This window comes from Yersinia sp. IP36721 (assembly GCF_003634395.1).
Classification (GTDB): Bacteria; Pseudomonadota; Gammaproteobacteria; order Enterobacterales; family Enterobacteriaceae; genus Yersinia; species Yersinia entomophaga.
Genome location: NZ_QCZL01000002.1, coordinates 1 through 115343 on the forward strand (window position 1 = coordinate 1; position 115343 = coordinate 115343).

Genomic DNA, 115343 nt, shown 5'->3' on the forward strand with positions numbered 1-115343 from the left:
GGATGATTTAATCTCTTATGCACTTAAAAAGATGAAGCCGTTGGAGTTTGCAGAAGATCTTAACATTAGCCTTGGCGTTGTTGGCCCAACGCTGAACGACTGGAAAAGCTATGTCATTAAACTTTATGAAACAGATACAAGTACTGATGAAATTGAGTGGCCACTAAAGCCTGAGTGATTTGGAATATTTGGCAGGGACGCAGGTCGGCACGGATTTAGGTTTTGTTGTCGTGTATTGCGGTGAATCGGAACTGAAATCATCCAGGCTGGAGAAGGACATCATGAAGTTCGATGACAGCCTGGATGATTTCAGGTTGAAGGGGGAGTGAAAAGCTGGCGGGGCATATACGGGGCAAAAAATTACCGCAAACCGATGTTACTACGTGTTAAGTAGCGAGTCATTTTGCGGTAATACTCTGTTTAAACCGTGATTAAATCTTACTTCATGTCACTTCGCTTTCAGACATCTGCCTATTTTAAATAAGCCTAGCTGGGCCAGGTAGTCAATTGATGAAAAGAATTGTTTTCTTTTAAAAAACCGGGTGTGCCAGTGGTTTATTGTCATTAAAATCCAAGGTTATTATCATATATAGATCTAGGTTATTTCTTCTTGCTGCGTAGCCATCGTGAGGAGGGGGTAGCCTTATCATTTCTTGTTTTCACTCATCATTTGAAATGCACTTCTTATTGGTCTTTATTATATTTATACAAAAATAAAACTTGCGTTTGATATTTTTCCATTAAAGTAACAATATTCACTTTAAGTTTAAGTTTAAGTTTAAGTTTAAGTTTAAGTTTAAGTTTAAGTTTAAGTTTAAGTTTAAAGCTTAATGATAAATTTAATGTGAGTACAGCGGTGGTTCATGATTACTGCTCCTGAGGTGAAACGGTATGGTATGCTTTTCATGATGCAAAGTTCGAAAAATGAAAAGATTCTAATTGGTGTGGATCAAGCGGAAAATATTGCCAGCCAGCCAGCCAGCCAGCCAGCCAGCCAGCCAGTGGGTTGAGTACCAACACGGCGGCCATCCCGGTGAAGCTGCTAAGGGATTTTTTCTAACGTTCAAACTCAGGCTAATCAACTTAAGATCAAGGTAATAGGTATTTGGGTAAGAATAAATTAGGAGTAAATGTATGCTCCATAGAACGAGAGTTTTTAAACTGCAAGGATCTCGTCAGGCATCTTTTTCTGGTGTTGGTCACAATATTTTGGGGCAAATAGCAAAGGCGGCTTTATCTCTCTATCGTATTGTGAAACCACCAGTCGGCAAGGTCGATGCTGACATATAAAAATATGATTCTTATCAGGCAATAAAATGTTATTTAGGGGCGTAACTATCTACTGATTAATTCATCGAATATCATTCGCAACTAGTATTTGGTAAATTTTAAATGAGATTTTTTATTTGTCACTATATGTGAGGGTCAGTAGGTTCAACACGATTCAACAAATCAAACATTGTTTAATTCGAGAATATTCCCCTGTTATTTCTGTGTGGAAACCGCAGGGGAAGTCATAATATCGTTAGCTGCTATTTAAGAGTTATACTGGGCTAAAATTATTCGCGTTGCTTCAGCCAGAACATCCCGTCGTGATTCTGCATCTTTCTTATGTTGGGTAAAATATACTGCGAGAATTAACGGTGCTCCCGTTGGCGGCCAAAGTACGGCCACGTCATTGGTTGTCCCGTAATCACCGCTGCCGGTTTTATCACCCACGAGCCAGTCTGCTGGAACACCGGCGCGAATGCTGGCATTTCCCGTAGTATTTCCTTTTAACCATTGAGCCAACTGTTGCTGCTGGGCTGGCGCTAATCCATCGCCGAACTGTATTTTTTTCACTAACGCCGCCATTGAGCTTGGCGTTGTGGTATCACGAGGATCACCAGGAATAGCGCTGTTTAATTCAGGTTCCCAGCGATCCAGACGAAATGCAGTATCTCCGAGGCTCTGGGTAAACTTATTCACACCTTCTAATCCGCCAAGTTGCTGAATTAATAAATTCGCAGCAGTGTTATCGCTATATTGCAGCGCTGCGGCGCAAAGTGCAGCTATCGTCATGCCTTTTCCCAAATTTTCGCGAGCTATCGGCGCATAGGAAAGCAGGTCGGCCTCAGAATACGTGATATGTTTTTCCAGCAAAACAGGTTGAGACATACTTTGGCGCAATATTGCTGCCGCCAGTACCAGCTTAAAGGTGCTACAGAATGGGAAAGCTTCATTGCCACGATATTGAAGTTCTTTACCGCTTTGGATATTAATCAGCGAAACGCCCAAACGACCTTGAGCTTTTTCCTCAAGGGCTGTCAATTGTTCAGATAATGGCTGGCCGGCAGATTTCGCCCATGAGGGGAATGCCAGATTGGCCAATGGAAGGGTGATACCTGCAAGTAGCAGCGAGCGCCGCAGCGTTGAATGCTTCATAGTCGTCTCTTATGCAATGTGAATCTGGGGTTCTGAGCAATAAACTCTGCTCGTCTCTGTTTGACCGCAAAATGAGAGCGGCTCCGAGTTACTCAAGATTCGGTGAAATAAGAGAACAAAAAGACCAGGATTGCCACGGCGATCATAATCATGGTTGTACGTCTCATTTTAGCGCTCCAATGTGTTGTTCAATCTAAAGGTGAATGAACATGGCGACTATTCTACGTCTGCCCAGGTAAAAACCCTAGTCCGTTAGGGGAGCGGGAATCGACAGCATCAGGATATTGATTTAATGCAATTAAACCAGTGACATTTTTTACCTGCTTGACTGGATATGACATAATGCAGGTAAGATTAAAATGATAAGTTGAATGCCATGAAAAAAAATAAATTAGTGTTGTTTACCTTCGGATTAGCGATGGTCATAGGTACATTCTCTGCCTCAGTATTGGCATCTCCGCTGATGCGTTTACAGTGTTTAACTGAATCGGGGTTAAAGTCAGAGAGTTTGCTGGATGGCCTTAACCAACAACTAACCATTGACGGTGCTATTTTCAAATTCACCGAAATTAAAAATGACGCCAATGGCGAACGTCTGCTTTTTCAACGTACTGTTGATAACAGCACTTTTCACGCTGCGTTGAATATCTCCACCACGCCTATTTATCTAGATTTGAACAACGGTGAGAAAACATTGAATTTCACCTGTAAAAGTCTTAAGGCCTAAGTTTTACTGCAAGTGATACCGTTAGAGTCTTACGTTTTCTCTGTGTAGAAAGGGTAAGCAGCCCCTGTTCCCCATACAGGGGCTGTCGTTATAACGATTAATAAACGGTTTGATTCCTTCCAGCGTTTTTGGCCTTATAGAGATTATTATCTGCGGCTTTTAGTAGCGAATCTAATGTTGGTGTATCCGTACTTAGCTGTTTTAGCCCAAATGAAAGGGTGAGTTTAATATTATCCCCGCTTGCTGGAGTGAAAATTGTCTCTTCGACCTCTTTCCTGATTTTTTCAATTTGCTGATAAGCGTTCTCCACATGACAGTTGAAAAAGACCATGGCAAACTCCTCACCGCCAATGCGTATCACCATATCTGATTTTCGGCTATTCTTTTTGAACATATTAGCCAACTCGCAAAGTATAAAGTCACCCACAGGATGCCCGTAGGTATCATTGATCTTCTTAAAATGATCGATATCGCCGGCAGCCAGAGTAATGGGTTTGTTCAGCGAGTGGATGACCTTCCAATCTTTCGCTAATTTACGCCGATTGAATAAATGTGTTAACGGGTCTATATTAGCTTCTCTAATTGCTCTCTTATTAGTTATAATCTGTTTGAATATAATGACCAAATAGGTCAGTTGCAGAAGTAAGCTGAATCCAAGCCCAAAACAGAATAATATCTTGGCGCTTTTATCTACCTCCGAGATGGCCATTTTCGCCTCGGATAACTGCTCACTGCTGTATTTCAAGAGTCGCATGTTTCGGAGTTCAAAATCGATAAAATGGCTAAGTGCATCGTTGAAAAGAATATTTCTCGCTTCATTAATATATCCGTTTTGATACAGCGAAACTGCTTTTTCACTTAGGCTAATATAACGCAGCCAGGCATGATACGCCTCGTCAAGATCCTGCCTGTTATTGCTCTCTGGCAAGGTTTTACTATACATATAGAAAGTATTTTCTATTCTTATTATTAACTCATTTGTTTCTTTCCGTACCTCCTCAACAGCTTTATCATCGTGAGCATTAACCAGTTGAAGCTGCAACTGCCTTAATTGCACGGTATCAGTAATAAAGCTCCTGCAGGCCGCAAGTGCTGGTATAGTTTTATCCGTCAGTTCGGCCGTTCTGGCACCGAACCGGGCGGTATCTTTTAGCAGGTTATTACCCATATAGAGGTAAAGAATATTCACAATCACAATGACAATAAATACAGATATGGCGACCCCATTTTTTTTGAGGCAAGACATCTTAATCTCCCAGTGTTTTCCTGTTTATAAAGTTGTCATAACGCACTTATATAGCCTGGTTAGTCTTACTGGTAGGTAATGGCAGTTTTTTTGTCGCTGATAATAGTTAAATAGATAAGTTTAGTCCAAAATTTTTTACTTCATTTCATTTTTAACGGAACTTATATTGACGGGTAGGTTATTAATGTACTTGATTCTGGCTATTTCTCTGAGATTGGATAATTATAGCTATTATGCAAATAAAAAAAGGTGCCTTTCAGCACCTTTTTAAGATTAGGAGTTTGTTATTTATCGGCCAAACAGGTCACGTCTTTTCGGCTTAACAAATTGACTAATAAGAACCAGAATAGCAACCACAAGGTAGGCGGAAAATATAACGACTAGCCACTGAGGCATCTCAAGAGATAAGAATTGCCACTGTCTCACTGAGCAATCGCCACTGGCCAGGAATACAGAAGGCAGCCATTTGTCTAGTGGCAACCAGGACGGGAAATTAACAAAGAAATCGCAGGTGGCAAATGGGGAAGGGTGAAGTTGGAACATGGTATGTTCCCACGCTAATTGCACGCCCTTCCAGGCACTGTATATCCACAATGCAATCGCTAAATAGCGTAATGGCGATTTGGGCGCAATAGCGCCAAGCAGCGAAGCACCAAGAATACCAAACAACGCACAGCGTTCATAAATGCACATTACACATGGCTGTAATAGCATGATGTGTTGAAAATAGAGTGCGGCCAGCTCAAGCAGAAGTGCAGTCAAAGCCATTAAAAGCCAAGCACCGCGCCCTTGGGAGCAACGGTTAAGAAATTGCAACATATCTTTATATTCCATGCAGTAAGCAATTGTAGTGGCAGTGTAAACCAATTCATCATTGCTGCCAGCTATCCGGCGACAAGTTTAAGCGAAAATCATCTGTTTATCGCTTAGACCACGATTTAACGGATAAAAATTCATCTTTGATGATGTTAATGGCATTTTAAGCCAGCCCTTTAGTATAAAAGTGTAGGGCTGGCTGAGGTCAGAATGCAAGGAATCAGTGTGTAACCAGTGCGCCTGGGTCAATTTGCGGCACGGCTATCAGGCCCGATTGAATCATTAATTCGGTCATAGGAACTAATGCAAACTCAACGCATAGAAGACCAACCAACGTCATGACAATGGTATAGGGCAGTGCCATATACACCATTCTTCCGTAGGATAAACGAATAAGCGGAGCCAGCGCGGAAGTCAGCAGGAATAAGAATGCGGCCTGTCCGTTAGGCGTAGCAACGGAAGGTAAATTGGTGCCGGTATTAATGGCCACCGCCAGTAGTTCGAACTGCTGTAGGGAAATAGCACCCTGTTCGAAGGCGCTACGAGCCTCGTTAATATAAACGGTGCCGACAAAAACATTATCAGATACGGAAGAGAGCAAACCGTTAAACAGATAAAACAGCGACAGTTGCGCCGATGGCGACGACTGTAGGACAAACTGGATAATCGGCGTAAACAGATGCTGTTCAATAATTACCGCCACCACGGCAAAAAATACCGTCAATAACGCGGTAAAAGGCAAGGCTTCCTGAAATGCTTTGCCCAGTGCATGTTCGTTGGTAACGCCGCACAACGACGTGGCCAGAATAATAACGGACAATCCAATCAGACCCACTTCAGCCAAATGTAATGCCAACGCTACAACCAACCAAACGCCAATTAACGCCTGAATGATTAATTTCATTTTTTCCTGACGCGTGCGTTTGGCGGAGGTTTGCTGATCGTATTCTTTCAAAATCTGGCGCACACGATCCGGCAATTCTGCACCGTAGCCGAACAGTTTAAAACGCTCAACCAGCAGACAGACCAATAAACCGCAAACAAATACAGGCAAAGTGACCGGAAGCATGCGAATAAAGAAATCGAAGAAATGCCAGCCAGCGCTTTTGGCAATGATCAGATTTTGTGGTTCGCCAACCATCGTCATTACGCCACCCAGCGCAGTACCGACACCGGCATGCATCATCAGGCTGCGTAAAAAGGCGCGGAACTGCTCCAGTGCCTTACGGTTTTCCTGCGAATCTATCCAGCTGTCATCGTTGACGTCCTTATCGCTATGATTGGAGGCAACGTGGTGATAAATAGTATAAAAACCGACGGATACGCTGATAACCACGGCGATAACCGTTAGTGCATCGAGAAATGCAGAGAGGAAGGCGGAGGCCAGACAGAAAGCCAAAGACAGAATGATTTTCGACCGAATATTCAGCAGCAGCTTGGTAAAGACAAATAACAGCAGCTGTTTCATAAAATAGATACCGGCCACCATAAAGATTAATAGCAGCAGCACTTCGAGATTATTAGCAATTTCCTCCGCAACCTGATGCGGACTGGTCATCCCAATAATAATTGCTTGAATCGCCAATAAACCGCCAGGCTGCAACGGGTAGCATTTTAACGCCATCGCTAAGGTAAAAATAAACTCAACGACCAGCATCCATCCCGCGACAAAGGGACTGACGAAGAAAAAGACGAGAGGGTTTATTATCAGAAAACCGATAATGGCTATTTTGTACCAGTCTGGTGAGTTGCCCAGAAAGTTCTTGATTAGAGCCTGTCGATTGGTCATATCCATTGTGTGTCATTATCCCCTTAATTTTTCTATGGTTCAGTTAATAATCAAGCTTACGGCGTGCTTTGAGCAAGCGATTTAAAGAGTGTAAAAATATGACTAGTAGCGTGAAGTTGGCGCGATTTTTGCCATTTTATGACCGCTTTCACCAATTGTTCTGCTGCGACGCTATATCATACACGGCGCGTCTGGTATGATAAGCTCTATTAAATTGCTGAAAAATATCGCTACGGAACGTCACACACATGGTTATAAAGGCGCAAAGTCCTGCCGGTTTCGCGGAAGAGTACATTATTGAAAGTATTTGGAATAATCGCTTCCCTCCAGGATCTATTTTGCCCGCGGAGCGTGAACTTTCAGAACTCATCGGGGTAACCAGAACGACCTTGCGGGAAGTATTGCAACGTCTTGCTCGCGATGGCTGGCTCACCATTCAGCATGGTAAGCCTACAAAAGTAAACAATTTTTGGGAGACGTCGGGCCTTAATATTCTTGAAACACTGGCTCGCCTGGACCACGATAGCGTCCCTCAATTGATAGATAATTTACTCGCTGTTCGAACCAATATCGCTTCGATTTTTGTGCGGACTGCGTTCCGCCAACATCCCGATCAAGCATTGGATATACTGGCGAAAGCGTCAGAGGTAGAAGATCACGCAGAAGCTTTCACTGCTTTGGACTACGGCATTTTCCGCGGTCTGGCATTTGCTTCCGGTAATCCGATTTACGGGCTAATCCTGAACGGACTAAAAGGTCTTTATACTCGCGTTGGTCGTTATTATTTCTCTAACCCGGAAGCCCGTAAGCTAGCGCTGAACTTTTATAGCCAGTTAGCTAGCCTGTGCGAAAATAAATCATACGACCAGGTTATGGAATGTTTGCGTAACTACGGGAAAGAAAGCGGGGCGATCTGGCACAGTATGCAAGGCACAATGCCGAGCGATCTGGCTGAAGCGCGCCGCTAGAACGGCAAATGACAATAAAAAAGGGCCATTTGGCCCTTTTTACTATGGCCCTTTTTACTATCTGATAAACGGTATTCTCGATAAAACCGCATCAGACGAAGGCAAAGGTTACAATTTGCTTTCACGTGGTGGCGTGCTTTCCAGCAGTTCGGTGCTGCCATCCTCATTCAACTGTTCAATGTGTACGTCAAATCCCCAGAGGCGATGGATATGTTTCATCACTTCTCGACGACTTTTATCCAGCGGAGCTCGATCCTGCGGAATATAGCGTAAGGTCAGTGAGCGGTCGCCGCGCAAATTGACATTCCAAACCTGAATATTTGGTTCATGGTTACTCAGATTGTATTGAGCAGACAGCTCATTGCGAATAGCCCGATAACCCTCTTCATTATGAATCGCCGAGATTTCCAGATAATTATTTTTATCGTCATCCAGTACGGTAAATAAACGAAAATCGCGCATGACTTTGGGCGACAAAAACTGGCTAATAAAACTTTCGTCTTTAAAATCACGCATGGCGAAATGTAACGTATCTAACCAATCAGAACCGGCAATACCCGGGAACCAGTAGCGATCTTCTTCCGTTGGCGACATACAGATGCGCTTGATGTCCTGAAACATGGCAAAACCCAGCGCATAAGGGTTTATCCCACTGTAATAAGGGCTGTTATAGGCGGGTTGGTACACCACGTTGGTATGACTGTGCAGGAATTCCATCATAAACCGATCGCTGACCCGACCTTCGTCATACAGGTGGTTTAAAATAGTGTAATGCCAGAAAGTGGCCCAACCTTCATTCATCACCTGAGTCTGTTTTTGCGGATAAAAATATTGGCTGATTTTGCGTACGATGCGCAGGATTTCCCGCTGCCAGGACTCCAGTAATGGGGCATTTTTCTCCATAAAATAGAGAATATTTTCCTGGGGTTCACTTGGATAGCGTAGCGCTTCAGCCTGGGTTTCTTCTCGAGCAATGCGCGGCAGGGTTTTCCATAGGGAGTTGACCTGGCTTTGCAGATATTCCTCCCGACTTTTCTGCCGAGCTTTTTCTTCCTGTAGCGAAATTTTTTGCGGGCGTTTATAACGGTCAACGCCGTAGTTCATCAGCGCATGGCAGGAATCGAGCAGTCGTTCCACTTCTTCTACACCGTAGCGTTCTTCACATTCACTGATGTAATGGCGGGCAAACAGCAGGTAATCGACAATGGAGCTGGCGTCAGTCCAGGTTCGGAAAAGATAGTTATTTTTAAAGAAGGAATTATGCCCATAGCACGCGTGAGCCATGACCAGTGCCTGCATCGTAATTGTGTTTTCTTCCATCAGATAGGCGATGCAAGGGTTGGAGTTAATCACTATTTCATAGGCCAGACCCTGCTGGCCTTGTTTATATTTCTGTTCCGTTTCGATAAATTTTTTGCCAAACGACCAATGGGTATAATTTATTGGCATACCAATACTTGAATAAGCATCCATCATTTGCTCAGAGGTGATCACCTCGATTTGATGCGGATAGGTATCCAATCGATAATGTTTGGCGACCCGATCGATCTGATCGAGGTAAACCTGTAGTAATTCGAAAGTCCAGTCTGGTCCGTCAGTCAGACGCTTATCTTGCGCGCCCGTTTTTTCAGTTGAAGTTGTCATCAGCGCACCCTCACGGTTTTAACATCTGGCCAAATACCTGTCCCTTGCATAATCCTAGCTCAATCTGAACAAACTGAAGCACGGCAAGACCTTATGTCAATATAGTTTATTTTTTCCGCGCTGGGAGCATCATCTTATTCTTCTATTTGGCAATATTTTATTCTGCATTAATGGCAATTTATAAGAATTAAATATCGTCAAAGTCATCTTGTTCAAGTTGTGGATTATTTGGACTATAAACAGCTAACTTAATGAATTTATTGAGATATATACCTGTTTATGATGTTCAAACCGAATCTTATCGCCAATAATGTAAATCACTTGAAAAACAATAAGATTAAAATATAAAATAACTGTGAGCAGAATCACAACCCACGATCAAATTGTTGGCTAGTTTTTTACACTAAGTTAATTTTCTGTCAGCAGAATATTATGCTTTATGTATTATCGGCGGAGTTAAGGTATGCGTATTATCATTTTGGGAAGTGGAGTGGTGGGGGTGGCCAGCGCCTGGTACCTAGCAAAAGCAGGCCATGAGGTAACGGTCATTGACCGCCAATCTGGCCCGGCTCAGGAAACCAGCGCAGGTAACGCGGGGCAAATTTCCCCCGGCTATGCCGCGCCTTGGGCAGCTCCGGGCGTACCGTTGAAAGCCATTAAATGGATGTTCCAACGCCATGCTCCGCTGGCCATCCGATTAGATGGCAGCAGCTTCCAGTTACGCTGGATGTGGCAGATGCTGAAAAATTGTAGTACTTCCCATTATATGACCAATAAAAGCCGCATGGTTCGGCTGGCCGAATACAGTCGGGATTGCCTGAAAGATCTGCGCGAAGATACCGGAATCCAATACGAAGGCCGTCAGGGTGGAACCTTGCAATTGTTCCGGACTCAGCAACAGTTTGATAATGCTGCAAAAGATATGGCGGTATTGGAGGATGCGGGCGTACCTTATCAATTATTAACCGCTGATAAATTAGCGACCATAGAGCCAGCCTTGTCCAAAGTGTCTCATAAACTGACCGGCGGATTACGTTTACCTAACGACGAAACCGGCGATTGCCGTTTATTTACCGAGCAATTGGCGAAAATGGCTGAAGCCGCCGGAGTGAAATTTATTTTTAACCGCTCGGTAGATAAATTGCTGGTGGACGGTAATCAAATCGCTGGTGTACTTTGCGGCAATGACGTGATCAAGGGAGATGCTTATGTCGTGGCATTTGGCTCTTATTCCACGTCATTACTACAGGGTTTAGTGTCTATTCCGGTATATCCGCTAAAGGGTTACTCGCTGACTATTCCAATTACCGATCCGGATTCTGCGCCATTTTCTACCGTGTTGGATGAAACTTATAAGATTGCAATTACCCGATTTGACGATCGTATTCGCGTCGGTGGTATGGCGGAGATTGTGGGTTTTAATACCCAATTGGAACAGGCCCGTCGGGAAACGCTGGAAATGGTGGTGCAGGATTTGTATCCGGATGGGGGCAAAGTTGAACACGCCACATTCTGGACCGGGTTGCGTCCAATGACGCCTGACGGTACGCCGGTGGTAGGGCGGACGACGCTGAAAAATCTCTATCTGAATACCGGCCACGGCACTCTGGGCTGGACAATGGCCTGCGGCTCAGGGCAACTACTGGCCGATATCATTTCTGGCCGTCAGACCGCCATTGACGCCGATGATTTAGCGGTTGCTCGTTATAGTCCGGGATTCCATTCCGCGAATCATGGCAGTCTGTACGCGGCGCGTTCGATTCGCTAATTTTCAAATATTGCACAACAAGCGGCTGGGTAATATCGGCCTCTTGATGTGCGCGTTATTTCATAGAATAAATAATCCGGTAACAATTAAAAGCCCGACAAACCCGGTAAAGTAAAAAGGAACGCGCATGCCTCGCCCGATATCTGCCACGCTGCATTTGTCTGCCTTTGATAATAATCTTAATGTCATCAGAAATTGTGCTCCTCAGTCAAAAGTATGGTCAGTGGTTAAAGCCAATGCTTACGGTCACGGCCTGAGCAGAGTGTGGGAAAGTTTATCCGCTACCGATGGGTTTGCATTATTGGATCTCAATGAAGCAGTCTTACTGCGTGAGAAGGGTTGGAAAGGGCCAATTCTATTGCTGGAAGGGTTCTTTCAACCGCAGGATTTGACGTTGTTGGATCATTATCGTCTGACGACGACGATACACAGTGATTGGCAATTAGACGCTATTCAACGAGCGCGGTTAAGTGCACCACTTAATGTTTATCTTAAACTGAACAGCGGAATGAACCGCTTAGGTTTTCCGGTTCGTCAGGCTGAGACGGTCTGGCAATGGGCGAAAAGCATTGCCAATATCGATCAAATTACGTTAATGAGTCATTTTGCTAATGCGGATAATCCTACCGGCGTGGCGCAGCAGTTTAATGACATCAGCGATGCCAGTGCCAATATTCCTGCTCCGCGCAGTTTTGCCAATTCCGCCGCGACGCTTTGGCACAGTCAAACTCATCGAGATTGGGTACGGCCGGGTATTATTTTATACGGGGCGTCCCCGAGTGGTAGGACGGCAGATATTGCGGACACCGGTTTGCAACCGACAATGAGTTTGTGTAGTGAAATCATCGCCGTTCAGGATTTGAGCAAGGGCCATGGCGTGGGCTATGGCAGCCGCTATCAGGCCAGCGATGCTCAGCGTATTGGCGTCGTGGCCTGCGGCTATGCCGACGGCTATCCGCGTCATGCGCCAACGGGTACTCCGGCATGGGTTGAGGGCGTTATGACTCGAACCTTGGGCACTATATCAATGGATATGATGATGGTGGATTTAACCCTTTGTCCACAGGCCGTAACAGGTAGCAAGGTTGAATTGTGGGGGAAAAATCTGCCGATTGACGACGTTGCCGCCGCTGCGGGAACCGTGGGCTACGAATTGATGTGCGCTTTGGCTCCCAGAGTGCCGGTGAAAATCGAGAGTTAAGCTTGAAAATTCCGATATTCCGAAACCTATCCTGAAGGCGTATCTTTATCCAGATATGCCTTCTTTATTTTGATCTCATTTCATTAATTTGTTGATATGGCGACATGTGAATAGTGGTTATAAAACCCATTTATATCGTTATTCTCCCTTCGGTTTTTATTATTGCCACCTCATCTGATTTATTTATAGTGGTTGAACTGCTGATCATCCGCATGATTTTATATTCTGAGAATAAATGAAATCGAATAGGAGAGTATTATGTCAGTTGCCAGAATAGATTCACTCCAGTTGAGAATGAATCAGACAAGAATACTCATCCTGTCATTAATATCTATCTCTCAGCTCATGCTTTGTCTGTATTCAATATTATCACTGCGGTAGCATCGGGGTTTGATTGTTTATTTTCAATACTAGGGAAAACTATTGTTGATCAATATTATCGACGATCTTTCTATCGGCTAACCGAGACAGTTTTAGCGAGGAAATATGATGCGCCAACTCGTGGGTCTGATTACCTCTGATTTATCCCGTATGGCGCATAGCCGCGCATGGGAAACGCTGGAGCGCAACATGGCTGCCGATGATTTTCGGCTGGATAGCAAGGTGAAAAGTACCAAAGAAACCTCCGGTGAGTTGATGATTATCAGAACGGGTGCCGAAGCCATTGTATTTCCCTCTGGCGTTAATGTATTAATTGAAAATGCAGATTATCTATTTTATTGCTTGCTCCATCCGATAACTCAGCTATGGATGAAAAACAGGCGGCCGGACGGTTACGATCTCAATGTTCTGTATAATAATAGCCAATCCCGCTATATCATTTATATGCAGATGACCGAAGCCATGTTGTATTACGTACGCCGGGGGTATCGGGTCTTGGTTATCTATCATTGCGATCCAAAGGCCCCCGATCCAGCAGTCCAGTGCGCTATTTCACTGGCGCGACGGGAGCGGCATCGAGTTACGTTGCGGACTATCGGTGGTGTAATAGAGCCAAACCAGGAAGAACAGCAATATCGGGCGGGTCTCATATCCGCGTCAGATAACCGCGGGTTTATCTATGCGCTATTCACTCGTAAGAAAGTCATGATGGCTGTTATCCATTACCTATTAAATAGGTCTCAGCCAAACTGCGACAGAATAATCTCAGTCTTGGCGGATTATTGCATCGACTGGAATCGCTTTATTCCAGATATCGATCATCAGATTGATACTTATTTGTATCCGTGGAATGGCGTTTATTGCAGTGAAGCGCCCCGAACTCTATTTTGCCTGCTGGCTTCGGTTGGTACGAATAAAGGTTGTCTATTAGAGATTAACGGGCACCGAGTTCGTCATTTACGTTATCGCTTCGGGACGTTGAGTTGGGCTGCGGGAGCAGAAAATCCTCATCATGGCTATTTGCATTTTGACTGGCAGGCACAGGGGCGGAGGATAGTAGGATACTGTTGGAGAACGGGACAACGCAGCCTAGAGGGTCAACGTATTGTCGCTTTTTCTGCCACTCTGGAGGGACAGGAAAAAGTCGAAGCAATTTTATCCTGCGAAGGACATTGTCGCGAAATCATTCGAAAATTTTCAAGTGGAGAAAATGAGCCTAGATTTGATTTGCCTGACTGGGCGCAGGAATTTGTGCAACCAATGATACAACCGCGTCCCCAAGGTGGGGAAAGGGTGTTTTGTCATTATTGGCGGAAAGCAGCCTTGGCAAGGCTGGCACTGAGGTTATTACAAAGTAAGTGCTAACGTAGGATAAACATTAGGGCAGAGTAAAATAACGGCTGATTTAGCGGGTTATCAATGATCCTCTAAGATTAATTATCCATACCATTTATTACCCGACGAGTTCACGTCATCCAACTCATTCCGCGAAAGCGGATCGACAGAGCGATCCGCAATCATTATCAGGCAATTTTCTTGATGATGGTCGGCATCCGCTTGCTGGCACTGCGGGCAATCCACGCCAATAAACAGCCGGTTAACATCACCAACGCCAGCGAAAGCTTAGGCTGAATGGGTAATGACATAGCGATCAGACCCAAGGCGGCACCGCCGGCCATTTGCACAAAACCGACCAGAGCAGAGGCCACACCGGCTTCATTGGCGTAAGGTTCCAAGGCATAGCTGGTCGCCGGGCCCATCATAAAGGCCAGACCGGCGCAGGCACTGGCGACCGGCAACATGTAAGTCGGCCAGCTATTCTGCATTTCCGCACTTAATTGTGTTACGCCAAATAATAAGCCTACACACCCCAAAGCCATGAGCAGACTACCGGTCATCAGACAGGCTGGACGGCCCACTTTTTGAATGATCCTATTGGCAAAGAAACTCACAAACATAATCCAGAACCCGTTGGCGCCGAAAGCCAGTGAGAACTGGAGCGGTGTGAGATTAGCCTCGCCCATCAATACGTTAGGAGCCAGAGACACATAAGTCAGCGCCATTCCCATCGCACCCGCGTTCACCAGCGCAAAGACCAGAAAACGATCGTCACGCAAAATACGCAAATAGTTTTTGAACGGTAAGCCTTTAACCGACTGGGTTCCCGCTGGGCGGGTCTCTGGTAGGAAAAATACCACCAATATCAGTACCAGAACGGCGTATAGCACCAAGAACCAGAAGGGGGCGCGCCAGCCGAAGGCTTCGGCTAACAGGCCGCCTAACAAAGGCGCCAGCGCCGGGACGATATTCAAGGTGCCATTTAAAAAACCAAAGGCTCGGGCGGCCTCGTTACCATTTAAACGATCGCGCACGCCGCTAAATGCCACCACGGCGGTGCAACATACGGCGGTTCCCTGTAGCAGGCGCGAGGCGACAAACATCGTTGGCGTAGTCGCTAGCGCGGCCATTGCGGCACCCAGCATATACAGCAGAATTCCGATGATGGCGATAGGTTTGCGGCCATATTTATCCACCAATGGACCTGCGATCAGTTGCCCGACGCCCAAAACCAGAATAAACAGCGCTATGGTGGATTGAATTAGTGATTCGCTGCTATTCAGGCCTTTGGCAATAGCGGGAATAGTGGGCAGGTAAAGGTCAATACCCAGTGGGCCTAATAGAATCAGGCTGAGTAATAAAAACAGAAATTTTTGCATAGCAGAGATACAACGTCCAGGTGACAGAAGCGGCAAGAAACAGGAATTTGGCTGGGAAAGGGGGCTACGTTTCGGCAACGGCGTCACTTGTCTCAGAAAAACTCAACCTGGTTAGATTACTACAATCAATGAAATATAACCTGCAAATAGTTTTAATTGCACGGTAATTCTGGGGAAGCGGTGCGGGGAAGGATTACCGCACCGGATTGATAACTCTCCTTTTATCTACAAACCCCGAGATTAGCTGATCCAATTAATAACACTTGGCGGGGTTACGATAGCTTAACCGAGGATATCACCACAGGTTATTTTTTGTACTCACTTATGATTCGTAGCATGTCACGGTCGGGGAGCAACTTGGGGTCTGGATATTGCCGCCAGGCGTGCGTACCGCCAAAGGAGCATCGCGGGCGCGAGTGGTTAAATTGCGATTGCGGCAGCAGGTGCCATTTGCCGTCTATTTTAACTCTCGGCTGCTTGCCAGGAATGTCATAGGCGGGGCGTGTATCGCAGTTTGCGTGTAGCGTATCGTCGACGGGCGCTTGCATGGCCATATGGCTGATGCGATAGCATTTTTCCTGATTAATCGCGACGCCTCGACGTTCCACTTCGGCGGTTAAGCGTAATACGGATTTACCGTCGTTATTATAAGTACCCAGCGCGGAGCATAATGCATCTGAATCAAATTCAGCGATCTGTTTGTCGGTCAAATGAGGAAGGGGAAGTGAGCAACCCGAAATGAATAAAAAAGCCAGCGGTAATACAACTCTCATGAAAAATCCTGTTCCATAAGTCACTACAAAAAATAGTGGTAAATAATTTCAATACTAATTAATAGTCCATTTAAAATTAACCGTATTGAAAAGTGAGGGGCTAGTGTAAGTGATAATAAGCAGATTTATTATATTAATTGCCAATTTAGATAAATAAAGGATAAACAGAGGAAATTAATTTATGGTAGTGGAGTGAGTTAACCCGCGTTAGGCTGATGAGTAACCCCATCAGCTTGACGCGTGAGCAATGACCCATTGTTCCATGGCGGAAGCATCCAGCGGTTCGGAAAACAGATATCCCTGCCCGATGAGATAACCCTGACGGCTGAGCAAGTTGCGTTGCGCTTCGGTTTCCACGCCTTCTACCACGACGGAGAGTTGCAGGCTTTCACCAATGCGGATTACCGCTTCGCTAAGCGTTCTGCTGGTTTCATCGTGCTCCAGATCGTTTACGAAACTCTTATCCAGCTTGATTTCATCTAATTCCAGTCGACGTAGATAGCTCAGGCTGGAATAGCCGGTGCCAAAGTCATCCATTGATAACCTGACTCCCTGCTTATGGATCTTATGAAGGGTGGCAAAAATACTGGGATTATTATCAATCAGAATATCTTCGGTAATTTCCAAAGTTAAATCCTGCGGTGGCAGATGGTAGCGTTGCAGAATGTGGGCGATGATATCCGGCAGCCCTAAATTATGGAAATTGGTTGGTGATAAATTAACGGAAATAGACGGTACATCAAGGCCACGCAGGCGCCATTCCGCCAACTGACGACAGGCTTCATTAATAGTCCACAGCGCGAGTTCATTAATTAACCCGCATTCTTCGGCCAATGGAATAAAACGCTGCGGCGGGATCTCCCCAAGCGTTGGATGATGCCATCGGCTTAAGGCTTCTACGCCGTAAAGTTGACTATCGTGAAGTCTGACCTGTGGCTGATAATAGAGCTGCAGGGTATTGAGATGCACCGCTTGACGCAGCGCGCCTTCCAGCGCCTGACGCTGTAAATTTAGCTGGTTCATTTCTCTGCTGAAGAACTGGAACTGTCCACGGCCCATCTCTTTAGCCTTGTGCTTGGCAGCATCTGCATTGTGCAGCAGCGTATTGATTTCTTTGCCATTATCTGGATACAGGCTAATACCTATTCCGGCAGAAGGAATAATGGTCACCCCGGCAATCTGGCAGGGCTGTGACAGGCAACCCAGCAGTTTCTCGACTCGTAGCGTGGTTTTATCAACGTCAAAAGCGGTTAGAATCAGGACGAACTCGTCCCCCGATAAACGGCCAATGATATCGTGTTTGGCCATATCCCCGCGTAATCGTTGGGCAATGGTACACAGCAATTCATCTCCCGCAGCCTGACCCAATGAATCGTTTACCTGCTTAAAGCGGTCGATATCAATCACTAATACGACCAGCGATTGCCCTTGCGCTTCAGCTTGACTAATTGCCTGATGAGCATGGTTGAGGAACTGGGCGCGATTAGGCAGGCCGGTCAGTGAGTCATACAGCGCCAGTTGCTGGATTTTCATCCGTGACTGTTTTCTTTCCAGCGCCAGCGCGCACAGGTTAGTGGACAGTTTGACTAACTTATGGTGGAAGGCGTTAGGGCCGCGTTTTTCGCGAAAGTAGAAGGCAAAAGTTCCCAGCACTTCTCCCTGGCTGGATAAAATAGGGCTAGACCAACAGGCTAATAATCCGAGTGGCAGCAAAATATGACGGAGGCGACGACACAAAGGGTCGTTGGCGATATCGTCCACTAATACCGGTTCTTTGCGATAGGCTGCAGTACCACAAGAGCCGCTGTGCGGGCCGATGGGCACCCGTTGCAGTGCGTCGGTGTAGTGTGGTGACAAACTGGGAGCCGCCAAATGCTGTAAGGTATTATCATCCCGCGCCTGAAGAATACTCACCACGACTTCCGGCGCAATGCGTTCAATCTCGAGACAAAACATATTCAGCACTTCATCCAGCGGGCGCTCTAACACTAAGGATTCCAATACCTTATATTGTAGTACTTCATATATTTTGGTCGGGGTAATATCCGTCAGTACGCCAATGGTATAACTGGCTTTCCCCTGTTCGTCATAGACCGAATTTATGGTTGCCGAGCACCAATGAGGCTGGCCGTCCTGACTATAAAACAGTTCTTCCGGCTGCAACGTTTGGTGAAGGTCGTCGGACGAAGCCGATATCGATGAGGAAGGCGGTTTATTTTGTAATAGGGCAGCAATCGGTTGCCCCAGTGCCTGCTGTGCGCTGTAACCGAATAGTTTGGTAAAACCCTGATTAATATACAAGGTTAGCTGACCGTCATCGCTGCCACCGGCAATAAACATTGCGCTATCGCTGCGGTCGGTCAGTTCGGTCAGCAGCTGTACCCATTCATGGGTTGAGGATTCCAGCGCCACCTGCTGAGTGATATTTTTGGCGATTTTGACCATTTTGGCGGTTTTACCGTCGCGACCCGGAACCGGCTGATAAATCGCGGCGAGCCATACCGGGGAGCCGTCTTTATGTCGCCGCTCAAAGCGACCTTCCAGAGACTGGCCAGCGCGCAGGCTTTTACGCAGGGCGTGATACTCTTTGCTCCCGATAAAATCGGGCTTACAGAACATTTTATGGGACTGTCCGATGACTTCGTCACGCTGATAACCAAAGTAATCAAGGTAGTTCTGGTTAACATTGACTACCACGCCGTTAAGATCGAATTCGATAATAGCCAGAGAAAGATTTAATGCTTGCAACAGCGCCTCATGTTCACTGTACGCAGACAGATCTTTTTCAGTGGGGAAAGGGTCATTTAAATGGCTCATGAGGATTCCTGTAGCAATAGAAGCGCCTAGGCCGTTGTATCATTAAACTAAAATCATCGGATATGTAAATCAAATATCACTATCTATATAGAAACAGAATAGGATAACTGACAAAGAAATTAAATATAATAAAGTCATTTCCCCAAAGAACAGACTTTGTACAACGACAAGTAGATTTTTTTAAATCTGTTTAGCGTGTATTTAACCTACCTTAGGAGAGAAACCCCATGGTCATAAAGAGTAAATATAGTGCAATATTTATAAATTAATTAGAGTTTTTAATGCGTATTCAATCTGTCGCTTTTTATCGACTAATTAAAAGTTAAATGAATGCTTGTTGTCGACAGCTAATAACGCAGAAAAACCGGCTAAAAAGATAACCATTGTTTGTAACTCATTAAATTATTGAGTTTTTATTACGTTGATGGAAAGAATAAGCCCCGCCAGCGCTAAAAAGGCCGGCGGGGCTGAGATATCGGCCATCAAAGATTTTAATGGTCGATAGAGCTGAAACGTCCGCCATTAAAATCTTTAATGGCATTTTTGATTTCCTGCTCGCTGTTCATAACAAAAGGCCCGTAACCGACAATAGGTTCATTGATCGGTTCGCCGCTGAGCAATACCAAGACGGCATTATTGTTGGCTTCAATGGTCAGATGGCTGCCCGCTGAATCCAGCAAGACCATTTCCGCTTCGCGACCAATGCTTTCGCCATTCACCATAATGGTGCCGTGCAAGACGATCAGTGCGGTATTCCAGCCTTCCGGCAGAGAAATTTCACTGACGCTGCCCTGATTCAACCGCATATCCCAAACGTTCAGCGGTGAAAAGGTTTTGGCAGGCCCGGTATGGCCGTCGAACTCACCGGCTATGACCCGAACACGACCGGCGTTATCCGGCAGTTCAACGCGCGGAATATCCTGACTCAGGATCGCCTGATATCCAGGTGCGGCCATTTTATCTTTGGCAGGCAGGTTCACCCACAGCTGAACCATTTCCAGCGGGCCACCGCTTTTACTGAAGGCTTCGGAGTGAAACTCTTCGTGTAAAATACCAGAGCCTGCGGTCATCCATTGCACATCGCCGGGCCCGATAACGCCGCCTTTACCGGTTGAGTCACGATGTTGGACTTCACCTTGATACACAATGGTGACGGTTTCAAAACCGCGATGCGGATGTTGCCCTACGCCACGCGGGTGATTGCTCGGTTTAAAATCCTGCGGACCGGCATAATCCAGCAGCAAGAACGGACTCAGCTGCTTGCCATGGCTTTGATACGAAAACAGAGAACGAACCGGGAAACCGTCGCCAACCCAGTGGGAACGTGGCGCAGTGTAAACACCTAGTACTTTTTTCATCATAATCTCCTTACAACAGGTAGGTTGCTGTATTGGATAAAGTATAGGTTTAGGATAATTTAAGCGGTAGATAGCAAAATAGCACATCACTGTCCTATTAAATGAACAATAAGGTGACTATGCAAGATCTCAACGATCTTTATTACTACGTTCAGGTGGTCGATCACGGTGGTTTTAGCGCAGCCGCGCGAGTGCTGGGTATGCCTAAATCCAAACTCAGCCGCCGTTTGGCGCTGCTTGAGGACAGATTGGGCGTTCGCTTGGTGCAGCGTTCTACCCGACGTTTTGCGGTGACGGAGATCGGCCAAACCTATTATGAGCACTGTAAAGCCATGCTGGTGGAGGCCAAAGCGGCGCAGGAGTCTATTGAGTTAACCCGCGCTGAGCCACGTGGCGTGGTCAGAGTCACCTGTCCGGTGGCGTTGTTGCAGGCGAACGTGAGCCAGATGCTGGCGGATTACATGGCCAGTTGCCCTCATGTGAGCGTGCATTTGGAAGCCACGAATCGCCGGGTTGATCCGGTGGCGGAAGCTATTGATATTGCGATAAGAGTACGGCCTGGACCGATTGAGGACAGCGATTTAGTGATGCGGGTGCTGGCCGATCGTTGCCAGAGTCTGGTTGCCAGCCCGGCGTTGCTGGCGCAGTGCGATGAAATCCGATCACCGGCAGATCTGACCGGCATCCCCAGTTTAGGATTAGGGCAACCGCAGCAGAATTTTGTCTGGAATTTGCAAGGCCCAAATGATGCTCACGCGGCGGTTAATCATCAGCCTCGGTTTATTACTGCCGATATGGTGGCGTTGCGCTGTGCCGCGCTGGCTGGCGTTGGCGTGGTGCAATTGCCGCTGATGATGGTCAGGGAGCAACTAGAGAGTGGGGCGTTGATTCGCCTGCTACCGGATTGGGCACCCAAACCGGAAATTATTCATGCGGTATTTCCGTCTCGTCGCGGGTTGCTGCCTTCGGTTCGTAGCCTATTGGACTTCCTCGCCGAACGTTTTGCGCAAATTCACGAAACATAATCGCCGGATTATCCGCCACGCCGTAGCAAATTCACCATATTCACGACCGCGGTGGAGCGCTCGTGGCGGCGCCAGGCCAGCGTAATCTGGGTTTTTAGCTGGTCATCATCAATTTCATGGTAGGTAACATTGTTTGCATGAATGGTTGTTAGTGAACGCGGCACTACGGTGATACCAAATCCTGCTGAGACCATGCCGATGGCGGAAACCAACTGTGGCGATTGTTGCCCCAGTTCTGGCTCAAATCCGGCGCGATAACAGGCGTTCATAATGGCATCAAACAAGCCGGGGCCAACTTCCCTTGGGAAGGTGATCAGCTTTTCATGCTGTAAATCCCGCAGGCTGATTTTGGCACAATGGTGCAGAGGATGATTGGCGGGCAGCACCAGCACCATATCTTCTTCCACTAGCACCTCACAGGTAAATTCGGTACTGGCGCTACAAGGCTGGCGAATAAAAGCCACGTCAATGCGTTCGCTGTGTAAATCGTTCATCAGCACCGGCATGATTTCTTCGCTAGGCAATAAAATGACCGCGGGAAAGGTTTCTCGATAGCGGTGCAACAAGGATAAAACCGCCGGTTGGAAAGCGGTGGAGCTGGCAAATCCAACCTGTAGTTTTCCCGTTTCCCCTCGGGCGATGCTTTTGGCTCGCTCAACCGCTTCATCCGTCAATTGCAAAATATGAAGGGCGTCGGCATAGAAAGCCTCACCGGCCTCCGTCAGTTCAACTCCCCGGCTTAACCGATGTAACAGCGGCGTACCTATCTCTCGTTCCAGTTTTTGAATTTGCTGACTCAGCGGCGGTTGCGAGATGCCGAGCTTTTCAGCTGCCCGGGTAAAGTGCCGAGTAGAAGCGACGGCAACGAAGTAACGCAGATAACGATGTTCCATATATTTTTGATATCAAAATAGTGAGGTTCCTATATTGGTACTTATGTCGTTCTGGCGTCAACCTTATAACTAAACATAAGTGTAATTTATGTTACAGATAAGAGGGAGAGCGACATGATTAAACAAGACCACCCAGTATGTTCATGTGCAGAGACGATTGCGCAGAGCTTCATTGCCCATCAGAAAGGGCATCCAGAGTGTGTTTTGTACCAAACCTCATTGATGAGTGCGCTAATTAGTGGTGTTTACGAAGGCAATATCACCATGAAGCAGCTGCTTCAGCACGGTGACTTTGGATTAGGAACCTTCAACAATCTCGATGGGGAGTTAGTGGCGTTCAACAGCGAAATTTATCAATTGCGTTCGGACGGTAGCGCCCGTAGCGCCCAGCCTGAGCAGAAAACGCCCTTCGCAGTGATGACCTTCTTCCAGCCGACGGAAAAACGTTGTTTTGAGCATAAAATGAGCCGCCAGCAGATTCACAATGTGATTGATGATGTGACCGAGACCGATAATCTGTTCTGCGCATTGCGTATCGATGGCAAGTTTAGCCACGTTGAAACCCGCACCGTACCGCGTCAGCAACGCCCTTATAAACCCATGCTCGAAGCCATTGCCGAACAGCCGACGTTTGAATTCGAGCATCGCAGCGGCGTGATTATCGGATTTCGCAGCCCGGCTTATACCCAAGGCATTAATGTCGCGGGTTACCACGAGCATTTTATTACCGATGACCGCAGCGGTGGCGGCCATGTACTTGATTATCAACTGGAAAACGGAGAGCTGACTTTCGGCACGTTGACCAAGCTGGTGATTGATTTACCGCAGGACAATGACTTCCTGAAAGCAGATTTGACGCCGTTGAATCTCGATACAGCGATTCGCGCGGTAGAAAGTTAATTCCCCCTGATGGGTAATGAGAGCGGTAACAAAGGACAACGTCATGAGTCATGAAATTGAAATGCAGGAATGGAAATGCGGTGCCGATCTGGTGGTGAATCATCTGGAGCAACAAGGTGTTAAGCAGGTTTTCGGTATTCCGGGCGCGAAAATTGATCGGGTATTTGATTCACTGGAAGATTCTACGATTGAAACCATAGTGGTACGCCACGAAGCCAACGCCGCTTTTATGGCTGGAGCCATTGGCCGTTTAACCGGTAAGGCCGGCGTGGCATTGGTGACTTCTGGCCCAGGTTGTTCAAATCTGGTGACCGGGCTGGCCACCGCAACGTCGGAGGGGGATCCGGTGGTCGCTATCGGCGGTGCGGTGAAACGGGCGGATAGCCTGAAAATCACTCACCAAAGCATGGATACCGTCAGCATTTTCCGGCCAGTCACCAAATTTAGCGTGGAAGTGACCGCCGCGAGCGCATTGCCGGAAGTTATGGGAAACGCCTTCAGAACCGCAGAGTTTGGTCGACCAGGCGCCGCCTTTGTGAGCCTACCGCAGGATATTATTAATGAGCCGGTAACCAGCCGTATTCTGGCTCATCAGCCTTGCCCGGTTAACGGGAGTGCGCGGACGGAAGATATCGTCGACGTTGCGGCACTGCTCAATAAGGCCAAGAATCCCATATTGTTACTAGGTTTAATGGCGAGCCAACCGGCCAACGCCGAGGCGGTGCGACGCCTGCTGCGCCATAGCCAACTGCCGGTTACCAGCACTTATCAGGCGGCTGGGGTTATCGATCAGGCGCATTTCGATCGTTTTGCGGGTCGGGTTGGGCTGTTTAATAATCAGGCCGGTGATAAGTTACTGCAACAGGCGGATGTGATTCTCACCGTTGGTTATAGCCCGGTGGAGTACGATCCGGCGCTGTGGAACAGCGGCCACGCTACCTTAATCCATCTGGATGTATTACCGGCGGAAATTGACATTGCCTATCAACCGGAAAAAGAGCTGGTGGGGAATATAGCCACCACGCTGGATGAGCTGACCAAACGGCTGAACGGTTCGTTAATCCTGACCTCACAGACCGAGGCGGTGCTGGAAGAACGCGGTCGCCAGCGCCGTGATTTGGCCAACCGAGCCGAACGCATGAACGGTTTTGCTATTCATCCTTTGAGATTAGTTCGTGCGATGCAGGATATTGTTAACAGTGACGTGACGCTGTGCGTGGATATGGGGAGTTTCCATATCTGGATTGCACGTTATTTGTATAGTTTCCGTACGCGGCAGATTTTGATGTCTAACGGCCAGCAAACCATGGGGGTAGCCTTACCCTGGGCGATTGCCGCCGCGTTGGTAAATCCTCATCAAAAAGTGGTGTCGGTTTCTGGGGACGGTGGCTTTATGCAATCCAGCATGGAGCTGGAAACGGCGGTGCGGTTGAAGAGTAATTTGTTGCACATTATTTGGGTGGATAATGGGTATAACATGGTTGAAATCCAAGAGCAGAAAAAATACCACCGTCCTTCCGGCGTCAGTTTCGGCCCGATAGATTTCAAAATGTATGCGGAATCCTTCGGTGCCAAAGGTTTTGCCGTTGAATCTGCTGATGAATTAACCGCCAAACTGCGTCAGGCTATGGACGTTGACGGCCCCGCCGTGATCGCGATTCCGGTGGATTACTCAGATAATTACCGTTTAATGGAAGAGTTAAATATCAGTCAACTGCTGTAGGTGAACGAGGTTAGATCCGCTGATTTTCATAGGAATAAGCAGGGTAGTTACAGCGTTGAAGAGATAAAAAAACCGGCTGATGTTTGGCCGGTTTGTATTTTTCTGATCAATCAACTTTCGGCGGTTTGCCGGTGGAACAGTTCCCGGAACACGGGATAAATGTCTTCCGGTTCGCGAATATGCTGCATAGCGAAATTATCGAATTGTGCTTCCAAAGCCTCGTATTCCCGCCACAGGGTTTGATGTGCGCGGCGGGTGATTTCTATATAGCTGTAATAACGCACCAGAGGGAGCAGCTTTTTCGCCAGAATCTCGCGACATAGCGGCGAATCATCAGCCCAGTTATCGCCGTCCGACGCCTGAGCGGCATAAATATTCCACTGCACCGGGTCATAACGTTCCTGAATAACTTCATCCATTAACTTTAAGGCGCTGGATACAATGGTGCCGCCGGTTTCCTGCGAGTAGAAAAACTCCTGTTCGTCAACTTCCTTAGCCTGCGTATGGTGGCGAATATACACCACATCTACGTTTTTATACGTCCGGCTCAGGAACAGATACAGCAGAATATAGAAACGTTTAGCCATATCCTTGGTCGGTTGATCCATTGAGCCGGAAACGTCCATCAGGCAGAACATCACCGCCTGACTGGAAGGTTCAGGACGACGTTCATAGTTTCTGTAGCGTAAATCGAAGGTATCAATAAAAGGAACCCGTTCGATTTTCTGCCGTAATTCAGCAATTTCTTTTCTCAGACGCTCTTCTTCCAGCAACTGAGCCGGTTCTGAGTTTTCCAGTAAAGCTAATTCTTCTTCCAACTGATGCATCAACCGCCGTTTACTTGCGGTCATCGCGGTACGACGCGCCAGCGAGTTTTGCAGTGAACGCACCACGCTGATATTGGCCGGAACCCCATTTGCCGTGTAACCCGCGCGATGTGTTTTAAATTCAGTCAGCTGTTTATATTGGTTCTTTTTCAAATTGGGCAGGGCGAGATCTTCAAATAGCAGATCCAGATACTCATCTTTGGAGATCTGAAAGACAAAATCATCTTCGCCTTCACCATCCTTACCGGCGTTTCCCTGACCACTGCCCGATCCGCCGCCACCTTGCTGGCGTTCAACCCGATCGTTAGTCACAAAATGGTCGTTACCAGGATGAACCCGGTGACGTGCGCCACCGCGTCCCTGATGAAACATCGGTTCGTTAATGTCGTCGATAGGGATGGAAACCGATTCGCCGCTGTCTACGTCAGTCACAGACCGTTTGTTGATGGCCTCGGTAATCGACTGTTTAATCTGCGCCTTATAACGACGCAAAAAGCGTTGGCGGTTAACCATGCTTTTGTTTTTGCCGTTAAGTCGCCTGTCAATAAAGTAGCCCATAAGTCCCCCGAATCCGATCGACCTGAATCTCACCTTCATCTTTCGAACGGTTGTTGCGTTGGCGGCTTTCCTTCACCCCAGTCACTTAGCGGGCTAAATGACTGGGGGGTGTTCAATTGCCGCCTTGCCGCCGCCCGAAATCTCTTGGGGAGCCCCGTTATTTCTCAAGCTGCCGCTTGAAATCTATTGGGTTTATACCTGTTATGCCGAACTGTATCGGCAAACGGGTTATGAAGATTTTCTTACCCGCAGATACCATTCACACAGCAGGCGAACTTGCTTGCGGGTATAACCTTTCTCCATCATCCGGTCGACAAAGTCATCATGTTTTTTCTGCTCATCCGTTGAGGTTTTCGCATTGAAAGAGATGACTGGCAGTAACTCTTCGGTATTAGAGAACATTTTCTTCTCAATGACCGTGCGTAATTTTTCGTAGCTGGTCCAGTTAGGATTACGGCCATTGTTATTAGCCCGCGCCCTCAGAACAAAGTTAACGATCTCGTTACGGAAATCTTTCGGGTTACTGATACCCGCTGGCTTCTCGATTTTCTCCAGTTCGGCGTTCAGTGCCTCGCGATCGAACAGTTGACCGGTATCCGGATCGCGATATTCCTGATCCTGAATCCAGAAATCGGCATAGATAACGTAGCGGTCGAAAATGTTTTGGCCGTATTCAGAGTAGGATTCCAGATAGGCGGTCTGAATTTCTTTACCGATAAATTCGGCGTATTTCGGAATCAGATAACCTTTCAGGTGCTCCAGATACTTCTCAGCCACGTCCTGCTGGAATTGTTCCCTCTCGATTTGCTGTTCCAGAACATAGAACAGGTGCACCGGGTTGGCCGCCACTTCCGCGTGATCGAAGTTAAATACGCGCGACAGAATTTTAAAGGCGAAACGAGTAGATAGGCCGTTCATCCCTTCATCCACGCCGGCATAATCACGATATTCCTGATAAGACTTGGCTTTAGGATCGGTATCTTTCAGACTCTCACCGTCGTACACGCGCATTTTCGAGTAAATACTGGAGTTTTCCGGCTCTTTCAGACGCGATAAGACAGAGAAACGAGCCAGCGTTTCCAACGTTCCTGGCGCGCAAGGCGCGTGGGTTAACTCACTGTGTTCCAACAGTTTGTCGTAAATCTTGATTTCCTCTGAAACCCGCAGGCAGTAAGGAACCTTGACGATGTATACGCGGTCGAGGAAGGCTTCATTGTTTTTGTTGTTTCTGAAAGTGACCCATTCCGATTCGTTGGAGTGAGCCAGGATGATGCCGTTGAATGGCAGGGCAGAGATACCCTCAGTACCGTTATAGTTACCTTCCTGCGTGGCCGTCAGCAGGGGATGCAGGACTTTAATCGGCGCTTTGAACATCTCAACGAATTCCATAATCCCTTGGTTAGCGCGGCATAATGCACCAGAATAACCATAGGCATCGGGGTCGTTTTGCGCGTGATTTTCCAGCTTACGGATATCCACTTTCCCAACCAGAGCGGAGATGTCCTGATTGTTTTCATCTCCCGGCTCGGTTTTGGCAATGGCGATCTGTTGCAAAATCGAAGGCCAAACTTTAATCACTTTAAATTTAGTGATATCGCCACCGAATTCGTGCAAACGTTTGGCGGCCCACGGCGACATGATGGTGCCGAGATAACGGTTAGGAATATTGTACTCTTTCGCCAGAATGGCCGCGTCTTCCTGCGGATTAAACAGGCACAGCGGATGATCGTTAACCGGGCTGCGCTCGCCGTTGGCGCTGAGCACATAGATGGGTACGAGCTGCATCAAGGCTTTTAGTCTTTCGGCCAGAGAGGATTTACCCCCGCCCACCGGACCTAATAAATAGAGGATCTGTTTCTTCTCTTCCAGCCCTTGGGCCGCATGTTTCAGATAGGAAACGATTTGTTCGATGGCTTCTTCCATGCCGTAGAATTCTTCAAACGCAGGGTATCGGGCAATAACCCGGTTGGAGAATAGCCGAGACATGCGTGAATCCAGCGCAGTGTCGACCATCACGGGGCTACCAATAGCCATCAGCAAACGTTCGGCCGCGTTGGCATAAGCACTGCGATCCTGCTGACAGACAGTAAGAAACTCCTGCAGAGTGAACTCTTCGTCTTTGGCCGCTTCATAGCGCTGGCGATAGTGATCAAATATGTTCATAGCATGCCCGTCCTGTTTGAATGGTTGGGAACATAAAAAAGTAGTAGGGCTTTATTGGGTTAAAATTTTGAAACTACTACCTTATTGTTATGGTCGCGTCTGTTCTAAAGGTCAAGTTGGCCATGGCGATAGATTGACCAATTCTGCGGTGAGGGAAGGTACTTAATTAGAGTATTATGCTAATATTACGGGGTTAACTGATTGAATTATGATTCTTGCTGGTTTTTTATTCTGGGAAAGTGCCGGTATACTGGTGTAATCAAAACGACATAAATTTTACTTACTTTCTGTTAACAGCTGTCAAATCTATCGCAACCTATTTATCTTTGTAATCAATCCGCAGCGTCAGACTGCGGCTTTCGGTCTAAGGTTGGAATGAGCGTCGGGATTGATGTCGTAGGTCGATAATCTGAGGACGGGAAAGAAAGGCGCTTAGAGATTGATGCGATAGCATCATTTTTATCCGCAGAAGAGTAACAATAATTTTCACTAGTTACTATAATTGCTTGGCTAATTGCAGCCGTAAACCGCACTGTGATTGAAAATGTTACGGGTTTGGTAATAGGCATTTCCTTTATAAATCACGGAGTTTTTGCCTGAATTTATGTAAAGTTCCAGCAGAAAGCCAACAGTTGCTTTACACTAAGGCAACTAATTATTTGTTTACATATGGAATAGACAATTTGTGAAAACCTTTAAACTAAAAACTTTGGCTGCTGCAGCCATCGCCATTAGCTGTGCCAGTGCTGCACATGCCGGTACCTGGTCTTTAGGGGCTTCCGCCTTAGTTAGCCCGGATCCGTATTTGGGCAAACAGGATCGCGTTTATCCGGTTCCTGTGATCAATTACGAAGGTGATGATTTTTATTTCCGTACTCTGGCTGCCGGTTATTACCTGTGGCGTGATGATAGCAACCGCCTGACTCTGGACGCTTACTTTCTGCCGTTAAACTTCAGACCGAATGATAGCGACGACTGGCGCATGAAGCAGTTAGACAAACGTCGCGGCACGTTAATGGCTGGCGTGTCTTATGCTCATACCGAAGACTGGGGAATTATTCGCACCGCGATTTCGGGGGACATGCTGGATAACAGTAACGGTTTGATCGGGGATGTGGCTTACCTGTATAAATTCCAACTGAACAACTGGTTGTTGACGCCGGGTGTGGGTGTAACCTGGAACAGCAAAAACCAGAACAAATATTACTACGGCGTGAGTGGTAACGAAGCTGCGCGTAGCACTTTGAGCGCTTATGAGCCGAGTGATAGCTGGTCGCCTTATGCTGAGTTGTCTGCACATTATCAAATTAACGCTAGCTGGAATGCATTCTTCCTTGGCCGTTATATTCAACTGTCGAGCGAAGTTAAAGACAGCCCAATGGTTGATAAATCCTATACCGGTATCGTCTGGACCGGTGTGACCTATACTTTTTGATTAATATAATCAGATAGAATGACAGGGGCCAGCAGGCCCCTGATTTTGGTTAATTTAACGCTTAACTGACGCTTTCTCTTATCATTTCCCTAGCGCGAATGGCCTATTCGCAGGCACGCCTTAGATTTTTTGAAGAACAATTCGTTTAATGCTAATAATCGTATTGATATGGATTGAATTTCTATATTGGCGAACCGTTTTAACGAAGAGTTTTCAGGAACCCTATTCTATTTTTTAGACTTAATGGGTTCTCATAGCTATTTCTGCGTTCGATTAAACGGCGAATCTCCTATCCCATATTTTACCAATAATCTGGATGTATCCTGTTGTCTATTTACTCAGACTAAAACGGATAAGTTAATCAGGTAGGTAAATGGTTAAGGTACTGGATACCAGAAGAAAGTTATTATTTTATTTATTTCACCCAGTTGGTTTATGTCATCAGGACGCTTCGTTAATTCATGATGTTCATTCTCGGGAGAGTTACGAGTCCCGCTGATTATTATTTTCAGTGATATGCTACACAGGGCGCATATTAATTTAAAGGTTTTGGCTTTCATTACATTAACGCATTAGCCGAATGGATGGGGATTATCGAAACCAGTCTAAATACAAATTATAAATTCTAAAGTGTAGATTCAGAGAGTAAAATTGAAGTATTTAATGGAAAGGAAATGATGGAATAAACAGTGATGAATTTATGTTCCCCGAAACCGGCTAAAGAGCGATTTATGAATCGGCTATTCGCATATTAAAACGACAATCTCTACGCTTTTGAAATCAATTTCACCGATGCAATAGCTGCTGAGCGCAAGAAAGTCGCCATATACATACGAATATATGTGGTTATCTGCTACAAGGCATAGACCCATATAAAAATGGAGCACCAGGCTCCATTTTAACGTACTGATATTGCGTGCGGCGGCGTTGTTAGGCGTTTTTGCGGCTGCGAATTGTCATTGCAAGGCGAGCAGGCGCTTCATCGGCCGCGACCATGGGTTGACTGACTCGCGCAGTTTCAACGCAAACCATGGTTTTGTAGCCATCATTTGGCATATCCTGCATGCTGCAAGACAGCTCAGGGCCTGGGTTCCAGGCAACAACGTCGCTTTGGTGATGATGATGAATCTCAATGGTTCGTTTCAGCGCCGGGTCTTTAATCAGGCTGTAAGGTTCCGGTTGGGTATAAACCCGATCTGTCTGGCCGTTAAAGACCAGGTCGCCGCTTTGAGCGGCGTCGTTGATTTTCAATACCTTATCGATGTACTTCTCGCCCAGGCCACTAATTTTAATCTGGCTGATATCCCCGATTTGGAAATAAGTATGCAGGGCGGCGGCAGCCTGATAATCCCCGTGGGATTCCAGCTCCATTTCACATTCAACGCCCAGTTTGAAACGAGCGATTAACGTGAAGGCATGTGGCCAGTATTTACGGGTTTCGTCGCTGTCTTTCAGCGTGAAAGTCAGCATCACGCCGTTATCATTCTCATCGTGCGCGGTCAGTGTCCACGGCAGAATGCGTGCGAAACCGTGGGAAGGCTGCGCCGTTGGACCGAACCAAGGCCAACAGATAGGTACACCGCCGCGAATCGCTACGCCGTCGGTAAATGCGGTATTGTTGCTTAGCCAAATAACCGGTTGTTCACCGCTAGGCTGCCATGCCAGCAGATGCGCACCTTGCAGAGCAACGGCGGCGCGTACTTTAGGGTGAGAAACGACCACAACGGGTAGGTTGTCCAGTTGACGTTGGCTGATATAAGGGGAGATTTGTTCAACAACGGGCAGACTAAAAACTTTCTCGTTCATTAATTTGGCCTTAATTGAAAAGTGGCAGTTATTCGTTGAACCTCAGATTATCGATAGTATCACAAGCTTTTCTGTTTTTACCTACGGCTTATATGTAGCAGATTAATCATTGATATTGCGCAAATTTATCGGCATTGAGGCAGAGAACCGGGGGAGGCTAGGGGCATAAAAAAACCGCCCGAAGGCGGTTTTTACTGATTTCGACATCAATCCATTACTTGGAGATGTGGGAGATCAGGTCCAGAACTTTGTTCGAGTAGCCAGTTTCGTTATCGTACCAAGAAACCAGTTTCACAAAGTTGTCGTTCAGCGCGATACCTGCTTTAGCATCGAATACTGAAGTGAGTTTTTCGCCGTTGAAATCGGTAGATACAACGTCGTCTTCGGTGTAGCCCAGAACGCCTTTCAGCTCGCCTTCTGAAGCTGCTTTGATTGCAGCACAGATTTCTTTGTAAGAAGCGGGTTTTTCCAGACGTGCAGTCAGGTCAACAACAGAAACGTTAGGAGTAGGAACGCGGAACGCCATACCGGTCAGTTTGCCGTTCAGTTCTGGAATCACTTTACCTACAGCTTTAGCTGCGCCGGTAGAGGATGGGATGATGTTCTGGGATGCGCCGCGGCCGCCGCGCCAGTCTTTGTGAGACGGGCCATCAACGGTTTTTTGAGTTGCGGTAGTTGCATGAACAGTGGTCATCAGCGCTTCAACGATACCGAATTTGTCGTTGATAACTTTAGCCAGTGGTGCCAGGCAGTTAGTGGTGCAAGAAGCGTTAGAAACGATTTCTTGGCCAGCATAAGACTTGTGGTTAACGCCCATAACGAACATTGGGGTGTCGTCTTTAGAAGGGCCAGTCAGAACCACTTTTTTCGCGCCAGCAGCGATGTGCTTACGAGCCGTTTCGTCAGTCAGGAACAGACCAGTCGCTTCAGCAACAACGTCAACGTTGACTTCGTTCCACTTCAGGTTAGCCGGATCTCTCTCTGCGGTAACACGGATGGTTTTACCGTTAACAACCAGGTGGCCGTCTTTCACTTCTACAGTACCGTCGAAACGACCATGGGTAGAGTCGTACTTCAGCATGTATGCCATGTAATCCGCGTCCAACAAATCGTTGATTGCAACGATTTCAATGTCAGAACGTTCTTGAGCAGCACGGAAAACAATGCGACCGATACGGCCAAAACCGTTGATACCTACTTTGATAGTCATATATTCCACCAGCTATTTGTTAGTGAATAAAAGGTTGGTTGTAAAATTACAAAAACCACACCGAGCGTCAAGCGGAATCGTGTCAATTCTTGCTGCAAATCAAACCAAACGAGCGAGTTTGCACATTAATCACACATTCCTGAAACCATTGGCCACATTTCTATATTGGGGCGAACCCACAAGTTTAAAGGGCGGGGCGGTAAATTTTGCGATTTTTATCACATTAACGCACTTCAAACCGGAATGGGATAGAGTCTAGGCTAAAATCTGCTGCTTTGTTGTTAATTTTTTGTTATTATTACACCTTGTTTTCGTTGACTTTATTCCTTGTCAGAGAACCGCACAAATGGCTAAAGAACAAAACCCTACAAAACCTCTTGAGCAACTGACTGATATACAGCGTCATGTTACGCAGAACCACGGAACCGAAGCGCCATTTTCCGGCAAACTGCTGCACAATAAGCGCACCGGGGTGTATCAGTGCCTATGCTGCCAGCAACCGCTATTTATCTCCGATTCCAAATTTGATTCCGGCTGCGGCTGGCCCAGTTTTTACGAACCTATCGCCGCCGACTCTATTCGCTATATTGATGATTATTCACATAATATGCATCGGGTAGAGATCCGCTGTGGTCACTGCGACGCTCATCTGGGCCACGTGTTCCCCGACGGCCCGCAGCCAACCGGCGAGCGTTACTGTGTCAATTCGGCCTCGCTGAATTTTGTTGACGATGAGAGTGGCGAACAGATAGCGGGTTGAACCTTTATCTCGACGTATTTTTAATTTGCAATTTTGCTGAAAAAACGATTCAGCAAATTATTCACTTAGGAATGCCCAATGGAGCTTGATGATTTGATTGCCTCCATGACGCCGGAAATTTACCAGCGTTTGTCGCAGGCGGTGGAGTTAGGGAAATGGCCCGATGGTGTAGCCCTGACGGCAGAACAAAAAGAGAACAGTCTGCAAATGGTTATGTTGTGGCAAGCCCGGCATAACACAGACGCTCAACATATGAGTATTGGCACCGACGGCCAGATCGTGATGAAGAGTAAACAGGAGCTTAAACAGCAGTTTGCCAAGCAGCCGCTGATTAAGATTAAAGCGCAATAATTCAGGCGAGAGCCGGAACCACACTGGCGAGCATACAAAAGCGAAACGGGCCATTCCGCCTAATGCTGGTCATTTAAGGTGACCAGCAGCCTTTTTATGCGGGTACTTTTTACATTTTGCTCTGACTTCATGCGGGTAACTTCATTCCCGTCTTAACGGCAACATGCAATGTCTGGCCTGTTCTTAAAATCTTTTTAACTCTCCCGGCACTGTCTGTTCCCGGCGAGACCCACGGCAGCGTTATAAGTCGCCGCATTAGCCTGGTTATCGCGCGGCTAAACTCAGCTATACGGCAGATAATCGCCTTTCAGAGGGTACGCCGTTTTGACCATCTGGTAGCGAACCCAATTGTAAACCTCATCACTCCTGCCGCATCATTTCGGGTAACCTGCTGCGAAGCGTCTAACTGTACAACTCAACCCTATCATGTTTAGAGCTTATCTAATTCCGTCAAGCCGTTCGGCTATCTGTGACAATGAGACTAATTGCGCACCGGCGCTCCGCATTTCAATCAACGCCAGCTCACTGTCTTGCGGTTGCAGGTTAACACCGCGACAGCCTTCGGTAATCACCCAGGTTTCATAGCCCAGGGTGAGAGCATCTAACACGCTGTATTTAACGCAATAATCGGTGGCTAAACCCATGACCAGCAGACGGTTAATACTCTGCGCTTTTAACCAGTCATCCAGTGCCGTTTTTGCCCGTCGACCGTTATCAAAGAACGCGCTGTAGCTGTCTATCTCGGGGTCCTGACCTTTCCGAAATACTTGTTGAATAGCTGAACTGTTCAGGTGGGGATGAAAATCAGCTCCCGGTTGATGCTGCACGCAGTGTACTGGCCACCACACTTGCGTCAGTCCATTCAGATCGCCAATCGTTCCCGGTTGCGCATTGGAGTTAACGGCGAAACTGCGGTGGTTTGCCGGATGCCAATCCTGACTGGCAATAATCGAATAATCCCGTTTTTGGCACAGTTCGATAGCCTGATTCGCTACCCCGATGACTTTATCGCCATCGGTGACAGCCAATGCGCCAGCGGGGCAAAAATCATTCTGTAAATCAATTAAAAGCAGGGCGGTTTTCATTCAGGCTCCGAAGATTAACCGACATCGGTTAATTCACCACGTAGGTTCTGTTGCATCAATTGGCGAATTTGGTCGGCATCCAGCGGCTGGCTGAGCAGATAGTGCAATTTGGTCAACGCCGCTTCTACGGTCATATCAAATCCACTGATCACGCCAGCATGAGCCAGAGCATTACCGGTGGCATAGCCGTCCATATTCACACGACCAGAAATACACTGAGTCAAATTCACCACTACAATGCCACGTTCGCTGGCATGTTTCAGCTCATCCAACAGTTCGGCTTTCTGCGGGGCATTACCCACGCCGTAAGAACGCAAAATCAGCGCCTTGACCGGCTGTAGCAAGAAGTTGCGCACTACCGCGCCGGAAATCCCCGGATAGATAGTCACGACCCCAATGGGCTGCGGCGTAATGTTATGCACGATCAACGGACCGTTACTGGCCGGAGAGATGACCGAAGTTACGCGGCGAATGTGTATCCCGGCTTCCAATAACACCGATAGGTTGGGTGAGGCAAAGGCGTCGAAACCATCGGCATGAGCCTTGGTGGTGCGATTGCCGCGAAACAGTTTGTTATTGAAGAACAGGGTCACTTCGTTAACCGGATAGTTTGCCGCCAGATACAGCGAGTTCAACAGGTTGGTTTGCCCATCGGAACGCAACTCCGCCAATGGAATCTGTGACCCTGTCACTATGACCGGTTTAGCCAGATTCTCCAGCATAAAAGACAAAGCGGAAGCGGTAAACGCCATGGTATCCGTACCATGCAAAATCACGAAGCCATCATAAAGATCGTAATTCTGCTTAATGTCATCGGCGATGTGCTGCCAGTCTTCCGGCGTCATATCCGAAGAATCAATCAAAGGCGCGTATTCGTGAATGGTAAAATCGGGCATTTCAGGACGATGGAATTCAGGCATCAGCGCCAGTTGACGTTGTAAATGGCCGGATACCGGGATGTAACCCTGTTCAGAGCGCTGCATACCGATAGTACCGCCGGTATAGGCAACGTAAATGGATTTCTTTTGCATGTAAGCATACCGCTGAGTGAGATGACTGGATTATAGGGTGGCTGGCGCAGAAAAAAAGCCCGGCAAGTACCGGGCTGGAGATTTATCTGTTATTTGCGTTGTTTATCAGCGTACATCACCGCAATTCAGGCAAAGCGCATAGCGATTCTGTGGATCGTTCAGATTAGTAAAGAAACCCGGTTGATCTTTTACCGCCATGGCGAGCGTGGAAACTGGCGCTGGCAGCCAAGCTTGCAGCACTGAAGGCAGCATGGCGTGAACCGACGCCCCCATTTGCCCAAACAGCATATCGATGAAGCCCGGCTGATCGACATACCAGTTCAGCTGGTAGGTTTTCAGCTTAGCCAGCTCGGCGGCTTTTTTCACCGCGTCATCGAAGTCGCCCAGTTGATCCACCAAACCGTTGTTTTTGGCATCTAAACCTAACCAGACGTGTCCTTGAGCAATGGCATCAACCTGCTCAGGTGTTTTATGGCGCGAGGTAGCAACCAGATCGATAAAGTTCTTATAACCATTCTCGATGCTGATTTGCATCATCTGAGCAAATTCAGGCGGCAAATTCTTGGTGACAGCCACGTCAGCCAGCGGCGAAGTAGCTACGCCGTCGGTATGGACACCCAAGGCACCCAGCGAATCCTGATAGGTGTTGACCACGCCGAAGATGCCGATGGAACCGGTCAGGGTGCTTGGGCTGGCGATAATGTAGTTCGCCGGGGTGGATACCCAGTAACCGCCGGATGCAGCCATCCCGCCCATAGAAACGACAAGCGGTTTGTTTGCGGCACGTAGCGCGGCCAGTTCGGAGCGAATCAGCTCAGAGGCGCTGACGCTGCCACCCGGACTATTTACCCGCAATACCACCGCTTTGATTTTCGGATTCAAACGCGCTTCACGGATTTGTGCCGCGGTATTATCACCGCCCACGCTGCCGGGCGTTTGTGGACCATCCATAATCGCCCCGTTAATAAAGATAACGGCGATTTCTTCACCTTGCTGCACTTTTGGAGCAGGTTGGTAATCGTAAATACTGACGGAGTTGTAATCGTTTTTTTGCTTGTCCCAGCCGAAAGTTTTGATCAATTCAGCTTCTACCGCCGGACGGGAGGCCAACTGATCAACCAGTTTATGTTCCAGCGCGTACTGCGCCGGATCGCCACCAACCTGCTGCAAGCCGCTGATAATACCGGCCGCTCCGGGGAACAGTTGTTCAGGAGTGAGCTGGCGGTTAGCGGCAACTGCCGTCAGATAGTTATTCCACATGCCGCCGATCCAGCGGGTATCCGCTTCACGCGCAGCCGGAGACATATCATCGCGAATCATAGGTTCCACGGCGGATTTATAAGTCCCGACGCGGAAAATATTGGTCGTGACTTTCAGTTTTTCCAGCAGAGATTTGTAGTACAGGTTATTGCTGGCAAAGCCTTTTAGATCCACCGAGCCTTGAGGAGACAGGTAGATTTTATTGGCGAAACTGGCCAGATAATATTGTTGCTGGTTATAGCTATCACCCACGGCATAGATAGGCTTGCCACTGTCACGGAATTCGCGTAGCGCTTTGCCAATGTATTGCAGAGAAGGCTGGTCGGCACCGGCAAAATCAGACAGGGACAAAACGAGCCCATTGATATTGTTATCGGTTTTAGCCCGACGAAGGGTTTCCACCACGTCGAACAGCGAATTTTCCTGCAGACGGTTGCTCGATGCCCCTAACATTTCGCGGGTGAACTGCATCACTTTATTGTTCACTGCCGGCGTATCTACCACCACACCGGTCAGATTGACCAGCAGAGCACCTTTTACCGGTTCAACCGGCTTGCTTTGGACCATCAGATAAATACCGACGCCCACAACGATGAGGAAAATCAGGAACAGGTTAAGAACGAATTCTCTGACAAAATTAAGTAGACGCCAGGTCCACTTGAAAAAACCGCTAATAATTCGCCACAAAGTGCGCATGTGATCTCCAACAAATCCGAGCAAGTGGGGGTATCCTAATGACCTACAAATAAAAAGTCAGTATTAAATCATCAGACAGCTAAACGTATTGGTCAAGCTGGTAACAAATCCTCTACTTATGTTACCGTGCTGAAAATGAAAATCGTTATCTGGAGAAGAGTATGGATGCGTTAGATTTGCTGCTTAACCGCCGTTCGGCCTCGCGTTTGACCGCCCCTGCGCCAACTGGCGAAGCGTTGGAAAATATCATTCACGCCGGTATGCGCGCTCCGGATCATGGTGCACTGCAACCCTGGCGTTTTGTGCTAATTGAAGGAGAAGGGTTGGGACGTTTCAGCGAATTGCTGCAAAAAGCAGTGCGCCATGATGGCTCCGACGATGCGGTACTGGAAAAGGCGAAAATGGCTCCTTTCCGCGCGCCACTGATTATTACCGTGATTGCCCATGTGACGGAAAACCCGAAAGTACCAAACTGGGAGCAGGTTGTTTCCGCCGGTTGTGCGGTGCAGGCAATGCAAATGGCTGCTCTGGCGCAAGGTTTTAACGGTATCTGGCGAACTGGCTCATGGACACATCATTCGGTGGTTCGGGCCGGTTTTGCCTGCCGTGAACAGGATGAAATTGTCGGTTTCCTCTATCTTGGCACACCGCAGTTAAAAGGTTCCAGTAAGGTGACGCCGCCGGATGTCAGCACCTTCGTTAGCCACTTTTAAGCCTTTCCCAATGCAGCTTAGGCCAGAAATTGGCAGCTTAAGCTGCGTTTCCGTCTGCTTTGTGACCAAGCTAACTGCCTGAACAGCCAGCGCTACTTATCAATTCCCTCGGTAAGCGCTACCATAGGCGATATGTTCTTTGCCTATCATAATCAGTGTTAATTAATCCGATGATGGTTAACCGAGGGAAGTGATATATGACATCGCCAGCGATACGTCTTACGCAATATAGCCACGGAGCCGGATGCGGCTGCAAAATCTCGCCGAAAGTGCTGGAAACCATTTTGCACTCCGATCAGCAGAAATTCTTCGATCCGCGGCTATTGGTGGGTAATGAAACCCGGGACGATGCGGCGGTGTACGATATTGGCAGCGGTGTCGGTATTATCAGCACCACGGATTTCTTTATGCCGATCGTGGATGATCCCTTCGATTTTGGCCGTATTGCTGCCACTAATGCGATCAGCGATATCTATGCCATGGGGGGGAAACCTATTATGGCGATTGCGATTCTTGGCTGGCCGATCGATAAATTGGCGCCGGAAGTGGCGCGTCGGGTGATTGAAGGTGGGCGACACGTTTGCGCTCAGGCGGGTATTTCGCTGGCCGGTGGGCATTCTATCGATGCGCCAGAGCCGATTTTTGGTCTGGCAGTGACCGGCGTGGTCAGTACCGAACAGGTGAAGAAAAACAGCGCCGCACAGGCAGGCTGCAAGCTGTTTTTGACCAAACCCTTAGGCATTGGCGTTCTGACAACGGCGGAAAAGAAAAGTAAATTACGGCCGGAGCATCAAGGCGTTGCAACTGAAACTATGTGCCAATTGAATAAATCAGGCGCTGATTTTGCTCACATTGCCGGCGTTACCGCGATGACCGACGTGACCGGTTTCGGCCTATTGGGGCATTTAAGCGAAATCTGTCAGGGTTCCGGTGTGCAGGCAACGCTACATTTTTCGGCGATTCCCAAATTGCCTGCGGTGGTTGAATATATTGAAGAAGGCTGTGTGCCGGGGGGGACGCAGCGTAACTTTGACAGCTACGGTCATCTGATCGGGCAGATGTCTGATTTACAAAGAAAACTGTTGTGCGATCCTCAAACCTCCGGTGGCCTGCTACTGGCAGTATTACCGGCGGCTGAAAATGAGGTTCATGCCGTAGCTGAGCGCTATGGCATGATGCTTAGCCCGATAGGGGAACTGACTGCACCGCGCACCGATCGCGCCTTAATTGAGATTTGCGAATGATTTTCCCATCGCCTTCAATACCGATACTACCGACGTTTCTTTAGGGCCGCTAATGCAACTGTTTATTGCCGAAAAACCCAGTCTGGCCCGCGCTATTGCCGATATCTTGCCGAAACCCCATAAGCGGGGGGACGGCTTTATTGCCTGTGGTAATCAACACGTTGTCACCTGGTGCGTCGGGCATTTGCTCGAACAGGCGCAGCCGGATGCCTACGATAGTCGCTATGCGCGATGGTCATTGGCCGATCTACCGATTATTCCTGAAAAGTGGCAATTGAAGCCGCGGCCTTCGGTCAGCAAACAGCTTAACGTTATCAAACAGTTGTTACAGCAGGCTGATGAAGTCGTCCACGCGGGCGACCCGGATCGCGAAGGGCAGCTTTTGGTCGATGAGGTGTTGGATTATCTGGGATTAGCGGCGGAAAAACGACAGAATGTGCGGCGCTGCCTGATAAACGATCTCAACCCGCAGGCGGTAGAGCGGGCAGTTTCTCGTCTACGCGATAACAAAGAGTTTATTCCGCTGTGCGTTTCCGCTCTGGCGCGCTCACGGGCTGATTGGCTATACGGCATCAATATGACTCGCGCTTATACCATTCTGGGTCGTAATGCGGGTTACGACGGCGTGCTGTCCGTTGGCCGGGTGCAAACGCCGGTTCTGGGGCTGGTCGTCCGGCGGGACGAAGAAATTGAAGACTTTGTACCCAAGGATTTCTTTGAGGTTAAGGCTCATATTGTTACGCCGGCCGATGAACGCTTTGTTGCCTTGTGGCAGCCAAGCGATTCCTGTGAATCCTATCAGGATGAGGAAGGTCGCTTACTGCACCGTCCCTTAGCTGAGCACGTGGTCAACCGGATCACTGGCCAGCCGGCGCGGGTGACATCCTATAATGATAAACGGGAATCAGAAACCGCACCTTTACCGTTTTCCCTGTCTACGCTGCAAATCGAGGCCGCCAAGCGTTTTGGCCTTAGCGCTCAACAGGTGCTGGATGTGTGCCAGCGTTTATACGAAACCCACAAACTTATTACTTATCCTCGCTCGGATAGCCGTTATCTGCCGGAAGAGCATTTTGCCGGTCGTCATTCGGTGTTGAATGCAATCAGCGTGCATCTACCGGATTTACAGCCGCCAGCGGTGATGGACAGCGACCGCCGCAATCGTTGCTGGGACGATAAGAAAGTGGATGCGCACCATGCGATTATTCCTACTGCCCGCTCCAGCAAGGTTTCATTGACGCAGGATGAAGCCAAGGTCTATACCTTGGTCGCTACTCAGTATCTGATGCAATTCTGTCCCGACGCGATGTTCCGAAAATGCGTGATTGAACTGGATATTGCCGGAGGAAAATTTATCGCCAAAGCTCGTTTTCTGGCCGAGGCGGGCTGGCGTACGCTATTGGGCAGCAAAGAGCGAGACGAGGAAAACGAAGGTTCACCGCTGCCGGTGGTTGCTCAAGGGGACGAATTGCTGTGTGAAAAGGGCGAGGTGGTAGAGCGACAAACGCAACCGCCGCGGCCTTTTACCGATGCAAGTTTATTGTCTGCCATGACGGGCATAGCGCGCTTTGTGCAGGATAAAGAACTGAAAAAAGTCCTGCGCGCGACCGATGGTTTAGGGACAGAAGCGACTCGCGCGGGCATCATTGAACTGTTATTTAAACGCACTTTCCTATTTAAAAAAGGGCGTTACATTCATGCCAGCCCTGCGGGAAGGGCGTTGATCCATGCGTTGCCGGATATTGCCGCTCGACCCGATATGACGGCGCACTGGGAGTCGACTTTGACGCAAATCAGTGAGAAAAACTGTCGTTATCAGGATTTTATGCAACCATTAGTGGTAACGCTGCAAAATTTAATTTATCAGGCAAAGCAGAACCGAACGCCTCAGGCGTTTCGTGGTTTACCGGCTGCGCCGGCCGTTCCGGCTAAAAAAAGTAAAAAAACCAGCGTGAAGGCAAAGGAGAGTAAATCATGAAAAAAACCATAATGATAGGGTGCCTCGCGTTGAGCGTTTTATTCTGCAGCACGACTTGGGCAAACCGCCCAAACCTGGGAAATAACGTGGATGTGGTGGTGCCTTTGCCTCCGGACATGTGGAATAACGCCGGTACGCGTGGAACCAATAATAATAACTGTCCCCGCTGCTGCGTTTATCAAAATCAGAATTACTCGGAAGGGGCAGTTTTGCGGGTGGAAGGCGAGATATTGCAGTGTGTGCGGGATCCGAACGTCACTGGAACCCATCCACTGATTTGGAAACGACTTCCTCGTTAACCTATTTGGTTGTCCGTTGGCTGATAAAGGCTTCCAGTAAAGGAATATCCGCCGGAGCCAACGGATAATTTAGTGCTTGCTCCGGAGTGACCCAGATTAAAGCCGAATGGCAATGCATCTGGGGTTCTCCGTAAAATTCCTCTACGCGCCAGGCATGTAAACAAATTCTGCGATCGGGTAAATCTCGCTGGTGGCTGGCAACGTAACCGGAAATTTTGGCGTCAATGTCCAATTCTTCTGCTAATTCGCGTCGTAACGCCTGCGGCTGGCTTTCACCTGGCTCAACCTTTCCTCCGGGAAACTCCCACAAACCGGCCTGATCGCTGCTTTCATCTCGCTGAGCCAGCAGGATTTTGTCCTGATGCTGAATGATAGCGGCAACCACGTCGATAAGTTTCATGAATATAATCTCTCAGAGGAGCCATTCGGCGTATAAGAATTGCGACATTCCCCGTGTTGCCACGGGGAAAATAGCGATGAAAATAGTTATAGAGAAAACTCAGACCAGATCGGGGCGTGATCGGACGGTTTTTCCATACTGCGGATCTCGTAATCAATACCGGTAGAAATGCAGCGGTCTGCAAGTGATTGAGTCGCTAGCACAACATCAATGCGCAGCCCGCGGTTTTCATCAAAGCCGCGAGAGCGATAATCGAACCAGGAGTAACGATCATGACAATCAGGGTTGGCGGCGCGGAAAGTATCGACCAGCCCCCAGTTTTGCAAACGGGCTAACCATTCCCGCTCTTCCGGTAAGAACGAACATTTTCCGGTGCGCAACCAGCGCTTACGGTTGTCTTCACCGATGCCGATATCTAAATCCGTTGGGCTAATATTGATATCGCCCATGATTAAAACCTGCGCCTCCGGGCTTAATTCTTTTTCCAAATAGCTTTGTAGATCCTGATAAAAACGTTCTTTTGCCGGGAATTTAGTCGGATGATCGCGGCTTTCGCCCTGTGGAAAATAACCGTTAATGACGGTTAAAACACCCTGTGGCGTTTCCAGATCGGCCATAATAATCCGGCGCTGGGCATCTTCTTCATCGGTTGGGAAACCACGGCGCACTGCCAGCGGTTGCTGCTTGGTGAGCAGAGCGACGCCATAATGGCCTTTTTGGCCATGATAAAACACGTGATAGCCATGCTGGCTAACTTCTTCAAGAGGGAACATATCATCGTGAACTTTGGTTTCTTGTAGCCCAATAACGTCCGGCTGATGTTGTTCGATGATCGCCGCTAATTGATGAGGGCGGGCACGTAGACCATTGATATTAAAAGAGACAAATTTCATAGCCAGCGTCGTTTCCTGATAAAAATGTGCGTGAATAGTAGCAGATATCCGATAAAAATGTAATGAAGTGGGGAGGTGGCTGAGTCGATAGGGGGCGCTTTGCTATAGATTTACATTCAGCGATTTAAACTTGTTATAGGCTGTCTTATTCACAATATAGAAAATGCAATGACTATGAGTGGGAGTAGATGCAGTTAAGGATAAACTAACATGTATTCTGGACTATATATTTAAGAAGTCAGTTAACTATCCCATCGTTAAATATTAAAATCAGACTTTTATATGGTGTAATATTAAAAATAGAGAGTGAACTATAATCCTCACATCTAACATTTGCCGCGTGTCAGTTATTATTTTGTTGATAAATTAGCTTAAAAAAAGAATGGTAAGGTGTTGGTATTTGAATAAGCCTCATTATTTAGTCATCACAGATAAATAAATTTATCATTTGTTATAGTGACGTAGTAACGTTATCAGCATGATTGGCAAAAAATAGGATTTATTATAAATCTGGAATTTATTTTGTTTCTAATTTTCACTATCTTTATTATAGGTAAGCCCCGCGTTTGACAATATTTTAACTAAACTATGGTAGTGAAATGCCTCAAGAATTTTTATGGGTTAACGCCGCTATAATATAAAAAATAATTCTGTTAATTTATTTTAATAGGCTTCAGTGAAATGGCTTTTTTTAGGTCGGCTAATTAAAATACTCTAACTTTTTTAGTAGTGCTGATCGACAGTTAAATAATCAGTCAAATGCTAATATACCAAATTAGAAAATCAATAAACAGCCATTCTGGCGGTGTGAAAATTTGCATATTTAATATTGGTTATTATCTACAGCTCTGGCTGACTATCCCTATTTTTATGATGAATATTAACGTGTAAATGAATAAAATTAACACACGATTATTTTTCATTCATGAACGAATAAAAATTATTAGTTAATAAGCATGGAATTAAGTATCGAGTTTTGTTAAAAATTATAGAACATAAACTATATATATATTTAAAACCAATTCATGCATCGCTGATGAATATTATGATCTTAACCGTACTTCAAATACATAAATGTCATTTTATGAGCCACTTTTACAATACGTGTTTACTGTTCTTATTTTAGATTTAACCTGTTGTTTTTAGTGATTTTTTTTCAATAAAATGAAGTTGAGAAAGTTTAGTGATTGTGAAAAAACAATTTGTCCGGGTAACCGGTAGCATTTTTAATAATCAATGGTTGAATAAAGGATGGTGAACTATGTTTTTATCTAGAAAACTAGAGGCATTTATGGCGGTTGTGGAATACGGTTCTTTAAGTAAAGCGGCGCGAGTTATGAATCGCACTACGCCACCCGTAGCCAAATCGATTAAAGACTTTGAAAGTATTATAGGAAAGAAACTGTTCAAAAGAGAAAAATTTGGCATGAGCCTCACTCATGATGGAGAAGTGCTATATAATGATCTGAAGGATCTTCATCAGCAAGATAAAGAAATTACCAGCAAACATCTTACGGGGCATGTTTCTAATGCGGTGAATATTTATTACGATTGGGGTAAGGTGGATAGCTTAACAAAAATATGGGAAGTGGCAGAGAAGAACAATATACATGCAAGCATTATTAGATTTTGCTATGAAATGATTGATGATATTTGTGACTTTGACGGAAATAGCTTGATTATCTCTTCAGAGAAAATTCTTTGCGACAGATTTTCTCTCATTAAAGAAGCCTGTGATACCGGTTTGGGGGTTTATGCCCGTAAGGAAATTATTGGTGAAAATTCAGATATTATCAATTTATTACGTAGCAATACTTGGCTATGCAATCCAATACTGTATAAGAGCGAATTTATAAAATCGTTAGAAGAAGAGGTGAAGAAGTCTGTGAGCAAAGTTAGCATCAGACAGGTAGATAATTTAAATTGTTGCCTGAGTTTTATCAATTCTGGTAATTATGTTTGTATTACTGACTCGATTATCGATAGTTTTGCCGTTTGTAATAAACTAGGTTTTGTTAACCTTAAAGATCACTTTGGCGATCATAAGTTCTACTTTTATAAATCCAGATCGCATTCCAGCGTGCTCAATGGGTTAATAGACTTTGTAAAAGCAATAAACTGATAAGTAAAAATTAGCGCACTGAGGTATACAGTCTGGTAGTTTGTCATGTTTGTTGGCATTGATTCTTGATCTATATAAGACTCAGATAGAGGAATATTTATATTTCTTTTATCGTGGTTGGCATGCTGACAAACATTACTTTTGAGTCAATAGGGATGTAACGCACCCAGTGTCACTTTCGCGCTGAGAACCAACATGTATTCCATTTGGGTAAAGCATCGCCATTGAATGAGGGACGGGGGTCTATCGCATTGGGTTGTTCATATTGCCTCTCGTCAAAGGTTTGGCGATAGAACGAGTTTAGAGCCTAGCAAAGGATAGAGAGGATATACCGGGTGTCGGTGGCGGAAAATAGGGTGTGGTTTGGCGAAATTTAACCTGGTTAAGCACCTTTTTGATTTTGAACCGAAATAAAAAATCATTTTGAACCGAAATAAAAAATCTATAGTGCGATCTTCGTTTAAATTGACGAGTATATGACTGAGCGCATCCTGTTCAACTCTATCCAAGGGCTGTTAACTAAGGGGAATGCTGCTCATCTTAGCTTCTGCCTGAAGCGTTAAGGCCTGCTAGAAGGCGAAAGGAGTTTATTGGTAGGATAATACCGGTAGTTGGGGGAGCATCATTTCGTTCTTCACCCTTCGGGTTACCGAAGTGCAATGTTGTCTCACGCTGCTCGACTCAAACCCTGTCGAAAGTTATTACCTTCGCCCAAAATATCTAAGGGTGGTTTGGTGATGGGGTTAATACCTTGGAAATATAAGAGAGATGGTGGTGGGGGAAGGATTCGAACCTTCGAAGTCGATGACGGCAGATTTACAGTCTGCTCCCTTTGGCCGCTCGGGAACCCCACCACTGAATTTGTGGTTTTTATTTCTGGCTAAATACCTGGCCGGTATTTTTTAATGATTTTGCTATTCATCTTAATTACTGCGCTTGGCTATTTAATATTCCGAATAACCTAACAAGCCAGTTTAAAATGGTGGTGGGGGAAGGATTCGAACCTTCGAAGTCGATGACGGCAGATTTACAGTCTGCTCCCTTTGGCCGCTCGGGAACCCCACCACTGGCCTAACTGCTTAGAAACGTTGTCTCGGTAAGCGGGGCGCATCATATCAAATGAAGCGCCACTGTAAAGACTTGATTTGAAAAAAAAGATTTGTTTGCCGTTTTTTTGCTCTTGAAGGTGTTTCTTCAAACAAAAACTAACGATTTATTGTGCAGTTACAGAATAACTGTGCGATTACCGTAAACAAAAACGCGCTGCGCTAAAACACGATAAAGTGCGCGGCTCAGTACGTTTTTCTCCACATCTCGGCCAGCACGCATCATATCTTCAGCGGTATAAGAATGATCAACGTGGATAACGTCCTGCATGATAATTGGGCCTTCATCCAGACTGTCATTTACATAGTGAGCCGTTGCCCCAATAATTTTCACGCCGCGTTCATAAGCCTGATGATAAGGGCGTGCACCAATAAAAGCTGGCAGGAATGAATGATGGATATTGATAATTTGGTATGGATAGCGCTGTACAAAGGCAGGAGTTAATACCCGCATATATTTGGCCAGAACAACATAATCAGGTTGGTATTGGTCAATCTGCGTAATCAGCTGTTGATCGTGTTGATCCCGAGTTAATCCTTCATGGCTAACCAGATGGAAGGGGATATCAAACCGCTCGACCAGGTGTCGCAAGGAATCATGGTTACCAATGACGGCGGCGATTTCTACATCCAGTCCACCATAAGCGCTTTTCATTAACAGGTCGCCAAGGCAATGAGCTTCTTTGGTGACCATGATAACAATGCGTCTGCGCCCTGCAGTATGCAGCTCGCGGCTGGTACCTTCGGGCAGTGCATCATCCAAATCGGCGAGCAACGTTGTGTCGTTAAAGATCCCTTCCAGTTCGGTGCGCATAAAGAAGCGCCCGGTCAGATGATCTACAAACTCATTATTTTGAACAATATTAAGCTGATGCTTGTAACAAATATTGGTGATCTTGGCGATTAACCCTTTGGCGTCAGGACAAATGGTACGTAATACTTTTCTTTGTATATTCTGGTGTGGCATAAGTTGGTCAATCCTGTCTGAGATATCTTTGATGTTGTGTTTTAATTCGATGCAGCCAGATTAGGCACGTTTAGGCGTAAATCATCCGCAGCATTTCTTATATTTTTTGCCTGAACCGCAAGGACAACTGTCGTTCCTGCCGACCTGAGGGCGTATTCCATCAATATAGTACCAGCGTTCATTTAAACGAAGGAAGCGCGAACGTTCATGCATCATCGAAATGGCACCGCTATTGCCTTCTTTAAATCGGGCAACAAACTCGACAAATCCTTCATCTGGATGGGAACCGGCCGCTTCTTCTCTAATGGTTAAACCCAACCACTGCGTGCCTGCAAAACCCTCTGCGATATTGTCACGCCATTCTTCTGCATGGCAATCGGGATGCCAGGTACCTACCAAATAATTGACGTCTTCTTTGACATAAGCGCTGTAGCGCGAACGCATCAGAATGCCAGGCGTAGCTGCTACTTTAGCGCCGAGAATATAGGGTTCGCAGCAAAGTTCGTAATTTATACGGCTTCCGCAGGGGCAAGACTCTGTCAAAATATCTCCTGATAACATAATTAAATTCGCGTAATGCAATCTCTTCGTGGCAAGGTTGTGTAATAACGATTGCCTGACGCAATTTTCCAGGATGTGCACAGGAATGATTAAATTGTGCAGATCGGTCCAATTTGAAAGGTTTCAGCCGTATATCTTACCTAATCACCCCCCAAGGTTCAAAGGCATGGACTTAAAATGGGAATCGCGTGTCCTGTGTTTTTTATTGTGATGCCAATGGCTAAAATTGACCGGTGTTTCATTTTAATGTAAATTGCGTTTTGTGATTTAGATCACATTGTAATGGCGAAATTGAAAGGTCAAAATCATGAAGTTAATCAATAGAATCATCGCGATGTTCGAAAACATGCATATCTCTTTCGGCACATTCAACGCCTAATCATTTTCTGGCGTTTTTACCCAGGCCTGATGAGGTCTGGGTATCATTTAACTCAACTCGCTGATAGTGAGTCGTATTCTACGATTCCGATAGTGTTCTTCATCTTCACTTTGCCTCATCCCTCAACTCCCCCAGGTAAGATTCCGTCCTCAGATTGTGCTCCATATAAACGTTACCGTCTCATTAAACGGGTGGGTTATCGAGATGCCTCGTAGCAATTATTCTCTGTTGCAATACGATTAACTTTCTCTGTGAGACTCCGTGCAAAATGCAAGATTAGTCACGATTACTTACAGCCAAAGATTGGATTGTTCACTTATGATGCTGTAATTCAGCGATTAGAACGCGATGGTTCGATGATAATCAGGGTTATAAATTGCTCGATAATTCATTTGGTTAATTTGATGAATCAGATGGCAGAGTGATGACTAACAAGGATGTTAGCTGTATCTCACTAATGAGAATTAATGAAATTACAACTAATGAAAGCGTGCATGATGCTAAGTCCTGTGGGCAGTATAGCCAAATAGACGCTGTTAATAGTTTTGAGCATAGCTGACGTTGGTTGCGAAACGGGAACCGTATTCGAGTGAGATATACCGAAACACATGCGAGTGGATAATGCGACAAATAAAGGTAGGTTTAGCTCTTGGTGCAGGTGCAGCAAAAGGATGGGCGCACATTGGTGTGATCAATGCGCTGAAAAAGCTGGATGTGGAAATTGATATCATCGCCGGTTGTTCGGTTGGTGCACTCGTTGGCGCGGCGCAGGCGACCCAGCACATGCCGGAACTGGAGCGTTGGGTCAGATCCTTCAGCTATTGGGATGTGATTAAACTGATGGATTTTTCATGGCGAAGGGGCGGATTACTGCGAGGTGAACGTGTATTTAATACGGTGGGCGAACTTCTTTCAATCGATGACATGAGCCAGTGCGCCATTCCTTTTGGGGCGGTAGCAACCAACCTGAGTACTGGTAGAGAGTTATGGCTTACTGAAGGCAATATCCATCAGGCCATTCGTGCATCCTGTAGCATGCCGGGATTGTTCTCCCCCGTTTGGCTTGACGGCTACTGGCTGGTGGATGGTGCGGTGGTGAATCCGGTTCCTGTTTCATTGACCAGGGCAATGGGGGCTGACGTGGTCATTGCCGTTGATTTACAGCACGACGCACATCTTATGCAGCAAGATCTGCTTTCTATCAGTATGCCAACGGAGGAAACTCCTTCCGATATGCCACAAAACTGGCGCAGTCGCCTACGTGATCGCATTGCCCATCTGGCACCAAAACGTTCGAATACGCCTCCGAGCGCGATGGAAATTATGTCTACCTCTATCCAGGTGTTAGAAAACCGCCTGAAACGTAACCGTATGGCCGGCGATCCACCTGATGTGCTGATTCAACCTTATTGCCCACAGATATCTACTTTAGATTTTCATCGGGCGAATGAAGCCATTGCTGCCGGTGAATCGGCGGTTGAGCGCAAACTTGAGCAATTAGTGCTTTTAGCTAAAAGAAGAGGAAAAACACAGAATGGAAATAAAAATTGACGTCATGGCCACTTCTGGCAAGCACAAGTCACCTTTTTGAGCCACTATTAGCACAACGATAGCTAAGAGATAACATTGCATGGACAAACCGTTTACAGATAAGAACATTTTGATTGTTGAAGATGAAATGGTCTTTCGCACGGTACTGAATAATTATCTGAGCAACCTAGGGGCTTCGATATTACAGGCATCGAACGGTCTTGAAGCATTGAATTTGTTGGAAAACAGTATGCCTGACCTGATTCTCTGCGATTTGGCTATGCCAGAAATGGGAGGGATTGAACTGGTTGAGCAACTGCTGGTTCGGGGGATTAAAACTCCGGTTCTGGTTATCTCAGCCACAGACAAAATGACGGATATCGCGCAGGTTCTACGTTTGGGTGTAAAAGATGTTTTACTCAAACCTATAGATGATTTACATCGCCTGCGGGAAGCGGTATTGACTTGCCTGTATCCGACATTGTTTAGCTCTCCGGCGATTGAGGAAACTGAACTTATTCAAGACTGGGATGCGCTGAAGAAAAATCCGTTTGAAGCCGCACAGTTACTGCATCAGTTACAACCGCCCGCGCAACAAGTTATTGCTCGTTGCCGCGTGAATTACCGCCAGCTAACCGGCGTTGATCAACCGGGATTGGTTTTGGATATCGCCGCACTTTCTGATAGCGATTTGGCTTTCTATTGTCTTGATGTCACTCGAGCCGGTGATAATGGTGTTCTCGCGGCATTATTACTGCGGGTGTTATTCAACGGTATCTTGCAAGAACACTTAGCCGGTCGCCATCACCGTCTGCCGCAAATGCCGGCGTTGCTTAAACAGGTTAACCAACTCTTAAGACGAGCCCATCTTGAAGGGCAATTCCCCCTGTTGGTCGGGTATTACAATTCGGAATACAAAAACTTCATCCTGGTTTCCGCCGGGCTGCATGCTAATGTCAGCGCGGGTAAAAACCATATACAGCTGAGTAATGGCGTGCCTTTGGGAACGCTGAGAACCGCTCATTTAAATCAAATCAGTCAGCGCTGCGAGGCTTGGCAGTGTCAGGTATGGGGAGGGGGCAGCCAATTAAGACTTATGCTTTCTGCTGAATAATATTCATTATGCTTATTTACCATTCGTCATCCATTATCCCCACTGTCTTATTTCCCTCCCTTTTTTAAGTCCTGTATGTAGCCTATTTTTTGAACCAATGAAAAGAAACTCTGACCTGTAAATATAAGTCAGCTTATATCCTTCGTTTTTCCGTTGATTGCTACACTTCAATTGCCGGGTCTTAAGGTTACGTTAATGCTTCTCTCTTAAACTACGCTTAATGGCTGACAGCATGCGGAAATAGTCATGCCCTTCGTGGCGGCTTAGGCTATTGAAAATCGCAAACTAATCATGCAACACCGGATTAATCGCCCATGTTGAATCTGAAAATGTTAACGATGGTTGATAAAGCATTAATACAGACTGTGCAATTGTGTGCTGCTGCCAGCAGTAGCCACTAACGTACCAGGGTTTTTATTCATCTACCTTTTATTCTAGTGGTCCGAGAGTTCGGTGAATCGCCGCTGCAAACGGTTTGTATCGTTTCGACAATGTGTCATTAGCGCAATACATGTAGCGGTATGCTCTGGCTTATTTATTAAACATTCGATCGCTAAAGATGATTGAAAGTTTCGTGGCTAACAATTGGTTTTCGATTTAAACGGTTAGGGTAAATATAATGAAAGTAACCATTTTTGGTATTGGCTACGTCGGATTGGTTCAAGCCGCAGTATTTGCTGAGGTTGGGCATGATGTACTTTGTATTGATGTCGATGCACGTAAGGTAGAAGGCTTGCAAAAAGGGCATCTGCCAATTTTTGAGCCTGGGCTGTCTACTTTGGTAAAAGAAAACGTTGAGGCTGGTCGTCTGCATTTCTCTACGGATGCGAAAGCTGGTGTACATCACAGTGCCATCCAATTTATTGCTGTTGGTACTCCGCCAGATGAGAATGGTGCCGCAGATTTGCAATATGTGATTCAGGTTTCAGAAACTATCGCTAAATATATGATGGAACCTAAAGTTATCATTGATAAATCCACGGTTCCGGTGGGTACTGCCGATAAAGTTCGGAGTGCCATGGCTGCAGTTCTACGTCAGAGAGATATAGAGATCGACTTTGATGTGATATCCAATCCTGAATTTCTGAAAGAAGGGGCGGCGGTATCTGACTGTAAGCGCCCTGAGCGTATCGTAATAGGTACTGACAATAATGACGTGATTCCACTTATAAGTGAGCTGTATGAGCCATTTAATCGCAATCACGACCGTATGCTGGTAATGGATGTGCGCAGTGCTGAACTGACGAAGTATGCGGCTAACTGTATGCTGGCGACAAAAATCAGTTTTATGAATGAAATTGCAAATCTGGCCGAACTATTAGGCGCAGATGTAGAAAAAGTCCGGCAGGGTATAGGCTCAGATTCGCGTATTGGCTATCACTTTATATATTCAGGCTGCGGCTACGGTGGATCCTGTTTCCCAAAAGACGTTCAAGCATTAATTAGTACAGCTGAGAATATTGGTTATCAACCAAAACTGTTACAAGCCGTAGAGCAAGTCAACATTCAGCAAAAATCCAAACTGACTCAGTTTATTAAAAAACACTATGGCGATAACCTGGCTGGAAAAACTTTTGCGCTATGGGGACTGGCATTTAAACCTAATACCGATGATATGCGTGAAGCGCCAAGTCGTGTTTTGCTGGAGTCGCTGTGGGAGGCTGGTGCTATTATTCAGGCTTATGATCCTGAAGCCATGGACGAAACTCAGCGGATTTATGGTTCGCGTGACGATTTGAGATTAATGGGAACTAAAGAAGCTGCGCTTCAGGGGGCAGATGCGTTGGTTATTTGTACCGAGTGGCAAAACTTTCGAGCTCCAGATTTTGACGTTATCAAATCCAGATTGAAAGAAGCGGTTATTTTTGATGGGCGTAATTTGTACGACCCGGAGCGCTTAAATAGCCGGGGCTTTATTTATTATGCCATCGGCCGCGGAGCATCGGTTAATCACGCTAACTCGCGCTAAGTAAGAACATTCTAAGCAGCGGTATGTTTTACAACGGCCATACTGCTGCATTTTCTGATTTTTCTATCCACGTTAAAACCGTAAATTTTCTTCTGAATAAATCTGACGTTGGTAAAACTCTGACGGCACTTTACCTGAAATTTAAAACTAACTATTAATATTGTTATAGATTAGCAGAGTATTCTTATGGATTTGCTATGAAAATGATAACGGAGAGTAATTTATAGAGAAGTGTAATGATTGGTAAGAAATTGGGAATTTTTTCTGGGTTAAGGATCGTTTTTAAAACCCAATAAAAAATACCCTCAACATAAGAAGAGGGTATTTCTCAGATAATAGTAAATGTTTAAATACTATTACAGTAGGAAATCGTCCAGCGATTTACCTTGTTCATCGAGAGCTTTCTTAATCACAGCTGGAGTACGGCCTTGGCCGGTCCAAGTTTTCAGTTCGCCATTTTCATCAGTATATTGGTATTTAGCTGGGCGAGCTGCACGTTTAGCTTTGCCTGCTGCTTTAGCTGTACTTAAAGTGGCCATCAGCTCGTTCGGGTCAATACCGTCTGCAATAAGCATTTCACGATATTGCGACAGTTTACGCTCACGTTCTTCAATCTCAGCTTTAGACTGACGTTCTTCTTCAACACGCTCTTCAACAACTACCTTCAGCTTCTCAAGCATTTCTATCAATGTATCAACGTTACATTCGCGCGCTTGAGCACGTAGAGTACGGATGTTGTTTAGAATTTTTAACGCTTCGCTCATTGTCCTGGTCTCAATTATAATGTTGGGGGGCGTCTGGATAATAATAGAGTGCTATTTTAATTTCTGCAATAGCCAATTTGATTAGCTTACTGGAATTTACTCTTTTTAAAAGCTGAAAGTTGTCTATCGTTAGTAATAAGTGATGAGTTCGGGCAATTAGTTTGCACAGTTCTAAGACAAATTCTCGATATGTGAGTAAAAGTTGCAATTTTAGAACATGATTTTCTCACTAAGCTATAAGTATGCTTTATATCAATAAAGCAAAAAATAGAGCGTTGTTGATTGTGCTTGCTCGTTTACAACCATCGAAAAAAATGTGGATATAGATGACAAAATCGACTTTGCCAAGGATACCTTTAACCGGATAAAGTCGCAACGACACTAATAAATATGTCTGTTAGGTATTTAGTGTTAATTTCTATCGCTGCCATGATGCATGGGATTAATGAGTAAAATGGGCTATTGTTGAATTCGATGTTTTTTTTGGTTTTTACTCCTTTTAGTACTGCCCCATGTTCCGGGGAAATCTTTAAGCGCGATGAAACTGTGAACTCAGTCAAAAAATAGCATCGAATGGATTCTTAAATCAGTCCAGGTAAAAGAAGCCGGAATGCTTTCATCGCATTACTCAATTTATTAAACTTATTAACCTCCTGCATCCCCTGTCAGCTTGCGCATAAAGTTTGTGTTACACTATGGCATATCGTTAATTTGCGCTTTTAATATACCAGTGGAGTTACGGGCCCATGGCTCAACTTTATTTTTATTATTCTGCAATGAATGCAGGGAAGTCCACCGCATTACTTCAATCCTCCTATAACTATCAAGAGCGTGGTATGCGCACACTGGTTTTCACGGCAGAGATTGATAACCGTTTCGGCGTTGGCAAAGTCAGTTCACGTATCGGCCTAACCTCTCAGGCTCAGCTTTATAATAATGAAACCCAATTGGCGGCCATTATAGAAGCAGAGCACCATGATAAGCCGGTGCATTGCGTGCTGCTGGATGAGTGCCAGTTCCTGACCAAAGAGCAGGTTAGGCAGCTTTGCCACGTTGTCGATGAATATCATATTCCAGTCCTTTGCTATGGCCTGCGCACCGATTTCCTCGGGGAGTTATTTACCGGCAGTAAATATTTGCTGGCCTGGGCTGATAAATTGGTGGAATTAAAAACCATTTGTCACTGTGGCCGTAAAGCCAATATGGTGCTGCGATTAGATGCGCAGGGCAGAGCGGTGCATGATGGTGAGCAAGTAGTGATTGGTGGTAACGAAAGCTATGTTTCCGTTTGTCGCCGGCATTATAAAGAAGCAATCAGTGCGGCCTGCACGCCGTTAGCTGGGCAGGGCGATATTTAATCCTCGAGAATCCCCCTCAGAAGCCCCATGGACGTTTTTTTTGTCGCCGTGGGGTGACTTACCTTTTTGTCTTTCCTCGTATTAGCATTCTGTTGACGTCGTTTGAACCTAAACTCAATGGCACAGACAGATACGTTCGTTAATCTATGTACCTTAGCCGATGAATAATAGGAATAGCGGCAGATAATTATGATCGGGTCGATATTCACTATGAGTCTCGATGACGGGGAAATAATGGGTAGGGTTTGACAATGTTGCTGCACAAGAAAACCCCCCAATCAGATTTACCGATTGAGGGGTAGACAGTTTGCTGATTACCCACCGTTAGATGAGCAGTGCAGTCAAATGATTACTTCTTGGTCTTTTTTTCTGCTTTAACCACTTCTTTTGCAGCTGCTTCTTCACGTTCGAATTCTTCGACGTATTCGCGGCCATAATAAGTGTCCATCAGAATCTGTTTCAGCTCAGAGATCAGCGGGTAACGTGGGTTAGCACCGGTACACTGGTCATCGAAAGCATCTTCAGACAGTTTGTCGACCTTCGCCAAGAAGTCAGCTTCCTGAACGCCCGCTTCGCGAATAGAAGTCGGGATACCCAGTTCGGCTTTGATTTCATCCAACCAAGCCAACAGTTTCTCGATTTTCTGTGCGGTACGGTCGCCAGCGGCAGCCAGACCCAAGTGGTCAGCGATTTCAGCGTAACGACGACGTGCCTGTGGGCGGTCGTATTGGCTGAAGGCCGTTTGCTTAGTCGGGTTGTCGTTCGCGTTATAACGGATAACGTTAGAGATCAACATGGCGTTAGCCAGACCGTGCGGGATGTGGAACTCAGAACCCAGTTTGTGAGCCATTGAGTGACAGACACCCAGGAAGGCGTTCGCAAACGCGATACCGGCGATAGTCGCTGCGTTGTGTACACGCTCACGTGCAACCGGGTTTTTCGCCCCTTCTTTGTAGCTGGCTGGCAGGAATTCTTTCAACAGTTTCAACGCTTGCAGCGCCTGACCGTCGGAGTATTCGTTAGCCAGTACAGAGACATAGGCTTCCAAGGCATGAGTTACCGCATCCAATCCGCCGAAGGCGCACAGGGATTTAGGCATATTCATAACCAGGTTGGCATCAACGATAGCCATATCTGGAGTCAATGCGTAGTCAGCCAATGGATATTTCTGGCCGGTAGCATCGTCGGTAACGACCGCAAACGGTGTTACTTCTGAACCGGTACCGGAAGTGGTGGTGACGGCGATCATTTTCGCTTTCACGCCCATTTTCGGGAACTTGTAGATACGTTTACGGATATCCATAAAGCGCAGCGCCAGTTCTTCGAAGTGAGTTTCCGGATGTTCGTACATTACCCACATGATTTTGGCCGCATCCATCGGTGAACCGCCACCCAGCGCGATAATCACGTCTGGTTTGAAGGAGTTCATCTGCTCAGCACCTTTACGCACGATGCTCAACGTTGGGTCAGCTTCAACTTCGAAGAAGACTTCGGTTTCGATACCGTGAGATTTCAGCACGCTGGTGATTTGGTCAGCGTAGCCGTTGTTGAACAGGTAGCGGTCAGTCACGATGAAGGCACGTTTTGCACCGTCAGTTGCCACTTCTTCCAGCGCGATTGGCAGTGAGCCACGGCGGAAGTAAATAGATTTCGGTAGTTTATGCCACAACATGTTTTCTGCTCGCTTAGCCACAGTTTTCTTGTTGATCAAGTGTTTCGGACCGACGTTTTCAGAGATGGAGTTACCACCCCATGAACCACAACCCAGCGTCAGAGACGGTGCCAGTTTGAAGTTGTACAGGTCACCGATACCACCTTGTGAGGCAGGGGTGTTAATTAGAATACGGGCAGTCTTCATTTTATCGCCGAAATATTTCACGCGAGCAGTCTGGTTATCCTGGTCGGTGTACAGGCAAGAGGTGTGACCAATTCCGCCCATTTCAACCAGTTTTTCCGCTTTATCGACTGCGTCTTCGAAGCTCTTCGCACGATACATCGCCAGAGTCGGGGACAGTTTTTCATGAGCAAACGGCTCGGATTCGTCCACAACTTTCACTTCACCAATCAGAATCTTGGTATTGCCCGGAACCTTAATACCGGCCATTTCAGCAATTTTAGTTGCTGGCTGACCTACGATAGCCGCGTTCAGGCCACCGTTTTTCAGGATGATGTCCTGAACGGCTTTCAGTTCTTTACCTTGCAGCAGGTAGCCGCCGTGGGAGGCGAAACGTTCACGTACCGCGTCGTATACGGAATCAACGACGATAATAGATTGTTCAGATGCGCAAATGACGCCGTTATCAAAGGTTTTAGACATCAGAATAGAGGCTACAACGCGTTTGATATCTGCGGTTTCATCAACCACAACAGGCGTGTTACCTGCGCCTACGCCGATAGCAGGTTTACCAGAGCTGTAAGCCGCTTTAACCATGCCTGGGCCACCGGTTGCCAGAATCAGGTTGATATCTGGGTGGTGCATTAGTTGGTTAGATAATTCAACGGTAGGGGCATCAATCCAACCAATAATGTCGGCTGGCGCACCTGCAGCGATAGCGGCTTGCAGCACGATATCAGCAGCTTTATTGGTTGCGTCTTTAGCACGAGGATGCGGAGAGAAAATGATACCGTTACGGGTTTTCAGGCTGATTAATGCCTTGAAAATAGCCGTTGAAGTTGGGTTGGTTGTCGGCACGATACCGCAGATTAAACCGATAGGTTCCGCAATAGTGATGGTGCCGAAAGTTTTGTCCTCACCCAAGATGCCGCAGGTTTTTTCATCTTTGTAAGCGTTATAGATATACTCAGATGCGAAGTGGTTTTTAATAACCTTATCTTCGACAATACCCATGCCAGATTCCGCTACGGCCAATTTAGCCAAAGGGATACGGGCATCAGCAGCGGCTAGGGCGGCAGCGCGGAAGATTTTATCAACTTGCTCTTGAGTAAAGTTGGCATACTCGCGCTGGGCTTTCTTGACGCGTGCTACTAGCTCGTTAAGTTCAGCGACATTCGTTACAGCCATAATGCTCTCCTGATAATGTTAAACTCTTTTAGTAAATAAGCAGTTGAAGCAACTAGTATAGTCAGGCTATCTCGTGCTGCATTGTCGAATAGGAAGACTTTTCGCATTCTACTCAACCATTACTACCGCTGATTTACTGAAAGAGCTTTCTTTATTTTTGTCGGGGTGCGGATTTGAAGCTAACCACAACTGACCTTTCCAAGCTCTCTACCTCTTTTCCTATGACAGAGCTTAACTATTCTTAGGTATGGATTTCGTGATTTAAATCACAAAAACGTCAAGCTGACACCTTTCAGCAGCGTTGAATTGAGAATTAAAAGCATTAAAACCATAAAGGCGATATTTTATGACGTTAAAACAGCAGAAAAGACACACTTTGTTAACAGTTGCTCGCCTATTTTTTGAGTAAACTTATTGCGTATTAAAATGCTGATCTAATCCATAGATTCCCCAATGTAATTCCATTACATTAGCGCGCATATAGATGAAGGCTGTGCGTTATGCCAGTCCGGCAGCCAAAATAACTGCCTGAATGGCTCCAAGCGGCGGGTTTCTTCTGTAGTAGCTTGTAGTCGCGCCGTCACCTGAGCAAAAACTGGTCAGGGAGGCGCTAATCGACGGACATTAACCGCTAATGGTGGTTATTGCGCCGAGGTACTTTATATTAGCGATAGTGCGGAGTGGGTGTGAGTCAATCACTGTTGGACCTGTCAGGCTACATCAAGTTTTTTGTTGGCTTGTTTGCGCTGGTTAACCCGGTAGGAATATTGCCGGTATTTATTAGTATGACGAGTTACCAGGCAGAAGCGGGGCGCAATAAGACAAACCTGACGGCGAATCTTTCCGTCGCCATCATTTTATGGATAGCGCTATTCCTTGGGGATGCCATCCTGAAAGTATTTGGTATTTCTATCGATTCTTTCCGCATCGCCGGCGGTATTCTGGTCGTTAGCATTGCAATGTCGATGATTAGCGGCAAGCTGGGCGAGGATAAGCAAAACAAGCAGGAAAAAACCGAAACGGCAGTGCGGGATAGTATTGGCGTAGTACCCTTGGCTTTACCATTAATGGCAGGCCCAGGGGCGATCAGTTCGACTATTGTCTGGAGCTCCCGCTATCACAGTTGGCTAAATTTGCTCGGTTTAACTCTTGCTATCGCCTTATTTGCCTTCTGTTGCTGGCTGCTATTTCGCGCGGCGCCGCTATTGGTACGCTTGCTAGGGCAGACCGGTATTAACGTTATCACCCGAATCATGGGTTTGCTGCTGATGGCATTAGGTATCGAGTTTATTGTTACCGGTTTAAAGGCCAGCTTCCCCGGCTTACTTTAATTTAATTAATTTAATCTCGCGATGATACCGGCTGGCCGACCTATATCCTCGGCTGGCCGGTTTCCTTCCTCTCGCTTTCATTTTTTGTTTTATTTCCCACTTATCCGGTTCTTCAATATCCCTGTATTTTCCTAAACCCCATCCCGCTGCATTAATTTGGTGCGAACAGTGCATTAATTTTAACCAGATGCACTTTAATGTGGCGTAAATAAAGCTCTCCTGCCTTTAAACTGACTTAAAGCCTATTTATCTGTGTTTACGCACTGGCATCAGCGCCGTTTGATTAAAATAAATCCGTCATTTGTTGTTAATTTGCTCACATGATTCTGTAATGCTTGTGTGGAATTTATCTAGATGTTATTAGTGATTAAGACAACATATCCAGATGTTTATTCTGGGAATGGTATAAATGTTAATTTTATGTTTCTTTCTGCGGGTCGTGCGAAATTTCATTAGTTCAATTTTTTCCTCCCCTCTGAATTAATATAGTTAAATCAAATTGTTGCGTAATTTTTTGGGTGGGGTTAATACTATGAAAGATTACTCACTCAATGCAAGAAAAGAGAATTGCTTAACATTTCTGTAAAAATTATTGGCGTAGATTTTCTGCTTCTGTTAGCTTTCGAACCACTTCCGAATGAGATTTTTCTGTGTTCTCTGCAAAAAATGAGCATGGATATTGCAAGGAAATGAGCAGTGCAGCGCGGTATTGGATCCAGACTGACCCTAACCATTAAAAAAAACATCATAAATTTGGAAAAAGGACTATTGGACATGCAGATAAAGTTGAAGCGTAAGCCATTAACAGTACTTAGCACTATTCTGAGTTTATCTTTTCCTTGTATGGTCGGTGCTGCAACTGTTCCTGCCGGCGTTGAATTAGCCGCAACTCAATCCATCACCATTAATAACGGCGCAGAAGTTGCGTCGCTCGATCCTCATAAAGTCGAAGGCGTTGCGGAAAGCAATGTGATTTTAAATTTGCTGGAAGGTTTGGTGAGTAATGACGCCGATGGCCATATTATCCCCGCCGTTGCGACTCATTGGGAAAATAAAGATTTTAAGGTTTGGACTTTCCATCTACGGGATGGCGCGGTTTGGAATGATGGGTCGCCCGTGACCGCAGAAGATTTTGTGTACAGCTGGCAGCGTTTGGCTGATCCTAAAATAGGTTCGCCTTACGCCAGTTATTTGCAGTACGCTCAAATTGAAAACGTTGACGATATTTTAAAAGGCACGAAAACGCCGGGCACTTTAGGCGTTAAGGCATTGGATGCTAAAACGCTACAGGTCACATTAAGTAAACCCGTACCGTATTTTGTCAGTATGTTATCGCATACTTCAATGAAGCCAGTGAATCGGGCTGCGGTGGAAAAGTTTGGCGATAAATGGACTTTGCCGGGAAACTATGTCGGCAATGGTGCATACAATCTGAAAGATTGGGTGGTTAACGAACGCATTGTTATTGAACGTAATCCTACCTATTGGAATAATAAAGCGACAGTGATTGATCAGGCGACGTTCTTGCCAATAGCCTCTGAAGTGAGTGATATCAACCGTTATCGTAGCGGTGAAATAGATATTACCAGTGGTGCTATCCCGCCAACTTTATTCGCCAAAATGAAGCAAGATCTGCCAAAAGAAGTTCACGTAAGCCCTTATCTCTGTACTTTCTATTATGAAATTAATAATGGCAAAGCGCCGTTTACCGATGCGCGCGTGAGAACCGCCATTAAATTGACGCTGGATCGGGATGTGATCGCCAATAAGATTATGGGACAAGGGCAGATCCCAGCTTACGGATTTACGCCAACGTTTATGGAAGGGGCGAATTTCACATTGCCGGAGTGGGCGGGTTGGTCGCAAGAAAAACGTAATCAAGTGGCAAAACAGCTATTGGCCGAGGCTGGATATAACGATAAAAATCCGTTGAAGTTCAATTTGCTCTACAACACATCGGATCAGAATAAACAGCAGGCAATTGCTGCCGCATCTATGTGGCAAAAGAATCTGGGTGCCAAAGTTACTTTGCAGAATCAGGAATGGAAAACTTCGCTAGAAAGCCGCCATCAAGGTCAATTTGACGTGGCTCGAGCCACGTGGTGCGCGGATTATAATGAGCCTAGCGCCTTCCTGAATATGCTGTTATCCGACGGTAGCAATAATACCTTCTTCTATAAAAGCCCTGAATTTGACGCTATTTTGGCTAAAACGCTGACCGCGTCGGATGAAAAAGCCCGCGCCACGCTATACCAACAGGCAGAAAATTTACTGGATAAAGATTCGGTGATGGTTCCGGTGTATTACCGGGTCAGCGCCCGACTTATTCGGCCAACGGTAGGCGGTTTTAGCGGAAAAGATCCGCAGGACGCTACCGATATAAAGAATTTGTATATCCGTAAACTCTAGCAGAGTCAGTAATATCGTAGTAAAAACAATGATGGCAGTGAAATAGGGATGTATGACGCAGCGTCAGTGCGGTGTTAATACATGTGGGGTCTTACTTCCTGTGGATTCGTTCCTCCATAGGGGTAAATAAAAAAATGCCTTTTAAAAGGTGAGGCGTATTCAGTCACTGGATAACGCAATAATAAAAAACTGGAGTTAAGATAAGTATGACCAACATCACAAAGAAAAGTCTCCTGGCCGCAGGTATCATCGCCGCTTTGGGTATAGCGTCGGTCAGCAGCAGTTTCGCCGCTGACGTTCCCGCCGGCGTTCAATTGGCAGAAAAGCAGGTTTTAGTCCGTAATAACGGTTCTGAACCTCAGTCTTTGGATCCGCATAAAATTGAAGGCGTGCCTGAGTCAAACCTGTCCCGTGACCTGCTGGAAGGCGTAGTGATCAACTCGCCAAACGGTGATATTGTTCCGGGTGTGGCAGAAAGCTGGGATAACAAAGACTTTAAGGTCTGGACTTTCCATCTGCGTAAAGATGCTAAATGGTCAAACGGTGACCCTGTCACTGCGCAAGACTTCGTTTATAGCTGGCAACGACTGGCCGACCCGAAAACGGCTTCCCCTTACGAAAGCTATGTGCAATATGCGCATATCGCGAATATCGATGACATTATTACCGGTAAAAAACCCGCTGACACACTGGGCGTAAAAGCGCTGGATGATCATACGCTGGAAGTCACTTTAAGCGAGCCGGTGCCTTACCTGGCCAAATTGCTGGCGCACCCGTCTATGTCTCCGGTGAATAAAGCCGTAGTCGAGAAGTTTGGCGACAAATGGACTCAACCAAAGAACTTCGTTGGCAACGGTGCTTATAAACTGAAAGACTGGGTGGTTAACGAACGCATCGTTCTGGAACGTAGCCCAACCTATTGGGATAACGAAAAAACCGTTATCAATCAAGTTACTTATCTGCCAATTTCTTCAGAAGTGACTGATGTTAACCGTTATCGCACCGGTGAAATCGACATGACCTATAACAACATGCCGATCGAGTTATTCCAGAAACTGAAGAAAGAGATCCCCGATCAGGTACATGTAGATCCTTATCTTTGTACTTATTACTACGAAATCAATAATGCGAAAGCGCCATTTACCGATGTTCGCGTGCGTGAAGCATTGAAATTAGGTATGGATCGCGACGTTATCGTTAATAAGGTGAAGAATCAGGGCGATCTGCCAGCCTTTGGTTTCACTCCGCCTTATACCAGCGGTGCCAATCTGAAGCAGCCTGAGTGGGCGAGCTGGACACAAGAAAAACGTAATGAAGAAGCGAAAAAATTGTTGGCCGAAGCCGGTTATACCAAAGATAAACCGCTGACATTCAACCTGTTGTATAACACTTCTGATCTGCATAAAAAATTGGCTATCGCCGCTGCGTCTATCTGGAAGAAAAATCTGGGTGTGGACGTGAAACTGGAGAATCAGGAATGGAAAACCTTCCTGGATACGCGCCATCAGGGCAATTTCGACGTGGCGCGTGCCGGCTGGTGTGCCGATTACAACGAGCCTTCTTCCTTCCTGAATATGATGCTGTCTAACAGCAGCAACAATACCGTTCATTATAAGAGCCCGGCCTTTGACAAGCTGATTTCTGATACGCTGAAAGTGAAAACTGACGAAGAGCGAGCGGCGTTGTATCAGCAGGCAGAAACTCAGTTGGATAAAGATTCTGCCATCGTGCCGGTGTATTACTACGTGAACGCCCGTTTGGTGAAACCTTACGTTGGTGGCTACACCGGTAAAGACCCGCTGGACAACTTGCACGTTAAAGATCTTTATATTATCAAGCATTAATCATTTTGAGGGCGGTTTCCTATGGGAAACTGCCCTTATTGTTTCGATAATATAAAGCCGTAGTAAAAGGCTAAAGACACAGGTACGGGCAATGTTAAAGTTTATTTTACGCCGCTGTTTGGAAGCAATTCCGACGTTATTTATACTGATTACTATTTCATTCTTTATGATGCGTCTTGCGCCGGGAAGTCCATTTACCGGTGAGCGTAATCTTCCGCCAGAAGTCATGGCCAATATTGAGGCAAAATATCACCTCAACGATCCTATCTATAAGCAGTATTTCAACTACCTTGGCCAATTGGCGCAAGGTGATTTGGGGCCTTCATTCAAATATAAAGATTATACCGTTAACGATTTGGTGGCCGCGTCTTTCCCGGTTTCCGCCAAGCTCGGTCTTGCGGCCTTTATTTTGGCCGTGGTGTTGGGGGTGAGTGCCGGCGTTATTGCGGCGTTGAATCAGAATACCAAATGGGATTATACGGTGATGGGCTTTGCCATGACCGGGGTAGTTATCCCCAGTTTCGTGGTGGCACCGCTGTTGGTGCTGATTTTTGCCATCATGCTTAAATGGTTACCGGGTGGCGGTTGGAACGGGGGCGCACTGAAATTTATGATTCTGCCGATGGTGGCGCTTTCTCTGGCTTATATAGCCAGTATCGCGCGTATTACCCGCGGTTCGATGATTGAGGTTCTGCATTCCAACTTTATTCGCACCGCGCGAGCCAAAGGTTTGCCGCTACGTACTATTGTATTCCGCCACGCATTAAAACCGGCGCTGTTGCCCGTTCTGTCTTATATGGGGCCAGCGTTCGTGGGTATTATTACCGGCTCTATGGTTATTGAAACCATCTTCGGGTTGCCGGGGATTGGTCAGCTGTTCGTAAACGGTGCGTTAAACCGCGATTATTCTCTGGTGTTGAGTTTGACGATACTGGTGGGCGCGTTAACCATTTTATTTAATGCGATCGTTGATGTGCTCTATGCCGTTATCGATCCAAAAATCCGTTACTAACACTGGAGCTGGCCTATTATGTTGAGCAAAAGAAATAGCGAAACGCTGGAAGCTTTCAGTGAAAAACTGGAAGTAGAAGGGCGTAGCCTTTGGCAGGATGCCCGTCGCCGTTTTGTACATAACCGCGCGGCGATCACCAGTTTGGTGGTCTTGATGTTAATTACTTTATTTGTGATTCTGGCTCCAATGCTGTCGCCATTTGCCTATGATGATACCGATTGGGCCATGATGTCGGCCGCGCCGAGCTTTGAATCCGGCCACTATTTTGGCACCGATTCCTCTGGCCGTGACTTACTGGTTCGTGTTGCCATCGGTGGACGAATCTCGCTGATGGTCGGTGTCGCAGCGGCTCTGGTCGCCGTGGTGGTCGGAACTTTGTACGGTTCACTCTCCGGTTATCTGGGCGGAAAAATCGACTCCCTGATGATGCGGTTGCTGGAAATTCTGAACTCCTTCCCGTTTATGTTCTTCGTGATTCTATTAGTGACCTTCTTCGGACAGAACATTTTGCTGATCTTTGTGGCGATCGGCATGGTTTCCTGGCTGGATATGGCGCGTATCGTGCGCGGGCAGACGCTAAGCCTGAAGCGCAAAGAATTCATTGAAGCGGCGCTGGTGGGCGGCGTATCAACCCGCAATATTGTGGTGCGACATATCGTCCCTAACGTATTGGGCGTGGTGGTGGTTTACGCTTCTTTATTGGTACCGAGTATGATTCTGTTCGAATCCTTCCTGAGCTTCCTCGGATTGGGGACTCAGGAACCGTTAAGTAGCTGGGGCGCATTATTGAGTGATGGAGCCAACTCGATGGAAGTCTCCCCTTGGTTGCTGATGTTTCCGGCGGGATTCCTGGTGATTACGCTATTTTGTTTCAATTTTATCGGCGATGGCTTGCGTGATGCCCTCGACCCGAAAGATCGCTGAGGAATATTGCCATGTCGATTACGAATAATCAGTCTGCCAATCCACAGTCCGTTTTATTGGATGTGAAAGACCTCAGTGTGACTTTCTCCACGCCGGATGGCGATGTGACGGCGGTGAACGATCTGAACTTCGACCTACGTGCTGGCGAAACCTTGGGTATCGTTGGTGAGTCTGGTTCAGGTAAATCTCAGACCGCATTTGCTCTGATGGGCCTACTGGCCAGCAACGGGCGTATTGGCGGTTCGGCCAAATTCAATGGTCGGGAAATTCTGAATCTGCCGGAAAAACAGCTAAACCGGATGCGGGCAGAGGAAATCTCGATGATTTTCCAGGACCCGATGACATCGCTGAATCCTTATATGCGCGTCGGCGAACAGCTGATGGAAGTGCTGCAACTGCATAAAAAGATGAGCAAAAGCGAAGCCTTTGAAGAATCCATTCGGATGCTGGATGCAGTAAAAATGCCGGAAGCCCGTAAACGGATGCGGATGTATCCCCATGAGTTTTCTGGCGGGATGCGTCAGCGAGTCATGATTGCTATGGCGTTGCTGTGCCGTCCTAAGTTATTGATTGCTGATGAGCCGACTACTGCTCTGGACGTTACCGTACAGGCGCAGATTATGACGCTGCTGAATGAGCTGAAAAACGAATTCAATACCGCGATTATCATGATTACCCATGATTTGGGCGTAGTGGCCGGTATCTGTAATAAAGTATTGGTGATGTATGCTGGCCGAACCATGGAATACGGCAAAGCCCGCGACGTGTTTTATCATCCAAGTCACCCATATTCCATTGGTTTACTGAATGCGGTTCCACGTCTGGACGCTGAAGGCGAATCGCTGATGACCATCCCCGGCAATCCGCCGAACCTGCTGCGTTTACCGAAAGGCTGCCCGTTCCAGCCTCGCTGTCAGTACGCCATGGACCGTTGCTCAACCGCACCGGAATTGGAGCATTTTGGTGAAGGGCGCTTACGCGCTTGCTTTAAGCCAGTGGGGGAATTGGTATGAATACAGTGACAGATAAGCGCGTTTTGCTCGAGGTCGCCGATCTGAAAGTGCACTTCGACATTCAGGATGGCAAACAGTGGTTCTGGCAACCGTCGAAAACCCTGAAAGCGGTGGACGGCGTGACGCTGCGTTTATACGAAGGGGAAACCCTTGGTGTAGTGGGCGAATCCGGCTGCGGTAAATCGACCTTCGCTCGCGCCATTATCGGTTTGGTTAAAGCGACCGGTGGCAGCGTTGCCTGGTTAGGGAAAGATTTGCTGAATATGAGCGACGCCGAGTGGCGTACTACGCGCAGCGATATTCAGATGATTTTCCAAGACCCGCTAGCGTCATTGAATCCGCGAATGACTATCGGCGAAATTATTGCCGAACCTTTACGCACCTATTACCCTAAAATGCCACGTCAGGAAGTGCGGGATAAAGTGAAGGCCATGATGTTGAAAGTGGGCCTGTTACCTAACCTAATCAACCGTTATCCGCATGAGTTCTCTGGCGGTCAGTGTCAACGCATCGGTATTGCCAGGGCGCTGATTCTGGAGCCGAAACTGGTTATTTGTGACGAACCGGTATCGGCTCTGGACGTATCGATTCAGGCGCAGGTGGTTAACCTGTTGCAGCAGTTACAGCGTGAGATGGGGCTGTCGTTGATCTTTATTGCTCACGATTTGGCGGTGGTAAAACACATTTCCGATCGCGTATTGGTGATGTATCTCGGCCACGCGGTTGAACTGGGTACCTACGATGAGGTGTACCACAATCCGCAGCATCCCTATACTAAAGCGCTAATGTCGGCAGTACCTATTCCCGATCCGGATAAAGAACGGGACAAAGTGATCCAACTATTGGAAGGGGAGCTTCCTTCGCCGATCAACCCGCCTTCCGGCTGTGTGTTCCGTACCCGCTGCCCGATTGCCGGGCCGGAATGTGCTAAAACTCGGCCGTTGCTGGAAGGCAGCTTCCGTCATGCGGTTTCCTGCCTGAAAGTTGATCCACTGTAATCATTCCGGCGGAATATCATTGAGAAAAAAAAAGCCCTGTTAGTTCAATTGCTAACAGGGCTTTTCTATAGGTAAGGTAGTTCATTAGCCTGAGACTAAATGAGTGCCTGACTTACTCTTTCCACAGAATATGGCAGAGTTTATGGTCTTTTTCTCGGCACAACAGAACGCGGGCAAAGACGTCATTAACCGGTTCGCCTTCGCTCTCGGCCAGACCGATGACCACTTCCGCGAAGAAATCTGGATTCAGGTCAAAATCGACGTGCTCACTCCAGTCTTCGGCGGGATCGAAAAGCTCAGCCGCACCGCGTTCCTCAAACTGCAAATTGAATAGCAGAATATCTGCCGGATCCAGATTGTCGCCTGCCAGCTCAAGAAAAATATCGTAAGCCTGTTCCAGCGTTTCGTCTTCGCTCAGGCGGTTGTTGAGGTCCATAATCGTCTGGTCCATGTGCAGGTTCCCATTAGTCATCGCAATATTGCCCACATTAAAACATTCTCTTTGCGCCTTTTACACACTTTATAGCGCTTATTGCCAATAACTAAGAATTTCTACAATACGATAATCATTACTAAGCAACATTATTACAGGAATGGACTGAAGAAATAGAACAGACGCTCCATCACCCGATGCCAGAGTGGCCGTTTGGCCCAAACTTCACCGTCCAACAACGTTGAGCGAGCGATATAATCGTCCTGAACCTGAGACAAATCATTACCGAAACCGGCATCATCGATCACCAACGTGATCTCAAAATTAAGCCACAGGCTGCGCATATCCAGATTGACCGTACCGACCAGACTTAGCTGTCCATCGACCAAAACGCTCTTGCTGTGTAGCAAACCGCCTTCAAACTGATGAATTTTAACGCCAGCCTCCAGCAATTCGGCGAAGAATGCGCGGCTGGCCCAGCGGACCATCATGGAATCGTTGTCTTTCGGAACGATAACACTGACGTCTACGCCGCGCTGCGCCGCGGTGCAAATAGCGTGGAGCAAATCGTCGCTTGGCACGAAGTAGGGGGTGGTCATCACCAATTGTTCACGGGCGGCATAAACCGCGGTCAGTAGCGCCTGATGAATCATTTCTTCCGGGAATCCAGGTCCGGAAGCAATAACCTGAATGGTATGGCCGGACTCCTGTTCAAACGGCATGATATTGGCATCGGGCGGCGGGGGCAAAATACGTTTTCCGGTTTCGATTTCCCAATCACAGGCATAAACTATGCCCATAGTTGTTGCTACCGGGCCTTCCATTCGCGCCATCATATCGATCCATTGACCCACACCTGCATCCTGTTTAAAGAAACGCGGATCAACCATATTCATACTGCCGGTATAAGCGACAAAGTTATCAATCAGCACCACCTTACGATGTTGACGTAAATCCATTCGGCGCAAGAATACGCGGAACAAATTCACTTTCAGTGCTTCAACCACTTCAATTCCGGCGTTGCGCATCATAGCGGGATAAGGGCTGCGGAAGAAGGTCACGCTTCCGGCAGAATCCAGCATAACGCGGCAATGCACGCCCCGACGAGCGGCGGCCATTAAGGATTCAGCCACCTGATCCACCAGTCCGCCGGGTTGCCAGATATAGAAAACCATTTCAATATTATGTTGAGCCAGATCGATATCGCGGATCAGCGCTTTCAGCGTGTCATCGGTGGTGGTCAACAACTGAAGTTGGTTGCCTTTAACGCCGCTAATGCCTTGACGACGTTCGCAAAGTTGGAATAGCGGCGCGGCTACCTCGCTGTTTTCGGTGGCAAAGATATGCTGGCATTCTTTTAATTCACTTAGCCAATGAGCGGTGGAAGGCCACATGGCCTTGGCGCGTTCGGCTCGTCGTTTACCGAGATGCAGCTCCCCAAACGATAGGTAGGCGATAATCCCGACCAACGGCAGAATATAGATGATAAGCAACCAGGCCATGGAGGAAGGTACTGCGCGTCGCTTCATCAGGATACGTAGCGTAACCCCGGCAATAAGCAGCCAGTAGCCGAAGAAGGAGAGCCAACTGATTACGGTATAAAATGTTGTCATAAAAGCGAGAAGTCCTGTTCGCAAACGTTCATCACTGAGTGTACGCACAGTAATGAAAAGGGGAAACCATTAACTCGATATATTCAACTATAAATTCTTTCAGTTAAAAGGACTTGCGTCCATTTGTGTTCTTATAATCTTAGCGGGTTTCTCGTCAAGCGTGAATAAACCTGCGATGGAATAAGATAACTACGAATTCCTATTTCCTGCGGACAAGTACTTGGCGGCTGAGCCGAAAGGTCTATAATGAGCCGGTTCTCAGCTTTGGAAGAATAGTTTCATGAGACGTAGTAAAAATGAAGTTGGCCGTTGGCGGATGCTTCGGCAAAATCAACGTCGGCGTAATCGCTGGTTGGAAGGGCAGTCTCGTCGTTATCGTCATATATATAGCGTGCGCCAGATTCACGTAAATCAGCATCGCCGGGCGTTGTTGTTTAGCGTGGCTTATGAGTGGCAGTAAATGACGAGAATAATAAGAACGGTCCCTTTGTGGGGCTGTTTTTATCTTGTTTTAATATATCTTACAAATAGACTCTGAGTATTTTGGCTTCATTTTTTTGCGCGGAATTTAACCAGATGAAGTGGGTATAACAATATTTTTCCGATATTTCTTGAACGGATTTCACTTCTGAGCAAAGTCGCGTTAATATATATACATGGTCGCTTTGTGACTAGAGGTCAGTTTCAGGGGTGTTACTGAGCGATAGCATAAAGCGGCCGACCTTTCGGCGTAATATTTAGCCATTTATTCAAGTGTTCTTTCTTTATTAATTCTCGAATTATTTCCTGTATCATACTGTTTTTTATGGATTTAATATCCAATGATGACGGATTCAATTGCGGTTTTATATCAATGAATGCTATCTGAAATATTTCAGAATTCACTATTCCTTTGTGCAAGATTAATCTGAAGGTTTAATGAAATGTCAATGTCCATATCAGCCTAAAAATAAATATTGCTACTCTTTTCTTGTGCCACGGACAATAAATCAGACAATTAACTTTTAGCCTAATCTGCTGGCAATCGTCTTCAATGCGTAGCCAAAAATAACGTTATCCTAGCTATTGTTATATGTTTTCACCTGTTCTATTGAGGGCGATCAAAGATGAATCAACCGCTTATAGTCTTAGACCCAAACCGTGTAAAGGGTTCTACAGATAAGTCCAGTTTAAAATCAGGTGTTAATTAAATAAAACAGAACCGGTACTAGAACGATTGACCGAAATCTCGTTTTCATGCGTGGAACGATAATAATAAAAATTAGTGAAGATACGACTATTGATCTGAAGCCGGATCCGGATAAACCCTCGACGCAACTTTAAAAATTGAGTTATTTCAAAGCCGTTACTGCGGTTATGCCGTGATCATCACAGATGTAATTATCAAATCGGTGGAGACTGGCTCTTCCATTTCAGCAGAGAGTGTATTTTCTATGTCTCGATATATTTTGGCTAAAACGGTTTTCTTTGGAAATTTGCAAAAGAGTGACGCGCTTTACAAGTATGAGATTTACAGCGATCGGGCTGAAACTGTGTTCCAAACCACTATTTATGCTGAACAGACTATGACTCAGGGGAAACACAGTTATAGTTTGTGGGTACGGAAAGATCATCGCATTTTGAAGGCTGCGCCTCACGATCTTGAACAGGCCGTCGATGCGTGCGAGGAACATTGGGAAAAAACCTACGCGAACCTTAAATAATCGCTGACATTTTGTTTTCACAAAAACACTGTTATTGGCAGACATTGTGGGCAGCTGCCAATAACGCCGGTTTGAGTGGAAACAACATCCAAGGATATCAATGCAATTACCGATTAAAACCTTAAGACTTCTGCTACGACGCTTTACTCCAGATGATTTCCCTTCTTATCAGGCCTATCACTCACTGGCGTCGGTTTATCGTTATCTCTATTGCGCTCCGGCGGATGATGCCACTCTTCGGGCAAATTTACTGCAGGCCACTGAATGCCGTTTTCAGGAACAGGGAGATACCTTAACCTTGGCCGTTGAACGTGTGGACACCGGCGAGCATATTGGCGAAGTATTGTTTAAACTGTCTAATAAACCGGCAGCTCAGGCTGAGGTTGGTTATATATTTAATCCAAAGTTTAGCGGGCAGGGCTTTGCCACTGAAGCGGTTCAGGCCATGTTGAATATCGGCTTTACCCAACATGGATGCCATCGTATTTTTGCTCGGTTGGATGCATTGAATATCGGCTCGATAAATGTGGTCGAGCGTTTGGGAATGCGCAAAGAAGCGCATCTGATACAAAACGACTGTTTTAACGGCGTATGGGGCGATGAACTTATTTATGCGCAGCTCAAACGTGAGTGGCTGGCTAATTCTGCCCGTCAGGATTAGGGGAAAGATATGCAGGCCGTGTTCGCTAGATCCTTACCAACTGTGTCGGTGCAATAATAAAGGAGGCTCGAATGTTAGATAATTACTTTGGCTCTGGGAATCTCCCAAGCGATCAGCAAAAACAACGGCTATTGGCGGTACAGGCTGCCTTAGAAATTATTAAACAATCGGTTGGTGCCAGCGAAGGGGCTGCTTATTCGCGCGTTAATGACGATATGAAGCACGCTGTCGAGTGGCTAGCGCCACTGGCCGATGCCATTCAACAAGCCTTGATTGTGAAGAAATAGTTTTATTCTAGGGTCTTATCAGAACAGCGGTTATCGATGAGACCCGGATTAGTATGAGGGGTATAACGCCAGGACTCACGTAAACGGGCTACAATGCTCTATTCTTCGTACGGTTAATCAGCAATACATGAATAATATTTAATTAGGATTTTATTGCGCGCTTTATTTAAGTAAGAAAAAGTTAATTAAATTGGTCTAATGAATTCACGGAGAGTAAGACTAAAACAGTTAATTTCCCACATATATTATATGGGCGAAAGAAATGACTTTTTAAAGCAGCTGCAGTCAATAGGCCACACAGTTAATCTGTCGATTTAATCCGCCGGTAAATTCAAATACTCATCAGAATACTTGTTTAAAAGGTTTTACAATCACCGATTGATAAACGCCGGCCGCCACATAGGGATCTTGTTCTGCCCAAGCTTGAGCTTCGGCCAGACTTTCAAATTCCGCAATAACCGTTGAACCGCTGAAACCCGCGGCGCCTGGGTCATGGCTGTCGATAGCAGGATGAGGGCCTGCGGTTAATAACCGCCCCTGATCCCGTAGGGTTTGCAAACGCGCTAAATGGGCAGGGCGAACGGACAAACGCTGTGCCAGAGAATCGGGTACATCGGTTGAGAAAATTAAATAAAGCATCGTATCACCTTAAAAATCAGACCGATAAATGAGTAATAATCGAATATTCATCTGACCATGTTCAGTGATTAAATTCAACCCGCGAACATAATTTTGGTTATTTGTTTTTACTAAACCGATAATGGCAGGTTATCAGTGCTGAAATAAAATGATAATTAACTGTCAACAGAAAGTTTTATCATTCTGAGATCGCAGCTAAAAACATCATTTAGTGCCGATTGAAGCAATTGTTTGCCATTGCTTATTGAATATGATTGCTATTTGCATTTAAACTTGGCGGCATCAGAGGATATTGAATCACTATGCAGCTAAAAAAACTTTTACCGGTTCGTCGGCTTACATGGCCAGTAGCATTTTCTCTCGGGTTGCACGGCAGCGTTATTGCTGCATTGCTTTATGTCTCCGTCGAGGAAATAAATAAACAACCTGAAATTGAAGATGCGCCGATTGCAGTGACGATGGTTAATATCGCCACATTTGCTGCTCCGCAGCCTGCGGCTGCCGAACCGGAAAGTCAGCCGGAGCCCGTAGTTGAGGAAACCCCGCCAGAACCTGAAGTTTTGCCAGAACCGGTACCGGTTCCTTTGCCTAAACCTGAGCCAGTGAAAAAGGAAGTGGTTAAGCCGAAACCCAAGCCTAAACCGGTGAAGAAAGAAGTGAAAAAACCGGACGTGAAGAAAATCGAGCAGCCGCCAACGGAATCGCTGTTTAAATCCGATGAACCGACCGCGGTGACCCAAGCGGCGCCGGTGAAATCTGCACCGCCAGCCTCGGTGCCTGGCTCGTCTAACACTGCTGGTCCTAAAGCGCTGAGTAAGGCAAAACCAACTTATCCGGCGCGCGCACTGGCGTTAGGCGTGGAAGGTTCGGTTAAAGTGCAATATGACATTGATGAAAATGGCCGCGTGACCAACGTGCGTATATTAGAAGCCACACCGCGTAATACTTTTGAACGGGAAGTTAAACAGGTGATGAGAAAATGGCGATTTGAGGCCGTAGCGGCAAAAAATTATGTTACCACCATTGTGTTCAAGATTGGCGGTGATATGGAAATGAACTGATTGGGTTATTTCCCATAAGTTCGTCCGGTTATACGTTTTTGCAGTGTCTATGTCAGTATCTATGTCGCCTTAAAAAGGATCGCTTTGGCGACCCTTTTTAAGGGTAGAAACTGAAGCTAAAAAGCAGCGGGAAATGATTACTGCCCGGAGCCAACTTCAAAATTAATCTTTCCCGCGGGCAGTGGGCGAGATTTGCCTTCATCATCGACCGCCACGTAAGTAAATACCGCTTCGGTAGCGCGATAACGCTGACCAATAGGTTCTGATGAAACTTTCTTAACCCACACTTCGACATTCACTACGATGGAACTGCGGCCAGTTTTAATGCAACGAGCGTAGCAGCAAACTACGTCGCCTACGGCCACCGGCTTGAGGAAGGTCATGCCGTCCACTCGTACCGTCACCACTCGACCGTGAGCTATTTCCTTTGCCTGAATAGCGCCACCAATATCCATTTGCGACATCAGCCAGCCGCCAAAAATGTCGCCGTTCGCGTTGGTGTCGGCTGGCATTGCCAAGGTACGAAGTACCAATTCCCCGTTGGGTAAAAGTTGCTGAGTCATCTCTGTCTTCTTATAAAAAGTAAATTCATACAATAATGGCTCGCCCAGAACGGCGGGCGAGCATCAAATCAATCTTAGGATTTTTTTTGTTCTGTTGGCATATGGCGATAAATATACACGCCGCTTATCAGGGTAAAGACCAGCGTTAATGCGGTTAAACCGAATACTTTGAAGTTTACCCAGATATCCTGCGGCAACCAGAAAGCGACATAGATATTAGCCAGACCGCAGACCAGGAAAAACATCGCCCAGGCCAGATTGAGTCGCGACCATACGCTATCAGGCAGGGTTAACTCTTTGCCCAGCATGCGCTGAATCAAGGGTTTCTTCAGGATTAACTGGCTGATCAGCAAGGCACCGGCGAACAGAACGTAAATTACCGTGACTTTCCATTTAATAAACTGATCGCTATGGAAGGCCAAAGTCAGTGAACCAAATACCACAACCATGGCGGCGGTGACCAAGGTCATTTTCTCGACCTTGCGGTACATCACCCAACTTATAGCCAAAGCCAACAGCGTTGCGACGATGAGTGCGCCCGAGGCGACGAAAATGTCGTACATCTTATAAAAAATAAAGAAGACGACCAGCGGTAGGAAATCTAAAAGTTGCTTCATTAATCAATCCATTTTCTGTACATCAAGTGACTATACCGGATTCAGCGATGTGAGGGTACAGTGGGCAAACCGTTATTATCCCTAATTATCAGCCGGAATGCGCGGGCTGCCAGCGTTATTTGCAGAAACTTACGATTAACTTATCTGGTAGTTGCCAGTTGTCGTAGAACTCAGCATGATGGACTGAGACTATTGGTTTAGAGGTAGAGAAGAACAGATGCTGAGGAAATCGCTCCGTTATTGGATGCCGGGATTAACCCTGTTAATGGCCTACCAGCGCGAATGGCTAAAACCGGATATTCGTGCGGGTTTGTCGGTGGCTGCGGTGGCGTTGCCTATTGCCATCGCTTATGCCGAGTTAACCGGCGTGAGCGCGGCGGTGGGGCTATATTCCTGTATCTTACCGATGATTGCCTACGCCTTTTTCGGCTCTTCCAGGCAGTTAATTGTCGGGCCGGATGCGGCAACCTGTGCGGTGATCGCGGCAGTCGTAGCGCCGTTGGCGGCGGGAAACAAAGAGGTTCATTGGCAGTTAACCATAATGATGACGCTGATGATGGGGAGCTGGTGTCTGGTGGCTAGCCGGTTCAAGCTGGGCGCGCTGGCGGATTTGCTGTCGCGACCGATTCTGACCGGTTTGTTAAACGGCGTGGCAATTACCATTATTGTCGATCAGTTGGGCAAAGTGTTTGGTTTTATGACCCGGCCGCCACAGCTGATAGAGCGGGTGCTGGCGCTGCCGCACAATATTCTCAACAGTCATTTACCTACGCTGGCGATTTCTATCCTGACTTTCGCCATTCTATTCGGCGTGAAATGGGCGCGCCCCAACTGGCCTGCGCCGCTGCTGGCTATCGTAATCGCGACTTTTGTTACCTGGGCCGGCGGCTTACAGCAGTTTGGCGTGGAAGCGGTGGGCGGATTTAACGGCGGTTTGCCGATAGTTAGCTGGCCGGAATTCAAGCCGGGCTTGCTGCGCGATATGGTGATTCCGGCGCTTAACCTCGCGGTAGTCAGCTTTGTGAGTATGATGCTGACGGCGCGCAGCTTTGCTACCAAAAACGGTTACGAGGTCGATGCAGATGTTGAACTACGCGCTTTGGGCGTGACTAACATCGTTTCGGCGCTGTCGCAGGGCTTTGCCATCAGCGGAGCCAGCACCCGTACCGCAGTTAACGATGCCAACCACGGTAAGAGCCAATTGGTGTCGATTATTGCCGCGCTAGCTATTGCGTTGGTGCTATTTTTCCTCACCGCGCCGTTGCAGTTTATCCCAGTAGCTGCGCTGGGCGTGGTGTTGATCTACGCGGCTTGGTCACTACTGAGTTTCAAAGGCATCTGGCAACTGCGAAAAAGAAATACGCAGGCGTTCAGTCTGGCGATTTTTACCTTTGGCAGCGTAGTGCTGGTGGGCGTCATCGGCGGGATTGGGTTGGCGGTATTACTGGGGTTACTGCAGTTTTTACGTACCGTTTTCCGCCCGACGGAGCAACTGTTGGGGGTGAATTCAGAAGGCATGATTCACTCGATGGGTAACAATAACGGTATTAAAGCGGTGCCGGGGGTGATGATTTACCGTTTCAACTCGCCGTTAACCTATTTCAACGTAGCTTACTTTAAGCGCCGCATCCTTAACTTGGTGGACTCAACGCCACATCAGGCAGACTGGGTGGTGATCGACGCGGTTGCCAGTTTCACCTACGCCGATATCAGCGTGCTGGCGGCTATTGATGAGCTAAAACGAGACTTAAAACAGCGCAATGTCAAATTGGTATTGGCGGGGCGTCGCACTGAGTTAACGCGTTGGTTCCGCCTGAATCGCTTAAAAAGTCAGGATAACGATCTGATTTTAGTACCGGATTTGTATCTGGCACTCAAGCTGATTCAAAGTAAAAAACGGGTTGAGGAACGAGCCGAAGCGGAGCAACTGGAAGGATCGTCCTAAATTAGTTGCCGAGCACAAAGTGACGCGGTCGAGGGCTGACCACCATGTTTCTTCCGCCTCGACTTGGCGGTTTCTTTTGTTGGTCATAACATTGGCAGTAAAAAAGGGCCTGAGCGGCCCTTTTAGGTTTCTATATGATGACGTTATGCTTTACGCAACAACATATATAAGCGGAACAGATAAACCAGCAGCAGTGCCGAGACCAGATTGCTCAGGGTGCTCAGTACCACGGTGGCAATGGCAGGTGGCAGCGCGGCAAGGTGGCCGGCCAGATACAGCAAAATCAGCTTGGCTGCCAGCCACAACATTAACGCCGGAATCACCAAACGCACGTTAGCAAAGGCCAGTTTGGCACTGGCTTTCATTGCCGCAAATACGCCGATTCTTTCGTTGGCGACCATCACCGGAGCCAGACATACCGCGACCGCAATCACCACGCCCGGCACAATAAACAGCGCCAAACCCAGTTGAATCAGTAGGGTACAGATAAACAACAATAACAGCAGACGCGGCAGAATCGGCAAGGAAAGCCCCACCGCCTGCAATGCGCTGATTCGGCTGCCCTGTGAGACGGCAGAAATTAGCGTCAGCATTCCACCAACCAGCAGTAGATTACCGATCAGTGCGGAGAAGGTCGCCACCGCAGAGACTTTGAGCAACACCATTTGCTGTTCTGGCGTCATTTGCGACACCATTTCGCGAATTCCCATGGTGCTTGAAGAAGCGATATCCGTATCACCAGCATTCAAAATCAACAATTGGTCTGCATCAGGAATAAACGCCTGATTCAGCATGACGGTAATAAACGCAGTCAATAACGCCAATAACAGAATGGCGGCGAGCTGATTGCGAAAGAAATTAAAACTGTCACGGTACAGAGTGTTCGCCGTGATAGGCATGAAGGCTCCTTGGGATAATCGATAAAAATAACTTTCAGGGAAGGATTATACCCTGTTATGCGCGTTCTGTGACCCTGTGATCAACAGGCTACCTATTTCCTCGGCGGCCAATTGCTCAAATTCTTCAACAGGTAACGGCGGTAAGCCGTAATAGGCTCTGGCTCGATCGCAGGATTCATTGCGTTGGTTATTTTCACCAGAATAGGAAAATTCATGGCAGGGAGTGGGTCGATCCGGATAAATGCTACAGGCGACCTGTTGGCCGATGTCACCCTCTAGGGCGACGCAGCGCGGCGATTTGCAGTTAGTACCGCTCATGCAGCTAATAAAAGGGGTGATTTGCTCAGTCAGGTCATTGGGCACTGAGCCTTGTTCGCTGCCCGCTTCGGACCAATAGAAGGAAACACGAAAATAGGCGCAGCACGCGCCACAGCTAATGCAAGGGTTGATAACAGCGCTCATCTTGAACTCATTCGCTCCTGTATAAATAAAAAATATAGGACAGCCAACCGATCACGAATTCACACAACTGATAACGCCTGACAGCATTACCTACCTCCCCCTGAGGAATCAATGGTTATTTAACCAACAGCAATAAATGAACCATTCACCCCTTTCTTGATTCAGATCAATTCCAACGTTTTTAAGGAATTAAATAACCTTACGCAAAATGTTATTTTTTAAAACGACGTTAAAAGTTGTGATCCGGATTGGATCATAACTACGCATTTATAGGTATATTCTGCCTCACTATAAACCATACAAATGGAATGGATAATGAAAAAGGTATGTTTGTTATTACTGGCTGCGGCAACTCTGGCTCCGTCTTTGGCATCGGCTCATCAGGAAGGTGATTACATATTCCGTGCGGGTACGGCAACGGTACGACCAAATGCCGGTTCAGATGACGTATTGGGACAAGGTTCTTTCAGCGCTGACAACAATACCCAACTGGGCCTGACTTTCAGTTATCTGGTTACGGACAACATCGGGGTGGAATTACTGGCTGCGACGCCTTTCCGCCATAAAATTGGTTTGGGCGCGATGGGCAATATCGCTGAAGTCAAACAATTGCCGCCAACCTTGATGGCGCAATATTACTTTGGCGACAAACAGGACAAACTGCGTCCTTATTTAGGCGTAGGTCTGAACTACACCACTTTCTTTGATCAAAAATTCAATAATACCGGCAGCGAAGCAGGCCTGACGGATTTGAGCGTGAAAGATTCCTGGGGTATCGCCGGGCAGGCAGGTTTGGATTATATGGTCAGCGAAAACTGGATGCTGAACATGTCCGTTTGGTGGATGAATATTGAAACTGACGTGAAATTCAAAGCGGCGGGGCAAGAGCACACTATCAATACCCGTCTGGATCCTTGGGTATTCATGTTTGGCGCGGGTTACCGCTTCTAATTTATCTGAGCGATATGGCACAAAACAGAGGAGGCGCATTGAGCGCCTCCTTTTTCTTATATGACTTATAATGATTGACTAAGACGCGTATTAATTATCGAATTCTCATATCGTTTGCTACAGATTTGACACCGGGTACGGTGCGGGTAATCTGTACGGCGCGATCAGCTTGCTGGCTGGAGCTGACAAAACCGCTCAACTGTACCCGGCCTTTAAAGGTCTCAACGCTAATTTCAGTCGATTTTAGGTTCTTCTCACCCAGTAACGCGGTTTTTACTTTCGTGGTAATCACTGTGTCATCGACATAACCCCCGGTGCCTTCGGTTTTGGCCGTCGGAGCACAGGCGGATACGGCTAACGCCATTACGGCGGCAATACATAAGGCTGAAAGGGTTTTAAATAGCTTCATAAGTTACTCTCCATGTCCTGCCAATGTTAAAAGAACGTTCACTACAAAGTTAATAGCTGAAACTTTAATCGTGTTAAAGCGGTCATTGTGTTGAGAAGAAAATAATGTTGAACCAAAAATAACGACACATTCAGTACCATCAGCGACGCCGAAGTGATTCGGAATAGGGCAATTGATCGTTCGCATGTGCAGTTAAGTATTGATTATGAATAGTGATTGAGCAAATTAGTACGGGCAATTTGGTGTGGAAAGAGACTCATTAAACCTAAATAATGCCCGATCTGACGGATCGGGCATGCCGTATTAACGGCGAGTGGCGGCCTTCATTTTACTGACAAATCGAGATAGCTGCGCCAGCATTTCTGCCGGTTGCACTAAATTGTTTTCGATAATTTTCACGATGGCCGAACCGGAAATGGCACCCGCGGCACCGGCATCCAGCGAGGCTTTTACCTGTTCAGGATCGGAAATTCCGAATCCTTGCAGCGCCGGAGCCGCATGATATTCATGCAGTTTATCCACCAAATGATTGAGCGGTTGCTGCGCCCGATTTTCTGCGCCGGTGACGCCCGCGCGGGAAAGTAGGTAAGTGTAGCCGCGGCCGTGGGAAGAAATCTCCCGCAGCAGGTCATCGCTGGCGTTAGGCGGGCAGATGAAGATCGGCGCGATACCGTGGCGCAGAGCGGCGGCGCGGAAAGGGGCGGACTCTTCAAAAGGCACATCGGCGATTAATACCGAATCCACGCCGACTTCTGCGCAGCGTTGATAGAAGTTATCTATGCCTTTGTTGAAGACCAGATTGGCATACATCAGCAGGCCAATAGGAATATTCGGGTGTTTTTTGCGAATTTCCGCCAGCATTTCAAAACACTGGGTTGGGGTGACTCCGGCGGCAAAGGCTCGCAGGGCCGCATTTTGAATCGTTGGGCCATCGGCCAAAGGATCGGAAAAAGGAATGCCTAATTCAAGAGCATCGGCACCGGCGGCAATCAATGTATCAATGATCGCCAATGATTGGGTTGGCGATGGATCGCCCAGTTGCACAAAGGGAACGAATGCGCCTTCTTTACGTGCATCCAGTTGTTTGAAAAGTTGCTGATAGCGTTCCATCAAATTTCTCCCCGTGCTTTCAAAATATCGTGAACGGTGAAAATGTCTTTATCACCGCGGCCAGAGAGATTCACGACCAGAATCTGTTTTTTCTCTGGCGCGGCGTTAATCATTTTCAGGGCGTAGGCCAATGCGTGGGAGGATTCCAACGCCGGGATAATCCCTTCTTTACGAGAGAGAGCCTTAAAGGCTTCCAGCGCTTCATCGTCAGTGACGGAAACGTATTCCGCGCGGCCAATGCTGTTGAGATAAGCGTGCTGAGGCCCGACGGAAGGGAAGTCCAGACCGGCAGAGATAGAGTAAGATTCTTCGATCTGACCTTCGGAAGTCTGCATCATCGGTGATTTCATACCGAAGTAGATGCCAACGCGACCATGTTTTAACGGCGCGCCGTGCTGACCGCTTTCGATACCGTGACCGGCGGGTTCAACGCCGATCAGACCAACGTTTTCTTCATCGATAAAATCGGCAAACATACCGATGGCGTTGGAACCGCCGCCGATGCAGGCGAGAACGGCGTCGGGCAGACGGCCTTCGCGCGCCAGAATCTGCGCTTTGGTTTCTTCGCCAATCATGCGCTGGAATTCCCGGACGATAGTCGGGTAAGGGTGCGGGCCTGCGGCGGTGCCCAGCATATAGTGAGCCTTTTCGTAGCTGCCAGACCAATCGCGCAACGCCTCGTTGCAGGCGTCTTTTAGAGTAGAGGAGCCGCTGTGTACTGGAATCACTTCCGCACCCATCAGGCGCATACGGAAGACGTTCGGTGACTGACGCTCAATATCTTTGGCGCCCATATAAATGCGGCATTTCAGGCCCAACAGGGCGCAGGCCAGCGCCGACGCTACGCCGTGTTGACCGGCACCGGTTTCGGCGATGATTTCAGTTTTGCCCATGCGTTTGGCCAGCAAGGCTTGCCCCAATACCTGATTGGTTTTATGCGCACCGCCGTGCAGCAGGTCTTCGCGCTTCAAATACAGCTTGGTATTGGTGCCTTCGGTGAGATTCTGGCACAGGGTCAGGGCCGTTGGGCGACCGGCGTAATTTTTTAACAAATCATGGAATTGCGCCTGAAACTCAGGATCCAACTGGGCGCTGACAAAAGCCTCTTCCAGTTGTACCAATGCTGGCATCAGAATCTGCGGCACATACATACCGCCGAATTCACCAAAGTAGGGGTTAAGTCTGGTCATTATCCTGTCCGTTATTCGTAGGTTTATCGGGTTCACCCATAGCAAAGCTATTCTAATAAGCGCGTAAGGTCTGGAACGCAGCGGCAATCTTGTTCGGATCTTTGATTCCGGCTGCGCCAGCCACTTCTACGCCGGAGTTAAAATCCAGCCCGGCACAGCCAAGCGTAGCGGCAATGGCGCAGTTTTCGGCATTCAGGCCGCCTGCCAGCAGCACGTTATCCAACGGCTGTTGATTCAAAACTGACCAGTCAAAACGTTGGCCGCTGCCGCCCGCGCCGTTGTCTAGCACATAGCGATCCACAGAGGGGATATCGCGGGCGGGCAGGGAATTACCGACGCTAACCGCTTTCCAAATCTGGCAGCTTGCCGGTAACAATTCTCGCAGTTTCTGAATATAGTCCCGATCTTCGTTACCGTGTAACTGAATCGCCGCTAATGCCAGCGCTTCGACACTTTGCTGCACGGTTTCCAGCTTGGCGTCGCGGAATACGCCGACATATTTCAGCGGCGCGGCGCTGATGACGGCGCGGGCCTGTGCCATATCGATATAGCGAGGGGAACTGCCGACGAAAATCAATCCGCCGTACACTGCGCCAGCGCTATAGGCGGCTGCAGCGTCCTGCGGACGAGTAAGGCCGCAAACCTTGTTTTCCCCGAGCAACACCCGACGCACTGCGGCATTCAGGTTTGGTTCTGACATCAAAGCGCTGCCGATCAGGAAACCGTTAGCAAATTGGCTCAGTTCCCGCACTTGTTGATAGGTATTGATACCGGATTCGCTGATTACCGTGACGCCGGCTGGCAGACGTGGAGACAGCTGTTTGGTGCGATTCAGGTCGATAGACAGGTCGCGCAGGTCGCGGTTGTTGATACCCACCACTTTGGCTCCCAGTTTAATTGCTCGCTCCAGCTCTTCTTCATTACTGGCTTCGGTCAGTACGCCCATATTCAGGCTGTGAGCGACGGCGGCTAGCTCCCGATAGCGTTGGTCGTCCAATACCGATAGCATCAGCAATACGGCATCGGCTTGATAAAAACGCGCCAGAAGAATTTGATATTCTTCGATAATAAAATCTTTGCACAGCACCGGCTGAGTGACCGCAGCGCTGACCAGAGGCAGAAAATCAAAGCTGCCTTGAAAATATTTTTCATCGGTCAGCACTGAAATGGCCGAAGCATAGTTGGCGTAAACCCCGGCGATCTCCGCCGGATCGAAATTCTCGCGAATAACCCCTTTGGAGGGGGACGCTTTTTTGCATTCCAGGATAAAAACGGTGTTATCCCCTTGCAATGCCTGATAGAAACTGCGCTGACTTGGCGTCACCAGATGTTGGAAACTGGACAGCGGCTGATGTAGCTTGCGTGCGGCGACCCAGATTTCTTTGTCGCGAACAATTTTGTGAAGTATCGTTTCTTGCATGATCTATCCTCTCGCTGCCAGTGCGATAACTCGCTCAAAAGCTTTGCCGCTATGAATTATTTCCATAGCCTGATGTGCGTTTTGACGTAAATTCTCCTGCCCGTTTAATTTCAGCAACAGCGCCACGTTAGCCGCTACCGCCGCCGCGTGGGCAGGTTCGCCTTTACCTTGTAACAACCTCGCCAGAATGTCACGATTTTCTTCCGGTGAGCCGCCCTGTAAGGACGCCATCGGATAGGTTGATAAACCAAAGTCTTTCGGCGTCAGTTGATAGGTTTGGATCTTACCGTTTTTCAGTTCCGCTACCTGAGTGGGTGCGTGGATAGCCACTTCATCCATTCCTCCACCGTGAACCACTGCCGCACGTTGGTAACCCAGCACTCGCAGTGTTTCGGCAATCGGCAACACCAATTCCGGGCTGTATACCCCGATTAACGCCAGCGGTGGGCGCGCCGGATTTATCAACGGGCCCAGCACGTTAAACAGGGTGCGGGTTTTCAGCTGTTGGCGTACCGGCATCGCGTGGCGAAAACCGGTGTGATACTGCGGTGCGAACAGGAAACAAATCCCTAATTCATCCAGCGCCTGACGAGATTGCTCGGCGGTCAAATCCAAACGAATGCCGAAGGCTGCCAGCAAATCTGAAGATCCAGAACAGCTAGACACGCTGCGGTTGCCGTGTTTGGCTACTTTCATCCCGCAGCTAGCAGCCACAAAGGCGCTGGCCGTGGAGATATTAATGCTGTTAGTGCCGTCGCCGCCGGTGCCGACGATATCGGCAAAGGCGTAATCCGGGCGAGGGAATGGCTGCGCGTCGGCCAAGAGCGCCTGTGCTGCCCCGGCGATCTCTGCCGGCGTTTCCCCCCGAACTTTCATACTGATTAAAGTCGCCGCCAGTTGGCTAGGCTCCAGCTCGCCTCGCACGATGGCGGTAAATAATTGCTGGCTTTCCTGCTGAGTCAGTGGCTCGGCGCGGAACAGTTTTTCAAATAAATTATGCATGATGAGTTCCTGAAAAGTTACGCCAAAGCCCAGGCCAGAGTTTGCTCGAGTAAACGAGCGCCCTGAGTGGTCAAAATGGATTCCGGATGGAACTGGTAGCCGCAAACCCGGTGAGCATCGTGACGAACCGCCATTACCATTTGGTTAAAATGCGCGTTAACCGTCAGTTCGGCGGGAATATTGCTGCCGACCAGCGAGTGGTAGCGGGCGACCGGCAGTGGATTCGGCATACCGGCGAACATACCTTGTTCATCGTGCTCAATCGTCGAGGCTTTACCGTGCAGGATTTCTCCCGCCTGACCTACGTAGCCGCCGTAGGCTTCCACAATGGCCTGATGTCCCAAACAAATCCCGATAATGGGAAGTTGACCGCGTAGGCGCTGCAATAATTCCGGCATACAACCTGCTTGCGCTGGCGTACCGGGGCCGGGTGACAGCACCAGCACCGGCTGAGACATCTGTTGCAAGCGCTCGGTAATGGTGTCGGCGGCGATCTGGTTGCGGTAAATCACCACTTTATGACCGCTGGCGCGTAGCTGATCCACCAGGTTGTAGGTAAAGGAGTCAATGTTGTCGAGCAGTAAAATATCGGCCATTAGAAAATCTCCTTTGCCTGATGAGCGGTCGCGATAGCGCGCAATACCGCTCGCGCTTTGTTACGGGTTTCATCGGCTTCGGCCTGCGGGATGGAATCCAGAACGACACCTGCACCGGCCTGTACCGTCGCTACGCCGTCTTCGACATAAGCCGAGCGAATAACAATGCAGGTATCCAAATCACCGTGCGCGGTCAAGTAACCGACTGCTCCGCCATAGCTGCCGCGTCGTGTGCCTTCGCTTTGAGCAATAAGCTGCATGGCGCGAACTTTGGGGGCGCCGCTTAAGGTGCCCATATTCATACAGGCCTGATAAGCATGGAGAACGTCCAAATCGTGTCGTAGCGCGCCGACAACGCGGGAAACCAGATGCATCACGAAGGAATAGCGGTCTACTTTGGTTAAATCCGCTACGTAACGGCTGCCTGGCTCGCAAATTCGCGCCAAATCGTTGCGTGCCAAATCCACCAGCATCAGATGCTCCGCCAGCTCTTTATGGTCGGTACGCATTTCCAGCTCGATGCGGCTGTCCAGATCTCGGTCCAGCTCGCCGTTGGCTCGACGCCCGCGCGGGCGGGTTCCAGCAATGGGGTAAATTTCGATCTGGCGATTGTCCGCGTCGTATTTCAAGGCGCTTTCTGGCGATGCGCCGAACAGAGTAAATTCGTTGTCCTGCATAAAGAACATGTAAGGGCTGGGATTGCTGTCTTTTAGCGTTTGATAGGCAGCCAGCGGCGACGGACAAGGCAGGGAGAAGCGGCGCGAAGGCACCACCTGGAAAATTTCTCCGGCGCGAATCGCCTGCTGCAAGCCGCTGACTACCTGACAGTATTCCTCGTCGGACTGATTGCAGTTCAGTGCCATTTCCGGCACGGACACCGCTGGAATCGGCTGCGGAACCTGCTGCATTTGTTGCACCAATTGCTTCAGGCGTTGCTGTAAACGGTATTGTTCCTCTGTATCTGGCGTGAACAGACTGGCTTGTAAACGGGCGGTGCGGTTCTGGTGATCCAGTACCAGCAAAGTTTCTGCCAGATAGAAACAAAAATCCGGGCAGCGTTGCTCCTGACGCAGTGGCGGCAGGTCTTCAAATCCGGCGACCAAATCGTAGGCAAACAGACCGCCTAACAGCATGGCTTCGCGTTCGTCGGCCGGTGTTTCTACCAGCGTTAATAACTGGCGCAACGCGTCAAACACTGACAGCGCCTGTAGGCGGGAATCTTCGTCCTGCATATCGTTGATCGGCGGGAAGGTGAGCTCGCGGCCGATAGGACGCTCTTCGATTTTTACTTGCTCGGGCAATGCTGCATCCAGCAGTGGCAGCAGCGCCGCGCCGTTGCGACTCAGTGCCTGAATGCTGACCTGACGACCTAACGCGGTGATGCGCAGCGCACTATCAACTACCAGCAAGCTTTTCAGATTTTGCTTGCTGGTTATCTCGGCGGATTCCAGCAGCAACGTTGCCGGGCGAGCGCCACACAGCTGGTGGAAAAGGGCGGTTGGGTCGTCCCTATAACAGGCTTCAGCCGTGAGTAGTTTTAATGTGGGGCGTACTGTTTGCATTGATTTAACCCTGATTCTGTCCATAAAAAAGCCCGCGAATGAGCGGGCTGAAGCAATCTGCATGGTCTGATGACTGATATGCGTGATTACACCGCCCGAAAAAGGGAGCTATGCCACCAACGAAGTAGAGAAGTCATATAGTTGTTCATCATCAGTCTCTTTATGATTGCATTCAGTTTATGGGGCTGGATCAGCTTACCGCTGTCCTCAACTAGCGTTTTTTTCGCTACTTTACTTCAACTTATTACCGTTCTGGCTGACCGCTTTGTACCGAGAATACTCTTCGATGGTACTTTGCTATTACTCAACCGAATTATTCGCTCTGCCAGTGAACTCGTGTACTAGTAAACTAGTTCTAGGGATTGCTGTCAACCCCTCAATCTTGTTTTTTAACGCGCTTTTTCATCCACCCGCATCGCCTTTGTCAAGATTGGTTAACATCTGCAGCGGGTTAGCGGTTATGATAGGCCGCCCAGACTGATTCGGATCCTAGCTTTGACTGACACCACAATTGAACCGACCGCTTTTACCCTGTATGACCTCCATAGCCATACCACTGCCTCCGATGGGTTATTAACGCCCTCGCAATTGGTGGCGCGTGCGGCATCAATGCGCGTGGGGGTATTGGCCATAACCGACCATGACACCACCGCCGGACTGGCCGAGGCGGCGCAGGCTATAGATGAGCAAGGGTTAGCGCTACGGTTGATTAACGGGGTGGAAATCTCAACGCTGTGGGAAAATCATGAAATTCATATTGTTGGGCTGAATATCGATATCAGCCATCCAGCGATTTGCGGTTTGCTGCAACAGCAGTCAGATCATCGCCATCAGCGAGCGATGGAAATCAGCGCCCGTCTGGAGAAAGCACGTATTCCTGATGCTTGGGCAGGGGCGAACCGACTGGCCAGCGGCGGGCAGGTGACGCGCGGCCATTTTGCTCGTTATCTGGTGGAACTGGGATTCGCGTCGAACGTCGGCCAGGTATTTAAAAAATTTCTGGCGAAAGGCAAGACCGGTTATGTCCCGGCGCAGTGGTGTACAATAGAACAAGCGGTTGAAGCCATTCATCAGTCTGGCGGACAGGCGGTAATGGCGCACCCTGGCCGTTATGATCTTTCCACCAAATGGTTGAAACGGTTGTTGGCTTATTTCGCCGAGCAAGGCGGAGACGCAATGGAAGTCGCTCAGTGCCAGCAGGCACCGCACGAGCGAGCCCAGTTGGCGCAGTATGCGCGTGACTATCATTTACTTGCATCCCAGGGGTCTGATTTTCATCAGCCTTGTTCCTGGATTGAGCTGGGCCGCAAACTGTGGCTGCCCGCTGGGGTGGAACCGGTGTGGCGTGATTGGCCCGTAGAAGCCAGCCATACCGAAGACACGTTGAACGATGAGGTAGAGTTATGAGTCAATTTTTTTATATTCACCCGGATAACCCACAGCCGCGTTTAATTAATCAGAGCGTAGACGTGTTACGCAAAGGCGGTGTGATTGTTTATCCAACGGATTCTGGCTACGCGCTGGGCTGTCGTCTGGAAGAAAAAGCGGCGATGGAGCGTATTTGTCGGATTCGTCAGCTCGATGGTAACCATAACTTCACTCTGGTTTGCCGCGATCTCTCGGAATTGTCTACCTACGCCTACGTAGATAACACCGCTTTCCGTTTGATCAAAAACAATACACCGGGTAACTATACCTTTATTTTAAAAGCGACCAAGGAAGTGCCTCGGCGCCTGATGAATGACAAACGTAAAACGATAGGGCTGCGCGTGCCGTCTAACCCTATTGCGTTGGCGCTGCTGGACGTATTGGGTGAGCCGCTGATGTCCACGACGCTTATGCTGCCGGGGAATGATTTTGCCGAATCCGATCCGGAAGAGATTCGCGATCATTTAGGTAAACAGGTTGATTTGGTGATTCACGGTGGATCCCTTGGCCAGCAGCCAACCACGGTTGTCGATCTGACCGAATCTGCGCCGGAAGTGATTCGTGAAGGGGCTGGCGACGCCCGACCTTTCCGATAATTTTCCTGAAACGGTCATATTTATCGGGTTTGGCGTTTGTCCAGACCCGATAATGTCTCATATTTTTTCCCTAAACTGGCCGTCTTCTGGCCACCAAACGTCGCTACTTTTCTCATTCCGCCTCTATCCTGAGCAAATGCTCACGCAGAAAAGGCGTTATTTTGCCCATTGCTGTGGTGGCTGATGCCGGCAGAGACGAATGTGCTCTGCAACGGTGAGATTTATTAGAATCATTGGGCAGAAAATTAGTGTAAAATAACCGACCACGGACTGGCTTGTGTGGCTGCCTATAGGGCGGATTTATCGACATGCTTAGTTCTAAAATGTATTCCAATCAGTTGGTTAGACTCATTTCGGGGTAAGCGATTGATAAAAATATATAACACGACGCCTGTGAAGGCGACATTAGAGGTTGCTCAATGAGCGAGAAGTTACAGAAAGTTCTGGCGCGTGCCGGTCATGGTTCACGCCGTGAAATTGAAGGGATCATCCAACAGGGCCGCGTCAGCGTTGACGGCAAAGTGGCAAAGTTGGGCGATCGCGTTGAAGTGGCTCAGTCCACCAAAATTCGCCTGGATGGCCGCGTTCTATCGATCACTGAATCGGAAGAAGCGGTATGCCGGGTTTTAGCCTATTACAAACCGGAAGGCGAGCTGTGTACCCGCAGCGATCCCGATGGCCGTCCAACGGTGTTCGATCGTTTACCTAAACTGCGCGGTTCCCGTTGGGTCGCCGTAGGTCGTTTGGACGTTAACACCTCAGGTTTACTGTTGTTCACCACCGATGGCGAGCTGGCAAACCGCCTGATGCACCCAAGCCGCGAAGTTGAACGTGAATATGCCGTACGTGTCTTTGGCCAGATTGATGATGAAAAAATCAAACAACTGAGCCGCGGCGTACAGTTAGAAGACGGCCCGGCCGCATTCCGCACCATCAGTTTCCAGGGTGGGGAAGGTTTGAACCAGTGGTACAACGTGACTCTGACCGAAGGGCGTAACCGCGAAGTTCGCCGTCTGTGGGAAGCCGTTGGCGTACAGGTCAGCCGCCTGATTCGCGTGCGTTACGGTGATATCAATCTGCCTAAAGGTTTACCGCGTGGCGGTTGGACCGAGCTGGATTTGAAAGCCACCAACTACCTGCGTGAGCTGGTTGAATTGGATGTTGAAACCGTTAGCAAGCTGCCGGTGGAAAAAGATCGTCGCCGTGTGAAAGCTAACCAGATTCGTCGGGCGGTAAAACGTCACACTGAAGTGGCAGGTCGTCAGCAGACTGCCGGTCGTCAAGGTTCAGCCCGTAAAGGCTCAACTCGTCAGAACGCGGGTAATACCCCTTCTGCGAGCACTCCGGTTTCAGGTCGCCGCGGCGCGCCCGCTAAACGCGGATCAAAATAGCGGTTAACCTTATTGCCGCAGTCTCTGTACTGCGGCAAATTTTCTTCCTCATTCATCTCTTCAATATTACTGCCTGATTATTCCCATTGCTTTTCCAATTATCATATTCATACAGAATCATATTTATAAAATGAATGTAGTGTTACCAATCGATTCCTTGCTGGGCCTTAATTCCGGCGTCAAAAGCATGTTTAACCGGACGTAACTCGCTTACGGTATCCGCCAGTTCCAGCAAATCGCGATGACAGCCTCGTCCGGTGATGATGACCGTTTGATGAGCAGGGCGATGATTCAAAGCTTGAATAACCTCTTCCGGCGTTAAATAGCCGTAGCTGACCATATAGGTCAGTTCATCCAGCACCACCAAATCCAGCGAGGCGTCTGCCAGCATCCGTAATCCATGTTGCCAAACTTCCTGACAGGCAGCGGTATCAGTGGCTTTATTCTGGGTATCCCAGGTAAAACCGGTGGCCATAACCTGAAATTCGACGCCGTGAGGCTCTAGCAGATTGCGTTCGCCATTCGGCCATTCGCCTTTAATAAACTGAATAACACCCGCACGCAGGCCGTGGCCAACGGCGCGGGTGACAGTACCGAATGCGGCGGTGGTTTTACCTTTGCCATTGCCGGTCATCACAATCAAAATACCGCGCGTTTCCTGCGCCGCCGCGATGCGCGAATCGACTTTTTCTTTCAGCCGCTGTTGGCGCTGTTGGTGACGATCGTCAGACATAGTTGAATACTTTCCTTAAAGCGACTCGACGGTCAGATTACTCGGCAGCGCCAGCTTTGCGTCCCGGCTGAGCATCAAAGCTAATGCCGGTTTTGCGGCGGCTATCATCGCCCATTAAATAGAGATAAAGCGGCATGATTTCAGCCGGTGTTTTCAGGTTATTCGGGTTCTCTTCCGGGAAGGCAGATGCGCGCATTTTGGTGCGAGTCCCGCCTGGATTGATGCAATTAACCCGTAAGTTAGTAGTTTTATACTCTTCGGCCAATACCTGCATCATGCCTTCGGTAGCGAATTTGGAAACCGAATAGGCTCCCCAACCGGCGCGCCCCTGACGGCCAACGCTAGAACTGGTAAAGACGAGCGAAGGAGAAGCCGCTTTCAGCAACAAGGGCAGTAAAGCCTGAGTAAGCATAAAGGTCGCGTTGACGTTCACCTGCATCACGTCTTGCCAGATCTGCACGTCTTGTTCGGTCATTGGCACCACTTCGCCCAGCAAACCGGCGTTGTGCAATACGCCGTCCAAATAAGGCACAACCTCAGCAATTTTCTGCGCGAGCTGATGGCAATCGGCGGAGGTAGCATGCAGTAAATCCAGCGTCAGAACCGTGGCGGGTAAACCGCCGGACTGCTCGATTTGTTGCTTAACACTTTCCAATTTGCTTTCAGTACGGCCAACCAAAATCAAACGCGCACCGTAGCGAGCGTAGGTTAGCGCGGCCTCGCGGCCAATGCCGTCTCCGGCACCGGTTACCAGAATAATTCGGTGCGTCAAAAGGTCATGTTTAGGTTGATAATGCATAACAACTCCTCTCACTATCGGCAGGTTTGCGCGATAGCAGGCAGTTAACAAAGCAGGATAACGGAAGGGAACTCGATCGAACCTAAGCTCAACCTACTGACTATCTTGCGCGAAAATGGCGAGCATCAGAAAAAGCCATTACTCCTATATGCCTGAAACAAAATGCATTTTCAATCGGAAAGACCCTGAAGATGTTTTTGTCTGTAACAATTTAGAGGTAATTTCGTTTCATTTTTCCGCTACTGAATAACATTCATTCTTATATTTAAGAGAAACTAATGCAATTCATCATTTGCGCAAGACGGCGAGTCAGGTGTTCGCTAGAATGCAAATACTCTCTTTCAACACTGATTAAGAAAGGCGGAATGTGTGGAGTTAATTTCACTGTATGGGCTGTTTCTAGCCAAGGTTATCACTGTTGTTGTGGCTATTGGGGCACTGGTTCTGCTGGTGGTAAGCCTTGGGCAACGCAAGCAAGGTGCAAAGGGTGAATTGAATCTGGTGGATCTCGGCGAACAGTATCGGGAAACCCAGCGGGAAATGCGTCTAGCGCGTATGTCATCCGCCGAGCGGAAAATCTGGAGCAAAGAGTTTAAAAAACAGCAAAAAGCCGATCTGAAACTGAAAAAAGAACGCGCCAAGGCCGGTGCTATTGCCGCGGTGAAACCTTGCCTGTATGTGCTGGATTTCAAAGGCAGCATCGATGCGCATGAGGTGACCTCTTTGCGTGAAGAAATTTCGGCCGTGCTGGCGGTGGCGACGCCGCAAGACGAAGTATTGCTGCGGTTAGAAAGCCCCGGCGGCGTGGTTCACGGTTACGGTTTGGCGTCGTCCCAGTTGGAACGTTTGCGCCATGCAGGCGTGCGTTTGACGGTGGCGGTCGATAAAGTGGCCGCCAGCGGTGGCTACATGATGGCCTGTGTCGCGGATCGCATTATTTCCGCGCCTTTTGCCATTATTGGCTCGATCGGCGTTGTTGCGCAAATTCCTAACTTCCATCGCTTATTGAAAAAGAATGATATTGATGTGGAATTGCATACCGCCGGCGAATTTAAACGCACTCTGACATTATTTGGTGAGAACACCGAACAGGGCCGCGAGAAATTCCGGGAAGACCTGAACGAAACTCACGAGTTGTTTAAGCAGTTTGTGCATCAACAACGACCTTCACTGGATATTGATTCGGTGGCAACCGGAGAACATTGGTTCGGCATTCAGGCAAAGGAAAAAGGTCTGGTTGATGCCATTGGCACCAGCGATGATTTACTGATTGCCGAGATGGAAAATCACGAAGTGATTGGCGTGCGTTATTCTCGTCGTAAACGTCTGATGGAGCGTTTTACCGGTAGTGCGGCAGAAAGCGTCGACCGCCTGTTATTACGCTGGTGGCAGCGCGGTGAGAAACCACTGCTGTAAGTCGAGTGGCTCACTGCTGGCAATCAGTGTCAGGAATAATGTCAGGTAATAAATAGAAGAAAGCAGGGGGCTAATGCCCCCTGTTGTTTTATGACGCAGGGCAAAATTGAGATGCCCCAAAGCGGTGGTTAATCAACCAGGTGATATTTGGACGACAACACGTGAGCCAAATGCTTAAACATGTTAAATACGGCGGTAGTTTTCGCCGTCGGTAACCCGTCCTTATCCAGGAAGAATTCGCCGCGAAAAACTAATACCGGCCCTTTTTGCTCTACTTCAGTTGCCACCATGCCGTGCAGATAATCCTCATGTTGTTGGATTATTTCGTTAGCTTCAGTCAGTAATGCCTGACGTTGAATCGGGGTTGTTTCACCGTACATTATCTTTCTCCCTCTAAGGTCATTTCTGTCGCTATTCTACTGCGGGTTAGCGTTTATCCGCAAACAGGCTAAGGTTTATGCGAGTGAACAAACGTTTAACCTTAAGGGATTAGCTAAATTAAGATTCCGAGTTAATTAGGTTGCGCAGCGGTTTTTATCAGGTACAGTGTGGGATTTTATACTACTAGGTGGAAGGTTTTGTTGACGCAAATGGGCTGAATTAATGCCCTGGCCTCTGGGCGTAGACAAAAATCTTGAGGGCGTTTGATACGGATTTTAGGATCGTCGGGTTGAGGCGGCGATCAAAAAACATGTTGATCTCCTGCAAAAGTACCGCAATATAAAAAAGAGATGCAGAATGCCGCGGTATGGCGAGATAAAAACCTTCTTTTAGAAGCAATAATTTAGGTAAAGGTAATTATGGGTAAAGCTCTCGTAATAGTTGAGTCCCCGGCAAAAGCCAAAACTATTAATAAGTATTTAGGGAATGACTACGTGGTTAAGTCCAGTGTCGGTCACATTCGTGATTTGCCGACCAGTGGTTCAGCCAGCAAGAAGAGCGCTAACTCAACCGAAGATAAAACCAAGACAGAAGACAAACCCAAAAAGAAAGTTAAAAAGGACGAAAAGGTTGCGTTGGTAAACCGTATGGGCGTTGACCCGTATCACGGTTGGAAAGCGCAGTATGAAATCCTGCCCGGCAAAGAGAAAGTGGTTGCCGAGCTAAAAGCTTTAGCGGAAAACGCCGACCACATCTATCTCGCAACCGACCTTGACCGCGAAGGAGAGGCTATTGCCTGGCATTTGCGGGAGGTGATTGGCGGTGACGATAAGCGTTTTAGTCGCGTGGTTTTTAACGAAATTACTAAAAATGCTATTCAGCAAGCGTTTAACCAACCGGGTGAGTTGAATATCAACCGGGTTAACGCTCAGCAGGCTCGCCGCTTTATGGATCGCGTGGTGGGCTACATGGTTTCTCCACTGCTATGGAAGAAAATTGCTCGCGGTTTATCCGCTGGGCGAGTGCAATCCGTAGCGGTACGTTTGGTGGTTGAGCGCGAAAAGGATATTAAAGCCTTTGTTCCTGAAGAATACTGGGAGCTGCATGCTGACCTGTTGGCCAAAGGTGAAATTCCAATTCAAATGGAAGTCACCCATGCGCACAATAAACCGTTCAAACCGGTTAATCGCGAACAAACTCATGCGGCGCTCAAGCTGCTTGAAACTGCGCGTTATAAAGTACTGGATCGTGAAGATAAACCGACCAGTAGCAAACCGGGTGCGCCTTTCATTACGTCTACCTTGCAGCAGGCGGCCAGTACCCGTTTGAGCTTTGGCGTGAAGAAAACCATGATGATGGCGCAGCGTCTGTATGAAGCGGGTCATATCACCTATATGCGTACCGATTCAACCAATTTGAGTCAGGACGCGCTGACCATGGTGCGTGGCTATATCGGCGAGAATTTCGGCGAAAAATACCTGCCGTCAGCGGCTAATCAGTACAGCAGCAAAGAAAACTCTCAAGAGGCTCATGAAGCTATCCGTCCATCGGATGTCAACGTGTTGGCCGAGCAGTTGAAAGACATGGAAGCGGATGCGCAGAAACTGTATCAGCTGATTTGGCGTCAATTTGTCGCCTGTCAGATGACGCCGGCGAAATATGATTCCACTACGCTCACGGTGCAGGCGGGTGATTATCAGTTGCGTGCCAAAGGGCGAACCCTACGCTTTGACGGTTGGACCAAAGTCATGCCGGCGCTGCGTAAAGGCGATGAAGATCGCACCTTACCGGTGATTGAGGTCGGCAGTGAACTGGATCTGCAAAAACTGATTCCTAGCCAGCACTTTACCAAACCGCCAGCGCGTTACAGCGAAGCTTCTTTGGTTAAAGAACTGGAAAAACGCGGTATTGGCCGTCCTTCTACCTACGCGTCTATCATTTCTACCATTCAGGATCGTGGATACGTTCGAGTGGAAAACCGCCGATTCTATGCGGAAAAAATGGGTGAAATCGTCACCGACCGTCTGGAAGAGAACTTCCGCGAGCTGATGAACTATGATTTCACCGCCCGTATGGAAAGTGGTCTGGATCAGGTCGCCAACGATCAGGCTGAGTGGAAAGCGGTACTCGACGAGTTTTTTGCCGAATTTAGCGAACAACTGGAAACCGCGGAAAAAGATCCTGAAGACGGCGGGATGCGCCCGAATCAGATGGTGATGACCAGCATTGATTGCCCGACCTGTGGCCGTCAAATGGGGATTCGAACCGCGAGCACCGGCGTATTCCTCGGTTGTTCTGGCTATGCCTTACCGCCGAAAGAACGTTGTAAAACCACCATTAACCTGGTGCCGGAAACGGAAATACTGAACGTTCTCGAAGGGGATGATGCGGAAACTAACGCCTTGCGCGCCCGTCGTCGCTGCCAGATTTGTGGCACCGCTATGGACAGCTATCTGATCGATACTCACCGTAAACTGCACGTGTGTGGTAATAACCCGGCTTGCGAAGGTTATGAGATCGAAGAAGGTGAATTCCGCATTAAGGGTTATGAAGGCCCAATCGTTGAGTGCGAGAAATGTGGCTCCGAAATGCACCTGAAATTAGGGCGTTTTGGCAAATACATGGGCTGTACTAACGACGAGTGCAAGAATACACGTAAAATTTTACGCAGCGGCGAAGTGGCTCCACCTAAAGAAGATCCGGTGCCGCTTCCTGAATTACCGTGCGAAAAATCCGATGCTTACTTTGTATTACGTGACGGTGCGGCGGGCGTATTCCTGGCGGCTAACACTTTCCCTAAATCTCGCGAAACCCGCGCGCCGTTAGTGGAAGAATTAGTACGCTTTAAGGACCGTTTACCGGAGAAACTGCGTTATCTGGCCGATGCGCCGGTAACGGATAAAGAAGGTAACAAAACCCTGGTTCGCTTCAGTCGTAAGACCAAACAGCAGTATGTTTCGTCAGAGAAGGAAGGGAAGGCCACGGGTTGGACGGCGTTCTATATCGACGGCAAGTGGGTTGAAGCCAAAAAATAAGGCAGTTTTTGTGGCGCTGTGATTGCAGCGCTATGCCTGTTAATAAAACCAGTCTTTGTGGCTGGTTTTTTTATGGGCTAAGTAGGAGTAGTGCTTTATAGTTTTAACAATCCGACTATTTTCGAAATATGATCGACTTATTTTTTTTGATAATGATGAGTATGGCAAGATTGTTGGCCATTGTTTTTTTATTGTTAAGTTCTATACAGCGCTAAGCAAAATGTTATAGTGGTTATATTAAAACTTTTCTTATCGTTAAAAGATATTATAAAGTCGCTTCCAGTACTGTTGGCATAATAGCGTTAATGGTTTTTTACTTAATAACTATTTGGCTTACCAGGGTGACACCGATATACCAAACTGTGAGATGATCACAGCGTTCAACCTAGGATGGTATAGATATGAAATTGCAGCAGCTACGTTACATCGTTGAGGTGGTAAACCACAATCTCAACGTCTCCTCGACCGCTGAAGGCTTGTACACTTCCCAGCCGGGAATCAGTAAGCAAGTCAGAATGTTGGAAGATGAACTGGGTATTCAGATTTTTGCCCGTAGCGGTAAACATTTGACGCAGGTTACGCCGGCTGGTCTGGAAATTATCCGTATTGCCCGCGAAGTATTATCGAAGGTTGATGCGATTAAAGCCGTTGCCGGTGAACATACTTACCCTGATAAAGGCTCACTGTATGTGGCGACCACTCACACTCAGGCTCGTTACGCTTTACCCAATGTGATTAAAGGTTTTATTGAACGCTATCCGCGGGTGTCACTGCATATGCATCAAGGCTCGCCGACCCAAATTGCCGAGGCAGTATCCAAAGGCAGCGCCGATTTTGCGATTGCCACCGAAGCTCTGCATCTGTATGACGATTTGATTATGCTGCCGTGCTACCACTGGAATCGCGCGGTGGTGGTCAAACCGGATCATCCGTTGGCAGGAAAAGCGCACGTCACTATTGAAGAATTGGCAGCTTATCCTATTGTGACCTATACCTTTGGTTTCACGGGGCGCTCCGAACTGGATACCGCTTTTAATCGCGCCGGACTGACGCCGCGAATCGTCTTCACCGCCACCGATGCCGATGTGATTAAAACCTATGTACGCCTTGGTTTAGGGGTTGGGGTTATCGCAAGCATGGCGGTTGATCCGATTCAAGATCCTGATTTGGTCACGGTAGACGCCCGCGATATCTTTACCTATAGCACCACCAAGATTGGTTTCCGCCGCAGTACTTTCCTGCGCAGCTACATGTATGATTTTATTCTACGTTTTGCACCGCACCTGACCCGTGATGTGGTGGATAATGCGGTTGCTTTACGTTCAAATGAAGATATTGAAGCCATGTTTAAAGATATTAAGCTGCCGGTCAAGTAAGGGCATCATCTTTATTCTTGAACGCGTGAATCGCATAGTCGTTAATCGCGTAGCCACCGTAGAAACCGAATGCTCAGGCCTTCGGTTTTTCTTTTTTTAAGGTGAAAATAAAACATCCATTTTTACTAAAAATAGATATTATGAGTTTCAACCGGTCAAAGATTATTGATATAAATATTATCGGATATTTTAATAATTGTCGACAATCAATAATTAATGAAATGTTTAATCTGAAATGAGCGTTTTATAATAGACGTAGGCATTATATTACTTATTCTCACCTCTATAAATTAGAAAGTATCTTATTGGAGGTAACTATGAAAACAACGCTGCAAAGGCCTTCTGTTATAAAATATGCACCACAGTCATCTGCGATAAATAAAAAACAGACTAACGATGTGCATTGGCGAAAAAACATGATGAAGATTTATTCCGATACTATCACTGGGGTAAAAAACATCAGTGGTATAGAGCAATGCGGTATTGCTGAAAGATTGGTGACGAAACTAAAAGAAAATGGAGTGATACCTCCAGAACAAGACGTTATGTTCAAAAAGAATTATTTCTATTTGCCACTGTATAATGAAGTTTCAGTGCGTCAGGTTATTGATAAAAATAGCTCAAGAATACTATCAGGCAAGGAACCTTACCCTATTGTTTTGGCCGACCCGAAACTGTTTTGCAATACGGCTTTGGCCGCGTTGGCTAAAAATAAAAGTAAAGATATGGACAGCGAGAGTAATGAAAAACGATTTCAGAAACTGGGCGGTTGCTTAACTAAAGAGTTGATTAAGATTAATTACAATAAAAATCCAGACGAATTTAGATCGTTGGGGCGTTATCTGGCATTGAAAAAAACTCAATACATTCGCCTGGACGAAGTGAATCCATCTTCTCTGGGGAAGCTTTATATCGCCGGATACGGTAAACCGGAGGGTGAACTCTCAAAATTGGCTAAATATACGTTAGAAAACTTTAATTTATCGACGGCCAATCTGGTGACTAAAGATCTCCTGCCATTATTAACCGCCGCGGGGCTACCTGTTGATATCAGAATGCTACAAATGGAAAGTGCCGAATCCGCAGATAGCGAAAAGCCTTTAGCTCAATATATGAGTAACGCGCTCTCTGATGCTGGCGTCCCGGCCAGAGTGTTTGGTTATAGAGGTACTTCCGTCCTGAATGAGTTACATCATATTCACTCAACCCGTGCGGTGAAAAATCCCATCGATAATAATTTTATAAAATATGACCTTTATCGCGCCAGCGATGTACGCCAAGAATTTTTACCGCAGAAAAAATCGAAAAAAATGTAGATAATCCTATTGCTTACTCTGACTATAGAGTGAGTAAATTTTTTTCGCTGACTGTTAAATGATTATTCTGCTATTTTCAGACATTTTTTAAGGCGGCGATTGATAATGTGGTTGGTAAAAAAACCTATTATTATTTGTGTATCTAAAATGGCGATGGAGTCACCGAAGGGTAATCAAGAAGATTTGGTGGTTATTCGCTGTGTCAATATCACTGATTCTACTTAAAATTCGCCGGTTTTTCTTTCAACATCACATTCGTGGCAACCGGTTCTGCTGCTAACACTGTCACGCCAATAAAAACCAAATACGATATAGACTGCCCGTTTTTTAATGATGAGATGATAAAAATCCTTCTCGATGAATAGCACCAGAATATCGCAAGGGAAAGAACGCTACGGGATATTTTCACCTCATCCAACCACCGTGTTTAATTAAGATTTATATCACTGTCGTTTAAAAAATAATTAAATTCAATTATTGAGATAAAAGAGTTCCACCCTGATTCGAAAACGTCAGTCGCGGGGTAATAGATCTCAGTCATAAACGTACGACTTGGAAAGCGTCTCGGGGCGGTACGGTAGAAACAGGCGTTTTCATTTTTATCAGTGCGATCGGTAATTGTCCTCCATATTTTCCTATTGTCATACTGAATTATCCTTACGCAAAGGATCTGATTTCCCGGTAAAAAACACCTTTAATCGATTTTACCTATCGCTATAGACAAATGCGTTGTTATCAGAATGTTAACCTATCTTTGTGTTATATTTAAATCAAACCCTATAACCGAGCGGGTTATTCTCCGCCGGACTGCACCAATATCCCAATAAAAACCCTCTGTACAGAACAACAAAGGAGCCGCTATGTCGTTGGATCTACGAAAAACGAGTATGACCACGCTGGTCGCGTTAGGTACGGAATATCACTATTACAGCTTGCCGAAAGTGGCTCCGCTGTTAGGTGATATTGACCGGCTACCTAAATCTATGAAAGTCCTGCTGGAAAATCTATTACGCCACATCGATGGCGATACGGTACATGAAGAGGATCTGGCGGCCGTCGCTGATTGGCTGAAGGATGGACATGCCGATCGCGAAATTGCCTATCGGCCCGCGCGCGTGCTGATGCAAGATTTCACTGGTGTACCGGCCGTGGTCGATTTGGCCGCGATGCGGGAAGCTGTTCACCGTTTGGGCGGCGATGTCAATCAGGTTAATCCGCTGTCACCGGTCGATCTGGTGATTGACCATTCGGTTACCGTTGATGAATTTGGCGATAAAGACGCCTTTGGGGAAAACGTCCGGCTGGAAATGGAACGCAACCACGAACGTTATATCTTCCTGCGTTGGGGGCAAAAAGCCTTTAATCGCTTCCGCGTGGTGCCGCCGGGCACCGGTATTTGTCACCAAGTGAATTTGGAATACCTGGGGCAAACGGTGTGGCAGGAACAGCAGGGCGATAAACGGGTTGCCTATCCGGATACCTTGGTCGGAACCGATTCTCACACCACGATGATTAACGGCCTGGGGATTCTAGGCTGGGGCGTCGGCGGGATTGAGGCGGAAGCGGCGATGTTGGGCCAACCGGTATCCATGCTGATTCCTGATGTGGTGGGGTTCAAGCTGACGGGGAAAATTCGCGAAGGCATCACCGCCACCGATTTAGTGCTTACCGTCACCCAAATGTTGCGAAAACACGGGGTGGTGGGGAAATTTGTTGAATTCTACGGCGACGGACTGGCCGATTTACCTTTGGCTGATCGAGCCACTATCGCCAATATGTCGCCGGAATACGGCGCAACCTGCGGTTTCTTCCCGGTCGATGAGGTCACGCTGAGTTATATGCGCTTGAGCGGGCGCAGCGATGCGCAAATTGCACTGGTAGAAGCCTATAGCAAGGCACAGGGGCTTTGGCGTCATCCGGGGGATGAGCCAGTGTTTACCAGTTCATTATCTTTGGATCTCGGTAGCGTGGAATCCAGTCTGGCCGGGCCGAAACGGCCGCAGGATCGCGTGGCGTTGCCGAAAGTCCCTCAGGCGTTTAACGCTTTTGGCGAGTTGGAAATTGAGGGTAAGAAAGATAAGGTTGAGCAGATTGAGTTTTCACTGAACGGGGAAAATCATCAGCTGGAAAATGGCGCTGTAGTGATTGCGGCCATTACTTCCTGTACCAATACCTCAAACCCGAGCGTACTGATGGCGGCGGGTTTGCTGGCTAAGCGCGCCGTAGAAAAAGGGTTGAAAACCAAACCTTGGGTAAAAACGTCTTTGGCCCCTGGTTCGAAAGTCGTGACCGAGTATCTTAATTCAGCGGGATTAACGCCTTATCTGGATAATCTGGGCTTTAATCTGGTGGGCTACGGTTGTACTACCTGTATTGGCAACTCCGGGCCATTACCGGATCCAATTGAAAAAGCTATCAAAATCGGTGATTTAACCGTCGGTGCCGTGCTGTCAGGTAACCGTAACTTCGAGGGACGCATTCATCCGCTAGTAAAAACCAACTGGCTGGCTTCACCGCCGTTGGTGGTGGCCTATGCGTTGGCAGGGAATATGAAGCTGGATCTCACGACCGAATCCTTAGGGGAAGGTCATGATGGTAAGCCTGTGTATCTGAAAGATATCTGGCCGAGTGGAAAGGAAATTGCCAAAGCGGTGGAAGAAGTTAAAACCGAAATGTTCCGCAAGGAATATGCGGAAGTCTTTAGCGGAGACAAGAACTGGCAGGCTATTGTGGTAGAAAGCACTCCGACCTACGATTGGCAGGCTGATTCTACCTATATTCGCCATCCTCCCTTCTTTAGTGATATGAAGGCGGAACCTGAACCGGTGCAGGATATCCAGAATGCGCGGATTCTAGCGATTTTGGCGGACTCTGTCACCACCGACCATATTTCTCCCGCAGGCAATATCAAACTAGATAGTCCGGCTGGCCGCTATTTGCGGGACCGCGGTGTGGAAATCAAGGAATTTAACTCCTACGGTTCGCGTCGAGGAAACCACGAAGTCATGATGCGCGGCACTTTTGCCAATATTCGTATCCGCAATGAAATGGTACCGGGAGTGGAAGGGGGAATGACGCGACATATTCCTTCAAACAATATCATGGCGATTTATGACGCGGCGATGCAATACCAGCAGGAAAAAGTGACGCTGGCGGTGATAGCCGGTAAAGAATACGGTTCTGGCTCCAGCCGCGATTGGGCTGCGAAAGGGCCGCGTTTGTTAGGTATTCGCGTGGTGATTGCCGAATCCTTCGAGCGTATTCATCGTTCTAATCTGATTGGGATGGGCATTTTACCGTTGGAATTTCCGCAGGGCGTAACCCGTAAGACTTTAGGGTTAAGTGGGGATGAAACCATCAGCGTGAGTGGAATGCAGAATCTGAAACCGGGGCAACAGGTGCCGGTGACGCTGACTTACGCCGATGGTCGACAGGAAATCGTCAATACTCGCTGTCGTATTGATACCGGTAATGAGCTGATCTACTTCCAGAACGATGGCATTTTACACTATGTCATTCGCAAGATGCTGTAATCCGCTAGGGTAGGTAGGTGACGTTGTAACGAAAAGGGTGGCAATTAGGCCACCCTTTGTAGGCGCACGTCTAAGGTGCAGCTCTATGTGCAGATGATTATATTGCGCGCAATACTTATGATTTGACTAATATTTATGTCGATAATAATTGAAGGATAAAATGTAGGGATAAAAACCTATCGGCGGTAAAACCTCGCCTGCATTATTTGCTGAGCAAATGCCCCATTTTAGCCGCTTTGGTCGCCATATAATGTTCGTTTTTAGGATTACGACCCACTAAAAGCGGCACGCGTTCAACGATGTTAATTCCGGCTTCAGTCAGAATTTCGACCTTCTTCGGGTTGTTAGTCAATAAGCGAATTTCTTTGATATCCAATAGTTTATAGATGTCAGCACACAGGGTGAAATCGCGTTCATCGGCGGCAAAACCCAGCTGATAGTTGGCTTCCACGGTATCTGCACCCAAATCCTGTAGCGCATAAGCGCGGATTTTATTTAACAAGCCAATATTGCGACCTTCCTGACGGTGATAAATCAGCACTCCACGGCCTTCTTCCGCGATTTGAGCCAGCGCGGCTTCCAACTGGAACCCGCAATCGCAGCGTAAACTGAACAGGGCATCGCCGGTCAGACATTCGGAATGAACCCGGGAAAGCACCGGTGTGTTACCTGAAATATCACCAAAAATCAATGCCAGATGGTCGTGACCGGTTGCCAGTTCTTCAAAACCGACCATCAAAAAATCGCCCCACGGAGTAGGCAATTTGGCTTCTGCTACACGTTTTAGCTGCATGTTAGTGTTCATATTAATACATCAGGCTCTTATACAATTATTGTAGCGCATCCTACTTTCAGATTCGCGGTTTAACCAGTGAAACGCTCGAATTATAACTTTCGCTACACTTGATTATTTATATTGCCATAAGTTCAAATTATTAGCTGTTCAACAAATGAGCGATGAAAGAGAGGGTAACAGATAACTTCGCTATCCAATCAATTTTACGTATATTATCAATGAAGTAAAAATGGCCTGCGGCTAAGATTAAGGCTGAGTAAAGAAAAGGATATTTGATGTTAAACATCGCAAAGCGAATCATGATTGGGACTGTTCTTTTATTACTTATGCCCATAGCGGTCTGGATCTCCGGTTGGCATTGGCAGCCCGGCGCATCCGGATTTTGGCTTAAAGGACTTTTTGCGCTAACGGAGACTGTCACCGCACCTTGGGGTATCGCGACCAGCGTTATCCTGAGCGGTTGGTTTTTGTGGTGTCTGCGTTTTCGCCTTAAACCGGCAGTGGGTCTGCTGATGATATTAACGTTGGTTATTGTTTTCGGGCAGGGCGTGAAATCTCTGATTAAAGAACAGGTGCAGGAACCGCGCCCGTTCGTGGTCTGGCTGGAAAATCAGAATCACTTAACCAGTGAAGAGTTCTACCAGTTGCCTCGTAAAGAACGCAGCGCGATGGTGAAAGAGCAGCTTCAGAATCAAACGCTGGTACCAAAATGGCTGGTCAAACACTGGCGCTTTGAAACCGGATTTGCTTTTCCCTCCGGACATACGGTTTTTGCGGCAACCTGGGCATTGTTGGGCGTTGGGTTGCTTTGGCCACGCCGTCATTACAAAACCGTCGGATTATTAATGGTATGGGCGACGGGCGTGATGGGTAGCCGTCTGGTGCTAGGCATGCATTGGCCGCAGGATCTGATTGTCGCGACCTTAATTAGTGGTTTGCTGGTGGCACTGGCCACGATGGGGGTTCAGCGTTGGATCGGCCCATTGACTATTCCGCCGCAAGAGCAAAAAGAAATTGAGCAGCGAGATCAACGGTTATAATCAGGGGTTATGGAAATCTGATTGACGGCGCTATTGGCTTTTGGTTACAGACGCCCCATATCTTTACTTTGGCTTATAATTGCGGGCGTTTCTCATTATTTTTTAAATGAAAGCGGTAAAAAGTCAAAATAGCGTTCAAGATCGTGCTTTATCGCGCTTCAGGGTTTATTTGCGCACAGGGTCAGTGTTAATTTATAACGTCATGTCGCCACTTTTTTGGCATAATTCGTCGGGTAATCCGGCCTATGGGAAAGAACGTGAAATATTTGCTGATTTTTTTGTTAGTACTGGTTATTTTCGTGATATCAGTCACGTTAGGGGCGAATAACGATCAGGTTGTTACCTTTAACTACTTATTGGCTCAGGGCGAATACCGCGTATCAACGTTATTAGCAACATTGTTTGCCATTGGGTTGATCTTGGGTTGGATTATTTGCGGCCTGTTTTATCTACGTGTCCGCATTTCTCTGGGACGAGCAGAGCGCAAAATCAAACGGCTTGAACTGCAACTGGAACAACCTGCTGAAGATCGTCACTCTGCGACTCAGCCTGCTGTCAGCAAGGAATAATTCTCTATGTTAGAACTGCTGTTTCTGCTGTTGCCCGTGGCTGCCGCCTATGGCTGGTACATGGGTCGCAGAAGCGCTCAGCAGGATAAACAACAGGATGCCAACCGCCTGTCTCGTGAATACGTGGCAGGGGTTAATTTCCTTTTATCCAATCAGCAGGACAAAGCGGTCGATCTCTTTCTCGATATGTTGAAAGAGGACAGCTCCACCGTTGAAGCGCATCTTACTTTAGGTAACCTTTTCCGTTCGCGTGGTGAAGTTGACCGCGCCATTCGTATCCATCAGGCTTTGATGGAAAGTGCATCACTGACCTTTGAACAACGCCTGCTGGCCATTCAGCAATTAGGCCGCGACTATATGGCCGCCGGGCTGTATGACCGCGCCGAAGACATGTTTACCCAACTGATTGAAGAAGCTGACTTTCGCGTTGGAGCCTTACAGCAACTTCTGGTTATCCATCAGGCCACCAGCGATTGGATCAAAGCCATTGAAGTCGCAGAAAAACTGGTGAAGTTGGGCAAAGATAAGCAGCGTAGCGAAATTGCGCATTTCTATTGCGAACTGTCGTTGCAAGCCATGGGAAGCGACGATCTGGATAAGGCGATGGGGTTGCTCAAAAAGGCTGCCAGCGCCGATAAAGACTGCGCCAGAGTGTCAATAATGCTTGGGCGCGTTCATATGGCGCGCGGCGATTTTGCCAAAGCCGCGGAAGCTTTACAGCAAGTGCTGGAACAGGATAAAGAAGTGGTCAGCGAGGCGCTACCGATGCTGCACGATTGCTACCAGCATTTACAGCAACCGCAGGCGTGGTCTGATTTCCTGAAGCGTTGCGTAGAAGACAATACCGGCGCCACCGCTGAGCTGATGCTGGCAGAAATTCTGGAACAGCAAGACGGGCGCGATGTGGCACAGGTATATATTAACCGCCAGCTACAACGCCATCCAACCATGCGGGTATTCTATCGTTTAATGGATTACCATTTGGCTGATGCGGAAGAAGGGCGAGCCAAAGAAAGTTTGCTACTGCTGCGGGATATGGTGGGCGAGCAGATCAGAACAAAACCGCGCTATCGCTGCCATAAATGCGGTTTTACCGCACATTCGCTCTATTGGCACTGTCCATCTTGCCGCGCCTGGGCGTCGGTCAAACCGATTCGTGGGCTGGATGGGCAATAATCGCTGAAGATTGTTTACCGGCGATGGCTGGTGGGCAGCAAACAGCAGGGTGAGAACTTTTCTCACCCTAATCATGTCATTTTCTATTTCTTCTTTTGCGCCGGTTTAACGCCATCTTTGAGCAACTGACGCAGTTTCTTCAACTCTTTCTGACTCAGCGGCTGTTCGGAAATCTCTTCAATTCCCTGGTTATCAATCTCGCTGTGATGCGTTTTCCCGTCCTTTCGGCCAGCTTTGGCATTTTTGGCTGCCGGATTGAAACTCTGCTCCAGTCGTTCACAGACTTCGGAGCTGAGCGAAAACTGTTTTTCCAGCGCAGCGGCTTTAATCTTTTCTTTTAATTCCAGAGGGATTTTAATGGTTAAGGTCGATACTTCGCTCATCATGTCACCTTTAAGCAGGGGAAAGTACCAAGCTATGTGAGGTTTAGCGCGCTGTCTAGTTGATAACATAAAATTCACAAAAAATTCATATGTCAAATGCAAAAAAGAGCGCATCGGCGCTCTTCTTGTCATAGCTACATGAAATTACTTATTTCGTAATGGGGTGCGAAACCGCTAATTATTGATAAATAACGGCGGTGCCGTGCAGCTTATTATTGCCGCTGGCAGAGGTGATCTGGAAAGATTTTGCCCCTGCGGCCTGTGCTTTTTGAGCCAGCGCGTTTTCCAGTTCGGTCAGAGTACCGGCGTTGCTGACAGAGATTACGCCATTTTTATTCAAACTTGCTGACTGTTGGGTGTTCACGCTGGTTGAAGCCATGCTGGTGAAAGATGCTAGGGAAAGAACTAAGGCAGAGGCGATATATTTGATGTTTTTCATGTGAAACTCCAGTCCATTATGATTAAGTGGAAGGCGATGTCTTCCGATGGACTGAATGATATAGCATCTGAAATTAATGAAAATCTCAAACTCCTGATAATCTCATTCAATTTATTTGATTGATAATTTACCTTTCTTGAAACTGTTTTACTTTCTACCGGTTATTAACTACCGAACAAGACTGACCCAAATTGACCTTTCCGCAATGATTTATACATTTCGCACCTCTGGCGCCTTGCCGCAGTCATGGCCGTGGTTATCCCTGTCATCCTTAGAGAGATAACAGGGACGGAAATCTGTAATTTCCCCTCGACGCCATGTAGAATGCCGGCGGTTAATATTTTTGAGTGGCTGTTATAGATAGCACGCCGTTAGTCGCGAAAGGCAGCCTTGATTATTTGCATATATTACAGAGGGTAGAAACATGACGTCGGATACTAAAACCAATAATAATGACTCAGGATCTTCCCCGATTGTGGTCGCATTGGACTATGCCGATAAAAACGCAGCTCTGGCGTTTGCCGATCGTGTTGACCCGCGCGATTGCCGGCTAAAAATCGGCAAAGAAATGTTTACCCTGTTTGGCCCAAAGTTGGTACGTGATCTGCATCAGCGTGGGTTCGAGGTTTTTCTCGATCTGAAGTTTCACGATATTCCAAATACTACCGCTAAAGCCTTGGCTGCCGCTGCGGAAATGGGCGTCTGGATGGTGAATGTCCACGCCAGCGGCGGCGCGCGTATGATGACGGCGGCAAAAGAAGCATTGTTGCCTTATGGCGCACAGGCTCCGCTGTTGATAGCCGTGACCGTGCTGACCAGTATGGAAAAAGAAGACTTACTCGGCATCGGTATTGACGCCGATCCGGCCGACCACGCCGAGCGTCTGGCTAAACTGACTAAAAACTGTGGCCTGGATGGCGTGGTCTGTTCTGCGCAGGAAGCGGTACGTTTAAAACAGAGCTGCGGCAGTGACTTTAAGTTGGTGACACCGGGTATTCGTCCCGTAGGCAGTGAGGCAGGGGATCAGCGCCGGATTATGACGCCACACCAGGCGCTGGCGGCCGGTGTAGATTATATGGTGATCGGGCGTCCGATTACGCAATCAGAAAATCCGGCGCAAACGCTGCGAGATATTCGGGCATCTTTGGTGAAGGGGGCTTAATGGTTAACGATAATAGCCGATTGGTGTATTCAACGGAAACCGGGCGCATTGACGAACCCGTGGTGAAGGCTGAGCGTCCAAAGGGCGACGGCATAGTCCGTATCCAACGACAAACCAGCGGGCGTAAAGGTAAAGGCGTATGCCTGATTACCGGCGTTGATGGCAGTGATGAAATGCTAGAGAAACTGGCGGCGGAATTAAAGAAAAAATGCGGCTGCGGTGGTTCATTAAAAGATGGCGTTATCGAAATTCAGGGTGATAAGCGGGAGCTATTGAAGCAGTTATTGGAAGCTAAAGGAATGAAGGTCAAGCTGGCCGGAGGTTGATATCAGGATAATACCTGTTAGGGGTCGACTATTTTCTGACATCTCTCATTTATTCCGCCCATCAGTCTTTTATCATCTGAAATAATCGCTTGGTATGCAGCAGGACTGATAGCAACGTTATTTAAGCAACAACTTTCGCTGCGGTTTCAATCACCGCCGCAGCGAAAGATATTTCAGTGGATCAATCAATAAGGGGAATAAATAGCCTTATTATTTACCCACCTGATGCCCGATAACCCCACCAATAGCTGCACCACCTAACGTACCCAGTGTGCTGCCAGTCAGTACGGCACCGCCCACGGCGCCGGCACCGGCACCTATAGCGGTATTACGATCGCGCTTGGACATATTGGAGCAGGCGCTCAGGGATAACGCTAAAGTAATAGCCAGTGCGGCGGTAGCAAATCGTTTAGTCATAATCATCATAAATTCTCCTGACGTTGGCCTGGAATATTGTCCATTAACACCTGGGCTGCCGGACATTATCCCGCTGGAGTTACCTCAATAAGTATAGGCAGTACTCCAACTTTAGCTGGTGGGTCATTTTTTAAAGTAGCGGTATATAAAACGTTAATCTGACTTAAATGCCAGATTAATGATAATTTGACGGAAAATAACCCGTAGAAAATAGTATAAATCACTAATAAACATTTAATAGGTAAATAGTCTTAATTTGACACCTATCGACAGGTAAAAGCGAGGAAGTACGTAAAATCGCACGATTAATCAATAAGAACGATAGCTCATGCTCTCCAATCGATGGTGACTTCCTGATTGCCCATTATGTATGTAGGCCCAAGGTTATCCGCATTTGCTGAAACCTGAAGTCACCGTTTGTTACGAGCAATCCTGATTGGTTGGCCTTTCTGATTAATTATGGACGGGTTTCTCTAGCCACAGCAGGGTATCCACCATATTTTCCATTTTGGCTTCTACTTGTGCAATAGCATCGGCAATACCTTGATTATAATAATGAGCGCCGAGTTCCTGGGTAAAAAAATCCAATAAAAATTCGGCGTCAAAATCGCCTAATTTGAACTGATGTTCGCGCTCCAGATAGCGCTGGATTTTCTGCGCCATGAGACGGGTCTGTTCACGGTTAAATACGATTTCCGCCATCTTAATCTCCACTATTTACGCCGATGGGATGAGCCTGTCTGCGTATTAAATTGTTGCACAAATGGGCAAAAGTCGCGCTATGCGGCGAAAAATGGCGCGGCGTAGTAATGGCCTGACGTATGGCAATTAATCCAGAATAGCACAGGGATTTTGCCTCGATAAGGCTGTAAAACTGAATGATACCTGACAGAGGTCGTCATCTGGCGGAAGGTCTGGCCGTCGGGCTGCGCAATACCCGAATGGAATCATAAGAAACATCCATTTTGGCCCGCTGCCAGCTCGGCGGTTAAACAGCTATGATAGCGATCACCCTATAATACCCTCGATTAGTTTATGATTAGTCATATGATCTTGGCACTCACATTTATTGAATCAGGAGACCCCCATGGAGCTTTATCTCGATACGGCGGACGTGACTGCGGTAAAACGGTTGGCGCGTATCTTGCCTTTACAGGGTGTGACCACTAACCCGAGTATTCTGGCGAAAGAGGGAAAACCGATCTGGGAAGTGCTGCCTGCTCTGCGAGATGCTCTGGGAGGAACCGGCAAGCTGTTTGCTCAGGTGATTGCCCGTGATAGCGAGAGAATGGTGGCGGAGGCGATGTTATTGTCTCAACGCGTACCGGGGTTGGTAGTGAAAATTCCGGTGACCAGCGAGGGGCTGGCGGCAATTAAGAAGTTGAAAACTATGTCGATTCCAACCTTGGGTACTGCCGTGTACGGTGCAGGTCAGGGATTGCTGGCGGTGCTGGCGGGGGCAGAGTATGTAGCGCCTTATGTCAACCGGTTAGATGCGCAAGGTCAGGATGGCGTGGCGATGGTGCGTGAGTTGCAGCAACTACTGAATTTACACGCGCCGCAGGCCAAAGTGCTGGCGGCCAGTTTCCGCACGCCGAGGCAGGTTTTGGATTGCCTGCTGGCGGGCTGTCAGTCGGTTACTCTGCCGGTAGACGTCGCCGAACAGTTGATCTCAACGCCGGCGGTACAGGCTGCGGTCGAGCAGTTTGAACACGACTGGCAGGGCGCATTTGGGTCGCCGATGCTGAGTTAACTGTCCTGTGAATTAGACACTGCGCTGATTTTGGTTTTTCACCCAATAAAAACGCCTCATCGTTGCGGATGAGGCGTTACGTCGTCACTTGATTCTTTGCCTGTCTAGGCGGAATATCAGGCTGGAATCTCTGCTAACACGGGCATTTCCCTAACTTTCCCCCCTGACTAGGGAAACGCGCATCCAGACAATAACGGTGGAATTCCCGTTCGGTCATCGGCATTTTTTCCGGATGATGACGCCGCATATGCTGCAGATAATTACCGTAATCCTGCACGCCAACCATCAAACGAAAACTCTGAGCAGTTCGCTTGGCGATCAGCCTCATTTTTCCCCACAGACTTTTCGGCTGGGGCATCAACGGAGCTAAAGGAACACAGCGCAGGATATGCAGCCCAGATCGCGCAGCGGCAGATTTATGCTGGAAAATTAAACTTGAATTAACCACGAGCGACCTCCTCGCGTAATACAATTTCGCTCTCATGAGCGGTGGGTTGACTGGATTTCAGCGCCCGACGCACCACGAAGAATGCTGAAATCAGCATAGTTACCGCCACTAACATAAAGAAAGCGCAGAGGGCGGCGTTAATCTGGTTATTAAACACGATAGTTTCCATGTCTTTAAAGCTTTTGGCCGGAGCAATCAGTACCCCTTGTTCTACGCCTGTTGAGAATTTCTTTGCCTGCGCCAGGAAACCAATGCTCGGTTTTTCATGGAAAATCTTCTGCCAACCGGCGGTCATCGAGGTAATAAACAACCAGATAGTGGGAACAATCGTCACCCAGACATAGCGCTGTTTCTTCATTTTGAACAGCACCACGGTGCCCAGAATCAGCGCCATCGACGCCAGCATCTGGTTACCAATGCCGAACAGTGGCCAAAGAGTATTAATCCCGCCCAATGGGTCAACCACCCCTTGGTAGACGAAAAAGCCCCAGCAAGCGACGGCGACGGAGGTTCCCGCCAGATTACCGAACCAGGAACGGTTATTGGCCAGACTTGGTACCGCTACGCCGACCAAATCCTGCACCATAAAGCGACAGGCGCGGGTTCCTGCATCCACTGCGGTTAAAATAAACATGGCTTCAAACAGTATGGCAAAGTGATACCAGAACGCCATCATATTGCGGCTATTAAAGACTTCACTAATGATATGAGCCATACCCACGGCGAAGGTCGGCGCGCCACCGGCTCGCGACAGAATGGAGTTTTCGCCCACGTCTTTGGCAATCATGGTTAACACTTCCGGCGTCACCACAAATCCCCAACTATTGATCGCCGCCGAGGCGCTTTCCACGGTAGTCCCGATCAGCGCTGCCGGTGAGTTCATGGCGAAGTAAACGCCGGGATCGATCACCGAGGCGCAAATCAAAGCCATGATAGCGACGAAAGATTCCATCAGCATCGCGCCGTAGCCAATAAAGCGAATGTGGCTTTCCCGCTCTACCAATTTAGGCGTGGTGCCGCTGGAAACCAGGGCGTGGAAGCCAGAGATAGCTCCGCAGGCAATGGTGATAAACAGGAACGGGAACAGGCTGCCGGAGAACACCGGGCCACTGCCGTCAATAAACCGGGATACCGCAGGCATCTTCATTTCCGGCATAGCGAAGACAATTCCGATAGCCAAACCAATGATGACGCCGATTTTCAGGAAGGTAGACAGATAATCACGAGGAGCCAGTAACAGCCAGACCGGCAGCACTGAGGCAACAAAACCGTAGATCACCAATACCCAGGTCAGGGTAGTGCCGTGTAACGTGAAGAACGGTCCCCAATAAGGGTGAAGGGCAATATTTCCACCGTAAATAATGGCGGCCATCATCAGCACGAAACCGAGCAGGGAAACCTCAGCAATTTTCCCCGGACGCAGGTAGCGCATATACACGCCCATAAACAGCGCGATAGGAATGGTGGCGGCGATAGTGAATAACCCCCACGGGCTATCTGCCAGCGCTTTGACCACCACCAACGCTAGGGCGGACAGGATAATAATCATGACCCCCAATGCGCCAAGCATGGTAATCACCCCGGCGAATGCCCCCAGCTCTTGCTTCGCCATTTCACCCAACGAGCGACCATCTCGGCGGGTTGAAATAAACAGAATCAGGAAGTCTTGCACTGCCCCGGCCATCATGACGCCGACCAAGATCCAGATAGTGCCCGGCAAAAAGCCCATTTGTGCGGCCAGAATTGGCCCGACCAGCGGGCCTGCACCGGCGATGGCGGCAAAGTGGTGGCCGAACAGCACCCATTTGTTGGTCGGAACGTAGTCCAGACCGTCATTGCGCCGTTCGGCGGGCGTCAGGCGGCGATCATCCAACTCAAAGATATTCTTGGCGATAAACAGGCTGTAGAAACGGTAAGCGATGCTGTAGCAGGCTACCGCGGCGATAACTAACCAGATAGCATTTACGTGTTCGCCGCGGCTGAGTGCCAGCATGGCAAAGGCAAAAGCACCGATTAACGCCACAATCAGCCAGATAACGGCGGTCTTGACGTTTTTCATGAACAACAACTCCTTTGTTGGTAGGGGCAGAGTGTGAGGGTGTAGGTCTATTTGATTAACGACTCGTTAACATATGATCTTCAACGTGGAAGAAAAGCCCATAGAGCGAAATCTGTGATGAACGAATTATTTTAATGTCAATATTGTTTGCATTTGCTGACAAATTGCGAGCTGACAGGTTTTTTTGACTGGGGAAGTCAGTGGGGGAATAGGCAAAAAGAATAAAAAAAAACCGCGGGATAGTTGGCTATCCACACGGTTTTTAACGAACAACACCTAGTTTCAGGCGGCTGGGCGGGCGATCACATTCCGGGTTTCCATACGGACTTCCGCGATGACAACCTCGATTTTATCGCTCTGACGGTAAACCACTTCACCGTTGATTTGTACGGTGCCGGTTTCCTGACTGCACACCATCTCATCACGCACCGCGTGAATAAATGGCGCAGGAATAAAGGCGACCGCGCCGTTATCCAGTAAACGAATGCGTAAACCACCGCGAGTCACATCGATAATTTCCGCTGGGAAACGGGTATCGGTACCCGCGCTTGGCTGTAAATAACGGGCGTACAGCCAGTCACCTACATCGCGCTCGGCCATACGGTTCAGGCGGCGGCGTTCGGCCAGTTGAACGGTAATCTCTTCCTGCGGTTTTTCGGCCTGTTGACCGGTAATCACCGCTTTCAGCAGCCGATGGTTAACCATATCGCCGTATTTACGAATTGGCGATGTCCAAGTGGCGTAAGCCTCTAAACCTAAGCCAAAGTGCGGGCCTGGCTCGATGCTGATTTCCGCAAAGGTCTGGAAACGACGAATACGGCTATCGAGGAACTGGGTTGGCAACGAATCAAGATGGCGACGCAGTTCGCAGAAGCCCGGTAACGTCAGTAGAGCTTGAGGATCGGCTTCCACTTCGTTGGTTTTCAGCACTGCCGCTGCCTGCTCGACTAGGGCCGGGTCAAAACCGGTGTGAACGTTATAGATTCCAAAGCCCAGACGCTCGCGCAGCACAATGGCAGCACAGACGTTGGCGGTAATCATGCATTCTTCCACAATGCGGTTGGCAATGCGGCGTTGCTCAACGATGATATCCAGCACTTCGCCTTTCTCACCCAACAGGAAGCGGTAGTCTGGACGATCTTTAAACACCAGCGCATTCTTCTGACGCCAGGCGTTACGCGCGTTACATACGCGTTGCAGCAGCTTGATTTGCTCAGCGATTTCGGCGTTCTGCGGCTGCCAGTCACCTTGATTTTCCAGCCAGTCAGACACTTCATCGTAAACCAGCTTGGCTTTAGACTCGACCCAGGCGACAGAAAATGAAATATCATCGCCCAGCGTACCGT

At 47.7% G+C, this 115343-nt stretch carries 95 protein-coding genes, 2 tRNA genes, 1 pseudogene and 1 other annotated feature (1 of these 99 running past the window's edge); of the genes and pseudogenes, 49 read left to right on the plus strand and 49 right to left on the minus strand.

Annotated features, from left to right (window positions below; all coding sequences use genetic code 11):
• Positions 1 to 1134 precede the first annotated feature (1134 nt).
• Positions 1135 to 1290, plus strand: coding sequence for a hypothetical protein (locus tag DBA33_RS20595; RefSeq protein ID WP_158513757.1), 156 nt, complete (start codon positions 1135 to 1137; stop codon positions 1288 to 1290).
• Positions 1291 to 1536: 246 nt separating this feature from the next.
• Here DBA33_RS20595 and bla read toward each other — a convergent pair whose 3' ends face one another.
• Positions 1537 to 2424 carry a class A beta-lactamase gene (gene bla / locus DBA33_RS02145; RefSeq protein WP_120805421.1) on the minus strand — a complete coding sequence of 296 codons (888 nt, stop codon included), beginning with the start codon at positions 2422 to 2424 and terminating at the stop codon, positions 1537 to 1539.
• A 376-nt stretch (positions 2425 to 2800) separates the two neighbouring features.
• Here bla and DBA33_RS02150 point away from each other — a divergent pair, with 376 nt between their 5' ends.
• Positions 2801 to 3151 carry a hypothetical protein gene (locus DBA33_RS02150; protein ID WP_064513522.1) on the plus strand — a complete coding sequence of 117 codons (351 nt, stop codon included), beginning with the start codon at positions 2801 to 2803 and terminating at the stop codon, positions 3149 to 3151.
• Positions 3152 to 3248: 97 nt separating this feature from the next.
• On the opposite strand, the gene DBA33_RS02155 is transcribed toward DBA33_RS02150, so the two are convergent.
• The 3 genes from DBA33_RS02155 to nhaB form a co-directional block, all read right to left on the minus strand.
• On the minus strand, positions 3249 to 4397 hold the full coding sequence (locus DBA33_RS02155) for a GGDEF domain-containing protein (RefSeq protein ID WP_120805423.1): 1149 nt from the start codon (positions 4395 to 4397) through the stop codon (positions 3249 to 3251).
• A 288-nt stretch (positions 4398 to 4685) separates the two neighbouring features.
• Positions 4686 to 5216 carry a disulfide bond formation protein DsbB gene (gene dsbB, locus DBA33_RS02160; protein WP_064513527.1) on the minus strand — a complete coding sequence of 177 codons (531 nt, stop codon included), beginning with the start codon at positions 5214 to 5216 and terminating at the stop codon, positions 4686 to 4688.
• Positions 5217 to 5433: 217 nt separating this feature from the next.
• Positions 5434 to 7008 (minus strand): sodium/proton antiporter NhaB, encoded by a 1575-nt coding sequence (gene nhaB, locus DBA33_RS02165; protein ID WP_120805425.1) that lies wholly within the window; start codon positions 7006 to 7008, stop codon positions 5434 to 5436.
• A gap of 242 nt (positions 7009 to 7250) precedes the next feature.
• Here nhaB and fadR point away from each other — a divergent pair, with 242 nt between their 5' ends.
• Entirely contained in the window at positions 7251 to 7970 is a 720-nt protein-coding gene (gene fadR, locus DBA33_RS02170; RefSeq protein ID WP_064513530.1) for a fatty acid metabolism transcriptional regulator FadR, read from the plus strand.
• 108 nt (positions 7971 to 8078) lie between these two features.
• Here the strand turns inward: fadR and DBA33_RS02175 are convergent, their stop codons facing one another.
• Positions 8079 to 9614, minus strand: a complete 1536-nt coding sequence (locus DBA33_RS02175; protein WP_064513532.1) for a SpoVR family protein — start codon at positions 9612 to 9614, stop codon at positions 8079 to 8081.
• A gap of 463 nt (positions 9615 to 10077) precedes the next feature.
• Here DBA33_RS02175 and DBA33_RS02180 point away from each other — a divergent pair, with 463 nt between their 5' ends.
• From DBA33_RS02180 to DBA33_RS02190, 3 genes are all read left to right on the plus strand, one after another.
• A complete protein-coding gene (locus tag DBA33_RS02180; RefSeq protein WP_120805427.1) occupies positions 10078 to 11382 on the plus strand; it encodes a D-amino acid dehydrogenase in 1305 nt (434 codons plus the stop codon).
• A gap of 127 nt (positions 11383 to 11509) precedes the next feature.
• Positions 11510 to 12583: a catabolic alanine racemase DadX gene (dadX, locus tag DBA33_RS02185; protein WP_064513535.1), complete on the plus strand. Its 1074-nt coding sequence runs from the start codon at positions 11510 to 11512 to the stop codon at positions 12581 to 12583.
• 486 nt (positions 12584 to 13069) lie between these two features.
• Complete coding sequence (locus DBA33_RS02190; RefSeq protein WP_162975150.1) at positions 13070 to 14329, plus strand: hypothetical protein; 1260 nt, start codon at positions 13070 to 13072, stop codon at positions 14327 to 14329.
• 158 nt (positions 14330 to 14487) lie between these two features.
• Here DBA33_RS02190 and DBA33_RS02195 read toward each other — a convergent pair whose 3' ends face one another.
• From DBA33_RS02195 to DBA33_RS02210, 4 genes are all read right to left on the minus strand, one after another.
• Positions 14488 to 15681, minus strand: a complete 1194-nt coding sequence (locus DBA33_RS02195) for a multidrug effflux MFS transporter (protein WP_120805431.1) — start codon at positions 15679 to 15681, stop codon at positions 14488 to 14490.
• A gap of 305 nt (positions 15682 to 15986) precedes the next feature.
• Positions 15987 to 16454: a hypothetical protein gene (locus DBA33_RS02200; protein ID WP_064513541.1), complete on the minus strand. Its 468-nt coding sequence runs from the start codon at positions 16452 to 16454 to the stop codon at positions 15987 to 15989.
• 228 nt (positions 16455 to 16682) lie between these two features.
• Positions 16683 to 19271, minus strand: coding sequence for an EAL domain-containing protein (locus DBA33_RS02205; RefSeq protein ID WP_120805433.1), 2589 nt, complete (start codon positions 19269 to 19271; stop codon positions 16683 to 16685).
• A 491-nt stretch (positions 19272 to 19762) separates the two neighbouring features.
• Complete coding sequence (locus tag DBA33_RS02210; protein WP_064513545.1) at positions 19763 to 20629, minus strand: pirin family protein; 867 nt, start codon at positions 20627 to 20629, stop codon at positions 19763 to 19765.
• Positions 20630 to 20748: 119 nt separating this feature from the next.
• On the opposite strand from DBA33_RS02210, the gene DBA33_RS02215 reads away from it, so the two are divergent.
• Positions 20749 to 21654: a LysR family transcriptional regulator gene (locus DBA33_RS02215; protein WP_064513547.1), complete on the plus strand. Its 906-nt coding sequence runs from the start codon at positions 20749 to 20751 to the stop codon at positions 21652 to 21654.
• Positions 21655 to 21662: 8 nt separating this feature from the next.
• Here DBA33_RS02215 and DBA33_RS02220 read toward each other — a convergent pair whose 3' ends face one another.
• A complete protein-coding gene (locus DBA33_RS02220) occupies positions 21663 to 22547 on the minus strand; it encodes a LysR family transcriptional regulator (RefSeq protein WP_120805435.1) in 885 nt (294 codons plus the stop codon).
• Between the two features lie 114 nt (positions 22548 to 22661).
• Between DBA33_RS02220 and budA the strand changes: the two genes are divergently transcribed.
• Entirely contained in the window at positions 22662 to 23447 is a 786-nt protein-coding gene (budA, locus tag DBA33_RS02225) for an acetolactate decarboxylase (RefSeq protein WP_064513551.1), read from the plus strand.
• Positions 23448 to 23490: 43 nt separating this feature from the next.
• Complete coding sequence (gene alsS, locus DBA33_RS02230) at positions 23491 to 25170, plus strand: acetolactate synthase AlsS (RefSeq protein ID WP_120805437.1); 1680 nt, start codon at positions 23491 to 23493, stop codon at positions 25168 to 25170.
• 110 nt (positions 25171 to 25280) lie between these two features.
• Here the strand turns inward: alsS and DBA33_RS02235 are convergent, their stop codons facing one another.
• Positions 25281 to 26555 carry a YeaH/YhbH family protein gene (locus DBA33_RS02235; RefSeq protein ID WP_064513555.1) on the minus strand — a complete coding sequence of 425 codons (1275 nt, stop codon included), beginning with the start codon at positions 26553 to 26555 and terminating at the stop codon, positions 25281 to 25283.
• Between the two features lie 228 nt (positions 26556 to 26783).
• A complete protein-coding gene (yeaG, locus tag DBA33_RS02240) occupies positions 26784 to 28718 on the minus strand; it encodes a protein kinase YeaG (RefSeq protein WP_049598161.1) in 1935 nt (644 codons plus the stop codon).
• Positions 28719 to 29403: 685 nt separating this feature from the next.
• On the opposite strand from yeaG, the gene DBA33_RS02245 reads away from it, so the two are divergent.
• Positions 29404 to 30153: a MipA/OmpV family protein gene (locus DBA33_RS02245; protein ID WP_084414286.1), complete on the plus strand. Its 750-nt coding sequence runs from the start codon at positions 29404 to 29406 to the stop codon at positions 30151 to 30153.
• A gap of 930 nt (positions 30154 to 31083) precedes the next feature.
• On the opposite strand, the gene DBA33_RS02250 is transcribed toward DBA33_RS02245, so the two are convergent.
• Complete coding sequence (locus tag DBA33_RS02250) at positions 31084 to 31959, minus strand: D-hexose-6-phosphate mutarotase (RefSeq protein ID WP_120805439.1); 876 nt, start codon at positions 31957 to 31959, stop codon at positions 31084 to 31086.
• 214 nt (positions 31960 to 32173) lie between these two features.
• Positions 32174 to 33169, minus strand: coding sequence for a glyceraldehyde-3-phosphate dehydrogenase (gene gapA, locus DBA33_RS02255; RefSeq protein WP_004875218.1), 996 nt, complete (start codon positions 33167 to 33169; stop codon positions 32174 to 32176).
• A 346-nt stretch (positions 33170 to 33515) separates the two neighbouring features.
• Here gapA and msrB point away from each other — a divergent pair, with 346 nt between their 5' ends.
• Positions 33516 to 33929 (plus strand): peptide-methionine (R)-S-oxide reductase MsrB, encoded by a 414-nt coding sequence (gene msrB / locus DBA33_RS02260; RefSeq protein ID WP_064513560.1) that lies wholly within the window; start codon positions 33516 to 33518, stop codon positions 33927 to 33929.
• A gap of 78 nt (positions 33930 to 34007) precedes the next feature.
• Entirely contained in the window at positions 34008 to 34280 is a 273-nt protein-coding gene (locus DBA33_RS02265) for a DUF1315 family protein (RefSeq protein WP_064513562.1), read from the plus strand.
• A 437-nt stretch (positions 34281 to 34717) separates the two neighbouring features.
• Here DBA33_RS02265 and pncA read toward each other — a convergent pair whose 3' ends face one another.
• The 3 genes from pncA to sppA all read right to left on the minus strand — a co-directional run bounded on the left by pncA (position 34718) and on the right by sppA (position 38352).
• Complete coding sequence (gene pncA, locus DBA33_RS02270) at positions 34718 to 35365, minus strand: bifunctional nicotinamidase/pyrazinamidase (RefSeq protein WP_064513564.1); 648 nt, start codon at positions 35363 to 35365, stop codon at positions 34718 to 34720.
• 14 nt (positions 35366 to 35379) lie between these two features.
• Complete coding sequence (gene ansA, locus DBA33_RS02275; RefSeq protein ID WP_120805441.1) at positions 35380 to 36396, minus strand: asparaginase; 1017 nt, start codon at positions 36394 to 36396, stop codon at positions 35380 to 35382.
• A 105-nt stretch (positions 36397 to 36501) separates the two neighbouring features.
• Entirely contained in the window at positions 36502 to 38352 is a 1851-nt protein-coding gene (gene sppA, locus DBA33_RS02280) for a signal peptide peptidase SppA (RefSeq protein WP_120805443.1), read from the minus strand.
• Between the two features lie 161 nt (positions 38353 to 38513).
• On the opposite strand from sppA, the gene DBA33_RS02285 reads away from it, so the two are divergent.
• From DBA33_RS02285 to DBA33_RS02300, 4 genes are all read left to right on the plus strand, one after another.
• On the plus strand, positions 38514 to 39065 hold the full coding sequence (locus tag DBA33_RS02285; RefSeq protein ID WP_064513570.1) for an NAD(P)H nitroreductase: 552 nt from the start codon (positions 38514 to 38516) through the stop codon (positions 39063 to 39065).
• 197 nt (positions 39066 to 39262) lie between these two features.
• Positions 39263 to 40309, plus strand: coding sequence for a selenide, water dikinase SelD (selD, locus tag DBA33_RS02290; RefSeq protein WP_064513572.1), 1047 nt, complete (start codon positions 39263 to 39265; stop codon positions 40307 to 40309).
• 52 nt (positions 40310 to 40361) lie between these two features.
• Positions 40362 to 42287 (plus strand): DNA topoisomerase III, encoded by a 1926-nt coding sequence (locus DBA33_RS02295; protein WP_064518249.1) that lies wholly within the window; start codon positions 40362 to 40364, stop codon positions 42285 to 42287.
• Entirely contained in the window at positions 42284 to 42586 is a 303-nt protein-coding gene (locus DBA33_RS02300) for a DUF1496 domain-containing protein (RefSeq protein ID WP_064513574.1), read from the plus strand. Before DBA33_RS02295 ends, DBA33_RS02300 begins: the two co-directional genes overlap by 4 nt.
• A gap of 1 nt (position 42587) precedes the next feature.
• On the opposite strand, the gene DBA33_RS02305 is transcribed toward DBA33_RS02300, so the two are convergent.
• Together DBA33_RS02305 and xthA are read right to left on the minus strand one after the other, a co-directional pair.
• Positions 42588 to 42986: a pyrimidine (deoxy)nucleoside triphosphate diphosphatase gene (locus tag DBA33_RS02305; RefSeq protein WP_064513576.1), complete on the minus strand. Its 399-nt coding sequence runs from the start codon at positions 42984 to 42986 to the stop codon at positions 42588 to 42590.
• 86 nt (positions 42987 to 43072) lie between these two features.
• A complete protein-coding gene (gene xthA, locus DBA33_RS02310; protein WP_064513579.1) occupies positions 43073 to 43879 on the minus strand; it encodes an exodeoxyribonuclease III in 807 nt (268 codons plus the stop codon).
• A 1261-nt stretch (positions 43880 to 45140) separates the two neighbouring features.
• Between xthA and DBA33_RS02315 the strand changes: the two genes are divergently transcribed.
• On the plus strand, positions 45141 to 46001 hold the full coding sequence (locus DBA33_RS02315; RefSeq protein WP_064513581.1) for a LysR family transcriptional regulator: 861 nt from the start codon (positions 45141 to 45143) through the stop codon (positions 45999 to 46001).
• A gap of 769 nt (positions 46002 to 46770) precedes the next feature.
• On the opposite strand, the gene DBA33_RS02320 is transcribed toward DBA33_RS02315, so the two are convergent.
• From DBA33_RS02320 to DBA33_RS02335, 4 genes are all read right to left on the minus strand, one after another.
• Positions 46771 to 46855 (minus strand) — tRNA-Tyr (locus DBA33_RS02320).
• A gap of 126 nt (positions 46856 to 46981) precedes the next feature.
• Positions 46982 to 47066, minus strand: a tRNA-Tyr gene (locus DBA33_RS02325).
• A 159-nt stretch (positions 47067 to 47225) separates the two neighbouring features.
• The gene (gene purU / locus DBA33_RS02330; protein WP_064513583.1) at positions 47226 to 48074 is read right to left on the minus strand and encodes a formyltetrahydrofolate deformylase; all 849 of its coding nucleotides are present in this window, start codon (positions 48072 to 48074) and stop codon (positions 47226 to 47228) included.
• Between the two features lie 81 nt (positions 48075 to 48155).
• A complete protein-coding gene (locus DBA33_RS02335; RefSeq protein WP_120805581.1) occupies positions 48156 to 48617 on the minus strand; it encodes a YchJ family protein in 462 nt (153 codons plus the stop codon).
• A 1018-nt stretch (positions 48618 to 49635) separates the two neighbouring features.
• Between DBA33_RS02335 and rssA the strand changes: the two genes are divergently transcribed.
• The 3 genes from rssA to DBA33_RS02350 all read left to right on the plus strand — a co-directional run bounded on the left by rssA (position 49636) and on the right by DBA33_RS02350 (position 53627).
• Complete coding sequence (gene rssA, locus DBA33_RS02340) at positions 49636 to 50565, plus strand: patatin-like phospholipase RssA (RefSeq protein WP_064513588.1); 930 nt, start codon at positions 49636 to 49638, stop codon at positions 50563 to 50565.
• A 79-nt stretch (positions 50566 to 50644) separates the two neighbouring features.
• A complete protein-coding gene (gene rssB / locus DBA33_RS02345) occupies positions 50645 to 51658 on the plus strand; it encodes a two-component system response regulator RssB (RefSeq protein WP_120805445.1) in 1014 nt (337 codons plus the stop codon).
• Positions 51659 to 52277: 619 nt separating this feature from the next.
• Positions 52278 to 53627: a UDP-glucose/GDP-mannose dehydrogenase family protein gene (locus tag DBA33_RS02350; protein ID WP_064513591.1), complete on the plus strand. Its 1350-nt coding sequence runs from the start codon at positions 52278 to 52280 to the stop codon at positions 53625 to 53627.
• Between the two features lie 356 nt (positions 53628 to 53983).
• Here DBA33_RS02350 and hns read toward each other — a convergent pair whose 3' ends face one another.
• Positions 53984 to 54391 carry a histone-like nucleoid-structuring protein H-NS gene (hns, locus tag DBA33_RS02355; protein ID WP_064513593.1) on the minus strand — a complete coding sequence of 136 codons (408 nt, stop codon included), beginning with the start codon at positions 54389 to 54391 and terminating at the stop codon, positions 53984 to 53986.
• 746 nt (positions 54392 to 55137) lie between these two features.
• Here hns and DBA33_RS02360 point away from each other — a divergent pair.
• Positions 55138 to 55749 carry a thymidine kinase gene (locus tag DBA33_RS02360; protein WP_064513595.1) on the plus strand — a complete coding sequence of 204 codons (612 nt, stop codon included), beginning with the start codon at positions 55138 to 55140 and terminating at the stop codon, positions 55747 to 55749.
• Positions 55750 to 56098: 349 nt separating this feature from the next.
• On the opposite strand, the gene adhE is transcribed toward DBA33_RS02360, so the two are convergent.
• Positions 56099 to 58771: a bifunctional acetaldehyde-CoA/alcohol dehydrogenase gene (adhE, locus tag DBA33_RS02365; protein WP_064513597.1), complete on the minus strand. Its 2673-nt coding sequence runs from the start codon at positions 58769 to 58771 to the stop codon at positions 56099 to 56101.
• Positions 58772 to 59457: 686 nt separating this feature from the next.
• On the opposite strand from adhE, the gene DBA33_RS02370 reads away from it, so the two are divergent.
• The 7 genes from DBA33_RS02370 (at position 59458) to oppF (ending at position 68302) form a co-directional block, all read left to right on the plus strand.
• Entirely contained in the window at positions 59458 to 60102 is a 645-nt protein-coding gene (locus tag DBA33_RS02370) for a YchE family NAAT transporter (RefSeq protein WP_064513599.1), read from the plus strand.
• 774 nt (positions 60103 to 60876) lie between these two features.
• Positions 60877 to 62511, plus strand: coding sequence for an ABC transporter substrate-binding protein (locus DBA33_RS02375; RefSeq protein WP_162975151.1), 1635 nt, complete (start codon positions 60877 to 60879; stop codon positions 62509 to 62511).
• A gap of 206 nt (positions 62512 to 62717) precedes the next feature.
• Positions 62718 to 64355, plus strand: a complete 1638-nt coding sequence (gene oppA / locus DBA33_RS02380) for an oligopeptide ABC transporter substrate-binding protein OppA (RefSeq protein WP_064513601.1) — start codon at positions 62718 to 62720, stop codon at positions 64353 to 64355.
• A 91-nt stretch (positions 64356 to 64446) separates the two neighbouring features.
• Positions 64447 to 65367 (plus strand): oligopeptide ABC transporter permease OppB, encoded by a 921-nt coding sequence (oppB, locus tag DBA33_RS02385; RefSeq protein ID WP_064513603.1) that lies wholly within the window; start codon positions 64447 to 64449, stop codon positions 65365 to 65367.
• A gap of 15 nt (positions 65368 to 65382) precedes the next feature.
• Positions 65383 to 66291 (plus strand): oligopeptide ABC transporter permease OppC, encoded by a 909-nt coding sequence (oppC, locus tag DBA33_RS02390; protein ID WP_049598206.1) that lies wholly within the window; start codon positions 65383 to 65385, stop codon positions 66289 to 66291.
• A gap of 11 nt (positions 66292 to 66302) precedes the next feature.
• On the plus strand, positions 66303 to 67304 hold the full coding sequence (locus DBA33_RS02395) for an ABC transporter ATP-binding protein (RefSeq protein ID WP_064513605.1): 1002 nt from the start codon (positions 66303 to 66305) through the stop codon (positions 67302 to 67304).
• Positions 67301 to 68302 (plus strand): murein tripeptide/oligopeptide ABC transporter ATP binding protein OppF, encoded by a 1002-nt coding sequence (gene oppF / locus DBA33_RS02400; RefSeq protein WP_049598210.1) that lies wholly within the window; start codon positions 67301 to 67303, stop codon positions 68300 to 68302. The genes DBA33_RS02395 and oppF overlap by 4 nt, the downstream gene beginning before the upstream one ends.
• A gap of 112 nt (positions 68303 to 68414) precedes the next feature.
• Here the strand turns inward: oppF and DBA33_RS02405 are convergent, their stop codons facing one another.
• Positions 68415 to 68753, minus strand: a complete 339-nt coding sequence (locus tag DBA33_RS02405) for an HI1450 family dsDNA-mimic protein (protein ID WP_201030826.1) — start codon at positions 68751 to 68753, stop codon at positions 68415 to 68417.
• 134 nt (positions 68754 to 68887) lie between these two features.
• Positions 68888 to 70348: a cardiolipin synthase gene (gene cls / locus DBA33_RS02410; RefSeq protein ID WP_064513607.1), complete on the minus strand. Its 1461-nt coding sequence runs from the start codon at positions 70346 to 70348 to the stop codon at positions 68888 to 68890.
• Positions 70349 to 70628: 280 nt separating this feature from the next.
• Here cls and DBA33_RS02415 point away from each other — a divergent pair, with 280 nt between their 5' ends.
• From DBA33_RS02415 to DBA33_RS02435, 4 genes are all read left to right on the plus strand, one after another.
• A complete protein-coding gene (locus tag DBA33_RS02415; RefSeq protein WP_038242532.1) occupies positions 70629 to 70808 on the plus strand; it encodes a YciY family protein in 180 nt (59 codons plus the stop codon).
• Positions 70809 to 71781: 973 nt separating this feature from the next.
• Positions 71782 to 72051 (plus strand): hypothetical protein, encoded by a 270-nt coding sequence (locus DBA33_RS02425; RefSeq protein WP_064513611.1) that lies wholly within the window; start codon positions 71782 to 71784, stop codon positions 72049 to 72051.
• Between the two features lie 100 nt (positions 72052 to 72151).
• Positions 72152 to 72712, plus strand: a complete 561-nt coding sequence (locus tag DBA33_RS02430; RefSeq protein WP_064513613.1) for a GNAT family protein — start codon at positions 72152 to 72154, stop codon at positions 72710 to 72712.
• A 71-nt stretch (positions 72713 to 72783) separates the two neighbouring features.
• The gene (locus DBA33_RS02435; protein ID WP_064513615.1) at positions 72784 to 72999 is read left to right on the plus strand and encodes a hypothetical protein; all 216 of its coding nucleotides are present in this window, start codon (positions 72784 to 72786) and stop codon (positions 72997 to 72999) included.
• Between the two features lie 342 nt (positions 73000 to 73341).
• On the opposite strand, the gene DBA33_RS02440 is transcribed toward DBA33_RS02435, so the two are convergent.
• Complete coding sequence (locus DBA33_RS02440) at positions 73342 to 73638, minus strand: YciI family protein (RefSeq protein WP_064513617.1); 297 nt, start codon at positions 73636 to 73638, stop codon at positions 73342 to 73344.
• Between the two features lie 302 nt (positions 73639 to 73940).
• On the opposite strand from DBA33_RS02440, the gene DBA33_RS02445 reads away from it, so the two are divergent.
• A complete protein-coding gene (locus DBA33_RS02445; RefSeq protein ID WP_064513619.1) occupies positions 73941 to 74699 on the plus strand; it encodes an energy transducer TonB in 759 nt (252 codons plus the stop codon).
• Positions 74700 to 74836: 137 nt separating this feature from the next.
• Here DBA33_RS02445 and yciA read toward each other — a convergent pair whose 3' ends face one another.
• Positions 74837 to 75262 carry an acyl-CoA thioester hydrolase YciA gene (yciA, locus tag DBA33_RS02450; RefSeq protein ID WP_049598221.1) on the minus strand — a complete coding sequence of 142 codons (426 nt, stop codon included), beginning with the start codon at positions 75260 to 75262 and terminating at the stop codon, positions 74837 to 74839.
• 74 nt (positions 75263 to 75336) lie between these two features.
• Positions 75337 to 75879 carry a septation protein A gene (locus tag DBA33_RS02455; RefSeq protein WP_064513621.1) on the minus strand — a complete coding sequence of 181 codons (543 nt, stop codon included), beginning with the start codon at positions 75877 to 75879 and terminating at the stop codon, positions 75337 to 75339.
• A 217-nt stretch (positions 75880 to 76096) separates the two neighbouring features.
• Between DBA33_RS02455 and DBA33_RS02460 the strand changes: the two genes are divergently transcribed.
• Complete coding sequence (locus DBA33_RS02460) at positions 76097 to 77824, plus strand: SulP family inorganic anion transporter (RefSeq protein WP_120805454.1); 1728 nt, start codon at positions 76097 to 76099, stop codon at positions 77822 to 77824.
• 143 nt (positions 77825 to 77967) lie between these two features.
• Here the strand turns inward: DBA33_RS02460 and DBA33_RS02465 are convergent, their stop codons facing one another.
• Together DBA33_RS02465 and DBA33_RS02470 are read right to left on the minus strand one after the other, a co-directional pair.
• Positions 77968 to 78723, minus strand: coding sequence for a YciC family protein (locus tag DBA33_RS02465; RefSeq protein ID WP_120805456.1), 756 nt, complete (start codon positions 78721 to 78723; stop codon positions 77968 to 77970).
• A 45-nt stretch (positions 78724 to 78768) separates the two neighbouring features.
• On the minus strand, positions 78769 to 79185 hold the full coding sequence (locus DBA33_RS02470) for a YkgJ family cysteine cluster protein (protein WP_064513627.1): 417 nt from the start codon (positions 79183 to 79185) through the stop codon (positions 78769 to 78771).
• A 315-nt stretch (positions 79186 to 79500) separates the two neighbouring features.
• Here DBA33_RS02470 and ompW point away from each other — a divergent pair, with 315 nt between their 5' ends.
• Complete coding sequence (gene ompW, locus DBA33_RS02475; RefSeq protein WP_120805458.1) at positions 79501 to 80136, plus strand: outer membrane protein OmpW; 636 nt, start codon at positions 79501 to 79503, stop codon at positions 80134 to 80136.
• 94 nt (positions 80137 to 80230) lie between these two features.
• Here the strand turns inward: ompW and DBA33_RS02480 are convergent, their stop codons facing one another.
• The 6 genes and pseudogenes from DBA33_RS02480 to DBA33_RS02510 all read right to left on the minus strand — a co-directional run bounded on the left by DBA33_RS02480 (position 80231) and on the right by DBA33_RS02510 (position 87425).
• Positions 80231 to 80545, minus strand: coding sequence for a BON domain-containing protein (locus DBA33_RS02480; protein WP_064513631.1), 315 nt, complete (start codon positions 80543 to 80545; stop codon positions 80231 to 80233).
• A 303-nt stretch (positions 80546 to 80848) separates the two neighbouring features.
• Positions 80849 to 81655 (minus strand): tryptophan synthase subunit alpha, encoded by an 807-nt coding sequence (gene trpA, locus DBA33_RS02485; protein WP_064513633.1) that lies wholly within the window; start codon positions 81653 to 81655, stop codon positions 80849 to 80851.
• Positions 81655 to 82848, minus strand: coding sequence for a tryptophan synthase subunit beta (trpB, locus tag DBA33_RS02490; protein WP_179207936.1), 1194 nt, complete (start codon positions 82846 to 82848; stop codon positions 81655 to 81657). The genes trpA and trpB overlap by 1 nt, the downstream gene beginning before the upstream one ends.
• A gap of 49 nt (positions 82849 to 82897) precedes the next feature.
• Positions 82898 to 84265, minus strand: a complete 1368-nt coding sequence (gene trpCF, locus DBA33_RS02495; protein WP_120805460.1) for a bifunctional indole-3-glycerol-phosphate synthase TrpC/phosphoribosylanthranilate isomerase TrpF — start codon at positions 84263 to 84265, stop codon at positions 82898 to 82900.
• Between the two features lie 3 nt (positions 84266 to 84268).
• Positions 84269 to 85863 (minus strand): annotated as a pseudogene (trpD, locus tag DBA33_RS20870) (bifunctional anthranilate synthase glutamate amidotransferase component TrpG/anthranilate phosphoribosyltransferase TrpD).
• The gene (locus DBA33_RS02510) at positions 85863 to 87425 is read right to left on the minus strand and encodes an anthranilate synthase component 1 (protein ID WP_064513643.1); all 1563 of its coding nucleotides are present in this window, start codon (positions 87423 to 87425) and stop codon (positions 85863 to 85865) included. Before DBA33_RS02510 ends, trpD begins: the two are co-directional and overlap by 1 nt.
• A 22-nt stretch (positions 87426 to 87447) precedes the next feature.
• Positions 87448 to 87550, minus strand: a sequence feature (Trp leader region).
• A 370-nt stretch (positions 87551 to 87920) separates the two neighbouring features.
• Here DBA33_RS02510 and DBA33_RS02515 point away from each other — a divergent pair.
• The 3 genes from DBA33_RS02515 (at position 87921) to rluB (ending at position 90840) form a co-directional block, all read left to right on the plus strand.
• Positions 87921 to 88832 carry a PHP domain-containing protein gene (locus DBA33_RS02515; RefSeq protein ID WP_084414287.1) on the plus strand — a complete coding sequence of 304 codons (912 nt, stop codon included), beginning with the start codon at positions 87921 to 87923 and terminating at the stop codon, positions 88830 to 88832.
• Positions 88829 to 89449 carry an L-threonylcarbamoyladenylate synthase gene (locus DBA33_RS02520; protein WP_064513647.1) on the plus strand — a complete coding sequence of 207 codons (621 nt, stop codon included), beginning with the start codon at positions 88829 to 88831 and terminating at the stop codon, positions 89447 to 89449. Before DBA33_RS02515 ends, DBA33_RS02520 begins: the two co-directional genes overlap by 4 nt.
• A 419-nt stretch (positions 89450 to 89868) precedes the next feature.
• Positions 89869 to 90840: a 23S rRNA pseudouridine(2605) synthase RluB gene (gene rluB / locus DBA33_RS02525; protein ID WP_049598247.1), complete on the plus strand. Its 972-nt coding sequence runs from the start codon at positions 89869 to 89871 to the stop codon at positions 90838 to 90840.
• Positions 90841 to 90982: 142 nt separating this feature from the next.
• Here the strand turns inward: rluB and cobO are convergent, their stop codons facing one another.
• Complete coding sequence (cobO, locus tag DBA33_RS02530; RefSeq protein ID WP_064513649.1) at positions 90983 to 91573, minus strand: cob(I)yrinic acid a,c-diamide adenosyltransferase; 591 nt, start codon at positions 91571 to 91573, stop codon at positions 90983 to 90985.
• Between the two features lie 37 nt (positions 91574 to 91610).
• Complete coding sequence (locus DBA33_RS02535; protein ID WP_120805464.1) at positions 91611 to 92372, minus strand: YciK family oxidoreductase; 762 nt, start codon at positions 92370 to 92372, stop codon at positions 91611 to 91613.
• Between the two features lie 369 nt (positions 92373 to 92741).
• Here DBA33_RS02535 and sohB point away from each other — a divergent pair, with 369 nt between their 5' ends.
• The gene (sohB, locus tag DBA33_RS02540; protein WP_064513652.1) at positions 92742 to 93788 is read left to right on the plus strand and encodes a protease SohB; all 1047 of its coding nucleotides are present in this window, start codon (positions 92742 to 92744) and stop codon (positions 93786 to 93788) included.
• A gap of 128 nt (positions 93789 to 93916) precedes the next feature.
• Here the strand turns inward: sohB and DBA33_RS02545 are convergent, their stop codons facing one another.
• Positions 93917 to 94168, minus strand: coding sequence for a YciN family protein (locus tag DBA33_RS02545; RefSeq protein WP_064513654.1), 252 nt, complete (start codon positions 94166 to 94168; stop codon positions 93917 to 93919).
• A gap of 420 nt (positions 94169 to 94588) precedes the next feature.
• On the opposite strand from DBA33_RS02545, the gene topA reads away from it, so the two are divergent.
• From topA to acnA, 4 genes are all read left to right on the plus strand, one after another.
• Complete coding sequence (gene topA / locus DBA33_RS02555) at positions 94589 to 97204, plus strand: type I DNA topoisomerase (RefSeq protein WP_064513656.1); 2616 nt, start codon at positions 94589 to 94591, stop codon at positions 97202 to 97204.
• A 401-nt stretch (positions 97205 to 97605) separates the two neighbouring features.
• Positions 97606 to 98580: an HTH-type transcriptional regulator CysB gene (gene cysB / locus DBA33_RS02560; RefSeq protein WP_064513658.1), complete on the plus strand. Its 975-nt coding sequence runs from the start codon at positions 97606 to 97608 to the stop codon at positions 98578 to 98580.
• Positions 98581 to 98897: 317 nt separating this feature from the next.
• A complete protein-coding gene (locus DBA33_RS02565) occupies positions 98898 to 99896 on the plus strand; it encodes a hypothetical protein (RefSeq protein ID WP_120805466.1) in 999 nt (332 codons plus the stop codon).
• A gap of 860 nt (positions 99897 to 100756) precedes the next feature.
• Entirely contained in the window at positions 100757 to 103429 is a 2673-nt protein-coding gene (gene acnA / locus DBA33_RS02570; RefSeq protein WP_064513663.1) for an aconitate hydratase AcnA, read from the plus strand.
• Between the two features lie 202 nt (positions 103430 to 103631).
• Here the strand turns inward: acnA and ribA are convergent, their stop codons facing one another.
• On the minus strand, positions 103632 to 104222 hold the full coding sequence (ribA, locus tag DBA33_RS02575) for a GTP cyclohydrolase II (protein WP_064513665.1): 591 nt from the start codon (positions 104220 to 104222) through the stop codon (positions 103632 to 103634).
• 278 nt (positions 104223 to 104500) lie between these two features.
• Between ribA and pgpB the strand changes: the two genes are divergently transcribed.
• The 3 genes from pgpB (at position 104501) to lapB (ending at position 107010) form a co-directional block, all read left to right on the plus strand.
• The gene (pgpB, locus tag DBA33_RS02580) at positions 104501 to 105265 is read left to right on the plus strand and encodes a phosphatidylglycerophosphatase B (RefSeq protein WP_064513666.1); all 765 of its coding nucleotides are present in this window, start codon (positions 104501 to 104503) and stop codon (positions 105263 to 105265) included.
• A gap of 257 nt (positions 105266 to 105522) precedes the next feature.
• Positions 105523 to 105834, plus strand: coding sequence for a LapA family protein (locus tag DBA33_RS02585; RefSeq protein WP_064518255.1), 312 nt, complete (start codon positions 105523 to 105525; stop codon positions 105832 to 105834).
• A 6-nt stretch (positions 105835 to 105840) separates the two neighbouring features.
• Positions 105841 to 107010: a lipopolysaccharide assembly protein LapB gene (gene lapB / locus DBA33_RS02590; RefSeq protein WP_064513668.1), complete on the plus strand. Its 1170-nt coding sequence runs from the start codon at positions 105841 to 105843 to the stop codon at positions 107008 to 107010.
• An 83-nt stretch (positions 107011 to 107093) separates the two neighbouring features.
• On the opposite strand, the gene DBA33_RS02595 is transcribed toward lapB, so the two are convergent.
• Together DBA33_RS02595 and DBA33_RS02600 are read right to left on the minus strand one after the other, a co-directional pair.
• Positions 107094 to 107393 carry an Arc family DNA-binding protein gene (locus tag DBA33_RS02595; protein ID WP_064513670.1) on the minus strand — a complete coding sequence of 100 codons (300 nt, stop codon included), beginning with the start codon at positions 107391 to 107393 and terminating at the stop codon, positions 107094 to 107096.
• A 178-nt stretch (positions 107394 to 107571) separates the two neighbouring features.
• Positions 107572 to 107832, minus strand: coding sequence for a YdgH/BhsA/McbA-like domain containing protein (locus DBA33_RS02600; protein WP_120805468.1), 261 nt, complete (start codon positions 107830 to 107832; stop codon positions 107572 to 107574).
• A gap of 424 nt (positions 107833 to 108256) precedes the next feature.
• Here DBA33_RS02600 and pyrF point away from each other — a divergent pair, with 424 nt between their 5' ends.
• Together pyrF and yciH are read left to right on the plus strand one after the other, a co-directional pair.
• Positions 108257 to 108994: an orotidine-5'-phosphate decarboxylase gene (pyrF, locus tag DBA33_RS02605; RefSeq protein WP_064513673.1), complete on the plus strand. Its 738-nt coding sequence runs from the start codon at positions 108257 to 108259 to the stop codon at positions 108992 to 108994.
• On the plus strand, positions 108994 to 109320 hold the full coding sequence (gene yciH / locus DBA33_RS02610; RefSeq protein ID WP_120805470.1) for a stress response translation initiation inhibitor YciH: 327 nt from the start codon (positions 108994 to 108996) through the stop codon (positions 109318 to 109320). Before pyrF ends, yciH begins: the two co-directional genes overlap by 1 nt.
• A gap of 210 nt (positions 109321 to 109530) precedes the next feature.
• Here yciH and osmB read toward each other — a convergent pair whose 3' ends face one another.
• Together osmB and DBA33_RS02620 are read right to left on the minus strand one after the other, a co-directional pair.
• On the minus strand, positions 109531 to 109746 hold the full coding sequence (osmB, locus tag DBA33_RS02615; RefSeq protein ID WP_064513677.1) for an osmotically-inducible lipoprotein OsmB: 216 nt from the start codon (positions 109744 to 109746) through the stop codon (positions 109531 to 109533).
• 444 nt (positions 109747 to 110190) lie between these two features.
• Positions 110191 to 110439: a DUF2164 domain-containing protein gene (locus tag DBA33_RS02620; RefSeq protein ID WP_064513679.1), complete on the minus strand. Its 249-nt coding sequence runs from the start codon at positions 110437 to 110439 to the stop codon at positions 110191 to 110193.
• Positions 110440 to 110824: 385 nt separating this feature from the next.
• On the opposite strand from DBA33_RS02620, the gene fsa reads away from it, so the two are divergent.
• A complete protein-coding gene (fsa, locus tag DBA33_RS02625; protein WP_064513681.1) occupies positions 110825 to 111490 on the plus strand; it encodes a fructose-6-phosphate aldolase in 666 nt (221 codons plus the stop codon).
• Positions 111491 to 111623: 133 nt separating this feature from the next.
• On the opposite strand, the gene DBA33_RS02630 is transcribed toward fsa, so the two are convergent.
• From DBA33_RS02630 to DBA33_RS02640, 3 genes are all read right to left on the minus strand, one after another.
• The gene (locus DBA33_RS02630) at positions 111624 to 111938 is read right to left on the minus strand and encodes a YbdD/YjiX family protein (protein WP_064513683.1); all 315 of its coding nucleotides are present in this window, start codon (positions 111936 to 111938) and stop codon (positions 111624 to 111626) included.
• Complete coding sequence (locus DBA33_RS02635) at positions 111931 to 113997, minus strand: carbon starvation CstA family protein (protein ID WP_064513684.1); 2067 nt, start codon at positions 113995 to 113997, stop codon at positions 111931 to 111933. Before DBA33_RS02635 ends, DBA33_RS02630 begins: the two co-directional genes overlap by 8 nt.
• A 282-nt stretch (positions 113998 to 114279) precedes the next feature.
• Positions 114280 to 115343, minus strand: partial view of an exoribonuclease II gene (locus tag DBA33_RS02640; RefSeq protein WP_064513687.1) — the 3' portion only. Its footprint extends 871 nt past the window's final position; 1064 of the gene's 1935 nt are visible here — the last part of the coding sequence; its start codon lies off the right edge, out of view; the stop codon is at positions 114280 to 114282.

Excerpts from the sequence above, each read along its gene's own strand:
- yciA (WP_049598221.1), bottom strand. The coding sequence starts at position 75,262 with ATGACTCAGCAACTTTTACCCAACGGGGAATTGGTACTTCGTACCTTG.
- oppB (WP_064513603.1), top strand. The coding sequence starts at position 64,447 with ATGTTAAAGTTTATTTTACGCCGCTGTTTGGAAGCAATTCCGACGTTA.
- DBA33_RS02190 (WP_162975150.1), top strand. The coding sequence starts at position 13,070 with ATGATGCGCCAACTCGTGGGTCTGATTACCTCTGATTTATCCCGTATG.
- acnA (WP_064513663.1), top strand. The coding sequence starts at position 100,757 with ATGTCGTTGGATCTACGAAAAACGAGTATGACCACGCTGGTCGCGTTA.
- DBA33_RS02435 (WP_064513615.1), top strand. The coding sequence starts at position 72,784 with ATGTTAGATAATTACTTTGGCTCTGGGAATCTCCCAAGCGATCAGCAA.
- DBA33_RS02150 (WP_064513522.1), top strand. The coding sequence starts at position 2,801 with ATGAAAAAAAATAAATTAGTGTTGTTTACCTTCGGATTAGCGATGGTC.
- trpCF (WP_120805460.1), bottom strand. The coding sequence starts at position 84,265 with ATGCAAGAAACGATACTTCACAAAATTGTTCGCGACAAAGAAATCTGG.
- yeaG (WP_049598161.1), bottom strand. The coding sequence starts at position 28,718 with ATGAACATATTTGATCACTATCGCCAGCGCTATGAAGCGGCCAAAGAC.
- ompW (WP_120805458.1), top strand. The coding sequence starts at position 79,501 with ATGAAAAAGGTATGTTTGTTATTACTGGCTGCGGCAACTCTGGCTCCG.
- DBA33_RS02600 (WP_120805468.1), bottom strand. The coding sequence starts at position 107,832 with ATGAAAAACATCAAATATATCGCCTCTGCCTTAGTTCTTTCCCTAGCA.
- lapB (WP_064513668.1), top strand. The coding sequence starts at position 105,841 with ATGTTAGAACTGCTGTTTCTGCTGTTGCCCGTGGCTGCCGCCTATGGC.
- pncA (WP_064513564.1), bottom strand. The coding sequence starts at position 35,365 with ATGAAAACCGCCCTGCTTTTAATTGATTTACAGAATGATTTTTGCCCC.
- DBA33_RS02250 (WP_120805439.1), bottom strand. The coding sequence starts at position 31,959 with ATGAACGAGAAAGTTTTTAGTCTGCCCGTTGTTGAACAAATCTCCCCT.
- DBA33_RS02430 (WP_064513613.1), top strand. The coding sequence starts at position 72,152 with ATGCAATTACCGATTAAAACCTTAAGACTTCTGCTACGACGCTTTACT.
- trpA (WP_064513633.1), bottom strand. The coding sequence starts at position 81,655 with ATGGAACGCTATCAGCAACTTTTCAAACAACTGGATGCACGTAAAGAA.
- rssA (WP_064513588.1), top strand. The coding sequence starts at position 49,636 with ATGCGACAAATAAAGGTAGGTTTAGCTCTTGGTGCAGGTGCAGCAAAA.
- DBA33_RS02200 (WP_064513541.1), bottom strand. The coding sequence starts at position 16,454 with ATGAGAGTTGTATTACCGCTGGCTTTTTTATTCATTTCGGGTTGCTCA.
- dadX (WP_064513535.1), top strand. The coding sequence starts at position 11,510 with ATGCCTCGCCCGATATCTGCCACGCTGCATTTGTCTGCCTTTGATAAT.
- fadR (WP_064513530.1), top strand. The coding sequence starts at position 7,251 with ATGGTTATAAAGGCGCAAAGTCCTGCCGGTTTCGCGGAAGAGTACATT.
- oppA (WP_064513601.1), top strand. The coding sequence starts at position 62,718 with ATGACCAACATCACAAAGAAAAGTCTCCTGGCCGCAGGTATCATCGCC.
- ribA (WP_064513665.1), bottom strand. The coding sequence starts at position 104,222 with ATGCAGCTAAAACGTGTAGCAGAAGCCAAATTGCCTACTCCGTGGGGC.
- budA (WP_064513551.1), top strand. The coding sequence starts at position 22,662 with ATGATTAAACAAGACCACCCAGTATGTTCATGTGCAGAGACGATTGCG.
- DBA33_RS02460 (WP_120805454.1), top strand. The coding sequence starts at position 76,097 with ATGCTGAGGAAATCGCTCCGTTATTGGATGCCGGGATTAACCCTGTTA.
- DBA33_RS02195 (WP_120805431.1), bottom strand. The coding sequence starts at position 15,681 with ATGCAAAAATTTCTGTTTTTATTACTCAGCCTGATTCTATTAGGCCCA.
- yciH (WP_120805470.1), top strand. The coding sequence starts at position 108,994 with ATGGTTAACGATAATAGCCGATTGGTGTATTCAACGGAAACCGGGCGC.
- DBA33_RS02545 (WP_064513654.1), bottom strand. The coding sequence starts at position 94,168 with ATGTACGGTGAAACAACCCCGATTCAACGTCAGGCATTACTGACTGAA.
- purU (WP_064513583.1), bottom strand. The coding sequence starts at position 48,074 with ATGCCACACCAGAATATACAAAGAAAAGTATTACGTACCATTTGTCCT.
- pgpB (WP_064513666.1), top strand. The coding sequence starts at position 104,501 with ATGTTAAACATCGCAAAGCGAATCATGATTGGGACTGTTCTTTTATTA.
- cysB (WP_064513658.1), top strand. The coding sequence starts at position 97,606 with ATGAAATTGCAGCAGCTACGTTACATCGTTGAGGTGGTAAACCACAAT.
- DBA33_RS02565 (WP_120805466.1), top strand. The coding sequence starts at position 98,898 with ATGAAAACAACGCTGCAAAGGCCTTCTGTTATAAAATATGCACCACAG.
- DBA33_RS02205 (WP_120805433.1), bottom strand. The coding sequence starts at position 19,271 with ATGAGCCATTTAAATGACCCTTTCCCCACTGAAAAAGATCTGTCTGCG.
- DBA33_RS02215 (WP_064513547.1), top strand. The coding sequence starts at position 20,749 with ATGCAAGATCTCAACGATCTTTATTACTACGTTCAGGTGGTCGATCAC.
- alsS (WP_120805437.1), top strand. The coding sequence starts at position 23,491 with ATGAGTCATGAAATTGAAATGCAGGAATGGAAATGCGGTGCCGATCTG.
- DBA33_RS02395 (WP_064513605.1), top strand. The coding sequence starts at position 66,303 with ATGTCGATTACGAATAATCAGTCTGCCAATCCACAGTCCGTTTTATTG.
- DBA33_RS02300 (WP_064513574.1), top strand. The coding sequence starts at position 42,284 with ATGAAAAAAACCATAATGATAGGGTGCCTCGCGTTGAGCGTTTTATTC.
- pyrF (WP_064513673.1), top strand. The coding sequence starts at position 108,257 with ATGACGTCGGATACTAAAACCAATAATAATGACTCAGGATCTTCCCCG.
- dsbB (WP_064513527.1), bottom strand. The coding sequence starts at position 5,216 with ATGTTGCAATTTCTTAACCGTTGCTCCCAAGGGCGCGGTGCTTGGCTT.
- sppA (WP_120805443.1), bottom strand. The coding sequence starts at position 38,352 with ATGCGCACTTTGTGGCGAATTATTAGCGGTTTTTTCAAGTGGACCTGG.
- bla (WP_120805421.1), bottom strand. The coding sequence starts at position 2,424 with ATGAAGCATTCAACGCTGCGGCGCTCGCTGCTACTTGCAGGTATCACC.
- DBA33_RS02235 (WP_064513555.1), bottom strand. The coding sequence starts at position 26,555 with ATGGGCTACTTTATTGACAGGCGACTTAACGGCAAAAACAAAAGCATG.
- DBA33_RS02285 (WP_064513570.1), top strand. The coding sequence starts at position 38,514 with ATGGATGCGTTAGATTTGCTGCTTAACCGCCGTTCGGCCTCGCGTTTG.
- cls (WP_064513607.1), bottom strand. The coding sequence starts at position 70,348 with ATGACAACATTTTATACCGTAATCAGTTGGCTCTCCTTCTTCGGCTAC.
- DBA33_RS02480 (WP_064513631.1), bottom strand. The coding sequence starts at position 80,545 with ATGAAGCTATTTAAAACCCTTTCAGCCTTATGTATTGCCGCCGTAATG.
- DBA33_RS02620 (WP_064513679.1), bottom strand. The coding sequence starts at position 110,439 with ATGGCGGAAATCGTATTTAACCGTGAACAGACCCGTCTCATGGCGCAG.
- DBA33_RS02535 (WP_120805464.1), bottom strand. The coding sequence starts at position 92,372 with ATGCATTATCAACCTAAACATGACCTTTTGACGCACCGAATTATTCTG.
- topA (WP_064513656.1), top strand. The coding sequence starts at position 94,589 with ATGGGTAAAGCTCTCGTAATAGTTGAGTCCCCGGCAAAAGCCAAAACT.
- ansA (WP_120805441.1), bottom strand. The coding sequence starts at position 36,396 with ATGCAAAAGAAATCCATTTACGTTGCCTATACCGGCGGTACTATCGGT.
- rssB (WP_120805445.1), top strand. The coding sequence starts at position 50,645 with ATGGACAAACCGTTTACAGATAAGAACATTTTGATTGTTGAAGATGAA.
- gapA (WP_004875218.1), bottom strand. The coding sequence starts at position 33,169 with ATGACTATCAAAGTAGGTATCAACGGTTTTGGCCGTATCGGTCGCATT.
- DBA33_RS02375 (WP_162975151.1), top strand. The coding sequence starts at position 60,877 with ATGCAGATAAAGTTGAAGCGTAAGCCATTAACAGTACTTAGCACTATT.
- DBA33_RS02305 (WP_064513576.1), bottom strand. The coding sequence starts at position 42,986 with ATGAAACTTATCGACGTGGTTGCCGCTATCATTCAGCATCAGGACAAA.
- DBA33_RS02470 (WP_064513627.1), bottom strand. The coding sequence starts at position 79,185 with ATGAGCGCTGTTATCAACCCTTGCATTAGCTGTGGCGCGTGCTGCGCC.
- DBA33_RS02295 (WP_064518249.1), top strand. The coding sequence starts at position 40,362 with ATGCAACTGTTTATTGCCGAAAAACCCAGTCTGGCCCGCGCTATTGCC.
- oppF (WP_049598210.1), top strand. The coding sequence starts at position 67,301 with ATGAATACAGTGACAGATAAGCGCGTTTTGCTCGAGGTCGCCGATCTG.
- selD (WP_064513572.1), top strand. The coding sequence starts at position 39,263 with ATGACATCGCCAGCGATACGTCTTACGCAATATAGCCACGGAGCCGGA.
- nhaB (WP_120805425.1), bottom strand. The coding sequence starts at position 7,008 with ATGGATATGACCAATCGACAGGCTCTAATCAAGAACTTTCTGGGCAAC.
- adhE (WP_064513597.1), bottom strand. The coding sequence starts at position 58,771 with ATGGCTGTAACGAATGTCGCTGAACTTAACGAGCTAGTAGCACGCGTC.
- hns (WP_064513593.1), bottom strand. The coding sequence starts at position 54,391 with ATGAGCGAAGCGTTAAAAATTCTAAACAACATCCGTACTCTACGTGCT.
- DBA33_RS02425 (WP_064513611.1), top strand. The coding sequence starts at position 71,782 with ATGTCTCGATATATTTTGGCTAAAACGGTTTTCTTTGGAAATTTGCAA.
- DBA33_RS02180 (WP_120805427.1), top strand. The coding sequence starts at position 10,078 with ATGCGTATTATCATTTTGGGAAGTGGAGTGGTGGGGGTGGCCAGCGCC.
- rluB (WP_049598247.1), top strand. The coding sequence starts at position 89,869 with ATGAGCGAGAAGTTACAGAAAGTTCTGGCGCGTGCCGGTCATGGTTCA.
- osmB (WP_064513677.1), bottom strand. The coding sequence starts at position 109,746 with ATGATGATTATGACTAAACGATTTGCTACCGCCGCACTGGCTATTACT.
- DBA33_RS02465 (WP_120805456.1), bottom strand. The coding sequence starts at position 78,723 with ATGCCTATCACGGCGAACACTCTGTACCGTGACAGTTTTAATTTCTTT.
- DBA33_RS02315 (WP_064513581.1), top strand. The coding sequence starts at position 45,141 with ATGTTTTTATCTAGAAAACTAGAGGCATTTATGGCGGTTGTGGAATAC.
- DBA33_RS02445 (WP_064513619.1), top strand. The coding sequence starts at position 73,941 with ATGCAGCTAAAAAAACTTTTACCGGTTCGTCGGCTTACATGGCCAGTA.
- DBA33_RS02210 (WP_064513545.1), bottom strand. The coding sequence starts at position 20,629 with ATGAAAAAAGTACTAGGTGTTTACACTGCGCCACGTTCCCACTGGGTT.
- DBA33_RS02415 (WP_038242532.1), top strand. The coding sequence starts at position 70,629 with ATGAGACGTAGTAAAAATGAAGTTGGCCGTTGGCGGATGCTTCGGCAA.
- cobO (WP_064513649.1), bottom strand. The coding sequence starts at position 91,573 with ATGTCTGACGATCGTCACCAACAGCGCCAACAGCGGCTGAAAGAAAAA.
- DBA33_RS02405 (WP_201030826.1), bottom strand. The coding sequence starts at position 68,753 with ATGGACCAGACGATTATGGACCTCAACAACCGCCTGAGCGAAGACGAA.
- xthA (WP_064513579.1), bottom strand. The coding sequence starts at position 43,879 with ATGAAATTTGTCTCTTTTAATATCAATGGTCTACGTGCCCGCCCTCAT.
- DBA33_RS02635 (WP_064513684.1), bottom strand. The coding sequence starts at position 113,997 with ATGAAAAACGTCAAGACCGCCGTTATCTGGCTGATTGTGGCGTTAATC.
- DBA33_RS02220 (WP_120805435.1), bottom strand. The coding sequence starts at position 22,547 with ATGGAACATCGTTATCTGCGTTACTTCGTTGCCGTCGCTTCTACTCGG.
- fsa (WP_064513681.1), top strand. The coding sequence starts at position 110,825 with ATGGAGCTTTATCTCGATACGGCGGACGTGACTGCGGTAAAACGGTTG.
- msrB (WP_064513560.1), top strand. The coding sequence starts at position 33,516 with ATGGCTAAAGAACAAAACCCTACAAAACCTCTTGAGCAACTGACTGAT.
- DBA33_RS02455 (WP_064513621.1), bottom strand. The coding sequence starts at position 75,879 with ATGAAGCAACTTTTAGATTTCCTACCGCTGGTCGTCTTCTTTATTTTT.
- DBA33_RS02440 (WP_064513617.1), bottom strand. The coding sequence starts at position 73,638 with ATGCTTTATTTAATTTTCTCAACCGATGTACCCGATTCTCTGGCACAG.
- DBA33_RS02595 (WP_064513670.1), bottom strand. The coding sequence starts at position 107,393 with ATGAGCGAAGTATCGACCTTAACCATTAAAATCCCTCTGGAATTAAAA.
- DBA33_RS02265 (WP_064513562.1), top strand. The coding sequence starts at position 34,008 with ATGGAGCTTGATGATTTGATTGCCTCCATGACGCCGGAAATTTACCAG.
- DBA33_RS02175 (WP_064513532.1), bottom strand. The coding sequence starts at position 9,614 with ATGACAACTTCAACTGAAAAAACGGGCGCGCAAGATAAGCGTCTGACT.
- DBA33_RS02360 (WP_064513595.1), top strand. The coding sequence starts at position 55,138 with ATGGCTCAACTTTATTTTTATTATTCTGCAATGAATGCAGGGAAGTCC.
- DBA33_RS02510 (WP_064513643.1), bottom strand. The coding sequence starts at position 87,425 with ATGCAAACAGTACGCCCCACATTAAAACTACTCACGGCTGAAGCCTGT.
- DBA33_RS20595 (WP_158513757.1), top strand. The coding sequence starts at position 1,135 with ATGCTCCATAGAACGAGAGTTTTTAAACTGCAAGGATCTCGTCAGGCA.
- DBA33_RS02520 (WP_064513647.1), top strand. The coding sequence starts at position 88,829 with ATGAGTCAATTTTTTTATATTCACCCGGATAACCCACAGCCGCGTTTA.
- DBA33_RS02350 (WP_064513591.1), top strand. The coding sequence starts at position 52,278 with ATGAAAGTAACCATTTTTGGTATTGGCTACGTCGGATTGGTTCAAGCC.
- DBA33_RS02155 (WP_120805423.1), bottom strand. The coding sequence starts at position 4,397 with ATGTCTTGCCTCAAAAAAAATGGGGTCGCCATATCTGTATTTATTGTC.